The sequence below is a fragment of the Bradyrhizobium liaoningense genome (assembly GCF_018130955.1).
In the GTDB taxonomy this organism is placed as follows: Bacteria; Pseudomonadota; Alphaproteobacteria; order Rhizobiales; family Xanthobacteraceae; genus Bradyrhizobium; species Bradyrhizobium liaoningense_C.
The window spans coordinates 226078-341420 of the sequence record NZ_JAFCJM010000001.1; the positions used below are offsets into that span (position 1 = coordinate 226078).

The window sequence follows — 115343 nt, forward strand, 5'->3', positions numbered from 1 at the left end:
TCCGGTGGCCTGCTCGGCATGTTCAAGAGCAGCAGCAGCGAGCAAAAGTCGTTCACGAGCGAGCCGCCGCGATCGTCGCTGACCGAGCCGCCGGCAGGTTATCAGACTCCGTCGCCGAACTACGCTTATGGCACCGGTCCGGACACCTCGAAGAAGACGTATTTCGACGTCCTGTCCGGCAAGGAGAAGGAGCAATAGCGCTCCTCCCCGTCTCCAGTTTTGGCACGCGCGGAACTGCCGCAATCGTCCGGTGTGGGCCGGAGCCGGCAGATGACCTATTTTTAAGTACAAGTTGATCGCGTTCTCTGCTTCGTGACGCCATGCGTCAGCCGCACGGTATAGGATGCCGTGCCTTCCGCCGCGGACATCGGGTCCGGGCTTTCAAAGGATGATAATGTCCTCATACCGATCGGCAGCCTGCCTCCTTGCCGCGTTGTTCTCGTCCTGTGTGGTTTCGACCGGCGGCGCATTTGCGCAGACCACGGTCACATCGGCACCACCCGCCAGCTTCACCCTCAGCAACGGCCTGCAAGTGGTCGTCATCCCCGACCACCGCACCCCCGTGGTCACCGAGATGGTCTGGTACAAGGTCGGCTCGGCCGACGAGACCCCCGGCAAATCCGGGCTCGCGCACTTCCTCGAGCATTTGATGTTCAAGGGCACGGCAAAACATCCGGTCGGCGAATTCTCCCAGACCGTGCTCCGCGTCGGCGGCAACGAGAACGCTTTCACCTCGGTCGACTACACCGGCTACTTCCAGCGCGTGCCGAAAGAGCAATTGCCGACCATGATGGAGTTCGAGGCGGACCGCATGACCGGCCTCGTGCTCAAGGACGAGAACGTGCTGCCCGAGCGCGACGTCGTGCTCGAAGAGTACAACATGCGCGTTGCCAACAACCCCGACGCGCGCCTGAACGAACAGATCATGGCCGCGCTCTATCTCAACCATCCCTATGGCCGACCGGTGATCGGCTGGCATCAGGAGATCGAAAAACTCGACCGCGAGGATGCGCTGGCGTTCTACCGCCGCTTCTACGCGCCGAACAACGCGATCCTGATCATCGCCGGCGACGTCGAGCTTGCCGATGTCCGGCCGCTCGTCGAGCGCAATTTTGGGCCGATCCCGGCGCAGCCCGCCATCCCCGCGCAGCGCATCCGTCCGCAGGAGCCGGAGCCGGCCGCGCCGCGCACGGTCACGCTGGCCGATCCGCGCGTCGAGCAGCCCAATGTCCGCCGCACCTATCTGGTGCCGTCGGCCACGACCGCGGCCGCAGGCGAAAGCGCGGCCCTCGACGTGCTCGCGCAATTGATGGGCAGCGGCAGCAACTCCTATCTCTATCGCGCGCTCGTCGTCGACAAGCCGCTCGCGGTCTCGGCTAGCGCCAGCTATTCCTCTACCTCGCTCGACCCGACCCAGTTCTCGATCTCGGCCTCGCCCAAGCAGGGCGTCAGCTTCGCAGACGTCGAGCAGGTGATTGACGGCGTCATCGCCGACATCATCCAGAACCCGATCCGGGCCGAGGATCTGGAGCGGGTGAAGACCCAGCTCATCGCCGAAGCGATCTATGCCCAGGACAACCAGGCGGTGCTGGCGCGCTGGTATGGCGGTGCGCTGACCACCGGGCTCTCCATCGAGGACATCAGAAGCTGGCCGGATCGCATCCGCGCCGTCACGGCCGAGCAGGTCCGCGCCGCCGCACAGAAATGGCTGGAGAAGAAGCGCTCGGTGACCGGCTATCTGATCAAGGACACCACCAGCGCCAAGCGCGAGGAGAAGCGTTCGTGACCTATCCCTTCCTTCGCACTGCGCTGTCCCTTGCCGCCGGTGTCGCGCTCTCGCTCGCCGCAATCTCGCCGTCGCAGGCCGCGGCAAAGATCCAGCATCTGACCTCGCCCGGCGGTATCGAAGCCTGGTTCGTGCAGGATGCGACCGTGCCGCTGATCGCCATGGAATATTCGTTTGGCGGCGGCGCCGCGCAGGATCCCAAGGACAAGCCCGGCACCGCCAACCTGGTCGCAGACCTCCTCGACGAAGGTTCTGGCGATCTCGACTCCAAGACCTTCCATGAGCGGCTCGACCGCCGCGCCATCGAGCTCAGCTTCTCTGCCGGCCGCGACACGTTCCGCGGCAGCCTGCGGATGCTGCGCGACAACAAGGACGAAGCCTTCGACCTGTTGCGGACGGCGTTGACCGCGCCGCGTTTCGACACCGTCGACGTCGAGCGCATCCGCTCGCAGGTGATCGCGGGGCTGCGCCGCGACACCACCAACCCGACCTCGCTGGCGAGCCGCAAATTCCTGGAGGTCGCTTACGGCGATCATCCCTATGGCCGTCCGACCAACGGCACGCTGGAGAGCGTGCCCACCATCACCGTGCCGGACCTGAAGGAATATGTGCGACGCGTGATCGCCAAGGACACGCTGAAGATCGCGGTCGTCGGCGACGTCGATCCGGCGACGCTCGGCAAACTGCTCGACCAGACCTTCGGCAGCCTGCCGGCCAAGGCCAGCCTCACTGCCGTGCCCGATATCGAGGCGGCAAAACCGCCGCAGCGCGCCCTTGTGCCGCTCGACGTGCCGCAGACCGTGATCACCTTCGGCGGCCCCGGCGTGAAGCGCAGCGATCCGACCTTCATGGCGGCCTATGTCGTCAACCACATCCTGGGCGGCGGCGGATTGTCGTCCCGGCTCTATCGCGAGGTGCGCGAGAAGCGCGGGCTGGCTTATTCGGTGTTCGAGTCGCTGCTCTGGATGGAGCATTCGGCGCTGTTCATCGGCAACACCGGCACCCGCGCCGACCGCGCCGGCGAGACGCTCGACGCGGTCGAGAAGGAGGTCCGCCGCATCGCCGAGGAGGGTCCGACGCAGAAGGAGCTCGACGAGGCAAAATCCTATCTCAAGGGCTCGCAGATGCTGGCGCTCGATACCTCCTCCAAGCTTGCGCAAGCACTGCTGCAATATCAGCAGGACAAGCTGCCGATCGACTATATCGAGAAGCGCAACGCCATCGTCGATGCCGTGACGATGGACGACGCCAAGCAGGCCGCCAAGCGGCTGTGGGGCCAGGGCCTGCTCACCGTCGTGGTCGGCCGCACCCCGCAGGCCGCGGCACAGCCGGCGGCAGCACCGGCACCGAAATCGAACTGACCTTGCGCGTCGCGCGATGGCCGGGCCCGCCCCGGCCATTTGCGTCTTTCGGGAAGCAGCATTACTAAGCATCGATGCCTGCCAGAGGCATGATCGATGGTGCCACCATGCTGCGGATCTCCCGCGACCTCGTAATCGACGAAGACGACATCGAGATCGGCTTTGTCCGCGCCTCGGGCCCGGGCGGGCAGAACGTCAACAAGGTCGCAACCTCTGCCCAACTGCGCTTCGACACGCGCAAGCTGACCCTGCCGGAAGACGCGGCCTTGCGGCTTGCCCGGCTCGCCGGCCAGCGCATGACCAAGGACGGCGTCATCGTGATCCAGGCGCAGCGCTTCCGCACCCAGGAGCGCAATCGCCAGGACGCCATCGACCGCCTGCTGGAGATGCTTCGCGAAGCCATGGTGCGGCCGACGCCGCGCCGCGCGACGCGGCCGACCTTCGCCTCCAAGCAGCGCCGCCTCGACGGCAAGAAGCGCCGCAGCGACGTCAAGGCCGGGCGCGGTCGCAGCTTCGACGACTGAAATTGCTGAGTTTGAGGTCGCGGAGGAGCCGTTACCGGCAAGAACCTCCGGCCGCGATGCGACCGGAGGTGCTATCGCGCTTTAGTAGCGCTTGCCGGTCGCGGTGCTGCCCGAAGCGGAATCGTCCACCGCTCCCTTGCGTGCAGCGCTGCCGGTCGTGCCGACAGTGCCTTTCGTGCTCTTGGTCGGCTTCATGCCCGCTTTGTCGCCAGCGGCACCCGGCTGCGCGTTCATCTCCTCGTCGTCGCCTGACACGCTGCCCGGCAGGCTCTTGCTCTGCACGCCGCCGCGCGACTTGGTGTCGGACGGAACGCTCTGCGCGAGGACCGGTCCCGCGAGCAGGGCCGAAAGGGCGCATGCAACCACTGAGGTCTTCACCAACTTCATCCATTTCTCCTGGATTTTGTTCGCGATGAACGCTTCGACGTTCTGCACCGTTCGCCTGTACAGGGGCGGCTCATCGCGTCAATTGCGCGAACGGCGCAACCGCGATGCAATCTGCTTCCTGTGGTCATCGTTTAGGGATTTCGCGGCGGTTTCGCGGAATTGCGCACCTCATATGCGGCGACGGGGAACATGCCGGGCCGCATGGATCCGGATTTGGGATGTGGGCAGCGGGGACATACCCCATGCATTTGCGACCCGGCGCAGCTAAACTGGCCGCATCCACCGAGTGAACCCATGCCCGTCCGCCAGCTACCTGAGCAAGTCGTCAACCGCATCGCCGCCGGCGAGGTGGTCGAGCGACCGGCCAGCGTGGTCAAGGAGCTCGTGGAGAACGCGATCGATGCCGGCGCAAGCCGGATCGACGTCTTCACCGACGGCGGCGGCCGGCGGCGGATCGGCATCACCGACGACGGCAGCGGCATGACCGCAAAGGACCTCGCGCTTGCGGTCGAGCGCCATGCCACCTCCAAGCTCGACGACGAGGATCTCCTGCAAATCCGCACGCTGGGATTCCGCGGCGAGGCGCTGCCGTCGATCGGATCGGTGGCGCGGCTTGCCATCACCACGCGCCATGCCAGCGAGCCGCATGCCTGGGCGCTCACGGTCGAGGGCGGCCAGAAATCCGAGATCATGCCGGCCGCGCTCGCGCACGGCACCCGCGTCGAGGTCAATGATCTCTTCTACGCAACGCCGGCGCGGCTGAAATTCCTCAAGACCGATCGCACCGAGGCCGAGGCGATCCGCGAAGTGGTGCGGCGCCTTGCGATGGCGCGACCCGACATCGCCTTCACGCTCGCGGGCGAGGAGCGCGCGCCGGTGACCTGGGCGGCGGCGCTGCCGGGCGCAGCCGGACGGCTGACGCGGCTCGGCGACATCCTGGGCGCGGAGTTTCGCAGCCACGCCATCGAGGTGCATTCCGAGCGCGACGGCGTCGTGGTGGCCGGCTATGCCGCGGCCCCCGCGCTGACCAAGGCGAACGCGCTCGGCCAGTATCTCTTCGTCAACGGCCGTCCGGTGCGCGACAAGCTGATTTTGGGCGCGGTGCGCGCGGCCTATTCCGATTATCTGCCGCGCGACCGCCATCCGGTGCTGGCGCTGTTCGTCACGCTCGATCCGCGCGAGGTCGACGCCAACGTGCATCCGGCCAAGACCGAGGTGCGCTTCCGCAACGCCGGCCTGGTGCGCGCGCTGATCGTGCACGGGCTGAAGGAGGCCCTTGCACGCGAGGGCCGCCGCACCGCGGCCAATAGCGGCAGCGCGGCGATCTCGTCGTTCCGGCCGGCCTTTGCGCCGCGCCCCGGCAATTGGGATTGGCGCAGCTCGCCGGCCTTCCCGTCGGCGCCACAACCGTCCTTCGAGGGCGCAGCCGCGCCTGCCTTCGCCGAGCGCGCGCAGGCGACCTTCGACGTCGGCGCCCCGACCGCGGATGTGCGCTTCGAGGCGCAGCCGGTCGGCGATCTCGTCGATCGCCCGCTGGGTGCGGCGCGCACGCAGATCCACGAGACCTATATCGTGTCGCAGACTCGCGACGGGCTGATCATCGTCGACCAGCATGCCGCGCATGAGCGCATCGTCTATGAACGATTGAAAGCCTCACTCGCCAAGAACGGCGTGCAGCGGCAGATTTTGCTGATCCCCGAGATCGTCGAGATGGACGAGGCGACCGTCGAGCGGCTTCTTGCACGAAGCGACGAGCTCGCCTCCTTCGGGCTTGCGATCGAATCCTTCGGTCCCGGCGCGGTCGCGGTGCGCGAGACGCCGTCGCTGCTCGGCAAGACCAATGCCGGCGGCCTGCTCCGCGATCTCGCCGAGCACATGGCCGAATGGGACGAGGCGCTGCCGCTGGAGCGCCGCCTGATGCACGTCGCCGCCACCATGGCCTGCCACGGCTCGGTGCGCGCGGGACGCAGGCTCAAGCCCGAAGAGATGAACGCACTGCTCCGCGAGATGGAGGAGACGCCGAACTCCGGCCAGTGCAACCACGGCCGGCCGACCTATGTCGAATTGAAGCTCGCCGACGTCGAAAAGCTGTTCGGGCGGCGATGAGCCACCGTCGATCAAAAGTGTCGAAAACAACCCCATGCAAAGTAGACGGCGATTTCGGGCGCGATGCGCGGCGGGTATGCCGAAATCATTGATGGCTCGCGACAAATCGGCGGAATGGCGCGATTGGCGTCGCGCACATCAGGATTTCCTCAAAAATACGAATTCCGTGTCGTCATAGGCGCGGCGTTCGAGCTCCTCGAAGCCATCGGGCGCTGCGAACTGCGCCGCTTTGGCTTCCTCCACCACGAGCAGCGCGCCGGGCGTGAGCCAACCGCCGTCGCGCAATGAGACCAGCGCCTTTTCGGAAAAACCCTTGCCATAGGGCGGGTCGAGGAACACCAGCGAGAATGGCTCGACCGGATGCGCTGGGCCGAGATCGGTGGCGTCGCGGCGGTACACCTTGGTCACACCGCCCAAGCCGAGGACCTCGACATTGTTGCGCAGGAGCGCGCGGGCTTCCGCGCCGTTGTCGACGAACAGCGTGAATTTCGCGCCGCGCGAGGCCGCCTCGATGCCGAGCGCGCCGGTGCCGGCGAAGAGATCGAGCACGCGCGCATCTTGGATCGGATCCTCATAGGCGTGCACGAGGATGTTGAACACGGACTCGCGCAGGCGATCCGCGGTCGGGCGGATATCGCGCGAGGACGGCGAGGCCAGATTGCGCCCCTTCAATCGACCGCCGACGACGCGCATCTCAGTCCTGCTCGTCCCGCGGCGTCAGATCGCGCTTGCCGTGGTAGCCGCGCTTGGGACGGCGCGGCGGGCCGTAGCCATTGGCCTCGAGCTCGTTGCGCTCGCGCGCCTCCTCGCTGCCGGTGCGCTGCACCAGCACGCGGCGGCCCTTGCGGTCGTTGATCACGGCCCGCTTCATCGGCTTCTTCTCGTGCGATGCGGCATCGTCGCGCGATGCCGATTTCGACGGCACGTCGAACTCGGCGCCGGATTGCGCGATGATCTTGTCGCCGAGCTGCTCGCGCAGCACCCGCGAGCGGATCTCGTCGACCTGCCCTTCCGGAATCTCGCCGAGCTGGAACGGGCCGTAGGACACGCGGATCAGCCGGTTCACCTCGAGCCCGAGATGGGCGAGCACGTTGCGCACCTCGCGGTTCTTGCCCTCGCGGATCGCGAACACCAGCCAGACGTTGGCGCCCTGGTCGCGTTCCAGCGTCGCATCGATCGGACCGTATTTGACGCCCTCGACCTCGATGCCGTTCTTCAGCTGGTCGAGCTGCGCCTGCGTCACCTCGCCATGGGCGCGGACGCGGTAGCGGCGCAGCCAGCCGGTGTCGGGCAGTTCGAGCGTGCGTGCCAGGCCACCGTCATTGGTGAGCAGCAGCAGGCCCTCGGTGTTGAAGTCGAGCCGGCCGATCGAGATCAGCCGCGGCAGGCCCTCGGGCAGATTGTCGAACACGGTCGGACGCCCCTCGGGGTCGTCATGCGTCGTCATCAGGCCGCGCGGCTTGTGATAGAGGAACAGCCGCGTGCGCTCGCGCGGCGGCAACGGCTTGCCGTCGACGGCGACGACATCGTTTGGCGTCACGTCGAGCGCCGGCGAGTTGATGACGCGGCCGTTGACGGTGACGCGGCCCTGCGTGACCATCTCCTCGGCATCGCGCCGCGAGGCCAGGCCTGCGCGCGCCAGCACTTTTGCGATGCGCTCGCCGGCCTTCTTCGGCTTCGGCTCCTCGTCGCGCCTTGGGCGCCGATCGAAATCACGTTCGCGCTCGCGATAGGCACCGCGGCCGCCGAAAGCCGGACGCTTGGCAAAAACCCTGCTGTCGTCCTCGTTGTCACGACGCGGGCGGTCGGAGAAGCGGCCCTCGCTGCGCGGATGCTCGTGCCAATCGCTGCGGCCTTCCGACCGCTCGCGCGGACGATCGAATTTCGGGCGACCGCCAGACTCGCCGTCGCGATCGCGATGAGAACGCTCAAATTTTGGACGATCGAACTTCGGACGATCAAATTTGGGACGATCGGATTTGGACCGGTCGAATTTCGGCCGGTCGCGAAACGGGCGATCGCCCGAGGCACGATCGTCGCGCGAGCGCGAGAAGCGCGGGCGCTCGTCGCCACCGCGATCATCGCGGGGCCGGGCGTCGCGCCGTTGCCAGGGCTTTTCGTCGCCGCGATCCCTGCCCTCGAAGTCACGCCTCGGCTTGCGATCACTGAAGTCGCGGCGCGGCCCGCGCTCGTCCCGGTCGCGCGAGAATTTGCGGTCATCGCCGAACTTGCGGTCGGACCGCTCACCACGCGGCGTATAGGGCCGCTTGTCGCCGAACTTCTTGTCGCCAAATCTGCCGGCGGGGCGGGACTCGTCGCGATCCCTGCTGCGCGGCGGACGGTCGTCACGACCGTAGGACGGACGCTCCCCGCGCGGCTTGAAGGAACGCTTCTCGCCGTCGCGGGACGAGCGATCGGCAAAGGACCGCTCCCCGCGCGGCCTGTCGTCGCGGTTGAAATTCGACCGATCGCCGCGCGGCTTGAACGGCCGGTCGCCGCGATCCTCGCGCGGCCGGTCGTCACGATTGAACCTGGGACGGTCATTGTCGCGGCGTGGGGCACCCTCGTCACGGCTGCGGAACGGACGGCCTTCGCGCTTGCCGGCGAACGGACGCTTGTCGCCATCGTCCTTGCCGCCAAAGCCACGCTTGGCGAATTTCTTGTCGGGGCCGCGCGGCTTGCCGGAGCGGCCTTTGGATGGGCCCCGGCCGCGCGGGGAATCGTTGTCTTTGTCGTTGTCGCGGGGCATTAGAAAATCTCGTTTGCGGCCGGGCCAAAAGGGCATTGTGCGCGCTCGTTTCGAGCCGCATGCTCAGGCAAAACCGGTATCCACTCTTGCTGAAGGCGCAGCTACTAGCAGGTTTCCTGGGATGATACGAGGCAAGACTGCCCCTTCTTTCATGGATTTGGCGCTCAAAACCGCCGAAAACGCCGGAAAATCGGGCGAAGTTCCGATCGGATGCGTGGTCGTCCGGGATTATGAGGTCATCGCCACGGCCGCCAACCGGACCCTGACCGACCACGACCCCACGGCCCATGCCGAGATCGTCGCGCTTCGGGAGGCCGCCAACAAGATCGGCAGCGAGCGCCTGGTCGACTGCGACCTCTACGTGACCCTCGAACCCTGCACCATGTGTGCAGGCGCGATCTCCTTTGCAAGGATCCGCCGGCTTTATTACGGCGCGGCCGACCCCAAGGGCGGTGCGGTCGAGTCAGGCGTGCGCTTCTTTGCCTCGCCGACGTGCCACCACGCGCCCGAGGTTTACTCGGCGGTCGGCGAGAGCGAGGCGGCGCGGTTGCTGCGGGAGTTTTTTCGGGAGCGAAGGTAGGTCTCTCCTCCGTCATTGCGAGCGCAGCGGAGCAATCCAGAATCTTTCCGGGGAGAGACTCTGGATTGCTCCGCTGCGCTCGCAATGACCGTAGGACTCAGGCCGAGAAGAAATCTCGCAGCGCCTTCGCGGTGACGTCAGGGTTCTCTTCCGTCAGGAAGTGCCCGGAATCGACGGCCATGCCCTCGACATCGGTGGCCCATTGCTTCCAGGTGTCGAGCGGCGTGGCCGCGGCCTGCGCGACGCCGGCGTTGCCCCACAGCGCCAGCATCGGGATGGTGATCTTCTTGCCGGCCTCGAAATCCGCCTTGTCGAGTTCGTAATCGAAATAGGCGCCGGCGCGATAATCCTCGCACATCGCATGGATGCGTGCGGGATCGCGAAACGGGGCGATGTAATGCTCGAGCGCGCGCTTGTCGATCGCATCTAGCGTCTTCGATTTGGTCTGGCTTGCCATCTTGAAGCGCAGGAAGAATTCGCCGTTGCCCGAGATCAGCGTCTCCGGCAGCGGATAGGGCTGCGCCAGAAACGTCCAGTGATAGATTTTCAGCGCATAGGCGCGGTTCATCCGTTCCCAGTAGTCATAGGTCGGCAAGATATCGAGCACGGCGAGGCGCGAGAGGCGGCCGGGATGATCGAGCGCGAGGCGGTAGGCGACGCGGCCGCCGCGGTCGTGGCCGGCGAGCGCGAAATGCACGTGGCCGAGGCTTTCCATTGCCTCGACCATGGCCTGCGCCATCGCGCGCTTCGAGTAAGGCAGATGCTGCGCATCGCTGTCGGACATGTCGGACCAGCCGTAGCCCGGCAGGTCGGCGATGATCAGCGTGAACTTGTCGGCCAGTTGCGGCGCCACGCGATGCCACATCACATGCGTCTCGGAGAAGCCGTGCAGCAAGAGAAGCGGCGGCCCCTTGCCGCCGACGCGCGCGAAGATGCGCCCCGACGAGGTGTTGATCCATTCGGAGGAAAAGCCCTGGTAGAGGTCGGCGAGATCGGACATTGCGTCTATCCTCTTGCTCGTCATTCCGGGGCGATGCGAAGCATCGAACCCGGAATCTCGAGATGGGGAGCATCTCGAGCCAGACAACCTCGAGATTCCGGATCGGCGCTACGCGCCGTCCGGAATGACCGATTATCAGCCCTTCGCCTTCTCCGCTTCCACCGCCTGCCAGCCGATGTCACGGCGGCAAAAACCGTCTGGCCAGTTGATGCGGTCGACCGCCTGATAGGCGCGCGATTGCGCCTCCGTCACGGTCTTGCCGAGCGCGCAGACATTGAGCACGCGGCCGCCATTGGCGAGGATCGCGCCGTCCTTCGCGATGGTGCCGGCATGGAAGATCTCGGCGCCCTCGACCTTGGCCGCTTCATCGAGCCCCTCGATGCGCGTGCCCTTCTGGTAGTCGCCGGGATAACCCTTGGCCGCCATGACAACCGTGAGCGCGGGCTCCGGATACCAGCGCAGGTCGAAATGCTGCAACTGTCCGTCGCAGGCCGCGAGCAACGCCGGCACGATGTCCGACATCATGCGTATCATCAGCACCTGACACTCGGGATCGCCGAAGCGGACGTTGAACTCGAACAGCTTTGGGCCCTGCGTCGTCAGCATGATGCCGGCATAGAGCACGCCGCGGAACGGCGTGCCGCGCTGCTTCATGCCGGTGACCGTCGGCAGGATGATTTTTGCCATGATCGCGTCGTGGATCGCCGGCGTCACCAGCGGCGTCGGCGAATAGGCGCCCATGCCGCCGGTGTTCGGACCGACGTCATGGTCGAACACGCGCTTGTGGTCTTGGGCGGTGGCGAGCGGAATGGCGGTTTCGCCGTCGCACAGCGCAAAGAAGCTGATCTCGCGGCCGGGCAAAAATTCCTCGATCACGACCTCGGCGCCGGCGTCGCCAAAGGTGCCGTCGAACATCATGGCGATGGCGTCTTCCGCCTCGCGCATGGTCTTTGCGACCACCACGCCCTTGCCTGCGGCAAGGCCATCGGCCTTGACCACGATCGGGGCGCCTTGCGTGTGGATATAGGCGAGCGCATCGGGGGCGTTGGTGAAGCGCTTGTAGGCCCCGGTCGGAATACCGAACTCGGTGCACAGCGCCTTGGTAAAACCCTTGGAGCTTTCGAGCTGGGCGGCCGCCTTGCTCGGGCCGAACGCCTTGATGCCGGCGGCCGCGAGATCGTCGACGATCCCGGCGGCGAGCGGCGTCTCGGGGCCGACCACCACGAGCTCGACCGCGTTCTTCTTGCAGAAGTCGATCACCGCGGCGTGGTCGGCGATATCGAGCGCCACGCATTCGGCCTCGCGCGCCATGCCGGCATTGCCGGGCGCGCACCAGAATTTGGTCACCAGAGGGGAGCCGGCGATCTTCCACGCGAGGGCATGTTCGCGGCCGCCGGAACCGAGCAGGAGAATGTGCATAAGAGGCTCGAAATGAGGAGATGTTGGACGCGTCGGTCGCACGAATCCGGGCGCGTCTCAAGGGGTGTCTGCCCCGAACTCCCCGTCATTCGATTTTCCCGTCATTCCGGGGCGCGCCTCTTGGCGCGAGCCCGGAATCCATCGGGCCACAGCGTTGGTGGAGCAATGGATTCCGGGCTCGTCGCTTTGCGTCGCCCCGGAATGACAGGCGGGTCAACCCTGCTTTCCCGCGATGATCTCCTGCAGCGTCGCCACATGCCGCGCAAATGCGCCGCGCCCGGCCGCGGTGGCGGTCACCGTGGTCTGCGGCTTCTTGCCGACAAAAGCCTTCTCCACCGACACGTAGCCGGCCTTCGCCAGCGTCTCGATATGGGCGCCGAGATTACCGTCGGTGGCGCCGGTCAGCTTTTTCAGCCTTGAAAACTCCAGCCCGGCCGTCGCCGGCAGCGCGTTCAGGGCTGCCATGATCTTCAGCCGCAGCGGCTGATGGATGATGTCGTCGAGCTCTGCCATCGCGCTAGATCCGCCGCATCCAGAGCCCGCCGAGGATCAGGCCGCCGCCATTGACGAAGGCCATCCACAGCGGAAAGGCCTCGCCGATGTAGAAGAAGCCGATCAGCGTCAGCGCGGAGATGCCGAGACCGATCGCCACGAAGGCATAGCCGAACCACAGGCCCGCCATCGTGTAGAACAGCATGAAGTAGATCGGCCAGAACGTTCCCAACTGGCGCGGACCGAAATGGGCGATGACATTGGTACAGAGATAGCCGAAGGCAAAGAACAGCACGAACATCAGGATCATCCTGATGCCGATGCCGGCACCCTTGGGGTGGCTCGGCGGATTGAAGACGCGGAGCGCAACCAGACCGCCGACGCCCAGGATATCCGTGGCGGGCCAGACGTAGACGGCATACATCGGCCAGAGCCAGGTCACGAGATTGGCGGCGAACACCAGGACGCCCCACCAGACGGCCGCGATGCTCGCGAGCTCGTAGAGCTGCGATTGCTTCACGCGCTGGACGATATCGTCGATATCGGCCAGCGCCGCAGAGGCCTCCTTACTGTCGATCATGACTGCCCTGCTCCGCGCGTTGCCACGTCCTCGGCGATTGCCGAGACCGCCTTTGGATTGGTGACGATGCCCATGTGGTTGATGCCGTCGATGATCTTGACGTCGACCGACGGTTTGATCGCCTGCACGGTCTCCGCATATTTGTCCGAGATCATCATCTCGTCCTCGGCGCCGCCGATGATCGTGATGGGCCGCGTCGTGGCCGGCAGGTCGAGCCGGTAGCCGCGCGTCGCAAAATTGCGCATCAAGCGGTCGGAATAGGTCGACGTGAGGTACTTCGCCGAATTCGCCGGCACCGCGAAGGCGAGCACCGGGAGCTGCGCACAGCAATCGATGCCGAGCTTGCGCAGCGCCGTGAGCCCCAGGAAGCGTGGAATGTCGGCGCTGACCCAACCACCGTTGCTCGGCCGGTTGGTCGGCGCGTCATAGCCGAGATAGGGCGCGAGCAGCACGGTGCGCACGAACATGTCCTGCATGATCGGGGTGGCCGCCACGCGCAGCGAGAAGCCAGCGCCGGCGGAATGGCCGATCAGGGTCAGCGGCAGATCCGGCGCGGTCCGGCGCAGGAAGGCGACGAAATCGACGAGGTCGTCCTCGAGCTGGCCGACATAGCCGATGTCGCCGCGCGTGCCGGAGGCGCCGTGGCCGCGCATGTCGAGCGCCCAGGTTTCGACGCCGCGCGAGGCGATCGCATGGGTCAATGCGTGGTTGACGGTGCCGCTGGAGCCGGAGGAGCCGTGGATGAAGACCGCGCCGCGACCGGTTGCCGGGCCGTTCGGCGCATAGTGGCGGAAGCCGATCCAGGTCCCGTCGCGGGCCTGGAAGCGCTCGAGCGGCGGCAGGGTCGAGAAGTCGACCGCCTTCACGGAATCCGAGACCGACTTCATCTCGGGCGGCCGCTGCAGCGGCGTTGCGATCATCGCGGCCAGGATCAGCGCCACGCCGCCGACCGCACACAGCGCCCATTTCAGGCCGTTCAACACGCCGCGCAGCAGCCGGATCGCCATGACCTACTCTCCTTGACTCTGGTATCAATAGAGGACTCTATATTACAGAGTACTCTCTCGATCAACCCCCGGATTGGCGCTTGGGAGCGAAAATCCTTAACGTCGATAACGACCCCAACATGCCGAATCGTTTGCCGATGCCGTCTGCGGAACCCCTGCTCAATACGCCCGAATTCACCGTCTCCGAGCTCTCCCTGTCCCTGAAGCGGACGGTGGAGGACACCTATGGCCATGTCCGGGTCCGCGGCGAGATCTCCGGCTTTCGCGGCGCGCACTCCTCCGGCCACTGCTATTTCGCGCTGAAGGACGAGAGCGCGAAGATCGAGGCGGTGATCTGGAAGGGCGTGCACGGCCGCATGCGCTTCAAGCCGCAGGAAGGCCTCGAGGTCATCGCGACAGGCAAGCTCACGACCTATCCGGGCTCCTCGAAGTATCAGATCGTGATCGAGGCGCTGGAGCCGGCCGGCATCGGCGCGCTGATGGCGCTGATGGAGGAGCGCAAGAAGAAGCTCGCCGCCGAGGGCCTGTTCGACGAAGCGCGCAAGCAGCTCTTGCCCTGGCTGCCCGAGGTGATCGGCGTCGTGACCTCGCCGACCGGTGCGGTCATCCGCGACATCCTGCATCGGCTCGAGGACCGGTTTCCCCGGCACGTGCTGGTGTGGCCGGTGAAGGTGCAGGGCGAAGGCTCGGCCGAGCAGGTCGCCGCCGCCATCCGCGGCTTCAACGCGCTGCCGGAGGGCGGAAAAATTCCGCGCCCCGACGTGCTGATCGTCGCGCGCGGCGGCGGCTCGCTGGAAGACCTCTGGTCGTTCAACGAGGAGATCGTGGTCCGCGCCGCGGCCGAGAGCATGATCCCGCTGATCTCGGCGGTCGGCCACGAGACCGACATCACGCTGATCGACTTTGTCGCCGACAAGCGCGCGCCGACGCCGACGGCGGCCGCTGAAATGGCCGTGCCGGTGCGCAGCGAATTGTTCGTCGAGGTCGCCGATCTCGCGCGGCGCACGCGCGCCTATTGGCAGCGTGCCCATGAGAGCCGCCGCAGCGAGCTGCGCGCCGCCGCACGCGCGCTGCCGGCCGCATCCGATCTCTTGGCGATCCCGCGGCAGCGGCTGGACTCGGCAGGCAGCGCCCTGCCCCGCGGCCTCAAGGCCAACACGCATGCGCATTTCCGCAGGTTTACCGCGGCCAGCGCAAAGCTGACGCTGCGCGTGCTGCACGGGCAGATCGCGCAGGCCGATCACCGTCTCACGGTCTGTGGCGAACGGCTCGGCCTGTCCGCGCGCGCGCTGCTGCATCGGCGTCGCGACCGCTTTGCGGGGCTCGAGGTGCGCCTGCGCGCCTCAAGACTCTCCAATGCGCAGGCACAGCGCAACGCGATTGCCCGCCAGCGCGAACGCACGCACCGGCTTGCCGAGCGCGCCAGCCGTGCGCTGACAACGCTGCTGCAACGGTTGGAGGCGCGGGTCGAGAACAGCGGAAAACTGCTCTCCGCCCTGTCCTATCGCGGGGTGCTCGCGCGCGGTTTTGCGCTGGTGCGGGATGAGGCCGGCCATCCCCTGCATTCGGCCGACAGCGTTGGACCGAGCGCACGGCTGGAGATCGAGTTCGCCGACGGGCGCGTGGCGGCAACGACGGACGCCGATCGGCCGGAGCCGCGCACGGCGACACAGCCGAAGCCCGCGACGCGCGAGGCAAAACCGGCGCCGAAGCGCGTGGCGAAGCCGGTGGATCAGGGTAGTTTGTTTTAGCGCCGAAGCTTCACTGTCCATCCCGTCATCCTGAGGTGCGCGCCATGCGACGCGAAAGCGGCGCAAGGTGAGCCTCGAAGGATGAACGGCCGGGATGCAGCCGGGCCGTCGCCCTTCGAGGGCCGCTGAAGAAGCGGCCGCCTCAGAGTGACGGCGATAGGAATTGCGCCCCTACCGACAGGACAATCCGGCGTCGATCGTCGTCCAGAAGCCGCAATGTTCCGCGGGAACTCCGGCGCGTGCTTCGTAGAGCAGAAGCGCGACGGTGAAGACGATGAGCGCGGACGACAGCAGTATGAGGCGGTTTCGCATCAGACGCCGTTTAACGGACATCATGGTCGAACTATGACAGGCGGAAGCTGAAACTGGCGGATCGCTCGCGCCGTAACTCGGCGCGTCGGCCATGACGACCTGTGCAGGGCGGTGGTCGATGCGGGGCTGTCCGTTCGCTTGTTCCTCGGGCGGCCCCGCTTCAACACGGCAATACGCCGATCAGGGCACCGCCCTCACCGCGCCAGCCACTCCGCGACCTGCTTCTGCGCATCTGCGCGTGCGTCCGCGTCGGAGCCGAGATGGCCGCGGTCGGGCGTCGCAGCGTCGTTGCTGCTTGCGGACGCATGCAGCGGCACGTTGGCACGATCGAAATCGTGATAGGCGCCGGGATAGACGACGATGCGCGCGAGCGCGCTGCGGCCCTGCGCGCCATCGACCATCTGGCGACAGGCCTGGGGCGAGGAGACGTCGTCCCTGGCGCCAATCAGCACCAGCGTCGGCACCCGCGTGCTCCAGCCGAGCCCGGCCGAGATACGGCAATCCGGATAGACCGCGATCGCCGCGCGGAAGTCGGGCTGCGCGTCGCGTGTCAAAAGTTGCGGGCGCACGGCCCAGAGCACCGCGCTGGCGCCATTGGCCCAGCCGATCAGGCTGATGCGGTTGCGCGCGACCCATGTCTGCTGCAACAGCCAGCCGCGCGCAGCGACGATGTCGGCGACGCGTTCGCGCCGCGCCTTCACCCGCATTTCCTTGACGCGGCATTGCGGCCCGAGCTCGCGCGAGCCGTAGCTGTCCGGCCAGAGCACGGCGTTGCCCGCCTTGAGCAGCTCCTCGGTCCAGTCGCGATAGCGCGGCAGCACCGCCTCGTTGCGTCCGCTCAAGCCGCCGCAGGCATGCAGCGCGATCACGGTCGGAAACGGGCCGTCGCCGGCAGGCTTGTAGAGCTGCGCATGCAGCGTGGTGGAGCCTGCGACGATCTCGACGGCCTGCGGCGCGGCGGGCGAGGCCGCATGCGCCGGCGACATCAGGATCAGTAGGGCGAGAACGATTGACGGAACACGCATCGAATAGACCGGATCAGGAATGGACCGGGAGCAGCGATCCCTCGGCGCGCAGCCCTATCACGCACCAATGCCCGCAAAACATCACAAATCAGTGGGTTTAACGGGCGGACAAGTCACCCTATCTATGCTAGATCGGCATCGACACATCATGCCCGTGGACCGGGCGCAGCGGAGACTTCTGACCGTGCTAAACAAGTTCGGCCCCTCGGGCCATGGCGAAGCGCAGGTGCAATATCTCGACGGCGACTTCCGCGTGATCTCGCCGGGGACCTTCGTGCGCTGCGCGGTGACCGATACGCGGATTCCGCTCGACGAGCTGAAATACTGGAGTGTGGATCTGCAGGAAGCCTACGCCCATCCCGGCGCCGTGCTGCAACGGCATTTTCCCGGCGCGCCGAAGCCGCAGGGTTGATCAGCGCCCGAACCTCTTCTCCCGCGCCTTGAACAGGCGATCGGCGACGAAGTCACGGAGCTTTGCGGGCTCGTCGAACTCCAGCGTTACCTTGAACGGTTCGACTCCTTGCACGTAAGGCAGCATCCCGTCGCCGCCGTGGATTCGGGCAAGGTCCTTCTCCGTCGTCACCAGCGTTAGCCCCTCACGCCTGGCGTCAACCGACAGATCCTGGATTTCGCGCTCCGAATAAGGGTGATGGTCCGCGAAAGCGCGGCTCCTGACCATCTCGACCTCATGTGCCTGCAACGTCCTGAAGAACCGCTCGGGGTCGCCGATGCCGGCAAAGGCGAGCACGCGCTTGCCGGACAATCTTGCGAGCGACTCGGCATCCGGCTTCAGGCGTGCGCGCAACACCGGCCTGTCGCGCGCAGCGACCTCACTGGCGACGCCGTCGGCGGCGTGACCGTCGCCGATCACGATCAGCGCGTCGGTGCGGGAAAGCTGCACTCTCAGCGGCGCGCGCAAGGGACCTGCGGGAAACACCTTGCCGTTGCCGAGGCCACGCTCGCTGTCGATCACGATCAGCGAGGCGTCCTTGGCGATCGCCGGGTTCTGGAAACCGTCGTCCATCAGGATCGCGGTTGCGCCTTGCGATTTCGCCAGCGCCACGCCGTCGACGCGGTCGCGCGCGACCGCGACCGGCACGTTGCGCACCATCATCAGCGGCTCGTCGCCGACATCGTCGGCAGTGTGCCTTTCCGCATCGACCATCACGGGGCCGCGCAACCGCCCGCCATAGCCGCGGCTGAGCACGACCGGCGTCTCGCCGAGGTCGCGCAGCAGGTGGGTCAGCGCCAGCACGGTCGGCGTCTTGCCGGCGCCACCGACGTGGTAATTGCCGACGCAGAGCACGGGAATGCCGGCGTCCATCCCCTTGCGCAGCATGCGGCGTTCGGCGATCGCGCCATAGAGCGCGCCGAGGGGCCGGAAAAAATGCGACTTGAGCGAACGTGGCCGGTGCCAGAAGGCCGGCTCACGCATTGGCGGCTCCCATCTCGATGCGGAGCTGCAACAGATAGGGCTCGAGCGCCGTCATGGTGCGATCCAGCGCGCCGCCGAGCCGTTCGACCACGCCGGTCCCTGCGCGATGCATGGTCTCGCGCACGGCGGGGTCGGCCAGCAACTGCCCGAGCTGCTTCACCAGGGCCTCCTGCGTGTCGGCCTGACGCGCGCCGCCGCTGCCGTCTAGCGCCTCGTACACGTCGGCGAAGTTGAAGACGTGCGGGCCGTGGATGATGGAGGCCCCGAGCTTGATCGCCTCGATCGGATTCTGGCCGCCATGCGGGATCAGCGAGCCGCCCATGAAGACGATCGGCGACAGCCGGTAGAACAGGCCGAGCTCGCCCATGGTGTCGGCGACGTAGACGTCGGTGGCCGCGGTCGGCAGTTCCTCGCGCGAGCGCAGGCCGGGCTTCAGCCCCGAGGCGGTGATCAGGCCCGCGATCGACGAGCCGCGATCAGGATGCCGCGGCACGATCACGGTGAGCAGCGAGGGGAAGAAGCCGGCAAGGCTGCGATGCGCTGCGACCAGCATCTCCTCCTCGCCTGGATGGGTCGAGGCAGCGACGACGATCGGGCGGCCCCGCGTCATCGTCATCAGACGTTCGAGCTTGACGGGATCGGCGGGCGGAGCTGCGACGTCGAGCTTGAGATTGCCCGTGGTCACGACGTTGCGGCTGCCGAGCGCGGCAAACCGCTCGGCGTCGGTCTTCGACTGCGCGAGGCAGATGTCGAACCGCGACAGCAGCGCAGAGATCGTGCCCTGGACGCGGCGCCAGCGCGGGAAGGAGCGCGGCGACATCCGGCCGTTGATCAGCACCATCGGCAGCCGGCGCGCAGCGCCCGCCAGGATCAGGTTCGGCCACAGATCGGATTCGATGAACAGCGCCAGCGACGGCTTCCAGTGATCGAGGAAGCGGGCGACGTAGCGCGGAGAATCGTAGGGCACGTATTGATGGATGACGTCGGGCGGAAAGCGTTTTGCGACCACCGCGGCCGAGGTGACCGTGCCGGAGGTGAGCAGGATGCGCAGATTGAGCTCGCGCAGCCGCTCGATCAGCGCCGCCGCCGCCAGCACCTCGCCGACGCTCGCGCCGTGGATCCACACCAGCGGCCCGTGCGGCCGCACGTCCTGCGAGAGGCCGCGCCGCTCGCCGACCCGCGCAGGGTCTTCCTTGCCCTGCTTCAGCCGCCGCTTGATCAGCGCAGGCGCCAGCGGCACGAGGCCGGAGGCCAAGTGCTGATACACCCGCAGCGTCATCGGCAGCGAATTAGCCATGATCCGGTTCCGGGCAGCCGAGTTGGGCATAGGCGCGGCGGGTCGCTTCGTTCAGCGTCTCTTCCAGCTCCAGGCGCAGGGCCTCCATGGTGGCGGCGTCGGCGTCCGGCGGGACGTTGATTTCCTTGATTCCCACCAATGCGCCTCGCCCAAATGGCAAATTGATGGTCGTGCGGTCCCAGTTCTTCAGCCGGATGTAGCGACTGGTCGCCATCGCGAAAGGCATGATCGGCCGCCCCGATTCCCTTGCCAGCATGATGATGCCGAGACCCGCAACCCGCGAACGCTTCGGCACGTCGGCGGTCAGCGCGACATTATAGTCGTCCGCGAGCGCCTGCACCATTTCCCTGAAGGCCCCGACCCCGCCCTTGCGGTGGAATGCCCCGCCATGGTCGCCGGAGCCGCGGATCGTGCCGATGCCGAGCCGCTCGACGGCGATCGCGTTGAACTCGCCGTCGCGATGCCGGGAGATCAGGACCTTGGCCCGGTACGAGTCCTTGTTCTTGATGAACGGCGTCAGGAAATGCTGGCCGTGCCAGAACGCGAAGATCGCCGGTATCTGCGGCTCGACGCGGCCGTAGACGTCGGGCGGATCGAACGTGAACTTGTTGGTCCGCCAGACCAGACGCAGCCATTCGGCCGCCAGGACACCGACGGCACGCTGAACGAAGCTGCTTCGCAGCGTATTGCGAAGCAGTCTTTTCAACGCGCCGGCTTCGGTTCTTTGGTGGATTCTTGGCCCGGATCGAGCAGCCGGTGAAGGTGGACGATGAAATAGCGCATCTGGGCGTTGTCGACGGTCATCTGCGCCTTGGCCTTCCAGGCCGTGTAGGCGGAGGCGTAGTTCGGATACAGGCCCACGATCTCGACGTCGTCGAGGTTCTTGAAAGTGTTGTGGTCGAGATCGGTCAGCTCGCCGCCAATGACGAGATGGAGCAGTTGTTGCTGCGGGGCACTATCTGGCATGCGTAGTTCTTTCCTAACGGGCTGCCCGGCAAGCAGGTCGATAAGCACGATGGTTGCGGTCAGGGCAAGGGGCGCTGCCGAAAATGTGCGACAATGCTCGCATGACGATCGCGGCCTGCGGCCACCAGCACCCCGTGCGCCACTTCCCGGCGATTGTAGAGGATGGGATCTCCGGAGAGTTCGCTCATCCTACCATCCGCTTCCTGCACGATCAAATCGGCCGCCGCAAGGTCCCAGTCGCGGCTTTGTCCCCCCGCAAAAGCCGCATCGAGTGCGCCGTGGGCGACCCGGCAGAGCCGCAATGCGAGCGAGCCGATTCGCGGATGCAGCTTGACCTCGCCTGCATGCGGATTGAGCCGCTCGACCAGCGGTTTCGGCCCGGCCATGCGGCTGAAATCGAGACTGCTGCCGGAAGCGGCACGGACCGGCGCGTCATTGAGCGTGGCGCCCTGCCCGCGAATCGCAAAGAAGAACTCCTCGCGGGCCGGCGCGAACACCGCGGCCAGGACCGGCTTGGTCCGGTCGACCAGCGCGACGCTGACGCACCAGTCTTCCAGGCCGCCGAGATAGCCGCGCGTGCCGTCGATGGGATCGACGATCCACACGAGATCCTTGGAGAGCCGTGCCTCATCGTCGGCGCTCTCCTCCGACAGCCAGCCATAGTCCGGCGTCGCCACGCGCAGGCGCGCCTCCAGCAGATCGTTGACGGCGATGTCGGCTTCCGAGACCGGCGAGGAGGCGCCCTTGGTCCACTTCTTCAGCTCGGTGCGAAACATCGACAGCGCGAGGCCGCCGGCCTCGCGTACCGTCGCCTTCAGCAATGCGGCGTCGTGATTGAGAATTCTCTCGTCGACCGATTTCGCGTCAGCGGCCGCCAAGCGTCAGCCCCTCGATACGCACCGTCGGCGCATTGACGCCGTAGCGGAATTCGAGATCGTTGGCCGGCTGCATCGACTTGAAGATCTCGAACAGATGGCCGGCGATCGTGACCTCGCTCACGGGATAGGTCAGCTTGCCATTCTCGATCCAGAAGCCGGAGGCGCCGCGGCTGTAATCGCCGGTCACGCCGTTGACGCCGGAGCCGATCAGATCGGTGACGTAGAAGCCCTGCTTGATGTCGGACATCAATTCCGTCGGCGTCGCGCTGCCGGCTTCGAGATGCAGATTATACGGCCCGGGCGACGGCGAGGACGACACGCCGCGATGGGCGTGGCCGGTGGTCTGAAGCCCGAGCTCGCGCGCGGTCGCGCAGTCCAGCAGCCACGTCGTCAGCACGCCCTCGTCGATCAGCGCGATGTTCTTCACCGCGACGCCTTCGGCATCGAAGGATTGCGAGCGCAATCCGCGCCGGCGCAAGGGATCGTCGATGATGCGGATGTTCTTGGCGAATAATTGCTGGCCGAGCTTGTCCTTCAAGAAGCTGGTCTTGCGCGCGATCGAGGCGCCGTTGATGGCGCCGACGAGATGGCCGACCAGCGAGCCGGCAACGCGCGGATCGAACAGGACCGGCACCTTGCAGGTCTCGACCTTGCGCGGATTGGAACGCGCCACCGTGCGTTCGCCGGCGGAACGGCCGACAAACTCAGGCGACAACAGATCGGACCCGTGCGGCGCGGAGGTGAAATCATAGTCGCGCTCCATGCCGGTACCTTCACCGGAGATCGCGGTCGCCGAGATGCCCTGGCTCGAGCGCAGATAGGTTCCGTGAAAACCGGTGCTCGTCACCAGCACCATGCCGCCGATGCCGGCCGAGGCCGACGCGCCGCCGGACTTGGTCACGCCTTTCACGGCGAGTGCCGCAGCTTCAGCCTCGAGCGCACGGCGCTCGAGTTCCACGGTCGCGGGAATGTTCGGGTCGAGCAGATCGAGATCGGGAAAATCGCGCGCGAGCAGCGCGGGATCGGCAAGGCCGACAAACTTGTCGTCGGGCGCGACGCGCGCCATCGCGACCGCGCGCTCCGCAAGCTTCGTCACGGCATCGCCGCTGACGTCGTTGGTGGAGACCACCGCCTGGCGCTGGCCGACCAGCACGCGCAGGCCGACGTCGTCGCCCTCGGACCGCTCGGATTCCTCGACGCGGCCGTCGCGCACCTCGACGCCTTGCGAGATGCCGCGCACCGCGACTGCATCGGCTGCATCGGCACCGGCGCGCTTGGCGGCATCAACCAGCCGCTGGGCGAGATCGGAGAGTGCGGACTGATCGAACAGGTCGGCGTTGGCTTTGGCGGCAAGCGTCGATGCAGGCGATGGTGAAGAGTTCACGAACGAAATCCTGTTGGGATGGGGCGGGTTCGAGGCGACGGGGCCGGAACTACCAGATGTGCCCTATTTCCGCGGACTTCAAGCACTTTCCCTGCGTCAAAAGCTCAGATTCTCGGTTTCCGCGCAACGTCTCGTCAATCATGCGAGCCAAGGTCTTGTCAATCATGCGCGACGGTCACTGCGGGTTAACCAGCCTTTTTAAGCCAATTCCGAAGGGGCCGCGCTAGTCTCGTGCGCATCGACCGGGAACATAATCCCGGCGGGGAGACTAAAGCCGTGAGGCGTCAAACAGTCACAAGCGGGATCAATCCCGCCGGGTCGAGCCGCGCACTGCGGCTCGACCCTCTTTCTCTGCCGGTCCGCTTCGACGCGCACGATCCGCGCGCCGACGGATACACCAGGCAGATCGAGCTTCATCGCGAACGCGTCGTGCTGCGTCGTGCCGTGCGCGGCATGCAGATGGCAGTCAACGTCCGCGTCAGCGACTTCACCGGGATCGCACTGCGCGGCATCGACGAGACGCAGATGCTCGTCCTCGTGCATCGCGACCCCTCGCTCTCGGTGCCGCTCGGCGTCAGCGCCGACCGCGACGAGATCGTCAACGCCTGGGCGATGTGGAGCGAGATTTTTGCCCTTCCGCAACTGGACGAAGCCAAGCGCGATCCGGCACCACGCCGCCGTCGCCGCAACGCGATCCGCGACCGCCGTCCGAAGTTTTTGATGCGCCGCCGCACCGGTGTCGCGCGCGACCTCTCCGTGCATCGCGGCGAGCGCGAGATCATCGCGAGGAACTGAGCCTGCGCCCACAGATGCTCGCCTGGCCGGGATCGCCTCGGCCTGATCGCTTGGGCGCCGCCGCAAACGAAAAGGGCCGCCCTCAGGACGGCCCTCAAAACGTAATCACGCAGCCGCGTTATTGTCCGAACTTGTAGCTGAGCCTCAGGCGCGCGACATCGGTCGTCAGATGATTGCGAACCACGCAATCGCTTGCCGGACGTGAGGTACAAAGATTCGCGCCGTTGGCGAGGACGATGTTCGCGTCACGATCCTGATACATCATGTGCAAGAATTCGCCGCCAACGATCCAGTTCGGGCTCAGGGCGTACTCCACGCCCGCGCCAATCACGCCGCCCCAGAGAACGCCGCTACGGTTGGCCGTGGTTCCGTTGGGCGTGCCAAAGGCGGGGTTTGCCGTAAAATTGTTGAACTCGACCCCGGTTTGCTGGACGTCTGCCCAGGCAGCACCGCCGGTCACGTAGGCCAAAGCATTGTTGACGGTCAGGCCGGCGCGGGCCCGGATCGTTCCGCTGACATCCGCTTTGGCTCCAACGGTCATGGCCAAGGAGGCATGACCACCAAGGACGGACTCCTTGAACTTGCTGTTCCCGTTCACATCAGCTTCGATACCGACCAGACCTCTGCCGAACTGATAATTGTAGCCGACCTGCGCGCCCCCGGTGAAGAAGCCGTGCGTGGGCGTCGCGGTGGAACAATACCGGCAGGGATCATCGAAGCGCGACGCCGCCATTCCACCGCCGGCGTTGCCGCCAACGTAGAATCCCGTCCAGTTGTAGAGCGCAGCGACCGGCTCCGCGTTCGCAGTGACCGGCGCCGGATCACCGAACTTGTAGCTGAGCCTGGCGCGCGCAACGTCGGTCGTCAGCTGGTTGCGGATGACGCAATTGGCTGCGGGGTTGCTGCCACAAGCGGTGGCGCCATTGGCCAGGATGATGTTCGCGTCACGATCTTCATAGACAGTATGAAGGTATTCGGCGCCAACGATCCAGTTCGAGTTCAAGGCGAACTCAACGCCCGCGCCGATCACGCCGCCCCAGAGCGTGCCGCTGCGGTTGGCGGTCGGTCCGGTGGGAGTACCGAAGCTCGCGCTGACAAGATTGGTGTCAAATTCAATTCCAGTCTGCCGGACATTTGCCCAGGCGGCGCCGCCGGTCACGTAAACCAAGGCATTGTCGATAACGACACCGCCGCGCGCCCGGATCGTTCCGCTGACGTCCGCCTTGGTGGTGACGGTCATCGCTCGTTTGTCATCGCCCAGGACGGCTCCCTTGAAATCACTGTTGCCATTCACGTCGGCTTCAATGCCAACCAAGCCGTTGCCAAACTGATAGTTGTAGCCGATCTGTGCGCCGCCGGTGAAAAAGCCGCGCGTGGGCATCGCAGACGAGCAAGAGAAGCAGGGATCATCGAAGCGGGACGAGGCCATGCCTCCGCCAGCGTTGCCGCCGATGTAGAAGCCCGTCCAGCTATAGACCGAGGCCACGGCGGGAGCCTTTGCATAGCGCTGGCCGACACTCGCATAAGCGTCGGTCGAAACCGGGACGGGATCGCCAAATTTGTAGCCGAGCCTGATACGCGCGACGTCGGTCGTCAGTTGGCCGCGAATGACGCAATTGGCGGCGGGGGATGTCGATCCACAACCACTGGCGCCATTGGCGAGGACGATGTTCGCGTCACGATCCTGATACATCGTATGCAGGTATTCGCCACCAAGGGTCCAGTGTGGGCTCAAGGCGAATTCGACACCTGCTCCGATCACGCTGCCCCAGAGCACGCCACTGCGATTGGCGGTGACGCCAGTGGGGGTGCCAAAGTTCGGCTTGGCAGTATTGTTATTGAATTCGACCCCGGTCTGCTGGACGTCTGCCCAAGCAGCGCCGCCGGTCACGTAGAACAAGGCATTGTCGATAACGACACCGCCGCGGGCCCGGATCGTTCCGCCAACGTCTGCCTTGTTGGTGACAGTCATTGCCACAACGCGATCGCCTCCGAGGACGGCCCCCTTGAAATCGCTGTTGCCGTTCACGTCGGCTTCGATGCCGACCAAGCCGCGACCGAACTGGTAGTTGTAGCCGAGTTGCGCGCCACCGGTGAAATAGCCGCGCGCCGATGTTGCGGATGAGCAATAGAGGCAGGGATCGTCGAAGTGCGATGAAGCCATGCCGCCACCGAGATTGCCCCCGATGTAGAAGCCCGTCCAACTGTAGACGGCCGCTGGAGCGTTCTTGTAAGCCGGAGCAAGATCCGCCGCAGTGCCTGCCGCCGTGCTAGCGAAAAGAGCAGCCGCGGCTGCGAGGGTGGTTCTCATGGCAATACTTCCCATTGACGAAGCCAAATCAGTTCAACGTTGTGAGTGGGGCCCGGGAGCCGCTGCTCAAAATCCCACCTTGAGGCCCAGCCGCGCGTTGTAGGAGGCGGTTTTGTCATTGGTGTATTGGGCATCCGCCGAGCCAAACAATGCGGTGTTGCGAGCCACGATCGTCTCGAAGCCGAGGCCGACGGTGCCGCCGAAGACGCTGGCGGCGCTGGTATAGTTCACAGTGAAATCGGTGCCGGAGAAACTGGCGCCAAAACCCTGCGGGCCGACACGCTGCTGGCCGAACACCGAGGCGGAGAGCGACAGCTTGGTCAGCGGGGCGGCGCCGCCGGCGTAGAATTCACGCGAGAATATCGCGCCGGCACGCTCCTCGAAGAGATGGACCTGGCGCGCCTGGTAGGTCAGGTTCTGCGAGGAGCCGGTTTCCGAATAACCCTCGCTGAAGGTGCCGCTGTAGCCAACGCGGACGAAGGGCGTGACGGTGACAGCAGGGCTGATTGCGTAGCGGTAGCCGAGAGCCGCCTGCGGCGCGATGAAGTAGCCGCCAAAGCTTCCGACGGCACTTTCCGTGGTGGTGGAATAGACGGTGCGCGTGCTCCTGGCGTTGAGCCCGCCCGTCGCCAAGGCCAGGTCGAACACCAGCGGACCCCATTCCCTGCGTCCGTAGAGGCCGCCGAAATAGACGTCCGATTTCAGCGTACCGGAGCCGTCCGCCATCCAGCCGGACAGGTTGCCCGCACCGGCAAAGCCACCGACCCGCCACGTGTCGAGCCTGCGATCGAAGCCGATCAGGCCGCCATATTGGTTCGTGGTGGATCCGGCAGCCGATGGCGTCGATAGCTGGTTGCGCAGACCTGCGAAGCTGCGCGCCCAGAACAGGTTGCCATAGGCGTCCAGGCTGGAGCCTTGCGGCATGGAGGCCATGGCAAGCCTGTTGCCGGAACCGCGAAGCTGGTCGGGGAGCTGCGACGCCAGGCTGCCGGAAGCACCATCCGCGTAACCGATGGCGGGGCTGGGAGCCACGGTTTGCGGATAGTCGATGTTGTTGTCGAGGATGCCCGAGATGATGTTGAACAGCGAGCGGGTGAAATCCGGCACCATCGTTGGGGTGCTCGCGACGTTCGAAACGTTGGTCACGACGATATTGCCGGTGCCGGCGCCATTCAGACCCGACGTGACCAGCGTCTGCGCGCTGCTGGAGAGATTGATGGTGTTGGACGCCACCAGGTACTGGTCGACCGGAAGGGTGTAACTGCCGGTGCCGAAGTTGATCGTGTTGCCGATAGTGTTGTTGTAGTGGATCGCACCGTTGAAGACCGCGCTCGGAAGCACGTTCAGCACATGTCCGGTGCTGCCCGAGACGTAGGTAATGGAAGCCATCGAGCCGGAGATCGTGCCGGCATTGGTGATGGTGCTGTTGTTGCCGGTGATGCTGATGCCAGAGGCGCCTGAGACCACGCCCGAGGCATTGTTGGTGATGGTGGAGCCCGCGCCTGCAAACACCGCGGTGCCGATCGCGCCGGAGGTGGTGATACTGCCGCTGTTGGTGAGCACCAGCGCCCCCACAGCACGGATGCCGATGCCAACGACGCTGGTGCCGCCGCCTGAAATGCTGCCGGTGTTGATGACAGTCAGCGCCGAGCTGCCGGGACTGTTGATGCCGCCACCATCGGACGTGATCGTACCCGAATTGGTCACCGCACCCCCGCCTGAGGCGTACACCGCCCAGCCGGCGTTGGAGCCGCTGGCGGCGATGGCACCCTGATTGTTCAGGATGATCGAGCCGCTAACGTTGGCGATGCCATTGACGCCCGAGATGCTGCCGCCGACATTGTTATCGATTTGGAAATTCAAACCGCTGACAGAGACGCCGGTGCCGTTGCTGGCGGAGATGGTCCCGGCATTGTAGACTCCGGCGTTGTCACCGCTGCCGCTGATGCCAGCCTGAAAGCCGGTGATGGTGCCGCCCGAGTCGTTGTGGATGGTAGAGTGCGCCCCGCTCGCTGTCGGCCCGAACACGACGCCGGATAGTCCGGCTCCGGTGATCGTTCCGGCATTGATGAGGTTCAGGTCGTGCACGACGTTGATGCCGTTGGCAGCACCGATGATCGTCGCGCCGGCCTGGTTGACAACCGCCGAGTCGGATCCGAGATAGACGGCATCGCTGCCGGTGCCGGTGATCTTGCCAGAATTAAACAGCCCGGGCCCGAGGGATACCGGGGCGCCGCCGACGAGTGAAATGCCGGTGTTGCCGGAAATCACACCAGTTGCGGTATTTGAGATCTTGCCGACGTCGCCGGCAGACACGCCCACTCCATTGACGCTGGCGATCGTGCCGTTGTTGGTGGAAATAAGGATATCCTGCGCGGCGGCAACACCGGCAATGGCGTCTCCGGAAATCGATCCATTGTTGACAGTGAGGGTGAGCGATCCGGTGTCCTGGATACCGTAGTTCGCGCCAGATATTGTCGCGGAGTTCGAGCAGGTCTGGTTGGTGCCGGTGACCGTGCAGGCGGCAAAGGCGGGGTCGAGCTGCGCCGACTCAAGTGCCGCAACGACGCACAATGCACCTGCACCACCACAGGCCTTCCGGATCAAACTGGACGTCATGCAACCATTCCCCGCACTTGCAGAATCTCGCGGGGACTATGTCGAGCGGCGGAACGAACTTCTCGGCAGCGCTGACACTGGATTATGTGAAAAAATGACGGTGTCGCATTTCGGAAACGTCCGCGGCGCGGCGACTGTCAAATATGCCCTTCGCGACTGTCGAATTTGCGCAGACAAGGCCGCGCGAGTTCGCGATGTCAGTGAACGCGGTGCCGTATGGCTGCGACAGACCTTTCAAAGGCGCGCAGCGAACCGTTCCGCGACGCGACTACGGATCACCTTTTTTGGACGACGCCTGTCACTGACGATGACTCTCGGCTCTGCGACGGTGAGAGGACACCTCCGCGAACGGGGTGAGAGCCGTTTCGCGGAGGGTCCCCTCACCCGGAATTCAAGCTGTGCCTGAATTCCGACCCCGCCCCCGAGGAATTTGACCCGAGGTGAATGCCGTTGGCTCCTCTGCCGCACGTTGCCGGAGCGGCGATATAGGAATCGTGCTGTCATCCTGTTTCAGGAGCCGCACGAGTTCATTCCAATAGAGGCGCTGCCAGCGCGTGTTCAGGCTGGCGAGAAACTCGAGTTCGCGGCCGGTGAAGACCGACATGCGATGTCCCCCCAACCAGCCGACTATCGCCGCGTCCCTACCAACTCGCCTTGAGTGCCCCCATACCGGAATAGCTCTGGCCGAGGGTGGAGAACTCGCCGGTGACGCGGCCCGACAATTCCCAGAAGCGATTGAGCGCAAGCCGCGAGCCAAGATCGAGCCGCGCCGAATCGGAGGCAGCGCTTGCGCCGGCGATCGTGAACGACAGCACCGGCACGGTGACCAGTGACGCCGTGATGGTGCGCGACGGCTCGAATTCGTGGACCCAGGCGGCGTGCACGAACGGGCTCCACACCATGCCGTTGCCGAACTCGACGCGGCCGTCGAACTTGACGCCGAGGGAGGCCGGCAGCGAGGTGACGGTCTGCGCGGCGTAGCTCAATCCGAGCACGCCGGGTGCTGCACCGGCCGTGCTGGTTTCGGTGTAGGCGCCCTGCCACAGCCGCGCGGCCTGGATCGCGGCAAACGGCGTCACCGATGTGTAGCCGAAGTCGAAGGAGCGGCCGATCTCCAATCGCCCACCCAACTGGTCGCCAGTGAACGAGCCCTGCGCGGTTTCGGTTGCTCCGACGCCGGTGATGGTGCGCGTCGTGGTGTTGTTGAAATGGCTCCAGGCGAGTTGCGCGGAGAGATAACTGGCGCCGAACCGTTGCATCGCGTAGACGCCGACATGGGCGCCTTCGAGCCTGCCGGATGTCGCGCGATCGTCGACCGAGAAGGTCGCGCTGGAGCCGCCGGCAGCGATACCCACCAACAGATCGGGATTGACGAGACGATCGACGCCAGCCGAGCCGCCGGCGGCGCGATCGCTGAAGCTCGCGCTGCCGGTGCTTGCATTGCCCGAAAGCTGCTGCCCGGCGCCGAAGCCCGAGCCCCACACGTTCCATTGCGGCTGCGCCATGGCCGGCGCCTTCAGGGCCGCGAACGCCGAGGTCGCAGCGCTCGGTCGTTCCGCGGCGTAGCCGAGTGCGCCCACGCCCGCGACGCCACCGCGATTGCCCGCGCGCCACGCCGTCATCTGGCTATCCATGGTCTGGCCGAACAGCGCACCCGCGTTGAACGCGGTGCTCTGGGTCGCGCTGGCACCTTCGCCGGAGAGCTGGTCGAGCACACGCAGCGAATCCGCCTGCAACAGATTGCTGTAGAACGTCGCCGCAGCGCCGGTCAGCGCCGTCGAATAACCGGCTTCGAGCGCGTTGCCGATCGAACGCTGGTTGGCAGTCTCGCCTGCGACTGCGCCAAAACCCTGGCGCGTCAACGTCAGGTCGACCGAATTGGCGTTGTAGGTTGCAGTCGCATTGAAGAAGGCCGACGACGAGGTGACAGTCGCAAACTGGCCATTGATGCCGGCGGTGGTCTGCAGGATGTCGTTATAGATCGTTGACGACTGATAGAGCCCCGGTTGCAGCACCGCACGCAAGGTGCCGTTCAGGCTGGCGTTTTCCACAGACAGAATGTCACGATTGCCCGCATTGTCGACGCGCAGCGCCAGTGTGCCCTGTACGGTCTGCGTGAACGTGCCGCTGAAGGCAAAGTTGCCCACCCAAAGCCCCGTCCCCAGCGCCGTCCCCGGATCGGTGATGGTGATCAGCCCGGCATTGATCAGGCTGTTGCCGACACCGGCGAAATAGATCTTACCATCCAGCGTGCCGTTGTTGGTGATGGTGCTGTAGTCCGAACCGCCGGTCACCAGCGTGTAGCCATTGGCACCTGCCTTGATCGTGCCGTTGTTGATGACGGTCTCTTGGGAATCCAGAAAGGACAGCGCACCGCCGTTCGTGACGCTGATCGTACCGTGGTTGATGACGGTGTTGCCAGGGTTGTAGAGCGTGACGGCATCCGCCCCAAGGCCTGTGGCCGTAATCGTGCCGGTGTTCGTGAGCGTGTTGCCGGTCCACAGCAACACGGCAAGGCTGGTGGTGCCGCTCACCGAAATCGAGCCGGAATTGAGGACGGCGTTGCCTATGCCTTGGGTAAAGATGCCAAAGGAGGACGTACCGCCCACGGCGATCGTGCCGGAATTGGTAACGGTGCCGTTGCCGCCATCGAAGATGCCGATCGAGCCGTTACCGCCCAGATCAATCTTGCCGGAATTGAGGAGCGTGTTGCCGCTGCCGGATTGCACAAACATGCCATAGCCGCCTGGGGCAAGTGAACTGATCGTGCCCGCGTTGGTGAAGCTGTTATTGTTGCCGAAGGCGGCCATGCCGATGGAAAAATTCTCGATCGCGCCGCTGTTGGTAAAAATATTACCGCCTTGTCCCTGCATGCCATAGTCGGCGCCGTTGCCGATCAAGGCTCCGCCGTTGGTCGCAATGTTGCCCGCACCGAGATTGATGGCACTCTGCCCCGCACCGACCGTGATCGAGGCGTCTGGCTTAACCGTCAGCGTCAGATTGCTTTCGACGCCGGTGCCGAAGCCGGTGCTGGTTGCCCCACTGCAGGTAACGGTGCCGCCCGACTGCACGCACGCCGCAACTGCGGGCGCCGCCGGCACGGCGACCGCGATCGGTAACGACAAGGCAAATGACGCGGCGAGGATGAGCGGCCGGATCAAACTGGACGTCATGCAACCATTCCCCGCCCTTGCAGAATCTCGCGGGGACTATGTCGGGCGGCGGAACGAACTTCTCGGCAGCCCTGACACTGGATTATGTGAAAAAATGACGGTGTGTCATTTCGGAATCGGCGCGACGACTGTCAAATCTGCCTGTCGCGACTGTCGAATTTGCGTAGACAGCACGACGAAGGTGCGAGATGTCGGTGAAGGCGACAGCGTAAGGCTGCGACAGACCATTCAAGGCGCGCACCGGGTGCTGCAGCCACACCAAGGACCCCCGTGCGGTCGTCACCCCCGACAATCCCCCAGACTACGCCGAGATAGGCGGCGGTGGGGAGATTCGAATGAAAGGCTGCTGTCCTGTCCTGCTCGGCAAATGCCGAGCTGGGCAGCTCCAATGCAATCAATTCGTCGCCCCAACGATTGCTCCATCAAAGGCGAGATTGCCCAGCGTCCCTCTTTTGCAAGAAAGCGCGCTGTCAAAGGCCTTTCATCGTTGCGTCCATTCGGATCGTGCAGGGGGATCGGTAGGGCAGATCAGTTAGCCAAAGGCGCGCAACCGTGCCGCGGCAAGAAAAGGGGACTGCCCGAGACCTGTCATGTTGCCCGAGGAGGCAAGATCCTGGCCGGTTTCAGTCCTCACCCTGCACCTCATCACGGGCTTCGCTGGGCGACATGTCGAACAAGCGGCGGAAGGCGCGATTGAAGGTCGAGACATCGTCGAAGCCGTGCAGGCTTGCAATGTCGAGGATCTTGATCCGCGCAGCGGCGGGGTCCGACAGGAAGCGGCGGGCCCTGAGCAGCCGCTCCCGACGGATATAGGTCGCTACAGCATAGCCCTCCCCGGCGAACAGCTTGCGGATGTAGCTGCGCGACAGGCCCATCTGCCTGGACAGAAAATCGTCGTTGAGTTTGGGATTGTCGAGATGTCGGGCGACGACCTCCTTGGCAAGTGCCAGCCGGACCGCCGGAACCCCTGTCGTCTGGGCGCTGTGCACCCCGTCGCGGTTCGCGCCGATGGCAAGCCCGGCCAGATCGTGCATATGGCTGCTGGTGGCCGCGGCAAATGCGGGGGTGACGTGGCTCAGATCGGACGATTGCAGCGTCCCGACATAGTTGCGCAACAAGGCCATGGCAGGGTGATTGAGCGCGACGCGGCGCAAGGGACGACCGTTCGCCAGATCGGCGCGGCGCCGGATGGCATCGACGGATAGTCGCAGGTTTATGATGCGCGAGCGCTGCGGCTGGCGCACGACAAAGCCCTCGCCGCTCCAGTGAAACAGGCCGTCGCCGGGTTTGTTCTCGTTCGCCCAATTTCGGGCGCTGACTTCGCCTCCGCCCGTCAGGACCAGGCTCAGGTAGACGTCATCCTCATGGCCGATCTCCGCGCTGACCCTGACCGCAATCGGAGAATTGTCGCCGAAGGCAAAGGTGAAGTCGGGAAACGTTGTGATGTCGCTCGTCAGTTCGAGCGGCGCGTCGTCAACGGGACGGATGGCGAGACGGTAGAGATGACGGCTGGACCAAAGCGCGATCATGTCCTCGGCGGTGGCTTCCGGAATATCGGAAGTCGTCAACCTGGCTCGGGAGACAATCATCAGGACTCGCGGATAGGAAAGGAGGGAGATTGCGACAGCGCGAACGGCGCTTGCAACTTGGCGGCCACATGGCTGTGTTGCTAGGAGGATTATCGACACACGTCTCGGACGGTAGCGAAGCGGTTTGATCGGCGAACGAAATGACTCTGCATTGTCGACATCGTGTTGCGCTTCGGCAACGAACGCGGGTTCGTGCCAGGAATTCGCGGCAAGCCTGCTCTATGGGTCAGAAACGAACATTCCTAAGCGCGATACGAAGTGCAGACACGCAGGCACAGTGCTATGAATCGAAAACTCTGAAGACGCGTGCGCGGCCGATCCGCCTGAATTGGAATTTTCCGGACTGACCCGAATGATTTCTATCGAGCCCAACTGGACTGTGATGCTCTCTACAGACGCGCTGCCCGAGCGCGATCGCTTTGCCATCTGGCGGGAGGAGTTTGGCCGCACCATTTTCAAAAATGAAATTGCGCAGCTACCGGGGCAGGCATTCCGTGAAACCGTTGCGCTGAGCAAGTTCCCGGGCCTGGGCATTGTCGCCGGCAGCACGGAGGGCCGCATTCACAGCCGCAAAGGCGCGTTATTGGCTGACGGCAACGATGATTTCATCCTCACGACGGTCAAGTCCGGAACGGGCCGGGTCTCACATCTCGGCCGTGAGCTGTTCCTCGGCTCAGGCGATTCATTTCTCGCGTCGGCGTCAGATGCTGGAATAATCCATTGGGGCAAAGCGCAATACACGGCTATTGCCGTGCCGCGCAGAGCCGTCAGTGCTTTCGTGAGCAAGCCCGAGGCGTTGGTCACCCGCAGTCTTGCCGGAGCGCGGCGTATGCTCGCGCTGTTGGCGAGCTACATTGAACTCGTGTCCGACCATGACGCATGCGTGACCGCGGAGATGCGGCACCTCTTCGTCGCTCATGTGCACGATCTTGTGGCCTTGGCCCTCGGCGCGACAGGCGATCCCGCCGTAGCAGCGAAAGGCCGCGGTCTCAAGGCCGCGCGACTAAGAGCAATCAAGCAGGACATTACGGAGAATATCGTGCACCGGGACTTGTCGGTGACGACCATGGCCGCGCGCCACAACATGACGCCACGATACGTTCAGATGCTGTTTGAGGCGGAGGGTTCGACATTCACGGAGTTCGTCAATGACCGGCGTCTCGCGCGTGCCTACCGAATCTTGAATGATCCGCGATTGTCCGATCGGACGATCAGCGCCATTGCCCTCGAATGCGGGTTTCGCGATCTGTCTCACTTCAATCGCCTGTTCCAGCGGGCGTTCGGCGCAACGCCGTCCGGCGTGCGCGCCATGGCGTGGCGAAAGGACTGAGCACATCGTTTATGTCCGTGACCGCCCTTGGTTGGCACATCAAGTCGATCCCGGAAGTGCTCGGCATGGCAGCTATTGAAGCGGTAAACCGGATCGCAACATCGCGCGGATCAAGATTCTTGACGTCGCGAGCCTGCACGGCTTCGACGACGTCTCGACCTTCAATCGCGCCTTCCGCCGCATGTTCGACATGTCGCCCAGCGAAGCCCGGGACGAGGCGAAGGGCGAGGACTGAAACCGGTCAGATCTTGCCTTGCGCTCTGGCTATATCGCCCGCAGCACGGCATCCGCAAACAATCCCGCAAACAGCAGCAGCCCGGCATGCTTGTTCGATTTGAACAGCCGCAGGCAGAGCGCGGGATCGTCGATCCGCAGGCGCTTGATCTGCCAGGCCAGGTGCAAGGCAAAGGCCGCAAGCCCGAGCCAGGCCGGCCAGCGCGCATCGCCTGATGCCAGCGCCACGCCGATCAGCATCACCGCGAGCCCGTAGAACATGATCAGCGCCTGATGCGTGTGCGCGCCGAACAGGCGTGCGGTGGACTTGACGCCGATCAGCGCATCGTCCTCGGCGTCCTGATGCGCATAGATCGTGTCGTAGCCGATCACCCAGGCGATGGCGCCGGCATAGAGCACGAGCGCGGTGAGATCGATCCGGCCGAAAGTGACGGCAAATCCCATCAGCGCGCCCCAGGAGAAGGCGAGCCCGAGGAAGGCCTGCGGCCACCAGGTGACGCGCTTCATGAAGGGATAGATCGCAACGATCACCAGCGAGGCGATACCGGTCGCCACCGCGAAACGATTGAACTGCAGGAGCACGACGAGGCCGATCAGCGCCTGCACGACCAGGAACGCCAGCGCCTGCTTGACGCTCACCTGCCCTGCGGGCAGCGGCCGCGAGCGCGTGCGCTCGACCTGGGCGTCGAGGTCGCGATCGGTGATGTCGTTCCAGGCGCAGCCGGCGCCGCGCATGACGAAGGCGCCGATCAGGAACAGCGCGATGGTGAGCGGCAGCCGGCTGATGTCATGCGCCATGCCTGCGGCGAGCGCCGCCGACCACCAGCACGGCATCAAGAGCAGCCAGGAGCCGATCGGACGATCGTAGCGTGAGATGCGCAAGTACGGCCGCGCCCATTCCGGCGCCCGGGTATCGACCCAGTTGCCGGTGGAATCGGCAACGCGGGCGCTGGTCATCATCGGGTCAGGACGTTGCCGTTGAGCGTATCGAAGGTGCTGCCGCCCTTCTTGCCCGTATTGGCTTCGGGAGCGGATCCCGATCCGATGACCTCGCTCAGCGACGGGCCGGCAGGCCGCGCCTGCTTCATCTGCTGCGCCACGTTGCAGACCTTGGCCAGCATGCCTTCGGTGTTCTTGTGTCCGGCCTTGAGCTGGTCGGTAACCTGCTGCGGGATTCCGCACTTGGCGGAGTTGGCCTCGACAAACTTCATCATCTTGAGTTCAGCCTGCGAGAAATTGCGGATCAGGTTGCAGGCCTCGTCCGGCGGCGCGTGCCGGTCGCTCGCCGCCTTGATGAGCTTGCCGCGCTTCTCGGTCTCCTCGCGCAACGGCAGAAAGCCCTTCATGCACTGCTCGCCGGGGCCGGCCTGGCTCGGGGGGGCCGCGCTGAAAGCACCGGCGCCACCGATCGGAGCCGCGCCATTGCTCGGAAATGCAGATTGCGGCGCGCCGACAGAAGCAGACGGCGCCGCACCGTTGACCGGCGGGAATGGAGAGCTGCTGGCCGGCGCGGCGGCCTGTCCCGGCAGCGGCGCGGGAAACGCGCCCTGGCCATAGGCCGTGGCAGCGCCCATGGTCACCATGGCGACAGTGATCGGAACCATCAAACGACGGATCATCAAGGCTGTTTCTCCGGCAGGGCCAACGGGCTCGGCATCTTCCCAATTGAAGCGCGACCGACCATTTCGTGTTTTTACGATTCCTGCCGGCCCTTAACAACCCGTCGAATTGGGCAAGAGCGCGGCGCTCGGACGCACCGCGGAGGCAATATTTACCCCCAAAAGTGCGGCTTTCGGTTAAGAAATGCGCGAATTGGACCCCTCATCGATGCCTTCCCACGATTTCCGCGCCCCCCGCCTCTTCGTCGATGCGACGCTCGCCCCCGAAGCCCGCGTCGCGCTCGACCGCGACCAGAGCAACTATCTCGGCAACGTGCTGAGGCTTGGTGCGGGCGACCCCATCCTCGCCTTCAACGGCCGCGACGGCGAATGGCAGGCCGCGATCGACGGCCGCAAGCGACCCGACAGCCTCGTAATCCTGAGGCAGACCCGCCCGCAGGACGGCTTGATCGACCTCGCCTATGTCTTCGCGCCGCTTAAGCATGCCAGGCTCGATTACATGGTCCAGAAGGCCGTGGAGATGGGCGCGTCGGTCCTGCAGCCGGTGATGACCCGATTCACGCAAGCAAGCCGCGTCAACAGCGATCGCATGCGCGCCAACGTGATCGAGGCGGCCGAGCAATGCGGCATTTTGAGCCTTGCCGCGGTCGCCGAGCCCCTGGCCCTGGAGCGCTACATCGGCCAGCGCGCCGCGCAGCGCCTGCTGGTCTTTTGCGACGAGGCGGCGGACAGCGACGATCCCATCGCGGCCCTGCAAGGCGCGCGCGAGGCGGCGCACGGCATCGACGTGCTGATCGGCCCAGAGGGCGGCTTTGCCGAAGAGGAACGCGCGCTGCTGCTCCGCCAGCCGCACATCCTGCGGCTGGCGCTGGGCCCACGGATCCTGCGCGCCGACACCGCGGCCGTGGCCGCGCTGGCGCTGGTGCAGGCGGCGCTGGGCGATTGGGGCGGCCAAATCCCGTTGGCCCATCGTTAAGCCACTGGCCCAATGGAGGTCGAAACCTCCCACGGGCCATGCTAAGGGCACCGCCAACAAGCCCTTCCCTTCCCCCGGTTCCACCGGGAAACCGGACCTCGTGATGACCGCGACTGCCACCTCCAATGCTGCCGGCTCCGCCGCCTGGGCGGATACGCTGCTGTTGTCGTTCGCGCAGGCCGGTTACGTGAGGGCGGAGCCCGCGATCCTGCAGCCGGCGGAGCCGTTCCTCGACCTCTCCGGCGAGGACATCCGCAAGAGCCTCTACCTGACGACGGACCTCACCGGCGAAGAGCTCTGCCTGCGCCCGGACCTGACCATCCCCGTCGCCCGCGATTACCTCGCCTCCGGCCGCGCCGGCCAGCCGGCCGGGTTCAGCTATCTCGGCCCGGTATTTCGCTACCGCGGCGGCCGCCCGAGCGAATTCCTGCAGGCCGGGATCGAATCCTTCGGCCGGCAGGACCGTGCCGCCGCCGACGCCGAGATGCTGGCGCTGGCGCTGGAAGCAACCTCTGCCTTCGGCGTCCACGATGTCGAGATCCGCACCGGCGATGTGGCGCTGTTCAACGCCCTGATCGACGCGCTCGACCTGTTTCCAGTGTGGCGGCGCCGGCTGACCAAGGATTTCAACCGCAAGATCAGCCTGGAGCAGGATCTGGAACGGCTGACGGTCGCGACCGGTGCGACCCGCAACGAATATGAGGGCGTGCTCGCCGCGCTCGCCGGCTCCGACCGCAAGGCGGCGCTCGCGCTCGTCACCGACCTGATGTCGATCGCCGGCACCACCAATGTCGGCGGCCGCACCACCGCCGAGATCGCCGACCGCTTCCTCGAGCAATCGACGCTGAAGGGCGGCGCGCTTCCGCGCGAGGCACTCAATGTGCTGAAGCGCTTCCTGGCGATTGCAGGCAATCCCGACGACGCAGTCGCCGAGCTGCGTGCGCTCGCCGCGGAAACGAAGCTCGACATCTCGGCGGCGATCGACCAGTTCGAAAGCCGCGTCGGCTTCATGGCCGCGCGCGGCATCGACGTGAAGGAGACGCGCTTCTCCACCGCGTTCGGCCGCGGGCTCGACTACTACACCGGCTTCGAGTTCGAGGTGCATCACCGCGGCAACGGCGTCGAGCCGCTGGTGGCCGGCGGCCGCTATGACGGGCTGATGACCCAGCTCGGCGCATCGGCGCCGATCCCCGCGGTCGGCTTCTCGGTCTGGGTCGATGCGCTGAGGCGGATCGGCCGCAAGGTGGGAGCGTAGCATCATGAGCGCGCCATTCGTTCTGGCCGTTCCCTCCAAGGGCCGCCTGCAGGAAAACGCCGAAGCCTTTTTCGCGCGCGCGGGGCTCGTGCTGTCGAAATCCGGCGGCGCCCGCGACTATCGCGGCACCATCGCAGGGATGGACAATGTCGAAATCGCCTATCTCTCGGCGAGCGAGATCGCGGCGCAGCTCGCGCGCGGCATGGTGCATTTCGGCGTCACCGGCGAAGACCTGGTGCGCGAGAACATTGCGAATGCCGACAAGCGCGTGACCCTGATCGACGGCCTCGGCTTCGGCCACGCCAACGTCGTGGTCGCGGTGCCGCAGGCCTGGATCGACGTCCGCACCATGGCCGACCTCGACGACGTCACGACAGGTTTTCGCGAGCAGCATCACCGGCGGATGCGCGTGGCGACCAAGTACATCAACCTGACCCGCGCCTTCTTCTCGAGCCACGGCATCGTCGACTACCGCATCGTCGAGAGCGCCGGCGCGACGGAAGGCGCGCCTGCCGTCGGCACCGCCGAGCTGATCGTCGACATCACCACGACCGGCGCGACGCTGGCCGCCAACGGGCTGAAGGTCCTGGACGACGGCGTGATGCTGCGCAGCCAGGCCAATCTGGTTGCTTCAAAGGACGCCGACTGGTCGCCTGGCGCGCGGGAGGCCGCGCGCGTGATCCTGGATCACATCGCGGCGCGGGCGCGGGCCAACAAGTACCGCGAGGTCCGGACCCGCTTCCGGGAATGCGATGCCGCCCTGCTCACCGAGGCCCACAGCCGGTTCGGGGTGGTCGCCCCGTTCGGGGGCCCGACCTCGTCAGGCATGCTGACGCTGCACTGCCCGCCGTCAAAGCTCTATGCGCTCGGCAGTTTCCTGCGCGATCATGGCGCCGAGACGGTCTCGGTGGTTTCGCTCGATTACGTGTTCGACCGCGAGAACCCGCTGTTCGCCCGGCTCGAGGCGTTCCTGCGGCAGTGAACCGCAAAGATGCCGCGAACGCGTTCAGCGTAGCGACAGGTACGAACAGCTACCATATGCTGTTCAAGGAATGATCTGGACTGTGAATTGATGAATTTGGGCACTGACGTTTCCAGCCTGACCACGACCGCGGCGAGCGCCGCGGCGAAGGGGCTGTCGATTGTCGTTCCCGTCTACAACGAGGCAGCAGGGCTGGCCTCGCTGCACCAGCGGCTGTGCGAGCTCGCAAAGACCTTGCGGCAGCGCTACCGCCTGCCTTGCGAGGTCGTCTACGTCGACGACGGCAGCGCGGACACGACGCTGGCGATCGCCCGCGCCCTGCCCGCCGACACGATCGACGTGCAGGTCGTGTCGCTGTCGCGCAATTTCGGCAAGGAGGCCGCGCTGATGGCGGGCCTCGACCACGCACGGCGCGGTGCCGTAATGTTCATGGACGGCGACGGCCAGCATCCGCCGGTCCTCGTCGAGCAGCTCGTGAAGCACTGGATCGAGGACGGCTACGACGTCGTCTACACCGCCAAGGCGCATCGCGACAACGAGTCGTTCCTGCGGCGACAGGCCGTGCACGGCTTCTACGCCCTGATCAACTGGGGCGCGCGGCAGAAGATCCCTGAGGACGCCGGCGATTTTCGCCTGCTGTCGCCGCGTGCGGTCGCAGCGCTGCGGCAGCTGCCCGAGCGCAATCGCTTTTTCAAGGGGCTGGCAAGCTGGATCGGCTTCCGCCAGATCCGCGTCGACTATGAGCCGGCCCCGCGCGCCCATGGCGTGACCACCTTCAACGCGACGCGGCTGCTCGGCCTGTCGATCGAGGGCCTGACCTCGTTCTCGGTGGCGCCGCTGCGTTTCGCAAGCCTGTTCGGCGTGCTGCTCGCGGCCGGCGCCTTCCTGTTCGGCCTCTCTATCCTCTGGGAGGTCTGGACCACAGGCAAGCAGGTGCCCGGCTATCCCTCGCTCGTGGTCGGCCTGATGACGATCGGCGGCGTGCAGCTCATCATGATCGGCATCGTCGGCGAATATATCGGCAAGATCCTGTCCGAGCTGAAGGCGCGCCCGATCTACTTCGTAGCCGAGCACAGCGAGAAGCAGTTTGAGGCCGACAAGGCGGACGAGGCGTCCAGCCGGACGGCGGCCGAATGAACGCGGCGGCGGCGCCGCGGCGGATCTGGCTCTGCGCCGACGATTATGGCATCAGCCCGGGCGTCAACCGCGGCATCCGCGACCTCATCGAACGCGGCCGCCTCAACGCCACCTCCGTCATGATGGTGGGCGCGGCGATCGACCGCGGCGAGATCGACGCGCTCGAAGCCGCAGCGAAGACCAGCCCGCGCTGCGCGATCGGCCTGCACGTGACGCTGACCGCGCCGTTCCGTCCGCTGACCATGCATTTCCGCCCGCTCGACGGCGACATGTTCATGAGCTTTCCAAGGCTGCTGCGCGCGGGCCTTGCGCGCCGGCTCGACCGCGAGATTTTTCGTGCCGAGATCGCCACGCAGCTTGCGGCCTTCGCGCGGGCCTTCGGGCGCCCGCCCGATTTCGTCGACGGTCATCAGCACGCGCAGCTTTATCCGCAGATCCGCGACGGCTTTATCGACGCCGTCCGCGAGGCCGCACCGAACGCCTGGGTGCGCCAGGGCGGCCGCAACTTGCCGCTGGCACGCCGGCTGGCGTCGCCGAAAGCGCTGGTGCTGGACGTGCTGAGCGCGCAATTCCGCAAGCGCGCCGGCGCGGCGGGTCTCGCCGTCAATCCAGCCTTCGCCGGCGCCTATGACTTCACCCGCAACGCCGATTTCGGCGAGCTGATGGGTACGTTCATCGCGGGGCTTCCGGAAGGCGGTCTCGTCATGTGCCATCCCGGCTTCGTCGACGACATCCTGCGCGGCCTCGACCCCATGACCGACGTGCGCGAGCGCGAGCACGCCTATCTTGCCGGCGACGGGTTTGCGCGCCTGCTTGCAGAAAGCAACGTGACGTTGGGATGAAAAGGTGGGGCGCAAGGCGCTGCGCACCTTGTCGCATACCGAAATTTAATCCGCGCCCCTCTGTTGACGCCACATTGGAACCTTACATCTTCGGCGCGCTTGGTTTGCGCGATGGAGAGACAAGATGACGCCGCAGGAACGCCAGCTCGTTGACGAGCTTTTCGACCGGCTTTCGAAACTGGAGAATGCGCCGCGCGACCCCGACGCGGTCGCCGCCATGTCCGACGGCCTGCGCAAGGCCCCAGGCGCCGTCTACGCGCTGGTGCAGACCGTCCTGCTGCAGGACGAAGCGCTCAAGCGCGCCAATGCCCTCATCCAGGAGCTGGAGGCGAGCCGCGCGCCCGAGCAGAGCCAGTCCGGCGGCTTCCTCGATTCCATGCGCGACACGCTGTTCGGTGGCGGGTCCGCGCGTAGCTCGGTTCCCAACGTGCCGCCACGCGACAGCCGGCCGGTCTGGAACTCGGGCCAGGCGATGCAGCAGATGCAGCCGCCCGGCCAGCCCTATGGTCAAGGCCAGCCCTATGGTCAGGGTTATGGCGCCCCGCCGCCGGTCGGCGGTGGCGGCGGTTCGTTCCTGGGAACGGCGGCTGCGGCCGCGGCCGGCGTCGTCGGCGGCTCGCTGCTGCTCTCCAGCATCCGCAACATGATGGGCGGCTCGCAGCACGGGTTCGGCGATGCGACAGCGCTCGGCGACCGCAGCGCGGCGCTGGGCGATCGCAGCGCCAGCCCCTGGAGCGGCGACCAGTCCGGCGGTTCGCTGGCCCGCGATGCCGGCCTCAACGACATTGGAACCCGTCATCGCGATGACGCGCGCCAGGATTCGCGTGATGATTCGGGTCAAGATTCGCGCCAAGGTTATTTCGACCAGGCGTCGAACGATGACCAGAACGACGACGATGATGGCTTCGACAATGACGACAGCGATTTCGGCGGCGGGGACGACGGCGGCAGCGATTACGCGTGACCAGTTCGTCCAGTCGATGCTGAACGGCCGCCTCATCGGCGGCCGTATCATTTTACAGCAATGGCTCAAACGCCTTCACTGCCGCTGCACATCGCCCGCAGAAGCTTTCGAATATAATATGACTATTGCACACGATCGCTGGATCGTCCTGCGCAGCGCGTTTGAGTTCACCATGAAGAACGAAATCGCACTTCGACACGCGCAGCCGTAGACTCCCGGATTTCTAAATTCGGACATGGGTGTTCAACTAGAAGAACACGTTGCTCATGCCACACACCCGATGTGGTCACCTCTCCGGTTATAGTCGAGGTCTTAAAAATGAGTCCACTTCAGCAGCGCATTGCAACCTTCACCGACGTGACAACGCATCTCATCACCGAGTTGCACGAGTTGGAGGGACTTCACGAGCGCGTCAGGGAGGCAGAGCTATCGGCGCGGCGGTTGAAGCGCCCCGCTCGCGCACTGCGTTCGCATTCATCACGCGGGCATCGCTGCTCCGTCGCTTCTCGTCTCGGCACCGTCGGCCGCCGCAGATCGTAGTGGCGACTGCGGTCAGCCGCCCCAGTTCTGGTAGGGATTGCCGTATCCGGCCGGGGCCGAGTACGGAGCCGCGTAAGGAACATAGGCATATCCCTCAGCCGCACGCGGCGTGAGCTTGGGGGCGAAGTTCTGGGCGGCGGGCGCGGCATGCCGCCGATGCTGGACCGTCCCCGCACTGGCCGAGGCGGTCAGGGCGACGAGAATACCCAAAGCCAAGATCGTACGCATCGCGTTGCTCCAAGTTGAGTAGCTGTGCGTGCTACGTAGGACTCGGCCTTTCCCGCACCAATCCGCCGTGCCTTCACGATCGCTCACATCCGCGGCATCGCCGATGCCGGCGGATTCCTCACATCACCACGACCTTGGTGCCGACATTGACGCGGCCGTAGAGATCGATGACGTCCTCGTTGCGCATGCGGATGCAGCCGGAGGATACGTTGGTTCCGATGGTCCAGGGCTCGTTGGAACCGTGGATACGGTACAGCGAGGAGCCCAGATACATCGCGCGCGCGCCGAGCGGATTTTCCGGCCCGCCTTCCATGTGGCGCGGCAGATCGGGGCGGCGCGCCAGCATCTCGGCGGGCGGCGTCCAGGCCGGCCATTCGCGTTTTGCCGAGATCGTCTTGACGCCGGACCAGGTGAAACCCGGTCGCCCGACGCCGATGCCGTAACGCATCGCCTTGCCGCCTCCCTGCACCAGATAGAGGAACTTGTTCGGCGTATCGACGACGACGGTGCCGGAGCCTTCGTTGCCGTGATAGTCGACGAGCTGCTTCTCGAACTTCGGATCGAACGGGCGCTGGCGCGGATCGAGCGCCTCTTCCTGCGGCATGCCTTGCATCTGCGGCTGGCCCATCGGCGGCAGACGCCGCTCGTCGTAATAGGCCGGCTGCTGCTGATACATCGGCTGCTGTTGCGGATAGTACGCCTGACCCTGTACTTGGCCCTGCGGCCGGTCGCCGAACAGGAACTCGATGAAGCCGCCGCCCATGCCTGATCGCTCGTTGGAGGCGACGCGCACCGGCTGGGGCTGCTGCTCACGCGCGTAAACTACGGTCGGCTCGGTGGGGGCCGCGGTATCGATTGCGGAGGCCGGATCGACGCCGGCGACGAGGGTGCACGCGCCGCCAAGCAGCGCGACGGACATTTTCTTGAACATCGACGTACTCTGTACTGTTTCGTCTGTGCCGTTCATCGCGACCCGGCGTTTCACTGAATCCGCCGTCGCGACCAGGCCACTTAAAATCAAAAGCCGCTTCGTTTGGTAAACGTAACAGCCGTTTTGATTCACCACGTCGTCAACGGACGCGGGATTTGGCGACTAGCGTTTATTTTCGGTGAACGGCGCCCCGGCATGGTTAACCGCAGGTTTTCGCACAATCAGAAGCAGTTGAATTACAGTTCCGCGCGTGAACCTCGTGTTAAATCGCTTCAGTCTAGAAAGGCGCGTGAGTGAGTGGGGGGAGTAACAGAATGGCTGTTCACCGCAAACGTTTTCGCGTCGAGGAAGGCATCGTCGGCGAGATGCAGATTCCCGACATGACCGACGAGGCCGCACCGATGCACGGCGAGATCATGGCCGAGTTGCGCGCGATCCGCGCGCAGATGGCGAGGAACGGCCATGGCGCGGGCGCGCATGCTGCGCCGGCCTCGACCGAAGCCGTCGTGGCGCAGGAAGTCGCCGACACGCGCGCAATGCTGGAAACCTACCGCGCGCAGATCGAACAGTGCGAGAAGCTCAAGGTCGAGCTCGATCTCATTCACGACGCCATCAACCGCACCAAGCGCGAGATCGCGACGCTGCACGGCAAGAGCTTTGACGGCGGCGAGATGGCCAAGGTCAATGGCGAGCTCGGCGCGGTCGTCGGCGGCACCGAACAGGCCACCCAGCAGATCCTCGAAGCGGCCGAGTCGATCGACCAGGCGGCGAGCGCCCTCTCCAAGGTGGATTCGGTCGACCAGCAGAAGCGCCTGGCCGACGACATCCAGGAACGCGTGATCTCGATCTTCGAAGCCTGCAACTTCCAGGACCTGACCGGCCAGCGCATCAGCAAGGTCATGACCACGATGAAGTTCATCGAGCAGCACATCAATGCGATGATGGAGATCTGGGGCGGCGTCGATGCGATCAAGGCGCACGCAGCGCCGATCGTCGACACCCGCGATGAGGACGCCAAGCTGCTCAACGGCCCGAAGCTCGCCGGCGATGTCGGCCACGCCTCGCAGGACGACATCGACGCGCTGTTCGACTGAGCGGACGTGACAGAGAGATAAGCAAAACGCCGGCCCTCAGGCCGGCGTTTCTGTTTTTGGGGCTAGTTGTTGATGTCATTCCGGGGGCCGCAGGACCGAACCCGGAATCTCGAGATTCCGGGTCTGGTCCTTCAGACCATCCCGGAATGACGAAGGAGAGAAATCACGCCCTGGGCGCGCAGCGGACGTAGACCATGTTGCCGTAGCGGGTGGCGGCGTCCTTGTCGATGAAGCGGGTGATCAGGACGCGGCCGTCGAACGAGACGATCTCGCGGTCCTGCTCGCCGGGGGTCGGGCCGGCGGGGCCGATATAGTTCTTGCCGCTCGGAGAGCCCTTGAGCCGCAGTTCCTGCGGGGTGGCCTGGTCGGCGAGATGCATGATCACGCCGCCCGACGAGCCGGCGCTGATCACATAGGGGTTTTTGCACTGCGCACGCGCAGCCGCCTCGGTGCGGGCCCGGTCGGCGGGATTTTGGAACGAGGCGAGACCCCAGCGACCGACGATCTCGTCGGAACGGATTGTCGCAGGCATCTCCGGGGCGACGCCCGGCTCGGCTTCCGGCGACGGCGCCGACGAGAACGACGGCAGGCTCATGCCGCCTCCGCAGGCGCCCAGCAGCAGCGCCAGGGCCGAGGCGGCGGCCAGATTGGCAACCGTCCGCGCGTGAGCTGAACTGATCATGGCATTCCCCCGAACTGAACCGTGGCCGCACCCCTTCCGGCAGCCAAGCGCAAAACCGCTGTCGGAGCAATGACGTCGTGGATGACGTCCGCGGCCCCGAATGAGTTTCTCCCACACCATCCTATATCCGCATCACCAATCGCTTAACCACCTTTGCTTGACAGGATCGAAGCCAAGCCATATTCCCGGGCCTCTATTAGCACTCCGAAAGGCAGATTGCTAAGCGTGCCGTTCGATCCCCAGAGGTCGGACGAGGGCGCGGCCCCCACCCACTTCCGCTGATTCCGAAGCGAGCCTTCCAAAGGGAAACGTCATGGCTAAATCCAAATTTCGTCCGCTGCATGACCGTGTCGTGGTCAAACGTATCGATGCCGAGGAAAAGTCCAAGGGCGGCATCATCATTCCGGACACCGCCAAGGAAAAGCCGTCCCAGGGTGAAGTCGTCGCCGTCGGCCCCGGTGGCCGTGACGAGGCCGGCAAGCTGATCCCGATCGACCTCAAGGTCGGCGACCGCGTGCTGTTCGGCAAGTGGTCCGGCACCGAGGTCAAGATCGACAATGAAGAGCTCCTGATCATGAAGGAGTCCGACATCATGGGCGTGCTGGCCTAAGGCCATCAGCCAACCGCCGTCGCAAGCCGGTTGTCGGAGCACTCCTCTTCTTCCCTTCTCCCCTTGTGGGAGAAGGTGGCGCGCAAAGCGCGCCGGATGAGGGGTCTCCGTCCGCGGAGACAGACCCCTCACCCGTCCGCGATGCTTCGCATCGCGTCCACCCTCTCCCACAAGGGGAGAGGGGAAGGAGAGCCGGCGGTGACGGCAACCAACCGTATCCAATCATTCCAGGAGTTTTCATAATGGCTGCCAAAGACGTCAAGTTTTCCGGAGACGCGCGCGATCGCATGCTGCGCGGCGTCGACATTCTCGCCAACGCCGTCAAGGTGACGCTCGGCCCGAAGGGCCGCAACGTCGTCATCGAGAAGAGCTTCGGCGCGCCCCGCATCACCAAGGACGGCGTCACCGTCGCCAAGGAGATTGAGCTCGAGGACAAGTTCGAGAACATGGGCGCCCAGATGGTGCGTGAGGTCGCCTCCAAGACCAACGACCTCGCCGGCGACGGCACCACCACCGCGACCGTGCTGGCCCAGGCGATCGTGCGCGAAGGCGCCAAGGCGGTTGCCGCCGGCATGAACCCGATGGACCTCAAGCGCGGCATCGACTCCGCGGTCGCGGCCGTGGTCAAGGACATCGAGAAGCGCGCCAAGCCCGTTGCCGCCTCCTCCGAGGTTGCCCAGGTCGGCACCATCTCGGCCAACGGCGACACCGCCATCGGCAAGATGATCGCCCAGGCGATGCAGAAGGTCGGCAACGAGGGCGTCATCACCGTCGAAGAGAACAAGTCGCTCGACACCGAGGTCGACATCGTCGAGGGCATGAAGTTCGACCGCGGCTATCTGTCGCCCTACTTCGTCACTAACGCTGAGAAGATGACCGCCGAGCTCGAGGATGCCTACATCCTCCTGCACGAGAAGAAGCTCTCCGGCCTGCAGGCCATGCTGCCGGTGCTGGAAGCCGTGGTGCAGTCGGGCAAGCCGCTCGTCATCATCGCCGAGGACGTCGAGGGCGAGGCCCTGGCGACGCTCGTCGTCAACCGCCTGCGCGGCGGCCTCAAGGTTGCCGCCGTCAAGGCGCCGGGCTTCGGCGACCGCCGCAAGGCCATGCTCGAGGACATCGCGATTCTCACCGGCGGCCAGCTCATCTCCGAAGAGCTCGGCATCAAGCTCGAGAACGTCACGGTGAAGATGCTCGGCCGCGCCAAGAAGGTGGTGATCGACAAGGAGAACACCACGATCGTCAACGGCGCCGGCAAGAAGCCGGACATCGAGGCTCGTGTCGGCCAGATCAAGGCGCAGATCGAGGAGACCACCTCCGACTATGACCGCGAGAAGCTCCAGGAGCGCCTGGCCAAGCTCGCAGGCGGCGTCGCGGTGATCCGCGTCGGCGGTGCGACCGAGATCGAGGTCAAGGAGAAGAAGGACCGCGTCGAGGACGCGCTGAACGCCACCCGCGCCGCGGTGCAGGAAGGCATCGTCCCGGGCGGCGGCGTCGCGCTGCTGCGCGCCAAGAAGGCGGTCGGTCGCATCACCAACGCCAATGCCGACGTCCAGGCCGGCATCAACATCGTGCTCAAGGCGCTCGAAGCCCCGCTTCGCCAGATCTCCGAGAACGCGGGCGTGGAAGGCTCGATCGTCGTCGGCAAGATCCTGGAGAACAAGTCCGAGACCTTCGGCTTCGACGCCCAGACCGAGAACTATGTCGACATGGTTGAGAAGGGCATCATCGACCCGGCCAAGGTGGTGCGCACCGCGCTGCAGGACGCCTCCTCGGTGGCCGGCCTGCTGGTGACCACCGAAGCCATGGTCGCCGAGCTGCCGAAGAAGGACGCAGCCCCGGCGATGCCGGCCGGCGGCGGCGGCATGGGCTTCTGACCCATCCCTTCCGTTACAGTCTCACGAAGGCCGCCTCCGGGCGGCCTTCTTTTTTGCCGAGAATTGGCCCGCTTTCCAATTCAACCGCCGGCGAAAACCCACTACGGTGGCGCGCCGATTCTGATCTTTCGAGGAATTTCATCGATGCGCGCGCTTCTGGTCTGCTCGACAGCTCTTTTGGTCGCCGCGCTAGCGGCCTCGCCCGACGTCGCCTCCGCCCAGATGAAGCTGTCGCCGAAGGCCACGGCGCCCACCGGGCCCGAGACGCGCTATTTCACCTCGATCGACGGGCTGATGGACGGCAACGCCGACGTGATCCTCAAGGAGACCCGGCAGGGCAAGACGGTGACCGCGGCCGTGCTCGACGTCTGCTATCCCGTGGCGAAGAATTCCGATCGCAAGGACCGCTTCGTCGCCAATCTCCAGATCAACGGCCAGACGCTGTCGGGCACGACGCAAAGCCTGGGCGAGAAGGCGCCGGTCACCGTCAAGCTGGCGCGCAAGCAGAGCGGCGATACCTTCGAGTTCCGCGGCCAGATCTCAATCGGCGGCGTCGTGACGGAAGTGACCTCGCCCGACAATTCCGATCTCAGCGAGAAGGAATTTCTGGACAACCAGACCACCGACGACGGCATCACCGCGGCACCGAAGGATTTTACCGAGGTCTCGCCGGAGGCGATCGCGGTCAAGGTCAAGCTGGATGCTGCGATCGACTTCCTGAAGAGCCTCAAAGGTCAGGACGTCGAGGTGACGCTCGGGAGCCTCTCGGTCGGCTGCGATGCGCTGCGCGCCGGCGAGCAGACCATCAACATGTCGGTCGATCCCGAGCGGGCCGGCGCGCTGCTCGCCAAGTTCAAGGCAACGCCCGGCGTCACCGCTGCGGGGTGGACCGCCGGCGTGGTGGAGATGGACCGCACCATCCGCTTTGCCGCCGCCGATTGGCGCGACGGCGACAAGATCGCCAGGGACAAGCTCGCGGCCACCGTCTCCAGCGTTCTCAGCAAGACGCTTGCCGCAAAGCCGGTGTCATCGAGCTTCAACGCCGCGACCGGCAAGCTCAAGCTCACCTTCAAGCGGCCGAACAAGGATTTCCCGGCGCTGGAGCTCACCGACACGATCGAGGTCGCGGGCCTCGTCTCGTCAGACAAGCCCGGCGCCTCCGACAGGCTGATGCTGTGGATCGGCAGCCCGGCGGTGACCACCGCGGACGAGAGCAGCGGCGCAAAGCTCAATCTGTCGGACGAGACCAGCGCCGACGAAGAGGGCGAACAGCCCGACGACAACGGCTCGATCGAGGCGCTCGCCAGGGAATTGAAGGGCCAGCGCTGGGACGCCGACAAGTCGGTGTGGAAGTGACGTAGTCTTGTAAGCTACGCGCCCCACTCTCAGTCATCGCCCGCGCAGGCGGGCGATCCAGTATTCCAGAGGCGGTGACGAATACGGATAAGCCGCGGCGTACTGGATGCCCCGCCTTCGCGGGGCATGACAGCTAGTTCCCGTTGATGCGGAAGCGCAATTGCTTCGGGCCGATGAAGGTCACGATCTCGCCCTGGCGCTTCCAGGTGGCGGCCTCGGCCAGCGCTGCGACGAGCTCGTCATCGGCCTGCGCCTTGGCGGGCGGGCAGGAGCGGTCCTGCACCTGGCCGGGGACGAAGATCACGGTGTTGCCGGCGATCGAGAACTGGCCCTTGGCGGCCTTGCACCAGAGCTCCAGGATCACCTCGCCATTGTCCCCGATCTCGATGTTCGGCACCCGCTTCGAGCCCGGCTGCGGCAAGGCCTCCAGCGTCATCTCGGTCCCGAAGGGAAAGCCGTCATCGGCATGAGCGGCACCGGCCGTCAGCAACACAGCCGCAGCCGCACACACAATCTGCTTCACCAAAGCCATAAAACCCCTCGACCGTCCTGATTTGGCGCACCTTCTATAAGACGGCGACGCACTTGAGAAGGTTCGCCAGCGCCGGATGCAAAACCCCCGCGGAGCAGGCCCCGCGGGGATGTCATGGAGACGGGCGTCCGGCTATTTCAGAACCAGCGCCGTGAACGGCCAGACATAGGCCTGCAGTGTCACTAGCACACCGACCATGCAGGCCAGCACGATCGAGTGCCAGAACACGAAGCGCAAAATCGTGCCCTCATGGCCGTACCAGTTGGTCGCGGTGGAGGCGACGACGATCGACTGCGCGTCGATCATCTTGCCCATCACGCCGCCGGAGGAGTTGGCCGCCGCCATCAGCACAGGCGACAGGCCGAGCTGTTCGGAGGTGATCCTCTGGAGATTGCCGAACAGCACGTTGGAGGCGGTGTCCGATCCCGTCAGCGCCACGCCCAGCCAGCCGAGCAGCGTGCCGAAGAAGGGATAGAGCACGCCGGTGGCGGCGAAGGCGAGACCGAGCGTCGCGTCGACGCCGGACAGGCGCGTGAGCGTGCCGATCGCGAGCATCGCCGAGATCGTGATCAGCGAGATCGCGCAGAGCCGGATGGTGCGGCCATATTGCACGAGCAGCTTGCCGGGTCCGACCCCCATCAGGAAGCCGGAGATGATCGCCGCGATCAGCATGCCCGTGCCGGTGAAGGACAGGTAGGTGAAGCCGAACACCGCAGCTTCCGGCGTCGGCTTCGCCGCGACAGGCGGCATCTTGTTGATCATCTGGTGCAGCTCCGGCACCGGATAGTTCCAGACGAAGATCGCGTTCGCCCAGGTCTTGAACCAGCCGCTGCCCCAGACCAGCATCACGATGCAGACGATGATCCATGGCAGGAGCGCGTTCCAGAGTTCGGCTTGCGTGAGCGGAGTTTTGTCCAGCGGCTTCGCTGGCGCCATGGTCGCATGCGATTCATCGTGCCCGCGCAGCTCCGGCGACAACCAGAGCTGTCTCGGTCGCCAGACCTTCAGGAACAGGATGAGCGCGCCCATCGAAATCAGCGAGGCGCCGATATCGACGATCCAGGGATTGATGAAGTTCGAGATCACAAATTGCGGGACCGCGAACGACACGCCGGTGACGAGGATCGCCGGCCAGATGTCCTTCATTCCCCTCCAGCCCGCAAAGGCCCACACCACCCAGAACGGCACGATCAGCGAGAAGAACGGCAATTGCCGTCCGACCATCGCGCCGAGAATATAGGGATCGAGCCCGGTGACCTGCGCGAGGCCCTGGATCGGCGTGCCGAGCGCGCCATAGGCGACCGGCGCGGTGTTGGCGATCAGCGACAGGCCGGAGGCTGCGAGCGGCGAGAAGCCGAGCCCGATCAGCACCGCGCCGGTGATCGCAACCGGCGTGCCGAAACCCGAGGCGCCTTCGAAGAACGCGCCGAACGAGAACGCGATCAACAGGAGTTGCAGCCGCCGGTCCTCGGTAACGCCGCCGACCGCACGCTTCAACAATTCGAAGCGTCCCGTCGTCACCGTCACCTGGTAGAGGAAGATGACGTTGAGGACGATCCAGCCGATCGGGAAGAAGCCGGTGACGATGCCGAGCACGGAGGCGCGGATCGACATGTTCGCCGGCATGGTGAAGACGAAGATCGTGATGAGGTTGGTGACGATGACGGCGATGACGGCGGCGATGTGCGCCTGGACGCGGCCGCTCGCGATCAGGACCAGCAGCGTGACGACGGGGACTGCCGCCGCGATGGTGGACAGAACCGGGCTATGAAGCGGGTCGTAGATTTGATTCCACATAGTCATCCTTCCCCACGCCGTTTTTACGGCATGCCGGCCAGCGTGGACGGTCCGGCATGATTGACAGGGAGCGATGGCGCCTTCAGAGCTCGGGCGTCCTGGCATCCCCAGGGGTGGTCGCCCCCCTGCTCACAAGGTCGCGAAGTCCCCGACGACCCCACCCTGCGACATTTTGACCATGCTAGGGTTGCCAGCAGGGACATGCCAACGCAAATCGCGAGATTTGCAACTTAAGTCTAAGCGCGCTTATTTCTGCCGTGACCTCAGGCATTTGCGCCATCCCGCAGGAGATCCAAGTCTGTGAACAACATCCGCGCGACGCTCGCGATCGTTGGGCGTATCGCCGCCCCCTATTTCCGATCCGAGGACAAATGGGCCGGCCGCGGCCTGCTTGCCGCTGTGATCGTGCTCCAATTGTCGCTGGTCGCAATCAATGTCCTGGTGAACCAGTGGCAGAAGCGATTTTACGACGCCCTTCAGGACTACAACTGGGAGGTCTTCGTCAGGGAGATCTGGATCTTCATTGGCCTCGCTTCGGCTTTCGTGGCGCTGTCGGTCTATCAGCTCTACCTGAATCAATGGCTCCAGATCCGTTGGCGCAACTGGCTCACCCGGCACTATGTCGGTGAATGGCTCGACGGCGCAACGCATTACCGTATGCAGCTAATGGGGGATGCAGCCGATAACCCTGATCAGCGCATCACCGACGATGTCAAATCGTTCGTCGAACTGACGCTGTCGATCGGCGTGGGTCTGCTCAGTTCGATTGTGAGCTTCTTCTCGTTCGTGATCATCCTGTGGGGACTGTCCAATGAGGCCCCCTTGCATCTTTTCGGCATGGATTTCGCGATACCCGGCTATCTGGTCTGGGCCGCGATAATCTATGCAATTCTCGGCACGGCACTCACTCAGTGGATCGGTTCGCCGCTCATCAATCTCAATTACGAGCAGCAGCGCTATGAGGCCGATTTCCGCTTTAACCTGGTCCGGGTTCGCGAGAATTCCGAGCAGATCGCACTATTGAAGGGCGAGACTGCCGAGCGCCAGCGGTTGCTTCAGCGCTTCGGCGCGGTGATCGGCAACTGGTATGCGATCATGAGCCGGACCAAACGAATCACCGCATTCACCAACAGCTACAATCAGGCGGCCGTAATCTTCCCCTACGTGCTCATCGCGCCGGCCTTCTTCGCAAAGAGGATTCAGCTTGGTGCCATGATGCAGACCGGCTCGGCATTCGGCAGTGTGCAGGACGCATTGTCGTTCTTCGTTACGTCGTATCGTACAATTGCCGAATGGCGTGCGGTCGTTGCCCGTCTCGACGGCTTTGAGATGTCGATCTCCTCGGCCAACAAGCTCGAGAAGCAGGAGCAGACGATCGGCTTCAGCCCTTCCGAAGGCGAACGGACGATCGGACTCGAAGCGTTGCTGGTAAAACTGCCGAACGGCACGCCGCTGGTCACCGCCGACGACTTCACGATCGGCGTCTCCGAGCGCGTGCTGGTGACGGGCCCGTCAGGCTCGGGCAAGTCGACGCTGTTCCGCGCCATCGCCGGCATCTGGCCGTTCGGCAAGGGGACGATTGCAATCCCCGGAAAGGCCCGGCTGATGATGCTGCCGCAGCGGCCGTACTTCCCGGTCGGCGCGCTGCGCGACGCCATCGTCTATCCGGCCGAGCGTGACGTCTTCAAACCGGGGCAGATCCGCGAGGCGGTGATTGCGGTCGGATTGCCCAAGCTTGCCGAGCGGCTGGAGGAGGATGGGCATTGGAACCGGATGCTGTCGCTCGGCGAGCAGCAGCGGCTGGGCCTGGCGCGGGCGCTGCTGCATGCACCGGACTATCTGTTCCTAGACGAGGCGACCGCGTCGCTGGACGAGCCTTCCGAAGAGCGGCTCTACCGGCTGCTCGAGGAGAAGCTGCCGTCGACCACGATCGTCTCGATCGGACACCGCTCGACGCTTGAGGCCTTCCACACCCGCAACGTCGCGCTGGTTCGGGACGGCGAGCAGCATGTGCTCCGGGGTATCGGCGAGCCGGCGAGCTCGGAGGCACGCTGAAGGCGAGGGCTCAATATTTCCGCATCGTCATGGCCGGGCACAGCCGTCCGTAGGACGGCGTCGCTTCCGCTCGCCTACGTCCCGGCCATCCATGGCCTTTCCCTCCGCACGAAGAACGTGGATGCCCGGCCCTGCGCCGCGCCGAAGGGGCTTCGACCCCGCAAGCGGGACAAGCCCGGGCATGACGGAGTGGGTGGCGGAACAGTCCCCGAAAACAAAAAGGGCGGCAGATCGATCTGCCGCCCTTTTCAGTCGTCTCAGGGAGAAACTTACTTCAGGTTGGTCATCGCCGTCAGGTCGAAGGAGAGCTTGGCAACGCCGGCGGCGGAGCACCAGTTCGAGCCGACACCGGACGGATTGATCGCGGTCACGAAGGTACCGGTCGAGGCGGTGATGTTGCCGCGCGCCGCGAAGTCGCTGGTGAAGGCGTTGCAGTCACCCTTCGAGAGGTCGGTGTCGTAGTAGCGCAGGTCCAGCGTGAACACCTTGTAGGTGAAGGCGACGCCGATGTTCCAGGTGTTGTAGTCGGCGTACTTGATGCCGTTCGGGAACGCCAAGGTGCCGTAGAAGCTGTCGGAGGTCCCGAGCCACTGACGGCCGAACTCACCCGAGACGAACATGCCGACGCCGCTCGAACCGAACAGGGTGCTGGGCGCGGTGTACTTGCCGGTGATCGAGGTGTAGTTGCCCCAGGCGCCCGAGTTCAGGTAGCTCGGGGTGTAGTACTCGTTCACACCGAACGCCCAGTTGTCGTTCACGGTGTAGGTCACCTTGCCGTAGACTTCGAAGAAGTTGAGGTTCTTCTTGATCACATTGGCGTTGAGCAGGGCCTTCTCGGCGCAGTCGGCGCCCTGGAAGTTGCCGGCGAAGTCGATGCCGGGAGCGCCGAAGTAGCAGGTGCCACCCGGATACAGGTAACCCCAGACGCCGATGTCGAAGGCGAAGGCGCCGAAGGTCGGGCGGATACCGCCGTAGATGTCGACCTCGGCGGCAGCGCGGTTCGGGAAGGAGATGCTTTCAGCGGACGCGCCGATATAGAGCTGCAGGTCCTTGGTGACGTTGTAGCGCGGCTCGAAATAGGCCGTGACCGACGGCTTGTGGTTCGACTGGGTGATACCGCGGAAGATGTAGTCGTTCATGATACCGCCGCCGAAGGCGATATCCCAGGGATCGAAGGCCGGCGGCGGGGGTACCTTCACGGCCTTCACCGGCATGTCTGCCGCCAGAGCCGAACCCGAAACCATTGCCAGCGCCGTTGCCAACAAAGCCAACTTCTTCATTGCGATCCCCATCACCGAGTTAAGGCCAGTCCGATCCCGGCGCCCCCGGGGCATGCGACCTGACTGCGAAATTTCTAACAAACGCAATCTGGTCCGGGGGACAGTGACAGTGAAGCAAAAAACGCGAGCAACTGCCGACTTTTTAGGCGTTCTACCGATTCCGGCAAAGGTTATCGGCGTGTGTTGCATCTCGAACACAATATTTGCCTTGCATGGTGTGCTTTGAGCCTCGTGTTTCTACGGGGGGCGGTCGAGGTGTGGGGAGAACGTCACCGCGAATCAAAGGGGCTGAGTCCGGCAGGCCCCAACGATGCAAAAAGGCCGCAGCGTTACCGCTGCGGCCTTCTTGCTGGGCAAGTCCCAGGATTGTGTTGAGGGGCGGCTAGCCCTGCCCTTCGGCCGGTGCGGACGAAGCGTCAGCAGCCGTCGAAGGGGTCGCCCAGCTCGCCTCCGGCGCGGGCTCGGGAGCAGGAGCTGCCATCGGAGCTGCGGGCTTGGGGGCCGGTGCGGCCTTCTTGGGAGCGGCTTTCTTTGCTGCCTTCTTGGGAGCCGCCTTCGCAATTTTCTTCGCAGCCTTCTTGGCAGCTTTCTTCGGGGCGGCCTTCTTTGCCGACTTCTTGGCTGCTTTCTTCGCGGCCTTCTTCGTCTTCCTGGATGTCTTCTTCTTGGCGGTCTTCTTCGCCGCTACGGCCTTCTTGGCTTTTTTGGCCTTCTTGCTTTTCTTCTTCTTCGCTTTCGCCATCGTGATCCTCCTGTTGCCGCCGAACTATGATCGATCGGGCGTCTTCAGTCGTCTCCACCTCCGGGCGCGGCGCCAGCCGATCAATTCATGGTCGGCCGCGAACCGCCCGTCGCCCAATCGAGAAGCTCAATCGTGTGCACGACCGGAACTGACGTGCCGCCGGCAATCTGCACCATGCAGCCGATATTGCCCGCGGCGATCATGTCCGGCTTGACGCTCGCGATGTTGGCGACCTTGCGATCACGCAACCTGCCCGCAAGGTCGGGCTGGAGAATGTTGTATGTCCCCGCCGAACCGCAACACAAATGGCTCTCCGGGACATCTTTCACCACGAATCCATTCTTGGAAAGCAATTCTTTCGGAAGCTCTCTGATTTTCTGTCCGTGCTGCAGTGAACAAGCCGAGTGATACGCAACGACGACGTTGTCCTGCCAGTCGTCTCGCCGCGTCGTCGTCTGCAACGGCAGGCCGGCGACGTATTCGGTGATGTCCTTTGCGAGCTGCGAGACGTGCGCGGCATCGGCCGCGAAGTCGGGATCCTCGCGCAAGAGATAGCCGTAGTCCTTGACCACCGTGCCGCAGCCGGACGTCGTCACCAGGATGGCGTCGAGGCCTTCCTTGGCGGCTTCCGCGCGCCATGCCGCGACGTTGGCCCGGGCCCGCGCCAGCGCGTCGCCGTCGCGGCCGAGGTGATGGGTCAGCGCGCCGCAGCATTGCTCGTCCTTCACCAGCACGACCTCGACGCCGTGGCGGGTCAAAAGGTTGATCGCCGCCTGATTGATGCGCGGCGCCAGCACCTGCTGGGCGCAGCCCTGCAGCAGCGCGACCCGGCCGCGCTTCCTGCCGAGCGGCGCAAACACGCTGCCGGAAACCGGCCCCGGCGGCGGCAAACGCCCCGGCGCAAGTGCGAGCATCGCCTTGAGCCGCGAGGTCAGGCCGGGCGTGGCCGATGGCGGTGGTGACGGCAGGAGCACTGCGAACGGCCGGGCGAGCCGCGCCAGCCACATGCTGGCGCGGAAGCGCGCCGGGTCCGGCAGGACGAAGGCGAGCACCGCGCGCAACAGCCGTTCGACAACCGGCCGCTGATAGCGCTCCTCGATCCTGACCCGGGCCTGGTCGACGAGGTGCATGTAGTTCACCCCGGACGGACAGGTGGTCATGCAGGCAAGGCACGACAGGCAGCGGTCGATATGCTTGACCACCTCCGATGTCGGCGCCTGGTCCTTCTCCAGCATCTCCTTGATCAGGTAGATGCGGCCGCGCGGGCTGTCGAGCTCGTCGCCGAGCAGCACATAGGTCGGACAGGTGGCGGTGCAGAAGCCGCAATGCACGCAGGCGCGCAGGATCTTGTCGGCTTCCGCGATATCGGGGTCGGCGAGCTGCGCCAGTGAGAACTCGGTTTTCATGCCGCCGCCGCGCCCCGCGTCAGGCGCCCCCGGTTGAGGATGGTCTTCGGATCGAAGCTCGCCCGCACCCGCTCGCCCAGGGCCGCGACGCCAGCTGGCTGCGGGTGGAACACCTCGACACTGCGCCTGATGTCCTCGCTGGCGCGGACCAGCATGGCGTGCCCGCCGACGGCGTCCGCGCGCCTGCGGACGGCCGCTGCATGCGCATCGGCGTTCGGCGGCAGCGCTGCCCAGATCAGCCCACCGCCCCAATCGTAGAGCACGTCCCCGCCGGTCTCGCGTGCCAATTGCTGGCCGAGCGTTCCACCTGCGGCCGGCGGGCAGACGATCCGCCACACCGGCCAGGCGCCGAGCGCGCCGCCGGCGGCGAACGGCAGCACGTCGCGGATCGCGGCCCAGAGCGCAGCCGAGGCATCGTCCTCCACCACCACGGCCGTTCCGAACGGCGCGAGCAATTCGCGCAACGAGGCGGCGCGGTGGGCGGCGGAGGCCGTGATGCCCTCAAGCCGCAGCACGGTCAGCGCCTCGCCCTGTGAGGCGATCGCGCCCAGCCCCTCCATTTTGGGGCGGAAGGCCGATTTCGGCAGATGGGCGGCGCCGGAGACGTCGAATGGCGAGCCGAGCGCAGCGGTCATCGCCTTGTTGGCGGCGGCATCGTCCAGACCGCGCAACAGCAGCGTCCGCTCGGCCTCGGGCTTCGGCATGACCTTCAGCGTCACCTCGGTCATGACCGAGAGCGTGCCCCAGGACCCCGCCAGCAATTTGCAGAGATCGTATCCGGTGACGTTCTTCACCACCTTGCCGCCGGTCTTGAAACTGTCGCCGAAGCCGGACACCGCATGCGCGCCCAGGAGATGGTCGCGCGCCCCGCCCGCCCGGATACGCCGCGGACCGGCCAGCCCGGCCGCGATCATGCCGCCGATAGTGCCCAGGGCTGGCGTGCCCAATAGCGGCGCGGTGTGCATGGGCTCGAAGGCGAATTGCTGGTTCTTGGAGTCGATCAGCGACATCACGTCCGCAAGCGGCGCGCCGGCCTCAACCGTGATGATCAGCTCGTTGGGCTCGTAGGAGGTCACCGCGTTGAGCGCGGAGACGTCGAGCACGGCATTGGTGGCCATCGCATGGCCGATTGAACGCTTGGAGCCATGGCCGATGATCTCGAGCGGCTGCTCATTGGCAATCGCCGCGCGCACCACCTCTTCGACGTCTTTTGCGTCTCTGACCTTGAGCGTATCCACGACACGAGCCGGTAACGAAGTTCACACCAGAAAGCAAATTTCGCGCATCGCGGCGAAGCGCGCATCGGGCCGCTCGCGCCTCAGAACCGCGGAATATCCGGAAACGCCAGCTTGCCGGCATGGACGTGCATGCGGCCGAGCTCGGCGCAGCGGTGCAGCGTCGGAAACACCTTTCCCGGATTTAGCAGGCCCTGCGCGTCGAAGGCGCATTTCAGCCGCTGCTGCTGGTTCAGGTCTACTTCCGAAAACATCTCCGGCATCAGGTCGCGCTTCTCGATGCCGACGCCGTGCTCGCCGGTAAGCACACCGCCGAACTCGACGCAGGCGCGCAGGATGTCGGCGCCAAAGGCCTCGGCGCGCTCGATCTCGCCGGGCTTGTTGGCATCGTAGAGGATCAGCGGGTGCAGATTGCCGTCGCCGGCATGGAACACATTGGCGACGCCGAGCTGGTATTTTTCCGAGAGCTCGCGGATGCGCGCCAGCGCCTTCGGCAATGCGCCGCGCGGGATGGTGCCGTCCATGCAGAGATAGTCCGGCGAGATGCGACCCACCGCCGGGAAGGCCGCCTTGCGGCCGGCCCAGAACAGATTGCGCTCGGCCTCCGAGGTCGAGATCTGGCAGGTGGTCGAGCCGCAGGCTTGCGCGATCGCCTCCACGCGCGTGATCAGCTCGTCGACCTCGACGCCGGGACCGTCGAGCTCGATGATGAGGAGCGCCTCGACATCGAGCGGATAGCCGGCATGGACGAAAGCCTCCGCCGCGTGGATCGCGGGCTTGTCCATCATCTCCATGCCGCCCGGAATGATGCCGGCGCCGATGATCCGCGCGACGCATTCGCCGGCCGCCTCGACTTCGGCGAAGCCCACCATCAGCGCGCGCGCCGTCTCGGGCTTTTGCAGGATCCGCACCGTGATCTCGGTGATGACACCGAGCAGGCCCTCCGAGCCGGTGATCACGCCCATCAGATCGTAGCCGGCGTTCTCGCACCCCTTGCCGCCGATCCGCAAAATCTCGCCGCTCATCAGCACGATCTCGCAGCCCAGCACGTTGTTGGTGGTCATGCCGTATTTCAGGCAATGCACGCCGCCGGAATTCTCCGCGACATTGCCGCCGATCGAACATGCGATCTGCGAGGACGGATCGGGCGCATAGTAGAAGCCGGCATGCGCGACCGCCTGGCTGATCGCGAGATTGGTGACGCCTGGCTCGGTGACGACAACGCGGTTGTCGAAATCGATCTCGCGGATGCGCTTGAACTTGCCGAGCCCGAGCAGCACGCCGTCCTCGAGCGGCAGCGCGCCGCCCGACAGCGACGTGCCGGATCCGCGCGGCACCACCTTGATGCCCTCGGCGGCACAATATTTCAGGACCAGCGACACCTGCTCGGTGGTATCGGGGAGCACGACGACCATGGGCGGCTGCCGATAGGCCGTGAGCCCGTCGGATTCATAGACCCGCATCTCCGCCGGACTGTCGATCACGCCCTCGCCCGGCACGATCGCGCGAAGAGCGGCAACGATCTCACTGCGGCGCGCCAGGACCGCGGTGTCGCTCGCAGGCATCATGATGGCCATAATCGGAAACTCTCCTCGCCGGCGCAATTTGTGACGACAAATCAATCATGTCCGCAAGGCTTTGGGCAAGGATTTAGGCAAGACTTTGGGATGGTCATCCGAAGGTCCCATTGCTTTGTTGCAGCGCAAGTTCTCTCTGGGGCAAGTCTGGCATCGTGAAACCTGCCAAGGTTTCACGGCTTGTCCACCTGTCGCGGACCTGCCAAAACCACGACCCTCAATCTGACCCCGGGAAGAGACGAAGAGCATCCTATGACAAAACTGACTTTGGGCGCACTGGTTGCCCTCGCCATGACCGCCGCAGCATCCAATGCGATGGCGCAGGACGCCGCAGCCGGCAAGACGTCGTTCAACAAGTGCTTGGCCTGCCACGCCATCGGCGAAGGCGCCAAGAACAAGGTCGGCCCCGAGCTCAACGGCCTCAACGGCCGCAAATCCGGAACTGCGCCGGACTACAATTATTCGGACGCGAACAAGAATTCCGGAATCACCTGGGACGAGGCGACGTTCAAGGAATACATCAAGGACCCGAAGGCCAAGATCCCCGGCACCAAGATGGCGTTCGCCGGTATCAAGAACGAGACAGAGATCAACAATCTCTGGACCTTCATTGCCCAGTTCGACAAGGACGGCAAGGTCAAGCAGTAAGGCCTCGCGCCGAGGCGGCCGCTAATCGGCGGCCGCCGTCACCGGAACGATCCCCGCGATCATCGCCTCGATCTCGGTCTTGACGAGATCCGGCACCGCGTTCTGCACCATGTGGCCGAGCTCGGGCAGCACGATCAGCTTCGCATTGGCGACTGTCGCGGCAAACGGCCGGGCGTGGATATTGGTCGACACGGTCTTGTCGGGCTCGCCGGCGATGATCACCGTCGGAACCTTGATCTCGCCGTAGCGCGCAACTTGCGCGGCGACGGCCTCCTTCAGCGTCACCAGATCATAGGCGTTGGCGATGAACTCGCGCGGGCGCAGCAGCAGCGGCGTCGCCGAGTCCTTCACAAATCCATCCGGCATCAGTTGCGGCAGGAAAACGCTTTGCGCGCCGGGATCGAGCAGGAAATAGCCGAGCGGGAGCGTGACCGTGTAGGCGAGCAACGGACCGATCACCGGCGTTGCGATGATCTTGTTGTAGCGGCCGACGCCGCCGCGCCAGGGATGGGTCACCGGCGCGAGCATCACGAGGCCCGCGACACGGGCCGGATGATCGAGCGCAATCCGGGCGCCGAGCGCGCCGCTCCAGGAGTGCACCACAAAGACGGCGCGGGCGATGCCGAGCTTGGCAAGCGCTTCGTCGATCATGCGCGCCTGCACGTCGGGCGTGGAATCCGCGCGCCGCGCCCGCGTGCTCCAGCCATGGCCAGGACGATCGATCAGGACCACGCGATGGTCCTTCGCCAGGAGATCGCCGAGCGGGCGCCGCATCGCCTCGAGATTGGAGCTCGCGCCGTGCAGCATCACGATCGGCGGGCCGGAATCGCGCGGGCCGAGGTCGACGACGTGCAGCGTTGCGCCGGCCACCTCGACCATCTCACCCGGTGGCGGATAGGCGTGCTCGACGGCAAAGACGCCGGCTTGCGTGATCAGCGCCAGCACAGCCAGCGCCGTCACGACTGAGATCACGATCATGGAGATGGTCCGGGAAAACTTGGGCACACGACAGCTACGGTTCTAACCGATGACAGTTTCGCCCGCCGCCGGTTCCAGGGAAAGTACGGCCTGTGGATAGCGGGGGCATCTGGAACAGCAAAAATCATAATAAAATCAGCGCCAATTCCGCGGATTTCAGGTCGACGGCATCGGCTTCATGCGACCGTCATCGCCTCGTCCATATAATCGCCACGGTCGGTTCGGCCATCTAGGGCAAATGGGCGCCGATCCTCCACGCGAGTCCCGAGGGAACGCGGGAACGACCGGCAGATGGTCTGGTTTGAACCGGAGATACCTTGATGAGTGTCAGATCAAACGACGCTGCGATCGACGAGATCGTCGCGAGCTGCAATGGCGATCTTCGCGGTGCCGTGCGGGCGCTGCTGCTGATCAACGAACATCTCGAGACCGAGCTCGCTAAGCTCTACGCCGCGGCCGCCGACCACAGCCTGGTCGAGCGCGGCAACAGCGCGCTGCATTAGAGCGCAAGGCGCCTTAGCCTCTGCTTTGAGCATCACCTAGTCGGTTGCGCTCTCGCCGTCCTTCTCTTCGTCGGGATTCGCCGGCGGACAGGCACGGATCGTCGAGCGGGCAAGCTTCGCATCGGCTCGGGATCGATATGGGCCGTCGCCGAACCAGATGTCGCCGATGATGACCGGATTGCTGGTCACGATCTCGCATTTGCCCGTGGCGCGATCGCCGACCACCCAGAACATGCCATCCGCCAGGCCCGCCGTTGCGGTCGCGAGCAGCAAGGCGCCTGCGGCTATCCAGCATTTCATGGCTTCGCTCCTGCCGTTCATGTCATGCAGGTAGGTCCGCGCAGGCTGGAATGATATCCCCCGACAACGCGACGGATCGGCGCGTGGTTAATGCCCGAACGCCGCAATCGCTCAAGAACGCTGCGAATTGAGGGTTAGATATCGCGCCCCTCGACCTTCTCGGTCAGCGACTTGACCTGATCGGGGATCTTGTCGAGGTGCGGATTGACGGCGAGCGCCTTGCGATAGGCATCCAGCGCGCGCTTCTCGTCGCCGAGCTCCTGCATGATCATGCCGAGCCCGGCGAGCGCGCCGAAATGGCGGGGCTCGCGGATCAGCACCTGCTGGATGTCAGCCAGCGACCGGCCGTAATCGTTCTGCATGTAGTAGAGCGTCGCGCGCCGGTTCCAGGCCTCGATATAGTCGGGTCGCAGCTTGAGCACGGCGTCGAGCAGCTTGATCGCAACGTCGATCTTCTGCGCATCGACCGCTGCCTTCGCCCGCGTCATCAGGAGTGCCGCGGTGTCGCTCGGGGTCTGCAGCCAGATCGCCCAGATCCGCGCCTCGACATGCTTGGCACTGGCGTCGTCCGGCGCCGCCTTCAGCGCTCCGAACAGGAAATCGAGATTTTTGCTGCGATCGACCTTCGGCAGCTTGGCTGGCGCCTCCGGCAGCTTCTTCTGCTTGACCGGCGGCCCCTTGGGACCGTCCTGCCCAAGGTTTTGGGCAAACACCGGGGCGACGGCGACGATCGCAGCCAGAACAACCGCCAGACGGAGGGAGCGTGCGAAGAATCTCACTGTCATGGTGAAAGTCTAAACGCGACAAGCCGCCCTTGCATAGCAAGGACGGCGTCAAAGTCGTGTGAGACCGTGGTCTTGCGGGCGGGCGCGAGGCCTCAGCCGGGGCTTAGCCCTGGCGAGCCTTGAAGCGGCGCTGCACCTTGTTGATCACATAGACCCGGCCCTTGCGGCGGACCAGGCGGTTGGCACGGTGGCGACCGCGCAGCGATTTCAGCGAGTTACGGACCTTCATGGCAGAATCCTGAACGTTCGAAAGGCCGTGTTCGGCACTACCGTTTCGGCACGCGCGAATGTGGCAAAATGAGATCTTTCCCGCCGGCGGACGACCGCCCGGGACGGGGCGGTTCTTAAGCCATGGGGGGCGCCGGTGTCAATGCAAACGACCTGTTTCGAGCCGATTAACCCAAGCTGACTTCCGGATTTGGCCTGAATCGGCCCCATTAATCCACCGGGAACTCGACCAAGGCCTCCCCGGTCGCGACCCGCTCCTCGTTCCAGTTGCGCACGACGACGTCGATCTTTGCGGTCGCCTGCTTCGCCTTGATGAGTCCCGACGGCCAGATGGTGTCGCCGGGCCGGAGCGGCTTCAGCCAGCGGGTCTCGAGCCGGCGGTGGATCGCGCCAGCCGGATAGGCCCAGTCGGTGATCATGCGCGAGATCAGGCCAAAATTGTTCATGCCGTGCATGATCACGCCACCGAACTGGGTCTTGCCAAAACTGCCCTTCATGTAGTCGTCGTCGAGATGCAGCGGGTTGTAGTCGAGCGAGGCATCGCAGAACAGGCGGATGGACTCGCGGCTGACGGCGAATTGCGGGCCCTCAATGAGATCGCCGGCGTTGAGACTGTCGAACGTGAGGATCATGTGCGCTCCTCCTTCACATCCCGTTCCGATTCAATCGGAACGGAAAAGGCGCCAGCGCGGGGATGGCCGCCGACCAATGCAACAATGGCGGCTTGCCAAATTCGTTATATGATATAATCAATTTGCGGAAAACGCGTTTGCCGGGAGGATCCAGATGCCGAAACTCAAACTGCCTGACATCGAGAAAGTCGTCGCGATCGACATCCACACCCATGCCGAGGAACCCTGCGGCTGCCATCCCGACGACGGCTATGACGACTTCCAGGCGCAGATGGCGGAGTATTTCAAGTCGCCCAACAAGCATCCGCCGACCGTGCCGGAGACCGCGGCCTATTATCGCGCCAAGAACATCGCGGCCGTGATCTTCCCGGTCGATGCCGAACGCGAGACCGGTTTCCGCCGCTACAACAATTACGAGATGCTGGAGGTCGCCTCCGACCATCTCGACGTCCTCATTCCCTTCGTCTCCATCGACCCGCACAAGGGCAAGCTGGGCGCGCGCGAGGCGCGCAAGCTGATCGAGGAATACGGCGTCCGCGGCTTCAAATTCCACCCGACGATGCAGGGTTTCTACGCCAACGACCGTCTGGCCTACCCGCTCTATGAAGAGATCAACAATGGCGGCGCGATCGCGCTATTCCACACCGGCCAGACCGGCGTCGGCTCGGGCATGCCCGGCGGCATGGGCATGCGGCTGAAATACTCCAACCCGATGTACATGGACGACGTCGCGGCCGACTTCCCCGACCTCAAGATCATCCTCGCGCATCCCTCCTTCCCCTGGCAGGAAGAGGCGCTGTCGGTCGCGACCCACAAGCCGAACGTCTATATCGACCTGTCCGGCTGGTCGCCAAAGTATTTCCCGCCGATCCTGGTGCGCTATATCAACTCGATCCTGCAGGATAAGATGCTGTTCGGCTCGGACTGGCCGGTGATCACGCCGGACCGCTGGCTCGCTGATTTCGCCAAGATCGATATCCGCGAGGAGATCAGGCCGAAGGTGTTGAAGGCGAACGCGAGAAAGCTGCTCGGGATCTAGCCCAAGAATCTGATTGAGGGTCTGCGTGACGATCAAAGCCGTCGTCTTCGACGCCTACGGAACGCTCTACGACATCCAGTCGGTGGCTGACATCACCGAGGATGCGTTTCCGGGCTACGGCGAGATCATCACGCAAATCTGGCGCATCAAGCAGCTCGAATACACCTGGTTGCGCTCGCTGATGCAGCGCTACCAGGATTTTGCGACTGTTACCCGCGACTCGCTCGCCTATACGCTGCGCGTGCTCGGCCTCGTCCATGACGCTGTTGCGTTCGAGCGCGTGATCGAGAAATATCTTCACCTTGACCTCTATCCGGACGCGGCGAGCGCGCTTGCGGCGCTGAAGCCGCGCAAGCTTGCCATCCTCTCAAACGGCAGCCCGGACATGCTGGACGCGCTCGTCCGCAACTCCGGGCTCGATCGGCTGCTCGACGCCACGATCAGCGTCGATGCGAACAGGATCTTCAAGCCGAGCCCGCAAGCCTACGCGCTGATCGGCGAGAAGCTCGGCACAAGCCCGGACGAGGTGCTGTTCGTCTCCTCCAACCCGTGGGACGTGGCGGGCGCGAAAGCGTTCGGACTGAAGGTCGCCTGGATCGAGCGGGTGACGCCCGAGGCCATGGCGCTGGCTTGCGTCGAGAACGAAGTCGTGGCACCGCTGACCATGTTCAAGGCGATCCGGACCCAGATGGACGAGCTCGGGTTCGCGCCGGATCACCGTGTTCGCTCACTCGCCGAGCTGCCAGGAATTGTCGCCCGCTCATGAGTCTGGAATCCGTTCGCGCCTTCTTCGCCGAGAAAGCCCCCGACATATCAGTGATTGAATCGCCGATCAGTTCGGCCACGGTGCCGCTCGCTGCCGAGGCCTATGGCGTCGAGCCCGGCCGCATTGCCAAGACATTGTCGTTACGGATCGGCGACCGCGTGATCCTGATCGTCGCCGCCGGCACGTCGCGGATGGACAACAAGAAGGTGAAGGCGCAGTTCGGCGGCAAGCCAAAAATGCTCGGGCTCGAGGAGGTCGCCGAGATCACCGGGCACGAGGTCGGCGGCGTCTGCCCGTTCGGACTGAAGGCGCCGCTGCCGATCTATTGCGACGTGTCGCTGCAAGCTTTTGACGTGGTGGTGCCCGCTGCCGGCTCAACCCACAGCGCCGTGCGCATCGCGCCTGACCGTCTGGCCGAACTGGTCGGCGCCGAATGGGTCGATGTCTGCGAGCACAGACCTTAGCGGGCCAGGATAGGTCCGAAATCCAGGCGACCTCGCGACCTAAAGCGCGATGGCTTTAGATTGAATCTCCATCGCGATTTAGCTCTTTGTTTGAGCATGATCTTTTCGGAAGACCGCTACGCACTTTTCCGGATCATGCTCTAGCCGCCCCAGCCGCAGTAGGGGCGGCAGCGATAGCGCGCACTATGCCAATGGCCCCAGCCGCGGTGCCACCAGCCGAAACGCGCTTGGACCAGGTCGCTCTCCTGCACCGTTGGCTTGGCGACTCCGGACAAAGGAGTGACCGGAGCAGCCATTGCCGGTGCGCCGAGCAATATCGCGCCAATCACGAAAAGCGCTGCAGGAATTTTGCTCATGGACATCACATTCCTCCAAACCGCGATTTCCAACCGCAATCAACTTGGCTGATTGCAATTCGTTGCACGGTTATGACGGTTTCGGGCCAGGGCCGGTCCTTAAACCGCCACGGTGCCGAATGCGATGCTTGCTGCCTATGCGTTGGGGAGGCTACCATATGGACGATGACCGACGACAAGGTGAAACGACGGCTGACCACGGTCCTGTGCGCTGATGTGCAGGGTTATTCTCGCCTCATGGAAGCAGACGAGGCGGGAACGTTGGGAACGCTCCGCCGCTACCGCACTGCCATTGCTGGATTGGTGGAGCGCCATGACGGGCGGATCGTGAATACCTGGGGCGATGCCGTGATCGCCGAGTTCGCGAGCGTCGTCGAGGCCGTGCAATGTGCGGTCGAAATTCAGCAGGAAATTTCCAACCAGGATTCGGACCCACCGCACGCGCAGCCGATGCGGTTTCGCATCGGCATCAATCTTGGAGATGTGATGGTGGACGGGTCCGACATCTTCGGCGACGGAGTCAATATCGCGGCGCGGCTGCAAGAACTCGCCGAACCGGGTGGCGTCGTGATCTCCGGTTCCGTCTACGATCAGGTGCGCAACAAGTTACCTGTTGGCTTCGACTGTCTCGGCCAGCGCCCCATGAAGAACGTCGCTCCCATGACCAGCTATCGCGTGACCATGGGCGGCCGAGCTACCGGGCAACGGAGCTTCCCGGTCGACGAAAGCCCCACTCTCAAGGGGGAAGCGGTTGCGACTTCGGAAGCTGGCGCTCGGCGGATTGGCCACACGCACGAGCCATCCACATGGATGCGCGTCGTCTCGGATTGGCTAAAGAGCCTACCCCGCCCGGTTAAAGGGGCCCTCACGATCTCAGCCTTCCTGATTCTGATCAATGTTTTTACCGGCATGCACAAGATCTGGTTCCACTGGCCGGTCGCAGCAATACTCTTCGGTGTCATTCTGCGGACAGCGCTCGGGCATAGACATGAGTCCGACGGCAAAGGGGAGCGCCGAACCAGTCGGGAGTGAGACGGCTCAGCCGTTGCGACCGAATCTTCGCGCCAACGCCTAGCCTTACTGGGTCACAAGCATTCTCCCCCTCATCCTGAGGGCACCCCGAAGGATGGCAGCGGGCGAGAACCGGGCCTTCATGGTTCGAGACGCGCTTCGCGCTCCTCACCATGAGGATCTCGTGACACAATAGAACTAATCGTCGTCATCGTAATAAGGCCGCGGCGGGGGCGCCGCAGGAGGCGGCAAGTTGTTGTATCGCGGCGGCGCGGTCCGGCCGCGCGGCGGGGGTAGCGGCGGCTGGGCCTGGTTGCTGGTTTCGAACACCGCGCGGCATCCGCTCGAAAGCTGCGGCGTGTTCTGCCGCAGGCAGGCGACGATGCGATTCACGTCGGGAATCTGGTCGCTGCACAGGCGCCAGACATCCGGCGTGCAGGCCATCTGTTGTTCCATGGTGCCGCGGTATTCTTGCGCGGAGACGGCCCTCGTGGCGACCGTGCCGCCGATCGCAAGCGCCACTCCGAGAGCAATCGGCCCTGTTCGCATGTCCCGATCCTTCTCATTTTCTCTCAAACGCTCCTCAATCAATGAGGCGCGGGAAGGTTCTGGACCAACAACAAAATGTGAGAGCCGGAGCGGAACTATTCCACCTTGCCGATCTTCTTCACCGCCGCGATCAGCCGCGCGCTGTCCTCTTTGACGAATTGCGCAAACTCCGGCGCATCCTGATAGGCGACGAGACTGCCCGACGCCTCGAATGTCTTGATGACATCGGGGCTCTTCATCACCTGCGCCATAGCCTCGCGCAACCGGTTGACGATCGGCGCGGGCAGCGCGCTCTGCCCGAACACGCCGGCCCAGATATACATTTCGACGTCCTTGTAGCCGAGCTCCTGGAGCGTCGGCACGTCGGGGAAGCTCGCGATACGCCGCGCACCGCAATTGCCGAGCACGCGCAGCTTGCCGTCATCAACCTGCGGCTTCAGTGTGCCGGGCGCCGCCGCGATCGCCTGCACCGTGCCGCTGAGGATCGCGGTCAGCGCCGGACCGGCGCCGCGGAACGGCACGTGCAGCAGTTTGATGTCGGCGCTGCTCGCGAACATCTCCATCGCCACATGCAGCGTGCCGTAGGGACCGGACGAGCCGTAGGTGATCTGTCCCGGACGCTTCTTGGCGTCGTCGACGAAATCCTTGACCGTCTTCCACGGCGCCGACGCCGGCACCGCAAGCAGCGTGGGATCGGCGAGCACGCGCGCGATCGGCGCGAACTGCGAGACCTCATAGGCGACCGGGCGGTCGAACAGGCGATCGGCTTCGGGAAGAACCGCGAGCGATGACAGCGTCATCAGCAGCGTGTGCCCGTCCGGCTCGGCGCGGGCCGCCGCCGCATTGCCGACGGAGCCGCCGCCACCGCCGGCGCGATTGTCGACGATCACGGGCTTGCCGAGAATGCGCTCCAGCGCGAGCGCGACCGGGCGCGCCGCGAGATCGGCCTGGCCGCCCGCCGGAAACGGCACGATCATGGTGATGTTTCGCGAGGGATAGCCGCCTTGCGCCAGGCTGGTTCGCGGGAGCGCGGCTTGAGCCAACGGCAGCAGCGCCGCCGCGCGCAGGAGATCGCGTCGATTCATCGGATAGCCCCTCCCTCGAGTCTTCTTGTTGCGGACGACAGCCTAACGCAGCGATGCCGGCGAACAAAGGTATCTCCGTGCCGCTTCGCACGCTGCGAGCCGCGCGTTTACCAGCCGTTATCCCTGCCCGCATGCGCAGCGGAACGGAACCTGATGTGGGCCAGTTGACGTCCCGGGAGATCGCGGGATGAACGAGCTTGGCACCATCGATGGCGCGCTCGACGAGATACTGGTCAATCTCGCCGCGATCGTGCTGCGGCTTTCGAAGCCGGAGATCACCAACACGCCGGACGCGCAGCAGGCGCTGGCGCGCTCCGTCCATCAATATTCGGTCTGCGCATCGCACTCCTCCGATCCGCGCGTGCACGCGTTGAAGGCGGAGCTGGAGGCGACGTTGAGGCCGCGTTTGCGTGTCATCGCAGGCGGCGGGACGAAGATGTCGTAACGTTACGACTTGCGCGCACCTGTCTTCGGGCGCCGCTTGCAGGTCAGCGGCAACTTCGCCGCGAGGAAATCGGCGAGCACCTCGACGCGTGCGGGACGCGGGCCGCCGGGCGGCATCACCAGATGCACGGCGCCTTCCGCCTGCTTCCAGTCTTTCAGGATCACCTCGACCTCGCCAGACGCGATGGCTTCGCCGACGATGAACTCGGGAAGATCGGCGATGCCGAGTCCGGCGACGACCGCGGGCATGACGGCTTCGCCATTGTTGACGCGAAGCTGCCCCGCCGGACGCACGCTCGCCTGCTCGCCCGCAGCATTGGTGTAGTGCCAGACGTTCGGCGTGGAGAGATAGGCGTAGCTGAAGCATTTGTGCTCGGCCAGATGCATCGGATGCGTCGGCCGGCCCTGGCGCTTCAGATAGGACGGGGCCGCCACCGTGTAGCGCGGCATGGTGAAGAGCCGCCGCGCGATCAGCGAAGAGTCCGGCAGCCGCGCGATGCGCAGCGCCGCATCAAAGCCATCGCCGATCAGATCGACGGTCGCATCGCTCAGATGCAGGTCGACCGACACTTCCGGATAGGCCTGGAAGAATTCCGGCAAGAGCGGCGCCACCGCCTTCACCCCGAACGTCATCGGCACCGCGAGACGCACGAGGCCGCGCGGCGCGACCGACTGCGCCAGCGCCTCGTTTTCCGCCGCCTCGCCGTCGGCGAGCAGGCGCGTCGCCCGGTCGGCGAGCTTGTGCCCGGCATCGGTGAGCGCAAGCCGGCGCGAGGTGCGGTTGAACAGACGCGCGCCGAGCCGTTCCTCCAGCCGAGTCACCGCCTTGGAGACCGTCGCCTTGGACATTCCGAGTTCGCCGGCGGCGGCCGCAAACGACCGCAATTCCACGACTTTTGCGAAAATCGCGAGCGCCTCGAAATCCGGGAGTTTGGCCATGGGTGCGATCCCTAGGGTTGTTTATGGAAACAATGTGTTTCAACAGTTTCTATTTCTATACCACAGACGAGAGCTTATCCAAGCACCATCAGACATTCAGGGAATGGAGAAATCCAATGACCAAGAAGCTCTCAGGCAAGGTTGCCCTCGTCACCGGCGGGTCGCGCGGCATTGGTGCTGCGTCCGCCCGCGCGCTCGCCGATGAAGGCGCCGACGTTGCCATCAGCTATGTCGCCTCGCCCGACAAGGCCGAGGCGGTGGTTGCCGAATTGACCGCGAAGGGCGTCAGGGCGCGCGCCTTCAAGGCGGACCAGGCCTCGGCCGCGGACGTCGAGCAGTTGGTGAAGACCGTCGCGAAGGAATTCGGTCACCTCGACATCCTCATCAACAACGCCGGTGTCGCTGCCGGCGGCGCGACCGACGATCCCAAGGCCGACGCTGCGACGCTGGCCCGCCAGGATGCCGTCAACGTCCACGGCGTGATCGCGGCGATCCGCACCGCGTCGCAATTGATGGGCGACGGCGGCCGCATCGTGACGGTGGGCTCGATGCTCGCGGACCGCGCCTCGTTTCCGGGTCTGGCCGACTACGTCGCGACCAAGGCTGCGGTCGTCGGCTACACCAAGGGCGCAGCGCGCGACCTCGGCCCGCGCGGTATCACCGTCAACGTCGTGCAGCCCGGTTCGATCAACACCGACATGAACCCGGACGACGACCGCGACTTCGCGGAAGCCCAACGCAAGCAGCACGCGCTGCAGCGCTTCGGCAGGCCGGAGGAAGTGGCGGCCGGCGTGGTTTTCCTGGCGAGCCCGGAAGCCTCCTTCGTCACCGGCACCGTCCTCAACGTCGACGGCGGCTTTGGCGCCTGATCGAACGACATTCATTCAGCAAGGAACTATTCCCATGATCGAACTTAGACCCTTTGCAAAGCTCGGCGGCGCCGATCACGGCTGGCTCAAGGCCAAGCATCACTTCTCCTTCGCGAGCTACTACGATCCCGCCAATGTGAGCCATGGATCTCTGCGGGTGTGGAACGACGACGAGATCGCGCCGAACACAGGCTTTCCCGCCCATCCCCACGCCAACATGGAAATCATCACCTATGTCCGCGAGGGCGCGATTACCCATCAGGACAGCCTGGGTAACAAGGGCCGGACCGAAGCCGGCGACGTGCAGGTCATGAGTGCCGGCAGCGGCATCCGCCACTCCGAGTACAATCTCGAGCCGACCAAGACCAAGATCTTTCAGATCTGGATCGAGCCGACCGCGCGCGGCGGCCAGCCCACCTGGGGCTCAAAGCCGTTCCCGAAGGCCGATCGCTCCGGCAAGCTGGTGACGATCGCGAGCGGCGACGAGAAGGACACGGATGCACTTCCGATCCGCGCCAACGCGCGTGTGCTCGCCACCACGCTGAAGGCCGGCGAGAGCGCCGAATACGCGCCGCAGAAGTCGCGTCACCTTTATCTCGTGCCGGCGCAAGGCGCGATCGAGATCAACGGCGTGCGCGTCAACGCCCGCGACGGCGCCGCGATCCGCGACGAGGACAGTTTGAAGATCACGGCTCTGGAAGATTCCGAGCTGGTGCTCGTCGACGCGGCCTGAGCCCTACTACAATTCGTCATGCCCGGGCAGAAGCGCGTCTTCGCGCTAGATGACCCGGGCATCCATCACCTTCGGAAGTGTCTTTGAAGGGCGATGGATTGCCGCGCCTACGCCTCGCCGAAGAGGCTTCGGCCTCGCAGGCGGATCAAGCCCGGCAGTGACACCGAATTCTCGAACTCACCCATCACCCCAACGGAGACCATCATGGCAAAAGTTCTCGTCCTCTACTATTCCGCCTACGGCCACATCGAAGCGATGGCGAATGCCGTCGCTCAAGGCGCGCGCGAAGCAGGCGCGACCGTCGACATCAAGCGCGTGCCTGAGCTCGTGCCGGCCGAAGTCGCAAAGGCCTCGTATTACAAGGTCGACCAGGCCGCACCGGTCGCGAAGATCGAGGACCTCGTGAATTACGACGCGATCATCGTCGGCACCGGCACCCGCTTCGGCCGCATGTCGTCGCAGATGGCGAACTTCCTCGACCAGGCCGGCGGGCTCTGGGCCAAGGGCGCGCTGCACGGCAAAGTCGGCGGTGCCTTCACATCGACCGCGACCCAGCATGGCGGCCAGGAAACCACGCTGTTCTCGATCATCACCAACCTCCTGCATTTCGGCATGGTCGTGGTCGGCATGAACTACGGCTTTGCCGGCCAGATGAAGCTCGATGAAGTGACGGGCGGTGCGCCCTATGGCGCCACTACCATCACCGGCGGCGACGGCAGCCGCCAGCCCAGCGCCAACGAGCTCGCCGGCGCGCGCTATCAGGGGCGCGCGATCGCGGAGACCGCGAACAAGCTGCATGGCTGATGCGCTTCGGGGCGGCACTCTCTTTTGCGGGTGCCGCCCCAAAAGGAGAATTTGACGGCATGGCGGTGATTGAAGTTCTCATGATGGCGCAGATGATCCGGCGGCCGGTGCAGGCGCTGGCGCGGCGCTGGTATTGCCGCAGCCTGTTCCGCGCCTCGCGCGGCCGGCTGCATTGCGACGGCTGCAAGGAAACGTAATACGGGATCGTAACGCCTTCTACTCCGCTTTCTTCCTGAGCAGTTCACGACCGATCGGGCGAACCGGCTCGCTGCGCAACACCAGTGATGTCGTCACCGCGCCAAATCCTGCGATCCGGTCCACGATCGTCTCGAGGTCCTCCGGCGCCGGCACGAGCACCTTGAGCACAAAGCAATCCTCGCCCGTCACGCGATGGACTTCGATGATATTCGGGATCTCGCCGAACTTCCTGAGACAGGTCTTGATGTGCTCGTGCGACGTGCGCAGCCGGACCAGCGCCATCAGCCCCAGCCCAAGCGCACGCGGATTGACCCGCGCCCCATAGCCTTCGATGATGCCGGCTTCCTCGAGGCGCTTGACGCGCTCGGAGATCGCCGGCTGGGACAAGCCGATCGCGCGCCCGAGCTCGGACAGAGCTACGCGCGCATTCACCTGCAGCGCTTCGAGGATTTTGAGATCCTTGCCGTCGACGCTCCCGAAACGATCCAACCGAATTCTCCGTTCCACCTTGAGATCATCGGCAAATGGATGATCCGGCCGATGACTTGCCATGTCATGCAGGACCGGGACCGGTCACACTGCGCGCTCACCCCTGATATCACGAGGACGGCATGCGCAAAATGATCACTCTCCCCGGCATCGGAGGTTCGGGAGACACGCACTGGCAGACGCTGTGGGAGCGGGCCGAATCTGGCTTCATGCGCTTTAAGCCCGCGAGCTGGGATCATCCGCACCTGGACGATTGGATACAGTCGCTGGAGCACGCCGTCGCTGCCTGCGACGGGCCGCCCGTGCTCGTCGCGCACAGCCTCGCCTGCCTGCTGGTGGCCCATTGGGCCGCACGGTCATCATCACCAGTCGCGGGCACGTTCCTGGTATCCGTCCCCGATCCCGAAGGTAGCGCGTTTCCGGCCGAGGCCGCTTCGTTTCGATCCGTGCCGACCGCGCCGCTACGCTGTCCATCGCTCGTGATCGCGAGCACCGACGACCCCTATGGCGAACTCACGCAGACGCGGCGACGGGCACACGAATGGCGGTCGGGGTTGATCGTTGCCGGCGCGCTCGGCCACATCAACGCATCGAGTGGGCTCGGCGACTGGCCGCAGGGGCGAGGATTGCTGGACGCCTTCTGCGCCGGTCTCGCAAGAGGATGAGCAGCGATTAGCTGTCGAACAGCGCCGCTTCCGTAAACGCGAGGTCGCCGAGTCGCGGCGGCCGCGGGCCCTTGGCGTATTTTCGGCCGCGCTTCTCCGAATACCAGCCGACGATCCCCGATGCGGGGTGGTTCGCATCGAAGCGAACCAGCAGGCCGCCGCGCTTGGCGAGGAAGCGTCCGATATTTCCGGCAAACCTCACGAGTTCGGCGGTGTCCCGGCAATAGAGCAGGCGATAGACGGGCACGAGGTCCTTGACCAGGTGCTTCTGAAACACGAAGGGATGGCACGTCTCGCCGGCACGCACGACGACGCTGAGGCAGCCAAAGGACGCATGCTGGCGCAGCAGGTCGGCCTCGAAGGCTGAAAGCCCGTCGGCATGGTCTTCCCTGAACTGCTCGACGGTGGCACGCGGCGCGGGCCTCGAAAGCGCGAGCGCGCCGTACATCTGCCCCCTGCAATAGACTGAAAATCCCTGTGCCTCCACGGTCGCCCAGGTGTGCGGCGCCGGCGTGATGTTGAAATAGGTCACGCTCTTGTCGCGCGTCGCAGCGCGAACCATCTGCGAGCCGAACATCCTGAACTCGGGCTCGACATACCAGCTCGAGACATTGCAGCGAATGACGGTCTCGCCGTCTGCATGCAGCTCCGAAAACAAGAGCAGGATGACGCCGACCGGCACACCGCCGCGATCGAGGCAATAGCCGAACGCGGGATAGCCGGCCGGGCGCGCGCGCTGGGCATGACGCGCTAACCCGCGGCGCCAGTATTCGTTGGAGCGAAACGCAAAACCCTTGGTGAGCAGCGCGGCAATGGCCGGCAGATCGCTCTCGGCGATCTCGCGAACCTTCACGCCCGCCCCGGACGGCGGCGCAGGCATTGCACTCGGCGGATTCGAATTGTCCGTAAGCTGCACGTGCGCGCGACCCAAATGATCCATACTGCGACGATCGGTATCACAGCCAAATTGACGCATGGTGGATAACAGTATGTCGCGTTTCTTGCTTACAAAAGCAGCTGATAGCGACGACTTCGCTTGCGTTTACCTTAATGACGCCCAGCGCGCACAAGGATATCCGCGCCGAACTACCGCCGCGGCACGCGGATCATGAACGTTTCGCCTTCGCCGAGATCGCCCAGAACGTTGCGTCCGCCGGTCGCGGCAACGCGGCGGCGCAATCCTTCCCAACCCCAGATCTCGACCGTATGCGCCCAGTCGGGCAGCGTCAGCTCGAGCGCGCGGCCGGGCTTGTCCGTCCATCCCTGCAGGTTCTGCCAGACGTAGAGTTCGGCGTCCGGACTCGTCAGCGTATAAAGGCCGCGACTCTTGTCGATCGACGTCAGCGTCATGTCGCCGGCGAGCCGCAAGATCGTCTGCAGCACCACGCCGCGGATCTCCGGCGACCACGGGTTCTCGGTGACGGCCATGGCGTAGTGCGGGCCGTCGACGCGCGGCGTGTCCGCGAGATTCCAGGGAAATGCCAGCGCCATCGCAGGCGAATGCCCGTCCTGGCCGACAATCCCGACCTGATCCCAGAACGCGCTCAGAAACAATTTGCCGAGCACCCTGGAGTCGTCCCACTCCCCTGCCCGCGCCACGTTGAATTCGGTGGCGTAGAACCTGACGTCGCGCTTCAATCCCATCGCCTGCTTGACGCGGTCGAAGCAGGTTTGCGCGGAGAACTCGCGGCCGCGCGTGATCGGGTACCAGCGGTCGTTGTAGTAGGTGTGCAGATCGATGCCGTCGAGGCGGCCGTCTTCCAGCAGATCCGCGATCGCGGGCCCGTAACCGCGCAAGGTTGCATCGAGATGCGAATTGCAGGTCGCAAAGCCGCCCGGGACGACGCGCAAGGTGGCGTCGACACTGTGCACGCCATCGGCAAGTCCCGCCAAAGCGTCGTGGTAGGCCTGGCGCGGAATGTTGGCGAGCACGTCCGGTTCGTTGATGGCTGAGAAAACGGTGGCGCCCCATCCCGAGATACCGTTTTCCTTCGCCCATTCACCATCCGGGCGGAATCGATCCGCGATCGCCTTCCCGGCTTGGAACCAGTCGTTATACGATCCGATCGGTTGCGGAGGATCGAGCGTCTGATAGCTGCCGTCATATTCGAGCAGGATGATCGGCGTAATTCCATTCTTGTGCGCTTCGAGCATGCCTGCATCGAAATCTTTGGGTGTCGGAATGCGCGCGACCGTCCGCCAGCCGTAGGAATTCATTCGTCCGAGTTTGGCCCCGACGCCGTGCAGGGCCTCATAGAGCTGCTCAACGGCGGGCTTGCCCGCAAGATGCGTCACGAGGTTGCCGCCGCCGATGCGATCCCTCAGCCGTTCATTGCCTGCGCGGTCCGGCGGCGTGGCCTGCGCCACAGCCGGACATGACGCAATGGTTAACGCGACTGCGAGAATGTCACGCAAACTAGAACGAATTTGCAATGCGAGCTTCATAGATAAGCCCAATGACCCTTGAGATCGTCCAGGTCGTTCAGGAACTCAGCAGCGCCGGCGGCGTCGAGACCGTCGCCAGCGAGCTCGCGCGCATCTTTAACCGGAACGGCTTACCAAATGTTGTGCTGGCGAGCGCAGTCAGCCGCGAGCTTGAGCGCACCGCCAGCATCGAGCGCGTCATGCCCTGGCTGTCGCGGATCCCGACCCGCGGGCCGTTCCGCCATATCGGCCGGGCGATCGTGGTGCCGCTGTTCACGCTCGCGGTGACCCGCGCGCTCAGCCGCCATCCCGACGCCGTCGTGATCAGCCATGGCGACAGCCTCAAGGGCGACGTGCTGGTCGTGCACGCCGTCAACGCGCAGAGCCTGGCCGAGAAGCGCAACGCCGGCCAGTGGCGCTGGAGGCTCAACCCCATGCATCTGTGGGTGAGCCTGAGGGAGCGCTGGATGATCGGCGGGCTGCGCTATCGCATCTTCGTCGCGGTGTCCTCGCGTGTCACGCAGGAGCTGCAACAATTCTACGACGTGCCCGCCTCCCGCATCCGCGTCATCTCCAATGGCATCGACCTCGATCGCTTCACGCCCGATCCGCTAGGCGGGCGGGCGATCCGCGCCGAATTCGGGATTCCCAACGACACAAAGTTGCTGCTGTTCGTCGGCCACGAATTCCATCGCAAGGGCCTGGCGCTCGCGATCGCTGCGCTGGAGAAGCTCGATGACGATGTCTGGCTGCTCGTCGTCGGCTCGGACGACCCTGCGCCCTATCGAAAGCTCGCGCACAAGGCGCGTACGCGGCTGATCTTTGCCGGCCACCGCTCCGACCTTCCGGCCATCTATTCGGCCGCGGATGCCTTCGTCCTGCCGACGGCGTATGAGACGTTCTCGCTGGTCTGCATGGAGGCCATGGCCTGCGCGCTGCCGGTGTTCGCGACATCGGTCGGCGGCATCGAGGAATATCTGGCCTGCGGCGTGAACGGTTTTCGGATCGAGCCGGACGCCGACGCCATCGCGGCCACGATCGCTGACGCACTTGCCGACCCTGATCTCATGACCCGCATGCGGGAGCGCGCTCGAGAGACCGCGCGCAACTATAGCTGGGAGCGGGTCGGTGCGCAGTATATCGAGCTATTGAGGCAGATCGACGCGCTCAAGCATGGTGGCGACGAGATGCTGGAAGAGCGAGCGCCTCCACTGCAGCCCGACACGCCGTCACGATAGCGCTAGCCACCGCATCGTAAGTGAAGCGCTGTTCGACGTTGCGGCGCGCCGCCTGCCCCGTCGCCTGCACCAGCGCGGCGTTGTCGGTAAGGCTGGCGAGCAGCTTGCTGAGACTATCCGGATCGCGCTCCGGCACGATCCAGCCGCCATCGCCGACGACGTCGGGTATCGCACCGCAAGTCGACCCGATCACGGGGATGCCGCAAGCCTGCGCCTCGATGATCACGCGCCCGAACTGCTCGCGAACGGCCTTCGTGGTGCGGGTCAGCAGCACCAGCGCATCGAGGCCGCGGATAAAGTTCGCGACATCGGCGGGCGCCCCCCAGCCGCGGAAATCCACCCGCCCCGCAAGGCCGAGCTCTTCGACGCGCTGGCGCAGCCTCTCCTCATAGAGACCCTCGCCCATGATGCTGAACGAAACGGACGAGGCGCCGCGCGCCATCGCATCGAGCACGTCGTCGAGGCCCTTCTCCTCGATGAGGCGTCCGACATAGCCGATCCTGAACGATTGTCCACGCGCCGGGACACCGGGGGAAAAGGTCTTGAGATCGACACCGTAGCCGATCGGCGTCACCGGCCCGGCATAGCCGCGCGCGCGGACGACCGCGGTGGCATCGGGGCTGCGCGACAGTACGTGGTCGGTGTGCCCCAGCACGTGCTTGCGGATCGATTCGAACGGCGGCGGCAAGCGCTTGAGGATGTTCTGGTCGACCTCCAGCACCAGGGCTGCGCGGCGCCTGAGGAGCTGCGCCTGAAGCGCGACGACGCTCCACGGCTCTTCCCAGAGATGGATGACGTCCGGATCGAGCTCACGCAACAGGCGGCGCAAACCGGGATAGAAGTGGAGATACCAGTTCATCGGACCCGCATGCGGAATCCGGATCGGCAGCACGTGCACCGATACCCCATCGGCCTGGAACGGCTCGGCCGTCATGGTGCGGCCGAACTCCTGCCAGGTCGCCGGCATCACCAGATGCATGTCGACGTCGGGACGGGACGCGAAATGGCGATAGCGCAGCCGCCCGGCCTCACTGCTGACAGCCGGGTGTGCGATTGACACGATCCGCAGCGGCGCGCCGTCAGACACGCCCCAGCACCCTTGCCGCCGTCCCGGTGAAGCCCATCAGGTGCATTTCCATCGCGGCGAGGCTGCGATGGCCGCCGTTGATGGTGTTGCGCGGCAGGCTGAACGCGTCGCGCCCGCGGCGCACCAGGCCCTTGCGCGTGGTGGCGGCGCTGCGGAAGCCCGCACGCTGCGCCAGCTCGAAATCGCGCGGGCCGCAATCGACGGCCCGGCCGTAAGGAAACGCGAAGTGCTCGACGCGGATGCCGAGGCGCTCGTTCAGGCGGCTACGCGACTGCTCGAGCTCCGCCATCGCCGCTTCAGGGTCCAGCGAGGAAATGCGTGCATGGGTGACGGTGTGCGCTCCGATCTCGAACAGCGGATCGTGAGCAAGCTCGGCCAGCATCTCCCAGGAGATAGCGTGCTTCCAGTGCACGGCCTCGATATCGATCCCATTGGCTGCGCAGAACGCGGCATAGTGCTTGTCGGCTTCGAGACCATCCCAGGATGCAGCGATGCGACGATAGGCCGCCCGCCTCGCTTCGCCGCTGTCGAGCACGACTGTTTCATCGCCCACCCGCACGAGGTCGCGATTGAGCAGCGCGTCTTCAAGCCCGGACGACCAGAGCGACAAGGTTCCGTCGGGAATTCCGGTGGTGACGAAGAGCGTCAGCGGCACCTGATGCTTTCGGAACAGGGGCGCGACCACCTCGAACGTGTCGCGATAGCAATCGTCGATCGAGAAGTTCACATAGTTGCCGCGGTCGCCGCTGGACATGCGGCGCTGCGCCTCGCTCATCGTCACCACGTCCCAGCTCTGCGCGGCGAGATAGGTCAGGAATTTGTCGAGGAACGCGACGTCGATGTAGAAATTGCGATTGGGCAGCTCTTCCCAGAGGGCCGAAGGCGCGGCGCGATGAAAGGTGAACAGGCAGCCTCGCGGTCCCAGGGCGCGGTCAGTCGCCTTGGCAAACGGCAACGCAAGTGCACTGGCTGTCGCGAACAGCAACACTTTCAACTCAGCTCCCAACTCACGCGCAGTGTCCTGCACACACGGTTCAGAACCGTCAGTCCCATGTCGGGGAGCAGGAGCCCGACTGCGAAACCGATGCAGGCGAGATAGGCGAGCCCCCCGATGAAAAGTCGAACCGGCAGTTCAGTTAACGAATTCTGAAGCAGCAGGTTATGATCGAGCAATAGCAGTGCGAGCAGCAGCGCAAAAGCCTGGAGTGTTAGGGCGTATCGTCGCTGCGCGCGCGTCAACACCTCGACGCGCGGATGCATGATGCCACCATGAGCGTTTCCAAGGCGAAAATGCGATGAAATCTGCTCGGATGAGCCTGAATCGACCACACGCTTGGGTTAACGGACATATTAACGATACACGTAGAAACACGGAGGGGCACTGCAAGGACGCGGCGATTCCACGGCGTGAGCGCGATACCGCGCAGCGGTCATTCGACCGATCCCTCGATCAGCCTGGGCGTCGACAGAACGGCAAAAGTCCAGAACAGGAAGCCGGACTCGCCGGAGGTGATGTTGGCCAGCGGCAACTGCGCCAGTGCACCGAGCGCGAGCGCGCCGACGATGACGGCGTCCGCGCTTCGATCGGCAAAGGCCGTGCTCACCGCGTTGCCGATCGACCAGCATAGGGCGGCGAGACAGAGGCCGCCGACGATGATCCCCATCGAAAGCCAGCAGGCGATGATCATGCCGTCGATGGGCATCGCGCCCGCCGAGCCGACATCCGTGATCGTGAAGCCGGAGCCGAACAGCGAGGAGTCCGGCAATTTCCACAGCGTGACGAATTCCTCCAGCCGCTCCTGCGCGCTGCCGTCCTGGGTGCCTTCGCCCAGCGTCGAGAGCCGCTCGCCCACGACGTCGCCAAACGGCGTCAGCGTCGCCGCGAGCACGAGCGCGACGGCGGTCCCGATCAGGATCATGCTCGCCCGGCGCCGCGTTGCGGAGAACAGCAGGCAGAACAGGATGCCCACCGCGAGCGAGATCCACGCCGTGCGGTAGAGCGACAGCAGCAGTCCGAGACCGGCCGGCAGCGCGATCAGCAGGGCCGGCCAGCGCTTCTGCGAGAAGGCGAGCAGGAACAGCCCGACCGCGGTGAAGCTCGCATAGCTCGCCGGCGAGTTCATGGTTGAGAAGGAGCGAACGCCGTAGGGGATCGGCTGGCCGATCGACAGGATTGGCGCAAGCTGCATCCAGTACTGGTCCCAGGCCGGCGGATCGACGTATTGATAGATGGCGTAGAGCCCCGTCACGGGCAGGATGACCAGAAACGCCGCCGTCGCCGCGTCGATGAGCTCGCGCCGGTCGGCGCTCAGCATCAGCACCGCCGCATAGAGCAGCGGCGCCAGCCATTTCAGCGTGCCCGAGGCGGCATTGTTCCAGTCGGCCTGCGCCATCGACAGCATTCCGGCATAGATCACGGAGCAGGCGACGATGCCGAGCGGCCAGAACCATCTGGCCGGCACGTCCTCGGTCTCCAGGAGCCGCGGCAGATACAGCACGGGAACGAGGATCGCGAGCAGTGGCCCGATCAGCATCAGGCCGAGCGTATCGAATCCGATTGCGAGATCGACCAACCGGCGTACGAAGGGCGCGAACGTGAAGAGCACCAGCGCGGCCTGCAAATGCGCCGCAGCGCCCTGACGCCACGCGTACCAGCCGACGGCACCGCAGCCGAGCACGAAGACCAGCCGCGACAATCCGCCGAGCGTGCCGCCGAGGCCCGCGACGACGGCGAGCATGAGCACGGCCGCGAGCCAGCCCGGCAGCGGCCACACACCGTGCCGTTGCGAGGAGGCAAGGCTGGCGCTCATGCCGCGGCTCCGGTCTGGGCCCTGCGGATTACGAGCCCGATCGTGTCGAGCATCTGCTTCAGGCTGTAATGCACGCGGGCGCGGACCGAGGCATATTCGAGCTGGCCGGAGAGCTGCTCGGGCTTTGCCAGCACGGCCGCAATCGCATCGGCGAGCGCACCGGCATCGTCGGGCGGCACCAGCGTGCCGGCCTTGCCGCCTTCGAGGATGTCGGGCGCCGCGCCGGATTTGGTGGCCACGACAGGCACGCCCGCCAGCATGGCTTCGACGAGGGTGCGGCCGAACGGCTCCGGATCGATCGACGGATGCACCATGACATCGACGGCCTTCATCAGTTTCGGCACATCGTTGCGGTGACCGAGGAAGCGGACGCGATCTCCCACGCCCAGCTCGGTAACCATCTTGTTCAGTCGCGCGGCATAATCCTGCTCGCCGAACAGCGCATCGCCCACGATGATGCAGTTCACGCCGGGAAGTCTTGCAACTGCCTCGATCAGCACATGCTGGCCCTTCCAGGCGGCAAGGCGGCTGAAGACGCCGACCAGGGGCCCTGCGGGCAGGCCAAGCCTTTGCCTGAGCTCGCCCGGCGAGCTCGGATCGGGCTGAATGGCAAGCCCGTTCGGCACGACGTCGATGAGCTCGCGCTTGCCACCCGCCTCAATGAACGCGGTCGCGGCAACCTCGGAGGGGACGATCACCTTGGTCGCACAGGCGTTTGCGAGCAGCACCTGGGCCCGCCGCTGTGCGGCACCGAAATGATCGGAGCTGATGATGTCGTGCAGGTGCCAGATCAGCGGGCGTCGCGCGATGCGGCTTGCGATCGCCGACAGGATGAAGGCCTTTTGCGAATTGGCATAGACGATGTCGTGCCGGCGGGCCGCGCGCGCGATCTCGAACACGATGGCCGCCATGCGCCCCGCGAGCGGAACTGCGCTCAATGGCGAGCTGTCGCGATGGAACTGCGACAGGCCATTCCCCCATTTCGACGCGATGAGATTGAGCCGTTTGTCGGCGATCGCCTTGCTCAGCGGCCCCGTCTCGAACAGGAAGACCGAGGACTGCCGCCGTCCGTCAACGACGTCGAGCAGGATCAGCTCGGCGCCGCCGATCTGCCCGGTGTGATCCACGAACAGGACACGCTCGCTCGACATCATCCTGCCCTAGCATATGCTTCGGTCGGGACGAACGCCGGCTGATAGGCGTTGCTGCGCTGGCTTTCTTCCATCGTCACCGCGATCACGACGCTGCCCGCGCCGAGCGCTTTCACTTCGGCGACGACAGGCGCGGCGCGCCCCATCAGCGAACCGTCGCCCTTCAGGCAGACGATGGTGTGGTCGATATCAGCAAAGTAGTTTCCGGCATTGAGCGGCATCGGGCTGTCGATCAGCATGACATCGTAGCTGCCGACATCGCCGAGCAGATCGATGAGTCGCCTGCCGAACAGCATGTTCGCGGCTCGCGCGCCTGCGCCGCCGGACACCAGCACGTCGAGATTCGGCACCGCGGTGCGGACCACCGCATCGCGCGCCGTCATCGGGCCGGCGAGCACGCCGAGCAGGCCGACGCCGCCCTCGATGCCGAGCGCGGCTTCAAAAGCCGGATTGAGCACGTCGCATTCCACGGCGAGGACCCGACAGCCGAATGCCGCCAGGTGCTCCGCCAGCGCCAGCGTCGTCACGGTCTTGCCTTCTCCCGCGGCCGGGGACGTCACGACGATGCGCTGCGCGCCTTCGGCGGTGCCGAGGCGCAGGCCGAGCTTGAGATTGTGCAGCATCCACTGGAAGTCGTCGTCGCTGACGGCGAGCCGCAGCACTTCGAGGATCGGCAGCTTCAGATGCGCCTGGAGGATGCTGCTGACGGTCCAGGCCGGCTGCTGCTCGCGCAGCCGCGGCAGGCGCGCGATGATCGGCGCACCGGTCATGGCCGAAAGCAGCGAGGACCGCTCGACCGGCATCGCGACGGGCGCCGCAGCCGGCGGCGGTTCGTCCCTCGACACAGCGGCTTCCTTCGTCGCGGCTGCTTCGGTCGGCCGTGCCGCGCGCGACGGCGCGGGCTGCTCTGCGCCTGCGGGGCTCGGGCTGAGCCGCTCCGCAAGAAGCGCGGCGGCAACGCCGAGGATCAGCGCCAGTGTCGAGCCCGCCGCGAGGAACGGCAGCTTCTTGGGGAAGAACGGCTTGTTCGGCAACTCGGCCAGGCTGACCAGCCGCGTCGAGCCTTGCAGCACGCGCCGCTCGGTCTCCAGCTCGCTCGCCTTCTTGTAGAGCTCGGCATATTGCTGGCGCTTGATCTCGGTGTCGCGCACCATGCTCTCGATCGAGGCTTCGTCCAGCGTCGCTGATCCGGCCTCGGCTTTCGCCGTCTCCATCTGCTTCTTCAGGGACGCCACGAGGTTGTCGTTGGCGTCATAGGCCTTCTGCGCGCTGGCGGCGATGTTCTCCATCTCGTCGGCGAGCCGCTGCTGGATCAACCCCTGCTCTCGCGTGAGCGCCATGATCGAGGGGTGCCGCGGCCCCAGCACGCTGGTGGCGCTGGCGAGCTGCGAGCTCACCGTCGTCAGTTGCTGCTTGAGATCGGCGATCGACCGGCTCGACAGCACCGACGGCGCGTCGGTCAGGCCGCGCGCCTGCTGCGACTTGATCTCCTGCAGACGTGCGGCGGCCTCGGCCCGGGCCGCCTCGGCCTGCGAGAGCTGCTGGCCGATGCTCGACAGGCGCTCCGAGGTGATGGGCGCGTTGGCGCCGCGCATCAGACCCTTGGTGCGGCGGAATTTCTGGATCTTCTCGTCCGCCTGCCGCAACTGATCGTCGAGCTGGCGCAGCTCCTGCCACAACCAGGTCGTCGCCACCTCGCGGCTGTTGGCGCCTTCCGTGCGCTGGTCCTCGAGGAACGCCGTCGTCAGCGCGTTGGCCAGCGTCTTGGCGACCTCGGGAATGGCGGACTGGTAGGAGATGTTGATGACGCGCGAGCGGCCGGCCGATGAGACGGTGAGATGGCTGTCGACATGCTCGATGAACGCGGTGCTGTCCGTTCGCAGTCGCTGGCAGGCCTCGCCCGAGCCGAACAGGCGGCTGCGCTCGCACTCCTGCGTCACCGCGTCGAGCACGCCCGGCGCATTCATCACAATTCGCATCAGGCGCGGCGAGCGAATGACCAGAAGCTGGCTTTCGAGGTCAGCCGGATCGCCGATCTTCTGCGCCCATGCCGGCGAGGCGTTGGCGACGCCCGGCTCCTGCTCGGCGACGATGACGGATGCGGTGGCGAGATAGCGGACCGGCAACACCAGCAGCGCAACGATCGTGAGCGCGATCGTGCCGAGAAATGCCGTAGCGAACAGCCGCCGGCGCCGCCAGATTCTGCCTAATGATTCAAGACCGGAAAAGACCTCCGATGCGCTCGCGTGCCTCATTCTCTTGTTCTCGGCACAATCGCGAGCCCTATGCGATCAACCGAGGCGTCTCGAGCCCCTGGTCTCCCGCACGGAACCGCTCCAATTCCTCGTTCACGGCCGCAACGAACTGGTTGCGGAATCTCTCGGCCGAGAAGAGGGTCGCGCGCTGGCGGCAATCCAGCCGCGAGATCGTCTTCTCCCTGGCGACAAACGACCGCACGCATTCCACGATCGACTGCGGGTCCGGCTTGTCGAAGAACATTCCGGTCGGACGCGGTCCGGACGCGGCAATCGACTCGCGCGCGCCGCCCTTGCCGAGCGCGAGCACGGGCGTGCCTTCCGACTGCGCCTCGACCAGCACGATGCCAAAGTCCTCTTCGGCGGCGAACACGAAAGCCCGCGCTGTGGTCATCAGGTCGCGCAGATCCTTGTCGGGCACGAAGCCGACGAACTTCACGTTGGGACCCGCAAGATTCTTCAGCCGCGCGGCCTCGGGGCCGTCACCGGCGACGATGAGCTCCAGATCGGGCATCTCGTTGAAGGCGCGCACGATCGGCTCGATCCGCTTGTAGGGAACGAGCCGGCTCGCCGCCAGGAAGTGGTGGCCGACCGGGAGGATGACGTCACGGTTGGCGAGCGTCACCGGCGGATAGATGACCCTGGAATCGCGACCGTAGGTCTTCCTGACGCGACGGGCGACGAACTGGGAATTGGTGATGATGGCGTCGGGGCCGTGCGCCGTGCGCGAGTCCCACATCCGCATCTGGTGCAGGATCGCCCGCGCGACCGCGCTTTTGATGCCGGACTCCAGCCCGCTCTCCTTGAGATAGACGTGCTGCAGGTCCCAGGCATAGCGCATCGGCGAGTGCACATAGGCGACGTGCAACTGATCCGGCCCAGTGATCACGCCCTTTGCGACAGCGGCGCTAGAGGAGATCACGAGGTCGTAGCTCGACAGGTCGAACTGTTCGATCGCGAGCGGCATCAGCGGCAGATACGAGCGGTGATGCCGCTTGAGGAACGGCATCTTCTGCAGGAAGCTCGTGTGCGAGGTCTCGAAGCCGAGCTTGCGGCGATCGTCCTGGCTGAGCAGATCGAACAGCGTGAACACGTCCGCGTCCGGATAGCACTTCAGGATCTCGCGAAGAACCTGCTCCGCGCCGCCTAGAACGTAAAGCCAATCGTGAACGATAGCGACGCGCATCTTGATTCCCACAAGCCAGGGCAATTTGATGAAACCCTTAAGGGACCGGCGCGCGCGCACAACTCGTTCCTAAATTCCTAGTTAATCTGTCCTGCTTTCGTCCCTGTTTTTTCATCGTTAACAGGTAAGAAATTTTTAAGTCTTGGTTTTGCGGTTCGCGCGCAGCCGATGCGTGTGGAAGCTGCGTCGAATGCGGAGAAATGACGTCGGAACGATGCAGTTCTGGCTCTGAGTTGCGAACCGTAAATGACCTTAGTTAATAGGACATTTCGCAATCGCGAAGATTTGCCGCGAATACCTTTAGCCTTCGAGCGAAATCGTGACACGATGCGCCTCGATTGACGCTCGATCTGCTGCGCGAAAGCACGATTTCGTGAGCCGGAAGCCCCGCGTGCGACCGTTCACCGCGCCCCGTCGACCTCGCCTTCGGCGTCTTGACGTCAGGTAAGCATCCGAAGTCGCAATCGCCGCGGATCTTACCGAATGGGCCAACGTTCAAGGCAACCATGACGCGGCGATTGCCTTGCCGACCCGCGGCCCGGGCGGGTAAAAGAGCGGCTGTCAGTCGGCATTCATGTCCTGCGACGGGCGCGCGTTCGCGTCCGATAGCGTCGCAGCGGGCGTTTGCCCGCATCGCGCAATCGACATTCGACATCCGATCGGTTGCTTGAAGGCGATGCCCGATCCGGTTTTTCACGCGTGACGGGGAGTTTTGCCGGAATGCATCAGGCTGCGGGCCTGCAGTTCGAGCGCATGATGGACGAGCTCGCGCGATGGCGCGCGGTGCCCGGCGACGAACGCTCGCCTGCGCCCGCGTGGTGGTGGGGCTCCGCCATGGCCGTCCTCGACGTGCACGAGCCGATGAAGCGGGCGTGGTGTCGTCAGCTTGGCTTGCGCGACGGCTCGAGCCTGGCGGATGGCGCCCGCGCCGTTCTGGCGCTGTTCGGCGAGCAGACGTCACTGCCCTGGGTTCATGACTTTCCGCGCATGAGAAACGATGCGGACCGCGAGGTTCGCGATCTGCAACCGCAGCCGTCAGACGACAGCGCGTTTCAGCCGTGACGGCACGCCACTGCCGTCGTCCGGCTCCTGGCTCGGCTGCAGCGGCGGGGCAAGGGGAAGGCTCATCGGCCGCAGCAATTCGGCCATCTGTTGCGGCGGCAGCGGCTTTGCGACCAGGTAGCCCTGCATCTCGTCGCAGCCATGGGTACGCAGGAAAGCCTCCTGCTCGGCGTTCTCCACGCCTTCGGCGACCACGGTCATGCCAAGCGCCTTGCCCATGCTGATGATCGCCTGGGCAATGGCCTGGTCCTCGCTGTCATGCGGCAGGTCACGCACGAAAGAGCGGTCGATCTTGATCGTGTCGATCGGAAAATGCTTCATCAGCGACATCGAGGAATAGCCGGTGCCGAAATCGTCGATGGCAAGGCGGATGCCGCGGCTCTGGATGGCGTCGAGCACCTTGAGGGCACGGCCGACATTGCGCATCATCATGCTCTCGGTGACCTCGAGCTGCAGCAGCACGGGCGACATGCCGCTCGCCGCAAGCGCTTCGTCGACGTCCTGCAGGAGATGCTCGTCGGCGAACTGCCGCGGCGACAGGTTGACCGCCATCGACAGCGGCAGGAGCCCGCGGCGCTGCCAGGCCATCGCCTGCGCGCAGGCTTCCTTCACGACCCAGCGCCCGATCGGCACGATCAGGCCGGTTTCCTCGGCGAGCGGAATGAACTGCGCCGGCGACACGTTGCCGAGTTCGGGATGGCTCCAGCGCAACAGCGCCTCCACGCCCGTGATCTGGCCGGTCTCCATGTCCACCTTGGGTTGGTAGTGCAGCGAGAACTGGTCGCGCTCCAGCGCCCGGCGCAGCGCGCTTTCCAGCGACAGCCGCTCGATCGACTGCGTCTTCACCTCCTTGGAGAAGAAGCGGTAGCCGTTCTTGCCGTCTTCCTTGGCGAGGTACATCGCCATGTCGGCGTTCTTGGTCAGCGTCTGGGCGTCGGCGCCGTTGGCCGGAAACATCGCGATGCCGATCGACGCCGTGGTGTGGCATTCATGACCGGCGAGCTCCATGGGCTGGCCGAGCGCGGCGAGCAATTCGGTCGCGATCCGCTGGACGTCGTCGATCTCGCCGCACTGGTCGAGGATGACGACGAACTCGTCGCCGCCGAGCCGCGCCACCACGTCGCTGGCCCGCAGCGCCTTGCGCAGCCGGTTGGCGACTTCGAGCAGCAGGAGGTCGCCGGCCTCGTGACCGAGCGAATCGTTGATCACCTTGAAACGATCGAGGTCGATGAACAGCACAGCGAACCGGCGCTCGTAGCGGTGCGCCTCCTCAATCGCCTCGCGAAGCAAGCCGTTGAAGGTCTCGCGATTCGGCAGATTGGTCAGGCTGTCATGCGAAGCCAGATATTCGATCCGCTCGTCCGCCCTGTTCTTGGCGTCGGCGCGGTCGAAGTTCTCCATGGCGAAGGAAACGTTGTCGGCGAGGCGCTGCAGCAGCTCGACGAACTCGCCGGTGAAGGTGTCTTGCTCGGTTGACATGTAGATCATGACGCCGACGGGCTGGTCGCGCACGACCAGCGGGAATGCGGCGCCGGACCTTGCGCCGTCGTCGCGGACGATGGCGTGGAAGGCACTGACGCGATTGTCGTTGAGATAGTCGTGGCTGATGCAGGGCTGCCGGGTCCGGAACGCGGTCCCGCTCATGCCACGACCTTCCGGACGCTCGGGGTCGATCGAGAGCCTGACGTTGCGCGTGGTCTCGGCGGACGGTCCGGCGGCGGCCACGATCTCGAGCTGGTCGGTGTCGGCCTTGGCGAGCGCGATGGTGGTCGAGGTAAACTTTGCGCCGTTCGACACGGCCTGGCACACCAGCTCGAACAGCTCGCTGCGGGATTTCGCCCGCATGATCGCTTCGTTGGTTGCGCTGAGCGCGGCAAACATGCGCGTCAGGCGCTCCTTCTGCACCTCGGTGCGGGCCTTCTCCTCGACACGATCGAAATTGTCGAGGGCAAAGGAGACGTTCTCCGCCAAGCGGGCCAACAGTTCGATCATGTCTGGCGTAAACATGTCAACTTCGGGTCCATGGAAGAGCAGCGTGCCGATCGGCTCCTCGCTCCGGCGAAACAACGGGAAGCTCGCGATCGAGCGGGTGTCATCCAGCGTCGCCTCGCGCCGCCAGGGCGCGGAAGCCGGATGGTTGAGGTAATCGTTGATCACACTGGGGCGACGCGTCCTCAGCGACGTCCCGGATACGCTGAAGCTCTCGGGGTGACCGGCGGAGACATTGCAGGATCGCCCGAGCATCTGCTCGTATTTGCGTCCTCTCGCTGCGACGGTGCGAAGGATTTCGCGATCCTGATCCAGCAGGCAAATCGCGGTTTTCCCGAACACGCCTCCAAGAACGGCTGCCTCGCAGGCAGCCTCGAACAATTCGTCGCGAGTCTTGGCCCGCATGATGGCTTCATTGGTGGCGCTCAACGCCGCGAACATGAGCGTCAGGCGCCGCTTCTGCTCCTCGGTACGAGCCTTCTCTTCGGCCCGATCGAAATTGTCGAGCGCGAAGGAGACGTTTTCCGCGAGGCGCTCCAGCAGCGCGACGAGGTCGGGCGTGAAGGCGTCTTCCTCGGGCGCGTGAAACAGCAGAACGCCAATCGGCTCGCGGCCGGCGCGAAGCAGCGGGAAGCTCGCCGCCGCACGGGTGCCGTCCTCGACCGCCATCGACCGCCAATGCGCCAACCGCGGATCGTTCAGATAGTGGTTGATCACGCAGGGCCGCATCGATCGCAGCGACGTGCCGATCGTACCCTCGGCCTCGGGATGGCCGGGCGCGACGATACAGGTCCGGCCGAGCATCCGCTCGTGGTTGCGTCCCTTTGCTGCGACGACGCGGACGATCTCGCCGACCGGATCCAGCAGGCCGATCGTCGTCGAAGCGAACATGCCGCTCAGCACGGCCGCCTGGCAGGCGACCTCGAACAGCTCCTCGCGCGTCGTGGCGCGCATGATGGCTTCGTTGGTGGCGCTCAAGGCCTGGAACATGCCGCTGAGCCGGTTGCGCTGCTTCTCGGCTCTGGCTTTCTCTTCCGCCCGGTCGAAGTTTTCCAGGGCGAAAGCGACGTTCGCCTGCAACCGCTTCAGGAGCTCGACGAATTCAGGGGTAAACGTATCGCGCTGGAACGAGTGGAAGAGGAAAATGCCTTCCAGGCGGTCACCGTTGAAGAGCGGCAGTGCGGCAGCCGATGCGATTCCGGCGCGCCGTGCGCTTTCACGCCACGGCGTCATGCGCTCGTCGGTCGACATGTCGTTGCTGACGCAAGGTTGCCGCGTGCGAAATGCGGCGCCGCTCAATGCGCGTCCCTCCGGGACCTTGTCGGTGGTCGCCAGCTTGAAACCTCGAACCTCGCCATTGTTCGGGCCGTAGCTGGCAACCACCCGAAGCCATTCGGAATCCGGAACCGCAAGCGCAATCGAGGTCGAAGCGAATTTGGCACCCTTGACCGTCGCCTCGCAGACGAGATCGAACAGCTCGCCGCGCGACCGCGCCCGCAGGATGGCCTCATTGGTCGCGCTGAGTGCCGCGTACAGGCGCGCGAGGCGATCCTCCTCCTCCGCAATTCTGGCCTTTTCGGTCTCGCGGTCAAAATTCTCGATGGCAAAGGAGACGTTCTCAGCCATGCGCACCAGAAGCGCGACGATCTCGTCGTCGGTCGCCCAGGACTGGCTGATGAAGAACACGAGGACGCCGACGCTCTCGCCACGCTTGATAAGGGGTGCGACGACGCACGCGACGACACCGGAGCTGATATTGGCCTGCTCCCACACCGTTCCCTTGGTGCGCGCGGCAAGGTCGTGTTCGACGACCGGCTTTTGGGTGCGAAACACCTGGCCAGAAATACCGCGGCCGAACGGACTGTCCGGGTCGATCGAATAGCGCGCCTTGGTCACCAGCTCGAGATTCTGGCCCGTCGCGGCAACCGGCTTCATCCAGTGCGAATTCGGTTCGCGCAGCAGCGCGATCGTCGCAATCGATTTTCCACTGAAGACGGATGCGTCGCAAACCCGCTGGTACAGCTCGAGCTCGGTCTTGGCGCGCAGGATGGCTTCGTTCGTCGAGCTGAGGGCGCCGAACATCCGGTTCAGCCGCCGCATCGCACGCTCGCCGTTCTGGCGCGCGGTCTCGCGCTCGAAATTCTCCAGCGCATAGTTGATGTTGGCCGACATGCGCTCGAACAGCGAGACCATCTGCTCATCGAGCGCCCCCGTCTCGTATCGGGTCACGAACAGCACGCCGACGCTGCGGCCCTGGCAGATCAGGGGCAGGGCCGCCGCCGCACCAATGTGGTTCTTGACGACCCCGTCACGCCAGGCAAGCGAGCGCGGATCGTTGAGATAGTCGTTGCTGATGCACAGCTTCTGCTCGCGGAAGGCATACCCGCCGACGCCGGATCCTTCCGGCGTCCCCTCCTCGGTGGTGATCACGATCGAGCGCAGCCGCGCGATGTCTTCGCCGCGGCCGGCCACAAAGCGCAGCCGCCGGCCGTCCGGTTCGACCAGGAACACGGAGACGGCCAGAAAATCCCCACTCGAAAATCCGGCGTCGCAGACCCTTTGGTACAGCTCGTCCGGCGATTTCGCGTAGAGGATCGCTTCGTTGATGGCGCTCAACGCCGCAAATGTGCGCGCGAGGGTCTGCAAGGTCCTAGCTCCCGGGCATTCCTGCCTTTTTTCCCGGACCCGTTATCTCGGGCAATCACCTAAGTGGTCGTTATTGCGCCCGGCAAACCATTCATCACAGTGAACGAGCTGCGAACGCAGGACGCGAAACTATTGGGAAAACTACGGTGAAGGTATCGCGCGGAGGGCGGATCGCGGACGAAGGCGCGCAGCTCTACGAATTTGCAGCCCTGCTTTGGTTTACGGGAGATTGATATCGCACGGGCGCTTTGAGACGATAGCGGCCAACAATGGCGCCCGCCAAGGGCGACCGCCCGAGGAAACGTCATGCCGATCCTCCAGGCCGATCGCCTCACCCGCCTCTGTACGGCGCTGCTCAGGGCAGCAGGAGCCTCCGCCGGAAGTCGAGCATCTGTGCGAAGTCGGGCGCTGGCAGAGCGGCATCGAGATCGAGGACGCCACGTGGGAGAAATTCCGGGCCCTCGCCCGCGACTACAAGCTCGACAAAGAACTCGATCTCGCCTGATCCGGACAAGGAGAGCAACGGCATGACACGGCAGATGGTACTGGTCGGCTTCCTGCAGGCGCAGAACTGCACCAATTTGCCGAGCTCATGGCGGCATCCGGACTCGCGCGAGGATTCCATGTCGGCCGACTACTACCAGGAGATCGCGCGCATCCTGGAAGCCGGCAAATTTCACATGGCATTCTTCGACGATCGCCTGGCGATGCCCGATCGCTACGGCAACGATCACGCCCACACCGTCGAATACGGCATCCGCTGCGTGAAAATGGACCCGCTGATCGTGCTCACCACCATGGGCATGGTGACGGAAAAGCTCGGGCTGGGTTCGACCTGTTCGACCACCTATTTCGAACCCTTCGACGTCGCGCGCCGCTTCGCCACGCTCGATTTGATGTCCGGCGGACGCGCCGGATGGAACGTCGTGACGTCGCTCAATGACGGCGAAGCGCTCAACATGGGCAGGGACTCCCACCCCGAGCACGATTCCCGTTACGACCGCGCCGACGAGTTCATGGAGGTCGTGCTCGGCCATTGGGACACATGGGAGGACGGCGCGCTCATCATGGACAAAAAGAGCGGGCGCTTCGCCGATCCGGGCAAGGTGAAGCGGCTCGATCACAAGGGCCCGGCCTTCAAGTCGCGCGGACCATTCACCGTGCCGCGTTCGCAACAAGGCCATCCCGTCATCATCCAGGCCGGCGCCTCCGGCCGCGGCCAGCGCTTTGCCGGGCGATGGGGCGAGGTGATCTTCACCGCCGCGCGCAATCTCGCATGCGCCAAGGAGGGTTATGCAGCTGTCCGCAACGAGGCCGCCAAGGCCGGCCGCGATCCCGACCAGATGTTCCTCTGCAATTTGACCACGCCGGTCTGCGGCGCGACCAAGGCCGAGGCCGAGGACAAGATGGCGCTGATCAACAAGCTGCCGCTGCAGATCGACGCCCTGTCGCTGCTCGCGGAAGCGCTCAACTATGACTTCGCCTCCAAGGGTCTCGACGAGCCGCTGACGTCCGAAGAGCTGAAGAGCATGCAGGGAATCCTCGGCATTCGCGACGGCGTGCTGAAGACATCAGGCAAGAGCAATCCAAGCGCGCGCGATTTCGTCACCTTCTCCGGCCGCGGCCAGGTGCAGGATGCGATGGTCGGCGGCCCCAAGGAGATCGCCGACAAGCTCGAGGAGATGTTCGTCGAGCGCGGCTGCGACGGCTTTGTCATCGCCGCGACCTACGTGCCCGGCTCCTACGCCGATTTCGTCCGCCATATCGTGCCGGAATTGCAGCGCCGCGGACTGTTCCAGAAGGACTATCGCGGCAAGACGCTGCGCGAGAACCTCGGATTGAAGCGGCCGGCCGCCGGCGCGTGGAGGGTCGCAGCGCCTGCTGCCGCGAAATAACAAGCCGTGCCCACCATTTTTCCGCAAATTCGACAGAAGAGGGGGCACGCGGAGCCTGTCATCGGGCGCGCGTTCGCGCGACCCGTTGGCTTTGTCCACCCTACGGCAGCCCTACTCAAAACGGCAGCGCCACGCTCGTCTTGATCTCCTTCAAGATCACGTTGCTGCGCACGTAGCGGATGCCGGGGATCCGGAACATGAACTCGTCGAGAAACGCGTTGTAGGCCGCCATGTCGCGCACGACGACGCGTAAGTGATAGTCGGCGTCGCCGGTCGTCGCAAAGCACTCCAGCACCTCGCGCCGTTTGGTGACCCGAGAAACAAACTCGTCGACGAATTTTGCATCGTGACGCTCCAGCGAAACATGGAGCACGGCCGACATCGCAAAGCCGGCGCGCTCGCGCGCGATCAGCGCGGCATAGCCCTGGATGATTCCGGTCTCCTCCAGCGCGCGAACCCGCCGCCAGCAGGCCGAGGTCGACATGCCCACCTCATCGGCCAGCTGCTGGTTGGTGGCACGGCCATCCCTTTGGAGATGCGCGAGAATCTGTGCGTCTTGGTCTTCGACCATGGGAACCCTCAAATCGGGTAATTCTACCAGATTTTGACTCATGGCGTAAAGTTCTACCGAATTTGAGGCGAAGTTAGGAAAGATGGGTAAGACCTACCAACCCTCCGGGACTACCCTCGCTCCATCCGACAGTGATGCCGCGCGAGGCTAGCCATGGACGCCATTCCTTCCCTCGATGCCTATGAGCTCTCCGACCGCTACGACCGCGAGCAAGGCCGCGTCTTCCTGACGGGCACGCAGGCCATCGTCCGCATCGCGCTCGACCAGGCCAAGCGCGATCGCGCCGCGGGTCTCAACACCGCGGGCTTCATCTCCGGCTATCGCGGCTCGCCGCTCGGCGGCGTCGACCTCGAGCTCTGGCGGATCAAGGAGCGGCTGACGACCGATCGCATCGAATTTCTCCCCGCAGTGAACGAAGACCTCGCTGCGACAGCGGTGCTCGGCTCGCAGCAGGTCGAGACGCAAGCGGATCGCGAGGTCGATGGCGTGTTCGGGCTGTGGTACGGCAAGGGCCCCGGCGTCGACCGCTCGGGCGATGCGCTCAAGCACGGTAACGCCTACGGCTCTTCACCGCATGGCGGCGTGCTGGTGGTTGCCGGCGACGACCATGGCTGTGTCTCCTCCTCGATGCCGCACCAGTCCGACGTTGCCTTCATGAGCTGGTTCATGCCGACGCTGCATCCGGCCAGCGTCAGCGAATATCTTGCGTTCGGTGAGTTTGGCTACGCCATGAGCCGCTTCTCCGGCATGTGGGTCGGCTTCAAGGCGATCTCGGAGATCGTCGAATCCGGCGCATCGGTGGCGTTGCAGCCGCCACGTCTCTTCGCACGTCCCGACTTCACGCCGCCGCCGGGCGGACTGCATTATCGCTGGCCGGATCTGCCGGGACCGCAGATCGAGGAGCGGCTGGAAGCGAAGAAGCACGCGGTCTACGCGTTCGCGAAGGCCAACCCGATCGACCGCCACATCTACGATATTCGCAACGCCACCTACGGCATCGTCACGACCGGCAAGGCCCATCTCGACCTGATGGAAGCGCTGCGGCTGTTGGGCCTCGATGAAGCAGCCTGCCGCAGCATCGGCATCGACATCTACAAGGTCGGCATGGTCTGGCCGCTCGCGCTGCACGACGCGATGGAATTCGTCGGGGGCAAGCGCGAGATCCTCGTCGTCGAAGAGAAGCGTGGCATCATCGAGAGCCAGTTCAAGGAGTATTTCTATGACTATCCGGGCGCAAAACCCGAGCGCATGGTCGGCAAGCATGACGAGCAAGGCGCGCGGCTGATCTCCTGGATCGGCGAATTGTCGCCGCGTGCGCTTGCGGGCGTGCTGGCGCGGCGGCTCGACCCGATGTTTCCGGGCCTCGATCTGGTGGCCCGCGCTGCCGCGCTCGTGCCGGATGCGCAGCGCGTGATCACGGTCGCCGGCGCGACCCGCACCCCCTATTTCTGCTCGGGTTGTCCGCACAACACCTCCACAAAAGTACCCGAAGGCTCAAAAGCGCTGGCCGGCATCGGCTGTCACTTCATGGCGAGCTGGATGGACCGCGAGACCTCGTCGCTGATTCAGATGGGCGGCGAAGGGGTGAACTGGGCGGCCTCGTCGAAGTTCACCGGCAAGAAGCACGTCTTCCAGAATCTCGGCGAAGGCACCTATTATCATTCCGGCTCGATGGCGATCCGGCAGGCGATCGCGGCCGGCGCCAACATCACCTACAAGATCCTGTTCAACGACGCAGTCGCCATGACCGGCGGCCAGCCAGTCGACGGCCCCGTCAACGTCTATGCCATCGCGCACAGCGTCCGCGCCGAAGGCGTTGCGCGCATTGCGCTGGTCTCGGACGATCCCACGCACTTTGCGTCGGCGGACTTCCCGATCGGCGTCACCATCCATCCGCGCGAGGAGATGGACGCCGTGCAGCGCGAGCTTCGCGACACTCCCGGCGTATCCGTGCTGATCTATCAGCAGACCTGCGCCACCGAAAAGCGCCGCCGGCGCAAGCGCGGACAGATGGCCGACCCCAAGCGCTTTGCCTATATCAACGATCTCGTCTGCGAGGGCTGCGGCGATTGCTCGGTCGAATCCAACTGCCTGAGCGTCGAGCCGAGGGAGACACCGTTCGGCCGCAAGCGGAAGATCAACCTCTCGGCCTGTAACAAGGACTTTTCCTGCCTTAACGGCTTTTGCCCGAGCTTCGTGACGGTCGAGGGAGCCACGCGCCGGAAGAAGACGGCAAGCGACATCGACGCGCAGGACCGGGCGGCGGCGCTGCCGCTGCCCACGCCGGCAACGCTCGACAAACCGTTCGATCTCCTGGTGACCGGCGTCGGCGGCACCGGCGTGATCACGGTCGGCGCATTGATCGGCATGGCCGCGCATCTCGAGCGCCGGGGTATCTCGGTGCTGGACTTCACAGGCTTTGCACAAAAGTTCGGTCCCGTGCTGAGCTACATCCGCATCGCCTCTGATCCGGACGCGCTGCATCAGGTCCGCATCGACCAGGGCGCCGCCGACGCGCTGATCGGCTGCGACCTCGTCGTCAGCTCCTCGCCGAAGGCGTCGGGCACCTATCGAGCCAGCACGCGCGCCGCAATCAACACCGCGGAGATGCCGACCGGCGATGTCGTGCGCCTGCGCGACGCCGATCTCGCCTCCCCTGCACGGCTGCGTGCGATCGGCCGCGTCATCGGCGAAGGCAATCTCGCGACCATCAATGCCAATGCGCTGGCCGAACGCCTGCTCGGCGATGCCGTCTACGCCAACATCATCATGCTCGGCTTTGCCTGGCAGCAGGGCCTGGTCCCGCTCTCTCTCCAAGCGCTGCTCCGTGCGATCGAGCTCAACGGCGTCACGGTTCAGCGCAACAAGCAGGCTTTTGCCTGGGGCCGGATCGCCGCCACCGATCCCGCTGCCCTGCCGAAGCCCGACAATGCGCCGGCAACCGAAACGCTCGACCAGATGATCGATCGCCGCGCCGATTTCCTCGCCGCCTATCAGGACGCAGTCTATGCGGCACGCTACCGGACCACGGTCGCCAAGGTCCGTACCGCGGAAGCCGCATTCGGCAGCGAAGCCGTGACCGAGGCGGTGGCGCGCGCGCTGTTCAAGCTGATGGCCTACAAGGACGAGTATGAGGTGGCACGCCTGCACATGCAGAGCGGATTCCTCGACGAGCTGCGTCGCGAGTTCGACGGCGACTACCGCGTGACCTATCACCTCGCGCCGCCCTTCCTGCCGGCGAAGCGCGATGCGCGCGGCCGGCCCCGCAAGCGCGCCTTCGGTCAATGGATTCAGTTGCCACTGCGTATGCTGGCGCGGCTAAAAGTCTTGCGCGGCACGGCGTTCGATCCGTTCGGCTACACGACCGAGCGGCGCACGGAGCGCGAGCTGATCGCCTGGTATGAGGGATTGATCGCGGAAGTTCTCCGCAGGCTGGATCCTGCCGCGCTCTCCGAGCTCGTCGCACTCGCAAAGGCGCCGATGGAGATCCGCGGCTATGGCCCGGTGAAGGACGCGGCGATCGCCAAGGTGAAGGCCGACGTCGAGACCCGGCTGGCTCGGCCGGCGCCGGCCCAGGCTGCCTGACCGGAAGGCCCTCGCGTCCCCACAAATGGGGACAGGCGCAGGAGCCGCGGCGCGGTTAGCTTGGCGTCATCTTCACCGACAGGGAAGCCTCATGGAACGCCGATCATTCCCGCTGAGTTCAGCCATCGCCAGCCTCATCCTCTCTGCCGCCGCGCTGCCGACCGCTGCGCTGGCACAAGGCGCGATCAATCTCGATCAATTGACGATGACCCAGGCCGCGGCCGACCTGTGCGCCGGGAAAATCACCAGCAAGGCGCTGACCTCGGCCGCGATTGCGCGCGCCAAGGCGAGCGCCAATCTCAACGCCTTCGTCACGCTGGACGAAGCCGGCGCAATGAAGGCCGCGGAAGCTTTTGACGGGCGGCGCAAGAAGGGCGCCTGCCCGCCGCTCGGCGGCGTGCCGATCGTGATCAAGGATAACATCGAGGTCGCCGGGCTGCCCGCGAGCGCGGGCACGCCCGTACTCAAGGCCTTTGTGCCGAAGCAGGATGCGCCGGTGGCGGCAAAACTGCGCGCGGCCGGCGCCGTGATCATCGGCAAGACCAATATGCACGAGCTGGCCTTCGGCATCTCCGGCTATAACTCGGCCTTCGAGTCCGGCAGCGAGATCGGCGTCCGCAACGCCTATGATGCGAGCAAGATCGCCGGCGGTTCCTCGTCCGGCACCGGTGCCGCGATCGGCGCGCGCATCGTGACCGCGGGCCTCGGCACCGACACCGGCGGCTCGGTGCGTGTGCCGTGCTCATTCAACGGTTGCGCCTCGCTGCGGCCGACGGTCGGGCGCTATCCGCAAGCCGGCATCGCGCCGATCTCCCATACCCGCGACACCGCGGGCCCCATGGCCGCCACCATGACCGACGTCGCCGCGCTCGACCGCGTGATCGCCGGCGGCGGCGCGATCGCGCCTGCCGATCTCAAGCAGGTTCGCCTCGGCGTCGAGAAGAGCATGCTCGCCAATCTCGACGGCGACACCGACGCGGCGTTCCGCGCCGCCATCGACAGACTGAAATCGCAGGGCGTCACCGTGATCGACATCGAGATGCCGCAGCTTGCCGAGACCAATGGCAAGGTGAGCTTCCCCGTCGCGATCTATGAAGCCAATGACGACATGGTCGCCTATCTCAAGCGCACCGGCACCGGCATCACCATCGAGTCGCTCGCGAAGGGGATCGCAAGCCCCGATGTGAAGGGGACCTATGATGGGCTTGTGATCCCGCGCAAGTTGCCCGGACCGAACAACACGGTCGTCGACGGCAAGCCGGCCTACGAGGCCGCCATCAAGACCGGACGCCCGGCGCTGCAGGCGCTCTATCGCGACACGTTTGCCAAGAACAAGCTCGATGCGATCGCCTTCCCGACCACGCCGAAAGTCGCGATTGCCGCGAACCCTGAGTCCAGCAGCCTGGAGAACTTCCTGCTGTTCATCCAGAACACCGATCCAGGCAGCAATGCCGGGGTGCCCGGCATCCAGGTCCCGATCGCGCTGGGCGCTGCGAGCAAACTGCCCGTCGGTCTGGAGCTCGACGGGCCCGCAGGCAGCGACCGCCGCCTGCTCGCGATCGGCACGGCCATGGACAAGGTATTCGGGCGGCTGCCGGCGCCGACGCGCTAGTTCAATGCCGGGACAAGAGGCTGGCGACGCCGCTGCGGCGGCGGACGCCGAGTTTTTCGAAGATGCGTTTCAAGTGCGTGCGCACCGTCGAGACCTCGACGGACAGCCGATGTGCGATCTCCTTGTCGCTGAGATCGTCCGAGATCATGCGGGCGATCTCGAACTCGCGGACCGACAGCCTGAGCACCGGTGAAGCATCGGCGTGCATCGCGCCGCCGGCGGCGCGGACCAGCGCACCGGTGAACGCTGGCTCGATCAGGCGCAGCAATTCCAGCGCATGCGCGTCAAAATTTTGGCGATGGCGGCCGCGCCAGATCCTGACATCGCCGATGTTGCGGTCGCCGACGAAGCTGTAGGCATTGACGCCCCAGTGCAGCCCGTCACGCGCGAGGAAGTCGTTGAAGAACTCGGTCCGCATCAGCTCGCGTTGCGGCATCACCTGCGTCACCAGCGTCGCCTCGCGGCGCGCCTGGAGCTTGAACGTGATGGGATCGTGGTGCTGGTAGTATCTGTCGTAATTGGCGAGGTTTTTCGGATCCATGTTGAGGAACACGGCCTTGCCAAAGGTCCTGGTCGCCTCCTCCCAGACAAAGGAGGCATAGTAATCGGCCTGCAGCAATTCCAGCAGATGGTGTCCCACCGCCTCGCGGACGTCGCGCTCACCCAGGTCCTCGGACAGGAGCCCGAAGACGCGCGCAAGCACCCGGCTTTCCGCTGCGGTGACGTACATGGCGGCCGCAAGCTTAGCGGACAAGTCCGGCCATGGGAACCGGTGAAGCGGAGCGTTAAACCGCCGTCGCCTTCGCAAAATCCACATAGATCTCGCGCAGCCGCGTCGCCATCGGGCCGGGCTTGCCGGTGCCGACTTTCTTGCCGTCGATCGCGACGACCGGCTGCACGAAGACCGACGCAGAGGTGATGAAGGCCTCCTTCGCGGCCAGCGCTTCGGCAACCGTGAAGGGGCGCTCCTCGACGCGGAGCTGGCGCTCTTCGGCAAGCGCGACCACCGCCTTGCGGGTGCAGCCCGGCAGAATGGTGTTGGAGTTCTGCCGCGTCACGATGACGTCGTCCTGGGTCAGGATGAACGCCGAGGACGAGCCACCTTCGGTGACGAACCCGTCTTCGAGCATCCAGGCCTCGGCCGCACCGGCTTCGGCGGCGGCCTGCTTCGCCAGCACCTGCGCGAGCAGCGCGACGCTCTTGATGTCGCGACGTTCCCAGCGGATGTCGGGCACGGTGATCACGCTGACGCCGGTCTTGGCGGACGGCGCATCGACGATCTCCTTCTCGGAGACGAACATGACCAGGCTCGACTTGATGCCGCCCTTGGGGAACGCGAAGTCGCGTCCCGTATCGGCGCCGCGCGTGACCTGGAGATAGACGAGGCCGCTGACCAGCTTGTTACGCGTGATGAGCTCCTTCTGGATCTCGACGATACGCGCGATCGTCTCCGGCAGCTTCAGGGCGATCTCGCCGACCGAACGCTCCAGCCGCGCCAGATGCGAGGCGTTGTCGATCAGCTTGCCGTCGAGCACGGCCGCCACCTCATAGATGCCGTCCGCGAACAGGAAGCCGCGGTCGAGCACCGAGACTTTTGCTTCCGAGAGCGGGACGAATGAGCCGTTGACGTAGGCGATCGAGTCCAAGGCAGGTCTCCTGGGGGCGAAGGGGGGATTTACCTGCTCGTATACGCAATTTGGGGACGCGGATAAACCCTCTCTCCGTCATTCCGGGGCATTCGCGCAGCGAATGAGCCCGGAATCCATAACCACCAGACGGGGTTATGGATTCCGGGCCTGGCCCTTCGGGCCATCCCGGAATGACGATGGAGTTAGTGAGAGAGGATCTTCGACAAGAACTTCTGCGCGCGGTCGCTGCGCGGTTTGCCGAAAAAGTCGTCCTTCTGGGCGTCCTCGACGATCTCGCCGCGGTCCATGAAGATGACGCGGTTGGCGACCTTGCGGGCAAAACCCATTTCGTGGGTGACGACCATCATGGTCATGCCTTCCCGGGCGAGGTCGACCATGACATCCAGCACCTCGCTCACCATTTCAGGATCGAGCGCCGAGGTCGGCTCGTCGAACAGCATGACGATCGGGTCCATGGCGAGAGCGCGCGCGATGGCGACGCGCTGCTGCTGGCCGCCGGAGAGCTGCGCCGGAAATTTTTCAGCCTGCTCCTTCAGCCCGACGCGCTCCAGGAGCTGCATGCCCTTGGTCTTCGCCTTGTCCAACGGACGACCCAACACCTTCGTTTGCGCAAGGCAGAGATTGTCGATGATCTTGAGGTGCGGGAATAGCTCAAAATGCTGGAACACCATGCCGACGCGCGAGCGCAGCTTCGGCAGGTCGGTCTTGGGATCGTGGACCTTGGTGCCATCAACGGTGATCTCGCCGCTCTGGAACGGCTCCAGCGCATTGACGCATTTGATCAGCGTCGACTTGCCCGAACCCGACGGTCCGCAGACCACGACCACCTCGCCCTTGGTGACGCTGGTGGTGCAGTCGGTCAGCACCTGGAAGGTCGGGCTGTACCATTTGTTGACGTGACTGATTTCGATCATGACCCAGACTCTACCTGATAATGGCGATACGCGACTGCAGGCGGCGAACGCCGAAGGACGCGATGCAGGAAATGGTGAAATAGACGACGGCTGCGAACAGGTACATTTCGACCAGACGGCCGTCGCGCTGCGCAACCTTGCTGGCCGCGCCCAGGAAGTCCGGGATCGACAGCACGTAGACCAGCGAGGTGTCCTGGAACAGCACGATGGTCTGCGTCAGCAGCACCGGCAGCATGTTGCGGAACGCCTGCGGCAGCACGACGTAGCGCATGGTCTGCGCGTAGTTGAGGCCGAGCGCGCTCGCCGCCGCCGGCTGGCCGCGCGAGATCGACTGGATGCCGGCGCGCATGATCTCGGAGAAATACGCCGCCTCGAACATGATGAAGGTGATGAGCGAGGAGGCGAATGCGCCGACCTTGATCGGCCGCGGCGCGCCCGTGATCCACTGCCCGATATAGGGCACCAGGAAGTAGAACCAGAAGATGACGAGCACCAGCGGCAAGGACCGCATGAAGTCGACATAGAGGCCGGCGATGCGCCCGAGCAGCTTGTAGCCGGACAGGCGCATCAGCGCGATGGCCGTGCCGAAGACCAGGCCGCCGAAGGCGGCGAGCGCCGTCAGCGTCAGCGTGAAGGTCATGCCCTCGTAGAACAGGTAGGGCAGCGAGCGGCGGATGACGTCGAAATCGAAACTGCCGAGCATTGCTATTTCCCCGTGATGTAGCCGGGGATCGCGACATAGCGCTCGAGGAAGCGCATCGCGGTCACGACGATTGCATTGGTCAGGAGGTACAGGATGGTCGCGGCCGTGAAGGCCTCGAACACCTGGAAGGAGAATTCCTGCATCGAGCGCGCCTGGCCCGTCAGCTCGATGAGTCCAATGGTGATGGCGACCGCCGTGTTCTTGATGGTGTTGAGGAACTCGGAGGTCAAAGGCGGCAGGATGATGCGGAAGGCCATCGGCAGCAGCACGTAGCGATAGCCCTGCACCGTGGTCAGCCCCAGCGCGGTCGCGGCCATCCTTTGTCCGCGCGGCAAAGAGCCGATTCCGGCCTGCAATTGCACGGCGACGCGCGCCGACATGAACAGGCCGACGCCGATCGCGGCGGTCCAGAACGGCGCGTTGGGCAGTTGCTTCAGCCACAGGCCGGCGGCGCGCGGCAGCATTTCCGGCAGCACGAAGAACCACAGGAAGAGCTGCACCAGCAGCGGCATGTTGCGGAAGAATTCGACCCAGCAGAAGCCGAACCAATAGGCCCCGCGCGAGGGCAGCGTCCGCAGCACGCCGACGATCGAGCCGACGGCAAGCGCAATGACCCAGGCGAGCAGCGCCGTCTTGATGGTCAGAGCAAGGCCCGACAACAGCATGTCGAGATAGGTGCCGGTCCCCATCGGGTTCGGCTCGAAGAATATCTTCCAGTTCCAATTGTAGTTCACGAGTCCCCCACGCGAACGCGACGATCACAGAAGCCGGAAACGTCTATGCAAATGTCCGGCCATTCTCCTCCAGAATGGCCTTAATTTGCTGCCTCTCCCCGCAAGCGGGGAGAGGCAATCAAACTCATCTTACTTGTAAGCCTCCGGATCCGGCGAGTCCGTCGGCTTGGCGAACTCGTTCTTCAACTCCGCCGAGATCGGCGTGTTGAGGTTGAGGCCCTTCGGCGGCACCTTTTCCATGAACCACTTGTTGTAGATCTTCTCGCCTTCGCCCGAGGTGTAGAGCGCGGCGGTCGCCGCATCGACTACCTTCTTGAAGGGCGCGTCGTCCTTGCGCAGCATGATGCCGTAGGGCTCGGGCTTGGAGAACGCATCCTTGGAGATGACGTAGTCGCCCGGCGCCTTGGAGCCGGCAACGAGGCTCGCGAGCAAAATGTCGTCCATCACGAAGGCGACCGCGCGGTCGGTCTCGACCATCAGGAAGGCCTCGGCATGGTCCTTGGCCGGGATGATGTTGGCGCCGAGGCCCTTCGCGACGTTGGCTTCGGTGAGCTGCTTGATGTTGGTGGTACCGGCGGTCGAGACCACCGTCTTGCCCTTCAGATCCTCGATCGACTTGAGGCCGCTCGACTTCTTGAAGACGTAGCGGCTGGCGGTGAGGAAGTGGGTGTTGGTGAAGGCGACCTGCTTCTGGCGCTCGGCATTGTTGGTGGTCGAGCCGCATTCGAGATCGATCGTGCCGTTCGCCATCAGCGGGATACGGGTCGCCGAGGTGACGGGATTGAGCTTCACCTCGAGCTTGTCGAGCTTCAACTCCTTCTTCACGGCGTCGACGATTTTGTAGCAGATGTCCATCGCGAACCCGACGGGCTTCTGGTTATCGTCCAGATAGGAGAACGGGATCGAGGAGTCGCGGAAGCCGAGCGTGATGGCGCCGGTGTCCTTGATGTTCTTCAAGGTGCCGGTCAGCTCCTGGGCACCGGCCTGGCTCACGACCAAGGTGGCAGCGAGCGCGAGGCCTACGTTACGGAAATGTTTCACTTTTTTCTTCCCCTTTGAGGATGGTGCGGCGGGATGCAAGCATAAAACGGGCCGGAATAGAATGTGACTTTCGGCGCCCCCAAATTCAGCCCAGCGGGCGCGGCAGCTCCCCCAGATCCCAGAACAGGCCTGCCATTGTAGCAAGCGCTTCCTCGGTCAAGGGCAACAAAATATGCTCGTTGGGGGCGTGCTGGGAGCAGCCGGGATAGGAGTGCGGGACCCAGATCGTCGGCAGGCCCAGGATGTCCGAAAACACGTCGTTGGGCAGCGAGCCGCCGAAATTCGGCAGGATCGCCGGCGCCTTGCCGGTGGTCTTCTGGACGGAGTCCGCGGCCCATCTGATCCAGGGACTGTCGAAATCGGTGCGCGAGGCGGCAAAGCTCTGCGCCGCCCACACCGCGACCATGGGAAAGCCTTTTGCGTCGAGATGGGCGCGGATCGCCTCGATCATCCCATCAATTTTCGTGCCGACGACGAAGCGCAGTTGCAGCACGGCGTTGGCGTGGCCGGGGATCGCGTTCGCCGGCTTCTCGATATTGCCTGAGGACATCGCCAGCACTTCGAGCGTGTTCCAGGCGAACAGCCGTTCCGCATCGGACAGACCCTCCTCGCCCCAGTTCTCGGCGAGCGCCGGCTCGTCCGCGGTCGGCTCGACCTTCACGTCGGCCAGGAAGCTGCGGATCTGGTTGGTGAGCCGCGGCGGCTTCAGCGCATCGAGCTGCAGGCGGCCGCTGCCGTCGACCAGCGTCGCAATCGCGTTCACCAGAATGGTCGCGGGATTGGCGAGCACGCCGCCCCAATTGCCGGAATGATGGCCGCCGTCGCGCAAGTTCACGTCGAGATGAATGCGGATGCCACCACGGCAGCCGAGGAACAGCGTCGGACGGTCCGCGGACAGCCGCGGGCCGTCGGAGGCCATGAAGAGATCCGCCTTGAGCGCATCGCGATTGAGGTCGCAGACCTTGCCGAGATCGGGCGAGCCGATCTCCTCGCCCATCTCGACGATGAATTTTGCGTTGAAGCCGAGCTTGCCGCCGCGCGCCTCGCGCACGGCGCGCAAGGCCGCGAGGTTGATGCTGTGCTGGCCCTTGTTGTCGGCCGTGCCGCGGCCGTAAACGCGCGCGCCAGAGGTCGTCGTGCGCCAGGGATCGCGGTTGTCGCGCCACTCGCCCTCCATACCGTCGACGACGTCGCCATGGCCGTAGATCAGCACGGTCGGCGCTGCGGCGTTTTCAAGATGCTCGGCGATCAGGAACGGCGCCTTGCCATTCGGGGATTCCACCAGCCGGCTTTCGAAATCCAGCGCGGCAAACGCCGGCTGCATCTCCTGTTCCAGATAGGCGCGCAGCTCGGCGGCGCGCGACCCGTTCTGGCTTTCGGTCTTGTAGGCGACGCGGCGGTCGAGTTCTTGGAGGAAGGCGCCGGACGTGATGTCGTGACGGGCGCGGGCGATGGCGTCGGCTCTGGTCATTGCTTTCTTTAGCAGGGCTTTTGTCTGGAGCAAGCCTCACGACTTGGGCGAACTCGCAAAAGTGGACGAGGGTGCGAATTGGCTCTTGCCAAGAGTATGACTAATGCAAGAACTTCGCCAAGTTTCGCGCAGTTAACATCGGAAGAGCGCCGGAGATAGAGGCGCCGAGGAACACCATGGCAAAAGAAATCAGGCTCAACGCATTTGCGATGAATTGTGTGGCGCATCAATCGCCAGGCCTGTGGACCCATCCGCGCGACCGCACCGCCGAGTATAACCGCCTGCCCTACTGGATCGATCTCGCCAAGACATTGGAACGCGGCCGTTTCGACGGGCTGTTCCTCGCGGACGTGCTCGGCGTCTATGACGTCTATGGCAACAGCCCCGATGCTGCATTGCGCAATGCAGCGCAGACGCCGTCGAACGAGCCGCTGCTGCTGCTCTCGGCGATGGCGGCGGTGACCCAAGATCTCGGCTTTGGCGTCACCTCAAACCTTTCCTACGAGCCGCCCTACCCGTTCGCACGGCGGATGTCGACGCTCGACCATCTTACCGAGGGGCGGATCGGCTGGAACGTCGTCACCGGCTATCTCGACAGCGCCGCGCGCGGTGCCGGCAAGCAGAAGCAGACCGGGCATGACGACCGCTACGAGATCGCCGACGAATATATGGAGGTCGTCTACAAGCTCTGGGAAGGAAGCTGGGAGGACGACGCGGTGCTGCGCGATCGGGCGCGCGGCATCTTCACCGATCCGTCAAAGGTTCATCGCGTCAACCATGAGGGCGCGAACTACCGGATCAACAACACCATTCACCTGAGCGAGCCGTCGCCGCAGCGCACGCCCGTGCTGTATCAGGCCGGCACGTCGCCGCGCGGACGGCAGTTCGCGGCCGAGCATGCCGAATGCGTGTTCATGTCGGGTCCTTCGGCGAAGGTGATCGCGCCGCGCGTCTCGGCGATCCGCGAGACGGCGGCCAGCCTCGGCCGCAATCCGAAGGAAATCTTGATGTTCTCGATGATGACGATCATCCTCGGGAATACGGAAGCCGAGGCGAAGGCGAAATATGCCGACTACCGCTCGCACATCAATCCCGAAGGCGCGCTGGCGCTGATGTCGGGATGGACCGGCGTCGACTTCTCCGGCTACGCGCTCGACCAAGAGGTGCGTCACGTGCAGAACGACGCCGGCCGCAGCGCGATGGACAATGTTACGCGCGCCGACCCCGATCGGGTCTGGACCGTGCGCGACGTCATCGAGCATGTCGGCATCGGCGGCGCCGGTCCCGTCGTGGTCGGCACGCCCGAAAGCGTCGCGGACAAGATCGAAGAGTGGTTCGAACAGACCGACGTCGACGGCCTCAACGTCGCCTTTGCGATCTCGCCCGGCGATTTCGAGGACATTTCCGACATGCTGGTGCCGGAGCTGACACGGCGCGGGCGCTACAAGCCAACCTACGCGAAGGGCACGCTGCGCGAAAAGCTGTTCGGCAAAGGCCGCGCAAGGCTCAGCGCGCCGCATCCGGCGGCGGGGTACCGGGTGGGGAAGACGGCGGGATAGGCTGCGGTCACGTAGCCACGCTGATTGCCACACCCTCGGTGTCGTCCTGGCGAAAGCCAGGACCCATTACCCCAGGTAGAGGTTGTGGCCCGACGCTGGCGACCACGAGTCTTCGCCAAACTGCTCCCTGGGGTAATGGGTCCTGGATCAGCGCTCGCTCCGCTCGCTTGTCCAGGACGACATCGGGGCTACACCTTCCCGTCCACCATCAGCTCGATCAGCTTGGTGCCCGGACGATTGAACGCCGACGCGAACACCGACTTCAACTCCGCCGGATCCGTCACCTTGATCGCCTCGCAACCCAGCGACTTCGCGATCCCTGCAAAATCCACGGGCGGCTCGACAAAATCCATGCCGACATAATTGTCATCGCCGTGGAACGCGAGCAGGCGCTGCTTGATGATGCGGTAGCCGCCATTGTTGGCGATGACGACAGTCAACGGCAGCTTGTGGTGCGCGGCGGTCCACAGCGACTGGATCGAATACATCGCGCTGCCGTCGCCGGAGAAGCACACGACCGGACGTTCCGGATTTGCGAGGCTGACGCCGACGGAGGCCGGCAGGCCCCAGCCGATGCCGCCTGACGCAAGGCCGTGATAGCCATAGCGGTCGCGGTGCGGGCGCAGATTCGTGATCTGCCGTCCCGAGGTAAGGCCCTCGTCGACGAGAATTGCGTGGTCGGGCATCGCCTCAACCATTTGCAGCACCATCCAGTCGGGATCGATCGGCGTGCGATCCCTGCTCTTGCCGATCTGTTCGATCAGCGTAGCGCGGCGCGCGGTCCAGTTTTTTGGCGCAAGCTCGGCCAGCCGCAGTTTGGCGCGGCTCGCGAGCGAAGCACCGCCCATCTCCTTCAGCACCGGGATCAGCGCGCGCAGCGTTTCCTTGACGTCCGCCTTCAGCGCGACCTCGACGCCGTAGTTCTTGGCGATCTCCCAGTCGGCCAGGCCGACCTGCACGATGCCCAGCCCATCCGGCAGCGCATCGACCTCGCTAAAAACCGACATGCGCAGGGGATCGCCGCCGAGCGCGATCAACAGATCGTACGGCGCCAGCGCATCGCGCGCGACCTTCTGCACGCGCGCCAGCGTGCCGACAAAACTCGGGCTTTCCGAGAGGAAGTGCGCGCCATAGGGCGTGGACGACTGATAAGCCGCCGCGCCCAGCAGCTCCGCAAGTTCAGCCGCCTCGTTCAGCGCGTCGCTCTTGACGATTTCGTCCATGGTAACGATGACGGGACGCTCGGCCTTGAGCAGGCGCGCGGCAAACGCCCTCAGCGCCTCATCGGATGGCCTGGTGCGCGCATCGATCCGCGTTGAGCGTCCGAGTTCGATGCCGGCTTCGGCGTTGAGGATATCGCCCGGCAGCGAGATGAACACCGGACCGGTCGGCGGCGTGGTTGCGATTTTTGCGGCGCGGCGCACGATGCGCGGCAGGTCCGCGAGTTGCGTCAGCTCGACAGCCCATTTCACGAGTGGCTCGGCCATGCGCACCAGCGGGCCTGACAGCACCGGCTCCATCAGCCTGTGGCCCTGCTCCTGCTGACCCGCGGTCAAGATCATCGGCGTGCCCGTGAACTGCGCGTTGTAGAGTGAGCCCATCGCGTTGCCGAGGCCGGGCGCAACATGGACGTTGCAGGCGACGAGTTTTCCGGAGGCGCGGCTGTAGCCATCGGCGATCGCGACGACGAGGCTCTCCTGCATCGCCATCACATAGGTGAGATCGGGATGGTCCTTCAGCGCATGCATGATCGGCAATTCGGTGGTGCCGGGATTGCCGAACAGGTGCGTGATGCCTTCGTCCCTAAGCAGCGCCAGAAACGCCGAACGGCCGGTGATGCGGTTCTTCATTGCTCCTCCTGGCCCTGCGGTCGTTGCCGCCGGGCGCGGCGCATGATGGCCGAAGTCGCGGGACGGGCGCAATGGAGCGCGCTCATGGCTGCCTTGCGCGCGCAGCGAGAAGCTGGAAACATGAGCCGAAGCCGGAGGGAGGGTCATGGCCTACGACGAAGGCACCGCCGCACGCGTGCGCAAATTGCTGGCTGGCCAGCGCCATGTTGCGGAAAGGAAGATGATGGGCGGGCTCTGCTTCATGGTGGATAACGTCATGTGCTGCACCATCAGCGGCCGCGGCGGCATGCTGTTTCGCGTCGGCCCCGAGGCGCATGCGCGCATGCTGAAGGAGCCCCACGCGAGCCCGATGGAGATGCGCGGCCGCATCATGAAGGGGTTCGTGCGGGTCGCGGACGAAGGCACGCGCACCGATGCTGATCTCAAGACCTGGGTGAAGCGCGCGCTCGATTTCGTCGCGGCGATGCCCGCCAAGCCGCCGGCGAAAAAGTCTGCGGCACGCAAGGCGGCGCCGGCCAAGGCAAAGGCCAAGACAAGGGCAGAGACAAAGGCAGAGCCAAAGCCTAAAGCGCCTCCTCGTTCCCCAGGTCGAACGGGTCCTCGCCGCTAGCGCGCCGCTTCTTTTTCGAGCGCTGCCAGACCACGCCGGGAAAGCCCTTCAGCGGCACCAGCGGCTCGCCGGTATAGGCCCACTCTTGAAGCTCTTCGATGGCGATGTGATAGAGCGGCTGCCGGCCGGTGCGTTCCCGAAACAGCGCGCGGGGGATGTTGACCATATGCGGGCCGCGCGGCCGCTCATAGGCGATCGGCGTGCCGCAATGCGAGCAGAAGCTGCGCGCCGTCTTGGTCGCCTTGTCCTCGTAGCGGGTGAGCGCGGTCTTGCCTGAGGTGATGCGGAAGCGCTTTTTCCAGCTTCCAACATAGGTGGCGTAGGCCGCGCCATGGGCGCGGCGCGAGGCGGCCGAGTGATCATGCCAGGCCCAGCGCGCGGGAATGTCGATCTCGAAGGTCACCTTGCCGCACAGGCACTGGCCGGTGGCGGTTCCTGCGGCGACTGCAGCTTTGGCCATGGTGTTCCCCACTGTAATTGCGCGCCACAATACACGATCGTCATTCCGGGGCGATGCGAAGCATCGAGCCCGGAATCCATTGGGCCGCATGTTCGGAGGATCAATGGATTCTCAGATGCGCAATTGCGCATCATAGCTCGCGACTTCGTCGCGCCCCGGAATGACGGAGGAGAATGCCTAGGCCGACGTCAGCTCATCATACACGGGATAATCCGTATAGCCCTTCTCCTCGCCGCCGTAGAACGTGGCGCGGTTGTACGGCGTGATCGGATAGCCCTGCTCAAGCCGGCGCGGCAGGTCCGGGTTGGAGATGAAGATGCGGCCGAAGGCGATGAGGTCGGCGTGGCCGTCGGCAATCGCGGCGTTTGCGGTCTCGCCGGTGAAGCCGCCGGCGGTCATCAGCACGCCACTGTAGAGCGGGCGGAACAGCACCATGGCTGACGGCACGTTCTGCCAGTTGACTTCGGCGCGCCCCGAGCCGCTCGAACGCGGCTCGATGAGGTGCAGATAGGCAAGGCCGAGACTGTCGAGCGCCTTCACGACGTAAGTGTAGAGCGGCATCGGGTCGGGCTCGCCGGAGCCATTGGCGATGCCGTAGGGCGACAACCGCACGCCGACGCGGTTCGCGCCCCAGACGTCGATGGCTCCTTGCGTCACTTCGAGCAGCAGCCGCGCGCGGTTCTCGATGGAGCCACCGTATTCGTCGGTGCGCTGGTTGCTGTGCGACTGCAGGAACTGCTCCAGAAGATAGCCATTGGCGCCGTGGATCTCGACACCGTCGAAACCGGCGGCGAGCGCGTTCGTTGCGGCTTGCCGGAACGCCTCGACGATACCCCTGACCTCCGCGTTCCCAAGCGCGCGCGGCGTCTCGTAATCGCTAACCTTGCCGTCGGCCGTCATCGCCTTCATGCCCTCGGCCTTGATCGGGATCGCAGACGGCGCCACCGGCAGCGCGCCGCCGTGGAACGAAGAATGCGAGACGCGGCCGACATGCCAGAGCTGCAGGAAGATGATGCCGCCCTTGGCATGCACGGCATCGACCACCTTGCGCCAGCCCGCGACTTGCGCGTCCGAATAGATGCCGGGCGTCGCCGGATTGCCGCGGCCGGTCGACAGCACCGGCGAGGCTTCGGCGATGATCAGTCCGCCCTTGGTGGCGCGCTGGCCGTAATATTCGGCGTTGAGGGGGCGCGGCGCAAAGCTCTCGCGCTCGGCCCGCATCCGCGTCAGCGGCGCCATGGCGACGCGATGCGCGAGCTTGTACGGCCCCACCTGCAATGGTCTAGACAACGCCGGAAACTTCATGCTGGCCCCAAAATGATCGATGAGAGGATGGCTATCATAAAACAGGAAGCGGCCGCCCGAAAGCAGCCGCTCCCGCATGGCGCGGCGGCGAAAACGCCTCAACCCGTCTTGATCCAGACCGCCTTCACGTTGAGATATTCCTCGACGTGCTGCTTGCCGGATTCGCGGCCATAGCCGCTCATCTTGTAGCCGCCGAAGGGAACGGCGGGGTCCATCGCCTGGTAGCAATTGACCCAGACCGAGCCGGCGCGCAGCGACTTTGCGACCTTGTGCGCCTTGCTGACGTCGCGGGTCCACAGGCCTGAGCCGAGGCCGAAGGTCGTGGCGTTGGCGCGCTTGATCAGCTCGTCCATGTCCTTGAACGCGATCGCGGAGATGACGGGACCAAAGATCTCCTCCTGCGCTATGCGCATGTTGTCCTGGACGTTGGCGAACACGGTCGGCTGCACGAAGAAGCCCTTTGCCAAGGCGCCTTCGGTGACCCGGCCACCGCCGGCAAGCGCCTTCGCGCCCTCCTTCTGGCCGATGTCGAGATAGCCGGTGACGCGTTCGAGCTGCTGCTCGGAGACCAGCGGGCCGATCTGCGTGTTGGGATCGAGGCCGTTGCCGACCTGCAGCTTCCTGCCGAACTCGGCAACCCGGCCGACGAACTCGTCATAGATCGACTGCTCGACGAACAGCCGCGTGCCGGCGCTGCAGATCTGCCCCGAATTGGCGAACACCGCCATCGCCGCGCCCGGCACGGCGGCGTCGAGATCGGCATCGGCAAACACGATGTCGGGCGACTTGCCGCCGAGCTCGAGCGAGACGCGCTTCAGATTGCCGGCCGACGCACGGATGATCGCCTGGCCCGTGACATGCGAGCCGGTGAAGGCGACCTTGTCGACATCATGATGCGAGGACAGCGCCGCACCCGCGGTCTCGCCGTAACCCGGCACGACGTTGATGACGCCCGCCGGCACGCCCGCTTCCATCGCAAGCTCGGCGATGCGCAGCGACGTCAGCGGCGCTTCCTCGGCCGGCTTCAGCACCACGGTGCAGCCGGTCGCGATCGCGGGGCCGATCTTCCAGATCGTCGCGGTGAGCGGGCCGTTCCAGGGAATGATCGCGCCGACGACGCCGACCGGCTCCTTCAGCGTGTAGGAGAAGATCTCGCCGGGCAGCGAGTTCTCGATCGTCTCGCCGTGGATCGCGGTGGTCTGGCCGGCGTAATAGCGCAGCATGCCGACGGCGCGCAGATGATAGGCGCGCGTGCGGCTGACAGGCGCGCCCATGTCGAGCGTGTCGAGCTGCGACAATTCGTCAAAATTCTTCTCGACGAGGTCGGCGAGTTTCAAGAGCAGGTTCTGCCGTTCGAATGGCTTGACCTTGCTCCAGGGTCCCTCGAAGGCGCGGCGGGCGGCGGCCACCGCGCGGTCGATGTCTTCCTTGTCGCCCTCGGCAACGGTTGCCAGCAGCTCGCCGGTCGCGGGGTTGCGGGTCTCAAAACGCTTGCCGGATGCGGCATCGACCCACTTTCCGTCGATCAGCATCTGCTTGTAGGACCCGTTGGCGAACGGATGGCGCGTGATCGGAATAGCCTGCGTCACAGCCATGGCTGCACTCCCTGTTGGGTTTTCCTGTTAGGTTTTCTTCTCAGGTGTCGATTGGTTTCGATCTGGGCGGGATCGTTATGGCGCCGAAACTACAGCGCGGGGGATTTTGCGTAAAGCCGCCCCGTGGTCGCGCCGCGCGTAGACCTCCCATGCATCCCGGTCGTGGTCAAAAGCCTGCCGTGATATAGGTCGATCGTTTTGCAATGCCACCTTCGCCGGAGAAATTCCATGCCGCATCCCGTCATGACAGAAGACAACGTCGCCGTGATCACCGGGGGCGCCGCCGGCATCGGGCTTGCCGCCGCGCTGAAATTCGCGGGCCTAGGCATGAAGGTCTGCATCGCAGACGTCGACCAGGGCCGGCTCACGGAGGCCGAAACAAAACTGTCATCGATCGCAGGTCGCGCGAATGTGATGGCAGCCGTGGTCGACGTGAGCAGCCCGGAGAGCGCGACGGAATTCGAGGCCGCCGTGCGCACGCGGTTCGGAGGCACCGACATCCTGATGAACAATGCCGGCATCCAGCCCGGCAGCACGCTGTTCGGCAGCCCGGACAATTGGCAGCGCATCATCGGCGTCAACATGTGGGGCATCATCAACGGCGCGCGCATCTTCGCACCCGGCATGATCGCGCGTGGCCGGGCCGGCCTCA

106 protein-coding genes and 1 pseudogene (2 of these 107 only partly in view) are annotated in these 115343 nt (G+C 64.9%); 44 read left to right on the forward strand and 63 right to left on the reverse strand.

What is annotated here, in order from left to right:
- The 4 genes from JQ632_RS01080 to arfB all read left to right on the forward strand — a co-directional run.
- Positions 1-198: the 3' portion of a hypothetical protein gene (locus JQ632_RS01080; RefSeq protein WP_212400519.1), read on the forward strand. 543 nt of this gene lie to the left of the window's left edge; the window shows 198 of its 741 coding nt (coding positions 544-741); the start codon falls outside the window, past its left edge; it ends in the stop codon at positions 196-198.
- Between the two features lie 196 nt (positions 199-394).
- On the forward strand, positions 395-1786 hold the full coding sequence (locus JQ632_RS01085; protein ID WP_212400383.1) for a pitrilysin family protein: 1392 nt from the start codon (positions 395-397) through the stop codon (positions 1784-1786).
- A complete protein-coding gene (locus JQ632_RS01090; RefSeq protein WP_312015546.1) occupies positions 1783-3147 on the forward strand; it encodes a pitrilysin family protein in 1365 nt (454 codons plus the stop codon). The genes JQ632_RS01085 and JQ632_RS01090 overlap by 4 nt, the downstream gene beginning before the upstream one ends.
- A 107-nt stretch (positions 3148-3254) precedes the next feature.
- The gene (arfB, locus tag JQ632_RS01095; protein ID WP_212400520.1) at positions 3255-3671 is read left to right on the forward strand and encodes an alternative ribosome rescue aminoacyl-tRNA hydrolase ArfB; all 417 of its coding nucleotides are present in this window, start codon (positions 3255-3257) and stop codon (positions 3669-3671) included.
- Positions 3672-3752: 81 nt separating this feature from the next.
- Here the strand turns inward: arfB and JQ632_RS01100 are convergent, their stop codons facing one another.
- A complete protein-coding gene (locus JQ632_RS01100; protein WP_212400387.1) occupies positions 3753-4058 on the reverse strand; it encodes a hypothetical protein in 306 nt (101 codons plus the stop codon).
- A gap of 294 nt (positions 4059-4352) precedes the next feature.
- Here JQ632_RS01100 and mutL point away from each other — a divergent pair, with 294 nt between their 5' ends.
- Entirely contained in the window at positions 4353-6164 is a 1812-nt protein-coding gene (gene mutL / locus JQ632_RS01105) for a DNA mismatch repair endonuclease MutL (RefSeq protein ID WP_212400389.1), read from the forward strand.
- Positions 6165-6302: 138 nt separating this feature from the next.
- Here mutL and rsmD read toward each other — a convergent pair whose 3' ends face one another.
- Positions 6303-6857, reverse strand: coding sequence for a 16S rRNA (guanine(966)-N(2))-methyltransferase RsmD (gene rsmD / locus JQ632_RS01110; RefSeq protein WP_212400391.1), 555 nt, complete (start codon positions 6855-6857; stop codon positions 6303-6305).
- Between the two features lies 1 nt (position 6858).
- A complete protein-coding gene (locus JQ632_RS01115) occupies positions 6859-8913 on the reverse strand; it encodes a pseudouridine synthase (RefSeq protein WP_212400393.1) in 2055 nt (684 codons plus the stop codon).
- A 121-nt stretch (positions 8914-9034) separates the two neighbouring features.
- Between JQ632_RS01115 and JQ632_RS01120 the strand changes: the two genes are divergently transcribed.
- A complete protein-coding gene (locus tag JQ632_RS01120; protein ID WP_212400521.1) occupies positions 9035-9493 on the forward strand; it encodes a nucleoside deaminase in 459 nt (152 codons plus the stop codon).
- A 97-nt stretch (positions 9494-9590) separates the two neighbouring features.
- On the opposite strand, the gene JQ632_RS01125 is transcribed toward JQ632_RS01120, so the two are convergent.
- The 5 genes from JQ632_RS01125 to JQ632_RS01145 all read right to left on the reverse strand — a co-directional run bounded on the left by JQ632_RS01125 (position 9591) and on the right by JQ632_RS01145 (position 13991).
- Positions 9591-10493 carry an alpha/beta fold hydrolase gene (locus JQ632_RS01125; RefSeq protein WP_212400395.1) on the reverse strand — a complete coding sequence of 301 codons (903 nt, stop codon included), beginning with the start codon at positions 10491-10493 and terminating at the stop codon, positions 9591-9593.
- 135 nt (positions 10494-10628) lie between these two features.
- Positions 10629-11912: a phosphoribosylamine--glycine ligase gene (gene purD, locus JQ632_RS01130; protein WP_212400397.1), complete on the reverse strand. Its 1284-nt coding sequence runs from the start codon at positions 11910-11912 to the stop codon at positions 10629-10631.
- A gap of 213 nt (positions 11913-12125) precedes the next feature.
- Positions 12126-12425 (reverse strand): transcriptional regulator, encoded by a 300-nt coding sequence (locus tag JQ632_RS01135; protein ID WP_018453460.1) that lies wholly within the window; start codon positions 12423-12425, stop codon positions 12126-12128.
- 4 nt (positions 12426-12429) lie between these two features.
- On the reverse strand, positions 12430-12984 hold the full coding sequence (locus tag JQ632_RS01140; RefSeq protein ID WP_212400398.1) for a hypothetical protein: 555 nt from the start codon (positions 12982-12984) through the stop codon (positions 12430-12432).
- Entirely contained in the window at positions 12981-13991 is a 1011-nt protein-coding gene (locus JQ632_RS01145; protein ID WP_212400400.1) for an alpha/beta hydrolase, read from the reverse strand. Before JQ632_RS01145 ends, JQ632_RS01140 begins: the two co-directional genes overlap by 4 nt.
- Positions 13992-14110: 119 nt before the next feature.
- On the opposite strand from JQ632_RS01145, the gene xseA reads away from it, so the two are divergent.
- On the forward strand, positions 14111-15742 hold the full coding sequence (gene xseA / locus JQ632_RS01150; protein WP_212400402.1) for an exodeoxyribonuclease VII large subunit: 1632 nt from the start codon (positions 14111-14113) through the stop codon (positions 15740-15742).
- Between the two features lie 171 nt (positions 15743-15913).
- On the opposite strand, the gene JQ632_RS01155 is transcribed toward xseA, so the two are convergent.
- Together JQ632_RS01155 and JQ632_RS01160 are read right to left on the reverse strand one after the other, a co-directional pair.
- Positions 15914-16147 (reverse strand): hypothetical protein, encoded by a 234-nt coding sequence (locus JQ632_RS01155; protein ID WP_212400527.1) that lies wholly within the window; start codon positions 16145-16147, stop codon positions 15914-15916.
- A gap of 101 nt (positions 16148-16248) precedes the next feature.
- Positions 16249-17079 carry a dienelactone hydrolase family protein gene (locus tag JQ632_RS01160; protein WP_212400404.1) on the reverse strand — a complete coding sequence of 277 codons (831 nt, stop codon included), beginning with the start codon at positions 17077-17079 and terminating at the stop codon, positions 16249-16251.
- A gap of 184 nt (positions 17080-17263) precedes the next feature.
- Between JQ632_RS01160 and JQ632_RS01165 the strand changes: the two genes are divergently transcribed.
- Positions 17264-17491 carry a DUF2093 domain-containing protein gene (locus JQ632_RS01165; protein ID WP_212400405.1) on the forward strand — a complete coding sequence of 76 codons (228 nt, stop codon included), beginning with the start codon at positions 17264-17266 and terminating at the stop codon, positions 17489-17491.
- Here JQ632_RS01165 and lpxK read toward each other — a convergent pair whose 3' ends face one another.
- From lpxK to JQ632_RS01195, 6 genes are read right to left on the reverse strand one after another with little or no spacing between them, the layout of a single operon-like run.
- Positions 17492-18514, reverse strand: coding sequence for a tetraacyldisaccharide 4'-kinase (gene lpxK / locus JQ632_RS01170; RefSeq protein WP_212400407.1), 1023 nt, complete (start codon positions 18512-18514; stop codon positions 17492-17494).
- Positions 18507-19841, reverse strand: a complete 1335-nt coding sequence (locus tag JQ632_RS01175) for a 3-deoxy-D-manno-octulosonic acid transferase (RefSeq protein WP_212400409.1) — start codon at positions 19839-19841, stop codon at positions 18507-18509. Before JQ632_RS01175 ends, lpxK begins: the two co-directional genes overlap by 8 nt.
- On the reverse strand, positions 19804-20517 hold the full coding sequence (locus JQ632_RS01180; protein ID WP_212400411.1) for a lysophospholipid acyltransferase family protein: 714 nt from the start codon (positions 20515-20517) through the stop codon (positions 19804-19806). Before JQ632_RS01180 ends, JQ632_RS01175 begins: the two co-directional genes overlap by 38 nt.
- Entirely contained in the window at positions 20514-20777 is a 264-nt protein-coding gene (locus JQ632_RS01185) for a DUF4170 domain-containing protein (RefSeq protein WP_212400412.1), read from the reverse strand. The genes JQ632_RS01180 and JQ632_RS01185 overlap by 4 nt, the downstream gene beginning before the upstream one ends.
- A gap of 59 nt (positions 20778-20836) precedes the next feature.
- The gene (locus tag JQ632_RS01190; RefSeq protein WP_212400414.1) at positions 20837-21655 is read right to left on the reverse strand and encodes a 3'(2'),5'-bisphosphate nucleotidase CysQ; all 819 of its coding nucleotides are present in this window, start codon (positions 21653-21655) and stop codon (positions 20837-20839) included.
- Positions 21642-23039 carry a TldD/PmbA family protein gene (locus JQ632_RS01195; protein ID WP_212400416.1) on the reverse strand — a complete coding sequence of 466 codons (1398 nt, stop codon included), beginning with the start codon at positions 23037-23039 and terminating at the stop codon, positions 21642-21644. Before JQ632_RS01195 ends, JQ632_RS01190 begins: the two co-directional genes overlap by 14 nt.
- 276 nt (positions 23040-23315) lie before the next feature.
- On the opposite strand from JQ632_RS01195, the gene JQ632_RS01200 reads away from it, so the two are divergent.
- Positions 23316-23834 carry a DUF6101 family protein gene (locus JQ632_RS01200; RefSeq protein ID WP_212400418.1) on the forward strand — a complete coding sequence of 173 codons (519 nt, stop codon included), beginning with the start codon at positions 23316-23318 and terminating at the stop codon, positions 23832-23834.
- Positions 23835-23952: 118 nt separating this feature from the next.
- On the opposite strand, the gene JQ632_RS01205 is transcribed toward JQ632_RS01200, so the two are convergent.
- From JQ632_RS01205 to JQ632_RS01220, 4 genes are all read right to left on the reverse strand, one after another.
- Positions 23953-26145 carry an outer membrane protein gene (locus JQ632_RS01205; protein ID WP_212400419.1) on the reverse strand — a complete coding sequence of 731 codons (2193 nt, stop codon included), beginning with the start codon at positions 26143-26145 and terminating at the stop codon, positions 23953-23955.
- 66 nt (positions 26146-26211) lie between these two features.
- Positions 26212-28764, reverse strand: coding sequence for an autotransporter domain-containing protein (locus JQ632_RS01210; protein ID WP_212400421.1), 2553 nt, complete (start codon positions 28762-28764; stop codon positions 26212-26214).
- A gap of 641 nt (positions 28765-29405) precedes the next feature.
- On the reverse strand, positions 29406-31937 hold the full coding sequence (locus JQ632_RS01215; RefSeq protein WP_212400423.1) for an autotransporter domain-containing protein: 2532 nt from the start codon (positions 31935-31937) through the stop codon (positions 29406-29408).
- Positions 31938-32560: 623 nt separating this feature from the next.
- A complete protein-coding gene (locus JQ632_RS01220; RefSeq protein ID WP_212400425.1) occupies positions 32561-33505 on the reverse strand; it encodes a helix-turn-helix domain-containing protein in 945 nt (314 codons plus the stop codon).
- Between the two features lie 373 nt (positions 33506-33878).
- Here JQ632_RS01220 and JQ632_RS01225 point away from each other — a divergent pair, with 373 nt between their 5' ends.
- Positions 33879-34856, forward strand: a complete 978-nt coding sequence (locus tag JQ632_RS01225) for an AraC family transcriptional regulator (RefSeq protein WP_212400427.1) — start codon at positions 33879-33881, stop codon at positions 34854-34856.
- A gap of 115 nt (positions 34857-34971) precedes the next feature.
- Positions 34972-35091 (forward strand): helix-turn-helix domain-containing protein, encoded by a 120-nt coding sequence (locus JQ632_RS01230; RefSeq protein ID WP_312015551.1) that lies wholly within the window; start codon positions 34972-34974, stop codon positions 35089-35091.
- A 29-nt stretch (positions 35092-35120) separates the two neighbouring features.
- Here the strand turns inward: JQ632_RS01230 and ubiA are convergent, their stop codons facing one another.
- Together ubiA and JQ632_RS01240 are read right to left on the reverse strand one after the other, a co-directional pair.
- Entirely contained in the window at positions 35121-36047 is a 927-nt protein-coding gene (gene ubiA, locus JQ632_RS01235; RefSeq protein WP_409363461.1) for a 4-hydroxybenzoate octaprenyltransferase, read from the reverse strand.
- Positions 36047-36709 carry a hypothetical protein gene (locus tag JQ632_RS01240; RefSeq protein ID WP_212400430.1) on the reverse strand — a complete coding sequence of 221 codons (663 nt, stop codon included), beginning with the start codon at positions 36707-36709 and terminating at the stop codon, positions 36047-36049. Before JQ632_RS01240 ends, ubiA begins: the two co-directional genes overlap by 1 nt.
- Positions 36710-36917: 208 nt before the next feature.
- On the opposite strand from JQ632_RS01240, the gene JQ632_RS01245 reads away from it, so the two are divergent.
- The 7 genes from JQ632_RS01245 (at position 36918) to JQ632_RS01275 (ending at position 43076) form a co-directional block, all read left to right on the forward strand.
- Positions 36918-37685 carry a 16S rRNA (uracil(1498)-N(3))-methyltransferase gene (locus JQ632_RS01245; protein WP_212400432.1) on the forward strand — a complete coding sequence of 256 codons (768 nt, stop codon included), beginning with the start codon at positions 36918-36920 and terminating at the stop codon, positions 37683-37685.
- Positions 37686-37788: 103 nt separating this feature from the next.
- Positions 37789-38940: an ATP phosphoribosyltransferase regulatory subunit gene (locus tag JQ632_RS01250; protein ID WP_212400434.1), complete on the forward strand. Its 1152-nt coding sequence runs from the start codon at positions 37789-37791 to the stop codon at positions 38938-38940.
- A gap of 4 nt (positions 38941-38944) precedes the next feature.
- Complete coding sequence (hisG, locus tag JQ632_RS01255; RefSeq protein ID WP_212400435.1) at positions 38945-39922, forward strand: ATP phosphoribosyltransferase; 978 nt, start codon at positions 38945-38947, stop codon at positions 39920-39922.
- A 90-nt stretch (positions 39923-40012) separates the two neighbouring features.
- Positions 40013-41059, forward strand: coding sequence for a glycosyltransferase family 2 protein (locus JQ632_RS01260; protein WP_212400436.1), 1047 nt, complete (start codon positions 40013-40015; stop codon positions 41057-41059).
- Positions 41056-41901, forward strand: a complete 846-nt coding sequence (locus tag JQ632_RS01265; RefSeq protein WP_212400437.1) for a ChbG/HpnK family deacetylase — start codon at positions 41056-41058, stop codon at positions 41899-41901. The genes JQ632_RS01260 and JQ632_RS01265 overlap by 4 nt, the downstream gene beginning before the upstream one ends.
- 124 nt (positions 41902-42025) lie before the next feature.
- Positions 42026-42865, forward strand: a complete 840-nt coding sequence (locus JQ632_RS01270; RefSeq protein WP_212400438.1) for a DUF2076 domain-containing protein — start codon at positions 42026-42028, stop codon at positions 42863-42865.
- Positions 42813-43076: a hypothetical protein gene (locus tag JQ632_RS01275; protein WP_212400439.1), complete on the forward strand. Its 264-nt coding sequence runs from the start codon at positions 42813-42815 to the stop codon at positions 43074-43076. Before JQ632_RS01270 ends, JQ632_RS01275 begins: the two co-directional genes overlap by 53 nt.
- Positions 43077-43417: 341 nt before the next feature.
- On the opposite strand, the gene JQ632_RS01280 is transcribed toward JQ632_RS01275, so the two are convergent.
- Complete coding sequence (locus tag JQ632_RS01280; protein ID WP_212400441.1) at positions 43418-43633, reverse strand: hypothetical protein; 216 nt, start codon at positions 43631-43633, stop codon at positions 43418-43420.
- Positions 43634-43751: 118 nt separating this feature from the next.
- Positions 43752-44564: a L,D-transpeptidase gene (locus JQ632_RS01285; protein ID WP_212400442.1), complete on the reverse strand. Its 813-nt coding sequence runs from the start codon at positions 44562-44564 to the stop codon at positions 43752-43754.
- Between the two features lie 314 nt (positions 44565-44878).
- Here JQ632_RS01285 and JQ632_RS01290 point away from each other — a divergent pair, with 314 nt between their 5' ends.
- On the forward strand, positions 44879-45658 hold the full coding sequence (locus tag JQ632_RS01290; protein ID WP_212400444.1) for a protein phosphatase CheZ: 780 nt from the start codon (positions 44879-44881) through the stop codon (positions 45656-45658).
- 163 nt (positions 45659-45821) lie between these two features.
- Here the strand turns inward: JQ632_RS01290 and JQ632_RS01295 are convergent, their stop codons facing one another.
- Positions 45822-46340, reverse strand: coding sequence for a hypothetical protein (locus JQ632_RS01295; protein ID WP_212400445.1), 519 nt, complete (start codon positions 46338-46340; stop codon positions 45822-45824).
- A 313-nt stretch (positions 46341-46653) separates the two neighbouring features.
- Here JQ632_RS01295 and groES point away from each other — a divergent pair, with 313 nt between their 5' ends.
- The 3 genes from groES (at position 46654) to JQ632_RS01310 (ending at position 50180) form a co-directional block, all read left to right on the forward strand.
- A complete protein-coding gene (groES, locus tag JQ632_RS01300; protein WP_212400446.1) occupies positions 46654-46950 on the forward strand; it encodes a co-chaperone GroES in 297 nt (98 codons plus the stop codon).
- Between the two features lie 242 nt (positions 46951-47192).
- Positions 47193-48824, forward strand: a complete 1632-nt coding sequence (gene groL / locus JQ632_RS01305; protein ID WP_212400447.1) for a chaperonin GroEL — start codon at positions 47193-47195, stop codon at positions 48822-48824.
- Between the two features lie 144 nt (positions 48825-48968).
- Positions 48969-50180 (forward strand): hypothetical protein, encoded by a 1212-nt coding sequence (locus JQ632_RS01310; protein ID WP_212400448.1) that lies wholly within the window; start codon positions 48969-48971, stop codon positions 50178-50180.
- A gap of 133 nt (positions 50181-50313) precedes the next feature.
- On the opposite strand, the gene JQ632_RS01315 is transcribed toward JQ632_RS01310, so the two are convergent.
- Positions 50314-50712, reverse strand: a complete 399-nt coding sequence (locus JQ632_RS01315; protein ID WP_212400449.1) for an META domain-containing protein — start codon at positions 50710-50712, stop codon at positions 50314-50316.
- A 132-nt stretch (positions 50713-50844) separates the two neighbouring features.
- Positions 50845-52509 carry an L-lactate permease gene (locus JQ632_RS01320; RefSeq protein WP_212400450.1) on the reverse strand — a complete coding sequence of 555 codons (1665 nt, stop codon included), beginning with the start codon at positions 52507-52509 and terminating at the stop codon, positions 50845-50847.
- A gap of 300 nt (positions 52510-52809) precedes the next feature.
- Between JQ632_RS01320 and JQ632_RS01325 the strand changes: the two genes are divergently transcribed.
- Positions 52810-54564 (forward strand): ABC transporter ATP-binding protein/permease, encoded by a 1755-nt coding sequence (locus JQ632_RS01325; protein WP_212400451.1) that lies wholly within the window; start codon positions 52810-52812, stop codon positions 54562-54564.
- A gap of 269 nt (positions 54565-54833) precedes the next feature.
- On the opposite strand, the gene JQ632_RS01330 is transcribed toward JQ632_RS01325, so the two are convergent.
- The 5 genes from JQ632_RS01330 to JQ632_RS01350 form a co-directional block, all read right to left on the reverse strand.
- Positions 54834-55844, reverse strand: a complete 1011-nt coding sequence (locus JQ632_RS01330; protein WP_212400452.1) for a TorF family putative porin — start codon at positions 55842-55844, stop codon at positions 54834-54836.
- Positions 55845-56226: 382 nt separating this feature from the next.
- Positions 56227-56586 (reverse strand): hypothetical protein, encoded by a 360-nt coding sequence (locus tag JQ632_RS01335; RefSeq protein ID WP_212400453.1) that lies wholly within the window; start codon positions 56584-56586, stop codon positions 56227-56229.
- Between the two features lie 80 nt (positions 56587-56666).
- On the reverse strand, positions 56667-57992 hold the full coding sequence (gene glcF, locus JQ632_RS01340) for a glycolate oxidase subunit GlcF (RefSeq protein ID WP_212400454.1): 1326 nt from the start codon (positions 57990-57992) through the stop codon (positions 56667-56669).
- Positions 57989-59230 carry an FAD-binding protein gene (locus tag JQ632_RS01345; RefSeq protein WP_212400455.1) on the reverse strand — a complete coding sequence of 414 codons (1242 nt, stop codon included), beginning with the start codon at positions 59228-59230 and terminating at the stop codon, positions 57989-57991. Before JQ632_RS01345 ends, glcF begins: the two co-directional genes overlap by 4 nt.
- An 80-nt stretch (positions 59231-59310) precedes the next feature.
- Entirely contained in the window at positions 59311-60804 is a 1494-nt protein-coding gene (locus JQ632_RS01350; RefSeq protein ID WP_212400456.1) for an FAD-linked oxidase C-terminal domain-containing protein, read from the reverse strand.
- Positions 60805-61056: 252 nt separating this feature from the next.
- On the opposite strand from JQ632_RS01350, the gene cycA reads away from it, so the two are divergent.
- Positions 61057-61452, forward strand: a complete 396-nt coding sequence (gene cycA, locus JQ632_RS01355) for a cytochrome c-550 CycA (protein WP_212400457.1) — start codon at positions 61057-61059, stop codon at positions 61450-61452.
- Between the two features lie 21 nt (positions 61453-61473).
- Here the strand turns inward: cycA and JQ632_RS01360 are convergent, their stop codons facing one another.
- Entirely contained in the window at positions 61474-62430 is a 957-nt protein-coding gene (locus tag JQ632_RS01360; RefSeq protein WP_212400458.1) for an alpha/beta fold hydrolase, read from the reverse strand.
- A gap of 320 nt (positions 62431-62750) precedes the next feature.
- Between JQ632_RS01360 and JQ632_RS01365 the strand changes: the two genes are divergently transcribed.
- Positions 62751-62933, forward strand: a complete 183-nt coding sequence (locus JQ632_RS01365; RefSeq protein ID WP_212400459.1) for a hypothetical protein — start codon at positions 62751-62753, stop codon at positions 62931-62933.
- Positions 62934-62969: 36 nt separating this feature from the next.
- On the opposite strand, the gene JQ632_RS01370 is transcribed toward JQ632_RS01365, so the two are convergent.
- The 4 genes from JQ632_RS01370 to JQ632_RS01385 all read right to left on the reverse strand — a co-directional run bounded on the left by JQ632_RS01370 (position 62970) and on the right by JQ632_RS01385 (position 64878).
- Positions 62970-63233 (reverse strand): hypothetical protein, encoded by a 264-nt coding sequence (locus tag JQ632_RS01370; protein WP_212400460.1) that lies wholly within the window; start codon positions 63231-63233, stop codon positions 62970-62972.
- Between the two features lie 134 nt (positions 63234-63367).
- Complete coding sequence (locus JQ632_RS01375; RefSeq protein WP_212400461.1) at positions 63368-64018, reverse strand: tetratricopeptide repeat protein; 651 nt, start codon at positions 64016-64018, stop codon at positions 63368-63370.
- Between the two features lie 103 nt (positions 64019-64121).
- The gene (gene ykgO, locus JQ632_RS01380) at positions 64122-64247 is read right to left on the reverse strand and encodes a type B 50S ribosomal protein L36 (protein ID WP_006611362.1); all 126 of its coding nucleotides are present in this window, start codon (positions 64245-64247) and stop codon (positions 64122-64124) included.
- Between the two features lie 208 nt (positions 64248-64455).
- Positions 64456-64878: a MaoC family dehydratase gene (locus JQ632_RS01385; RefSeq protein ID WP_212400462.1), complete on the reverse strand. Its 423-nt coding sequence runs from the start codon at positions 64876-64878 to the stop codon at positions 64456-64458.
- A gap of 154 nt (positions 64879-65032) precedes the next feature.
- Here JQ632_RS01385 and JQ632_RS01390 point away from each other — a divergent pair, with 154 nt between their 5' ends.
- The 5 genes from JQ632_RS01390 (at position 65033) to JQ632_RS01405 (ending at position 68535) form a co-directional block, all read left to right on the forward strand.
- Complete coding sequence (locus JQ632_RS01390; protein WP_212400463.1) at positions 65033-65917, forward strand: amidohydrolase family protein; 885 nt, start codon at positions 65033-65035, stop codon at positions 65915-65917.
- A 25-nt stretch (positions 65918-65942) separates the two neighbouring features.
- The gene (locus JQ632_RS01395) at positions 65943-66683 is read left to right on the forward strand and encodes a haloacid dehalogenase type II (protein ID WP_212400464.1); all 741 of its coding nucleotides are present in this window, start codon (positions 65943-65945) and stop codon (positions 66681-66683) included.
- The gene (locus JQ632_RS01400) at positions 66680-67147 is read left to right on the forward strand and encodes a YbaK/EbsC family protein (protein WP_212400465.1); all 468 of its coding nucleotides are present in this window, start codon (positions 66680-66682) and stop codon (positions 67145-67147) included. Before JQ632_RS01395 ends, JQ632_RS01400 begins: the two co-directional genes overlap by 4 nt.
- Positions 67148-67426: 279 nt before the next feature.
- On the forward strand, positions 67427-67555 hold the full coding sequence (locus JQ632_RS39995; RefSeq protein WP_283817628.1) for a hypothetical protein: 129 nt from the start codon (positions 67427-67429) through the stop codon (positions 67553-67555).
- A 113-nt stretch (positions 67556-67668) separates the two neighbouring features.
- Entirely contained in the window at positions 67669-68535 is an 867-nt protein-coding gene (locus tag JQ632_RS01405; protein ID WP_212400466.1) for an adenylate/guanylate cyclase domain-containing protein, read from the forward strand.
- Between the two features lie 177 nt (positions 68536-68712).
- Here the strand turns inward: JQ632_RS01405 and JQ632_RS01410 are convergent, their stop codons facing one another.
- Together JQ632_RS01410 and JQ632_RS01415 are read right to left on the reverse strand one after the other, a co-directional pair.
- Positions 68713-69063 (reverse strand): hypothetical protein, encoded by a 351-nt coding sequence (locus tag JQ632_RS01410; RefSeq protein WP_212400467.1) that lies wholly within the window; start codon positions 69061-69063, stop codon positions 68713-68715.
- 95 nt (positions 69064-69158) lie between these two features.
- Positions 69159-70148: a tripartite tricarboxylate transporter substrate binding protein gene (locus tag JQ632_RS01415; RefSeq protein ID WP_212400468.1), complete on the reverse strand. Its 990-nt coding sequence runs from the start codon at positions 70146-70148 to the stop codon at positions 69159-69161.
- A 187-nt stretch (positions 70149-70335) separates the two neighbouring features.
- On the opposite strand from JQ632_RS01415, the gene JQ632_RS01420 reads away from it, so the two are divergent.
- On the forward strand, positions 70336-70593 hold the full coding sequence (locus tag JQ632_RS01420) for a hypothetical protein (RefSeq protein WP_212400469.1): 258 nt from the start codon (positions 70336-70338) through the stop codon (positions 70591-70593).
- Positions 70594-70595: 2 nt separating this feature from the next.
- On the opposite strand, the gene JQ632_RS01425 is transcribed toward JQ632_RS01420, so the two are convergent.
- Positions 70596-71531 carry a LysR family transcriptional regulator gene (locus JQ632_RS01425; protein ID WP_212400470.1) on the reverse strand — a complete coding sequence of 312 codons (936 nt, stop codon included), beginning with the start codon at positions 71529-71531 and terminating at the stop codon, positions 70596-70598.
- A 116-nt stretch (positions 71532-71647) separates the two neighbouring features.
- On the opposite strand from JQ632_RS01425, the gene JQ632_RS01430 reads away from it, so the two are divergent.
- From JQ632_RS01430 to JQ632_RS01445, 4 genes are all read left to right on the forward strand, one after another.
- On the forward strand, positions 71648-72400 hold the full coding sequence (locus tag JQ632_RS01430) for an SDR family NAD(P)-dependent oxidoreductase (protein WP_212400471.1): 753 nt from the start codon (positions 71648-71650) through the stop codon (positions 72398-72400).
- Positions 72401-72434: 34 nt separating this feature from the next.
- Positions 72435-73133 (forward strand): pirin family protein, encoded by a 699-nt coding sequence (locus tag JQ632_RS01435; protein WP_212400472.1) that lies wholly within the window; start codon positions 72435-72437, stop codon positions 73131-73133.
- Positions 73134-73337: 204 nt separating this feature from the next.
- Positions 73338-73937, forward strand: a complete 600-nt coding sequence (gene wrbA, locus JQ632_RS01440) for an NAD(P)H:quinone oxidoreductase (protein WP_212400473.1) — start codon at positions 73338-73340, stop codon at positions 73935-73937.
- A gap of 59 nt (positions 73938-73996) precedes the next feature.
- On the forward strand, positions 73997-74134 hold the full coding sequence (locus JQ632_RS01445; RefSeq protein ID WP_212400474.1) for a hypothetical protein: 138 nt from the start codon (positions 73997-73999) through the stop codon (positions 74132-74134).
- Between the two features lie 19 nt (positions 74135-74153).
- On the opposite strand, the gene JQ632_RS01450 is transcribed toward JQ632_RS01445, so the two are convergent.
- Positions 74154-74624: an Lrp/AsnC family transcriptional regulator gene (locus JQ632_RS01450; RefSeq protein ID WP_249151185.1), complete on the reverse strand. Its 471-nt coding sequence runs from the start codon at positions 74622-74624 to the stop codon at positions 74154-74156.
- 122 nt (positions 74625-74746) lie between these two features.
- Here JQ632_RS01450 and JQ632_RS01455 point away from each other — a divergent pair, with 122 nt between their 5' ends.
- Positions 74747-75289 carry an alpha/beta hydrolase gene (locus JQ632_RS01455; RefSeq protein ID WP_212400476.1) on the forward strand — a complete coding sequence of 181 codons (543 nt, stop codon included), beginning with the start codon at positions 74747-74749 and terminating at the stop codon, positions 75287-75289.
- A 7-nt stretch (positions 75290-75296) separates the two neighbouring features.
- Here the strand turns inward: JQ632_RS01455 and JQ632_RS01460 are convergent, their stop codons facing one another.
- Complete coding sequence (locus tag JQ632_RS01460; protein ID WP_312015547.1) at positions 75297-76142, reverse strand: acyl-CoA acyltransferase; 846 nt, start codon at positions 76140-76142, stop codon at positions 75297-75299.
- Positions 76143-76375: 233 nt separating this feature from the next.
- The gene (locus JQ632_RS01465) at positions 76376-77656 is read right to left on the reverse strand and encodes a hypothetical protein (RefSeq protein ID WP_312015548.1); all 1281 of its coding nucleotides are present in this window, start codon (positions 77654-77656) and stop codon (positions 76376-76378) included.
- A gap of 89 nt (positions 77657-77745) precedes the next feature.
- On the opposite strand from JQ632_RS01465, the gene JQ632_RS01470 reads away from it, so the two are divergent.
- Complete coding sequence (locus JQ632_RS01470) at positions 77746-78951, forward strand: glycosyltransferase family 4 protein (protein ID WP_212400478.1); 1206 nt, start codon at positions 77746-77748, stop codon at positions 78949-78951.
- Here JQ632_RS01470 and JQ632_RS01475 read toward each other — a convergent pair.
- The 7 genes from JQ632_RS01475 to JQ632_RS01505 form a co-directional block, all read right to left on the reverse strand.
- A complete protein-coding gene (locus JQ632_RS01475; RefSeq protein ID WP_212400479.1) occupies positions 78881-80038 on the reverse strand; it encodes a glycosyltransferase in 1158 nt (385 codons plus the stop codon). The two genes, JQ632_RS01470 and JQ632_RS01475, sit on opposite strands and share 71 nt — an antisense overlap.
- On the reverse strand, positions 80031-81032 hold the full coding sequence (locus tag JQ632_RS01480; RefSeq protein ID WP_409363462.1) for a polysaccharide deacetylase family protein: 1002 nt from the start codon (positions 81030-81032) through the stop codon (positions 80031-80033). The genes JQ632_RS01475 and JQ632_RS01480 overlap by 8 nt, the downstream gene beginning before the upstream one ends.
- Positions 81029-81298: a hypothetical protein gene (locus JQ632_RS01485; protein ID WP_212400481.1), complete on the reverse strand. Its 270-nt coding sequence runs from the start codon at positions 81296-81298 to the stop codon at positions 81029-81031. Before JQ632_RS01485 ends, JQ632_RS01480 begins: the two co-directional genes overlap by 4 nt.
- Before the next feature lie 170 nt (positions 81299-81468).
- Complete coding sequence (locus JQ632_RS01490; protein WP_212400482.1) at positions 81469-82848, reverse strand: O-antigen ligase family protein; 1380 nt, start codon at positions 82846-82848, stop codon at positions 81469-81471.
- Entirely contained in the window at positions 82845-84002 is a 1158-nt protein-coding gene (locus tag JQ632_RS01495) for a glycosyltransferase (protein ID WP_212400483.1), read from the reverse strand. The genes JQ632_RS01490 and JQ632_RS01495 overlap by 4 nt, the downstream gene beginning before the upstream one ends.
- Positions 83999-86254, reverse strand: a complete 2256-nt coding sequence (locus tag JQ632_RS01500; RefSeq protein ID WP_212400484.1) for an exopolysaccharide transport family protein — start codon at positions 86252-86254, stop codon at positions 83999-84001. Before JQ632_RS01500 ends, JQ632_RS01495 begins: the two co-directional genes overlap by 4 nt.
- A gap of 28 nt (positions 86255-86282) precedes the next feature.
- A complete protein-coding gene (locus JQ632_RS01505; protein WP_212400485.1) occupies positions 86283-87440 on the reverse strand; it encodes a glycosyltransferase in 1158 nt (385 codons plus the stop codon).
- A 720-nt stretch (positions 87441-88160) separates the two neighbouring features.
- Between JQ632_RS01505 and JQ632_RS01510 the strand changes: the two genes are divergently transcribed.
- A complete protein-coding gene (locus tag JQ632_RS01510; protein ID WP_212400486.1) occupies positions 88161-88502 on the forward strand; it encodes a hypothetical protein in 342 nt (113 codons plus the stop codon).
- Here the strand turns inward: JQ632_RS01510 and JQ632_RS01515 are convergent.
- Entirely contained in the window at positions 88476-93137 is a 4662-nt protein-coding gene (locus tag JQ632_RS01515) for a GAF domain-containing protein (protein WP_212400487.1), read from the reverse strand. The genes JQ632_RS01510 and JQ632_RS01515 overlap by 27 nt on opposite strands.
- 527 nt (positions 93138-93664) lie before the next feature.
- On the opposite strand from JQ632_RS01515, the gene JQ632_RS01520 reads away from it, so the two are divergent.
- Positions 93665-95032, forward strand: a complete 1368-nt coding sequence (locus tag JQ632_RS01520) for an LLM class flavin-dependent oxidoreductase (protein WP_212400488.1) — start codon at positions 93665-93667, stop codon at positions 95030-95032.
- Between the two features lie 115 nt (positions 95033-95147).
- On the opposite strand, the gene JQ632_RS01525 is transcribed toward JQ632_RS01520, so the two are convergent.
- Positions 95148-95603, reverse strand: coding sequence for an Lrp/AsnC family transcriptional regulator (locus JQ632_RS01525; RefSeq protein ID WP_212400489.1), 456 nt, complete (start codon positions 95601-95603; stop codon positions 95148-95150).
- A 150-nt stretch (positions 95604-95753) separates the two neighbouring features.
- Between JQ632_RS01525 and JQ632_RS01530 the strand changes: the two are divergent.
- A pseudogene (locus tag JQ632_RS01530) lies at positions 95754-99188 on the forward strand (indolepyruvate ferredoxin oxidoreductase family protein); the annotation flags it as partial.
- Between the two features lie 184 nt (positions 99189-99372).
- Entirely contained in the window at positions 99373-100800 is a 1428-nt protein-coding gene (gene iaaH, locus JQ632_RS01535; protein ID WP_212400524.1) for an indoleacetamide hydrolase, read from the forward strand.
- A gap of 1 nt (position 100801) precedes the next feature.
- Here the strand turns inward: iaaH and JQ632_RS01540 are convergent, their stop codons facing one another.
- The 7 genes from JQ632_RS01540 to JQ632_RS01570 form a co-directional block, all read right to left on the reverse strand.
- Positions 100802-101530 (reverse strand): helix-turn-helix transcriptional regulator, encoded by a 729-nt coding sequence (locus tag JQ632_RS01540; protein WP_212400491.1) that lies wholly within the window; start codon positions 101528-101530, stop codon positions 100802-100804.
- 55 nt (positions 101531-101585) lie between these two features.
- The gene (locus JQ632_RS01545; protein WP_212400492.1) at positions 101586-102446 is read right to left on the reverse strand and encodes a D-amino-acid transaminase; all 861 of its coding nucleotides are present in this window, start codon (positions 102444-102446) and stop codon (positions 101586-101588) included.
- A gap of 185 nt (positions 102447-102631) precedes the next feature.
- A complete protein-coding gene (locus JQ632_RS01550) occupies positions 102632-103363 on the reverse strand; it encodes an amino acid ABC transporter ATP-binding protein (RefSeq protein WP_212400493.1) in 732 nt (243 codons plus the stop codon).
- A gap of 10 nt (positions 103364-103373) precedes the next feature.
- On the reverse strand, positions 103374-104066 hold the full coding sequence (locus JQ632_RS01555; RefSeq protein WP_212400494.1) for an amino acid ABC transporter permease: 693 nt from the start codon (positions 104064-104066) through the stop codon (positions 103374-103376).
- A 2-nt stretch (positions 104067-104068) separates the two neighbouring features.
- A complete protein-coding gene (locus tag JQ632_RS01560) occupies positions 104069-104800 on the reverse strand; it encodes an amino acid ABC transporter permease (RefSeq protein WP_212400495.1) in 732 nt (243 codons plus the stop codon).
- A 129-nt stretch (positions 104801-104929) separates the two neighbouring features.
- A complete protein-coding gene (locus tag JQ632_RS01565) occupies positions 104930-105841 on the reverse strand; it encodes an amino acid ABC transporter substrate-binding protein (protein WP_212400496.1) in 912 nt (303 codons plus the stop codon).
- Positions 105842-105926: 85 nt separating this feature from the next.
- On the reverse strand, positions 105927-107312 hold the full coding sequence (locus tag JQ632_RS01570) for a M20 family metallopeptidase (protein ID WP_212400497.1): 1386 nt from the start codon (positions 107310-107312) through the stop codon (positions 105927-105929).
- Between the two features lie 176 nt (positions 107313-107488).
- Between JQ632_RS01570 and JQ632_RS01575 the strand changes: the two genes are divergently transcribed.
- The gene (locus JQ632_RS01575; RefSeq protein WP_212400498.1) at positions 107489-108871 is read left to right on the forward strand and encodes an LLM class flavin-dependent oxidoreductase; all 1383 of its coding nucleotides are present in this window, start codon (positions 107489-107491) and stop codon (positions 108869-108871) included.
- Positions 108872-109059: 188 nt separating this feature from the next.
- On the opposite strand, the gene JQ632_RS01580 is transcribed toward JQ632_RS01575, so the two are convergent.
- Positions 109060-110721: a thiamine pyrophosphate-binding protein gene (locus tag JQ632_RS01580; RefSeq protein ID WP_212400499.1), complete on the reverse strand. Its 1662-nt coding sequence runs from the start codon at positions 110719-110721 to the stop codon at positions 109060-109062.
- 145 nt (positions 110722-110866) lie between these two features.
- Between JQ632_RS01580 and JQ632_RS01585 the strand changes: the two genes are divergently transcribed.
- A complete protein-coding gene (locus JQ632_RS01585) occupies positions 110867-111331 on the forward strand; it encodes a TfoX/Sxy family protein (protein ID WP_212400500.1) in 465 nt (154 codons plus the stop codon).
- Here the strand turns inward: JQ632_RS01585 and JQ632_RS01590 are convergent.
- The 3 genes from JQ632_RS01590 to JQ632_RS01600 form a co-directional block, all read right to left on the reverse strand.
- Entirely contained in the window at positions 111285-111791 is a 507-nt protein-coding gene (locus JQ632_RS01590) for a GFA family protein (protein WP_212400501.1), read from the reverse strand. The two genes, JQ632_RS01585 and JQ632_RS01590, sit on opposite strands and share 47 nt — an antisense overlap.
- A gap of 177 nt (positions 111792-111968) precedes the next feature.
- Positions 111969-113096: an alkene reductase gene (locus JQ632_RS01595; RefSeq protein ID WP_212400525.1), complete on the reverse strand. Its 1128-nt coding sequence runs from the start codon at positions 113094-113096 to the stop codon at positions 111969-111971.
- Between the two features lie 98 nt (positions 113097-113194).
- A complete protein-coding gene (locus JQ632_RS01600; protein WP_212400502.1) occupies positions 113195-114691 on the reverse strand; it encodes an aldehyde dehydrogenase family protein in 1497 nt (498 codons plus the stop codon).
- 228 nt (positions 114692-114919) lie between these two features.
- On the opposite strand from JQ632_RS01600, the gene JQ632_RS01605 reads away from it, so the two are divergent.
- On the forward strand, positions 114920-115343 hold the 5' portion of the coding sequence (locus tag JQ632_RS01605) for an SDR family NAD(P)-dependent oxidoreductase (RefSeq protein ID WP_212400503.1). It continues 422 nt past the right edge of the window; the window shows 424 of its 846 coding nt (coding positions 1-424); its start codon is at positions 114920-114922; the stop codon falls past the right edge of the window.

Bases quoted from the DNA above. Each gene is read 5' to 3' on its own strand.
- JQ632_RS01085 (WP_212400383.1), top strand. From the start codon at position 395: ATGTCCTCATACCGATCGGCAGCCTGCCTCCTTGCCGCGTTGTTCTCG.
- arfB (WP_212400520.1), top strand. From the start codon at position 3,255: ATGCTGCGGATCTCCCGCGACCTCGTAATCGACGAAGACGACATCGAG.
- JQ632_RS01100 (WP_212400387.1), bottom strand. From the start codon at position 4,058: ATGAAGTTGGTGAAGACCTCAGTGGTTGCATGCGCCCTTTCGGCCCTG.
- mutL (WP_212400389.1), top strand. From the start codon at position 4,353: ATGCCCGTCCGCCAGCTACCTGAGCAAGTCGTCAACCGCATCGCCGCC.
- rsmD (WP_212400391.1), bottom strand. From the start codon at position 6,857: ATGCGCGTCGTCGGCGGTCGATTGAAGGGGCGCAATCTGGCCTCGCCG.
- JQ632_RS01115 (WP_212400393.1), bottom strand. From the start codon at position 8,913: ATGCCCCGCGACAACGACAAAGACAACGATTCCCCGCGCGGCCGGGGC.
- JQ632_RS01120 (WP_212400521.1), top strand. From the start codon at position 9,035: ATGATACGAGGCAAGACTGCCCCTTCTTTCATGGATTTGGCGCTCAAA.
- JQ632_RS01125 (WP_212400395.1), bottom strand. From the start codon at position 10,493: ATGTCCGATCTCGCCGACCTCTACCAGGGCTTTTCCTCCGAATGGATC.
- purD (WP_212400397.1), bottom strand. From the start codon at position 11,912: ATGCACATTCTCCTGCTCGGTTCCGGCGGCCGCGAACATGCCCTCGCG.
- JQ632_RS01135 (WP_018453460.1), bottom strand. From the start codon at position 12,425: ATGGCAGAGCTCGACGACATCATCCATCAGCCGCTGCGGCTGAAGATC.
- JQ632_RS01140 (WP_212400398.1), bottom strand. From the start codon at position 12,984: ATGATCGACAGTAAGGAGGCCTCTGCGGCGCTGGCCGATATCGACGAT.
- JQ632_RS01145 (WP_212400400.1), bottom strand. From the start codon at position 13,991: ATGGCGATCCGGCTGCTGCGCGGCGTGTTGAACGGCCTGAAATGGGCG.
- xseA (WP_212400402.1), top strand. From the start codon at position 14,111: ATGCCGAATCGTTTGCCGATGCCGTCTGCGGAACCCCTGCTCAATACG.
- JQ632_RS01155 (WP_212400527.1), bottom strand. From the start codon at position 16,147: ATGGCCGACGCGCCGAGTTACGGCGCGAGCGATCCGCCAGTTTCAGCT.
- JQ632_RS01160 (WP_212400404.1), bottom strand. From the start codon at position 17,079: ATGCGTGTTCCGTCAATCGTTCTCGCCCTACTGATCCTGATGTCGCCG.
- lpxK (WP_212400407.1), bottom strand. From the start codon at position 18,514: ATGCGTGAGCCGGCCTTCTGGCACCGGCCACGTTCGCTCAAGTCGCAT.
- JQ632_RS01175 (WP_212400409.1), bottom strand. From the start codon at position 19,841: ATGCCCAACTCGGCTGCCCGGAACCGGATCATGGCTAATTCGCTGCCG.
- JQ632_RS01185 (WP_212400412.1), bottom strand. From the start codon at position 20,777: ATGCCAGATAGTGCCCCGCAGCAACAACTGCTCCATCTCGTCATTGGC.
- JQ632_RS01205 (WP_212400419.1), bottom strand. From the start codon at position 26,145: ATGAGAACCACCCTCGCAGCCGCGGCTGCTCTTTTCGCTAGCACGGCG.
- JQ632_RS01210 (WP_212400421.1), bottom strand. From the start codon at position 28,764: ATGACGTCCAGTTTGATCCGGAAGGCCTGTGGTGGTGCAGGTGCATTG.
- JQ632_RS01215 (WP_212400423.1), bottom strand. From the start codon at position 31,937: ATGACGTCCAGTTTGATCCGGCCGCTCATCCTCGCCGCGTCATTTGCC.
- JQ632_RS01225 (WP_212400427.1), top strand. From the start codon at position 33,879: ATGATTTCTATCGAGCCCAACTGGACTGTGATGCTCTCTACAGACGCG.
- ubiA (WP_409363461.1), bottom strand. From the start codon at position 36,047: ATGACCAGCGCCCGCGTTGCCGATTCCACCGGCAACTGGGTCGATACC.
- JQ632_RS01240 (WP_212400430.1), bottom strand. From the start codon at position 36,709: ATGATCCGTCGTTTGATGGTTCCGATCACTGTCGCCATGGTGACCATG.
- JQ632_RS01245 (WP_212400432.1), top strand. From the start codon at position 36,918: ATGCCTTCCCACGATTTCCGCGCCCCCCGCCTCTTCGTCGATGCGACG.
- JQ632_RS01250 (WP_212400434.1), top strand. From the start codon at position 37,789: ATGACCGCGACTGCCACCTCCAATGCTGCCGGCTCCGCCGCCTGGGCG.
- hisG (WP_212400435.1), top strand. From the start codon at position 38,945: ATGAGCGCGCCATTCGTTCTGGCCGTTCCCTCCAAGGGCCGCCTGCAG.
- JQ632_RS01260 (WP_212400436.1), top strand. From the start codon at position 40,013: ATGAATTTGGGCACTGACGTTTCCAGCCTGACCACGACCGCGGCGAGC.
- JQ632_RS01265 (WP_212400437.1), top strand. From the start codon at position 41,056: ATGAACGCGGCGGCGGCGCCGCGGCGGATCTGGCTCTGCGCCGACGAT.
- JQ632_RS01270 (WP_212400438.1), top strand. From the start codon at position 42,026: ATGACGCCGCAGGAACGCCAGCTCGTTGACGAGCTTTTCGACCGGCTT.
- JQ632_RS01275 (WP_212400439.1), top strand. From the start codon at position 42,813: ATGACGACAGCGATTTCGGCGGCGGGGACGACGGCGGCAGCGATTACG.
- JQ632_RS01280 (WP_212400441.1), bottom strand. From the start codon at position 43,633: ATGCGTACGATCTTGGCTTTGGGTATTCTCGTCGCCCTGACCGCCTCG.
- JQ632_RS01285 (WP_212400442.1), bottom strand. From the start codon at position 44,564: ATGTTCAAGAAAATGTCCGTCGCGCTGCTTGGCGGCGCGTGCACCCTC.
- JQ632_RS01290 (WP_212400444.1), top strand. From the start codon at position 44,879: ATGGCTGTTCACCGCAAACGTTTTCGCGTCGAGGAAGGCATCGTCGGC.
- JQ632_RS01295 (WP_212400445.1), bottom strand. From the start codon at position 46,340: ATGATCAGTTCAGCTCACGCGCGGACGGTTGCCAATCTGGCCGCCGCC.
- groES (WP_212400446.1), top strand. From the start codon at position 46,654: ATGGCTAAATCCAAATTTCGTCCGCTGCATGACCGTGTCGTGGTCAAA.
- groL (WP_212400447.1), top strand. From the start codon at position 47,193: ATGGCTGCCAAAGACGTCAAGTTTTCCGGAGACGCGCGCGATCGCATG.
- JQ632_RS01310 (WP_212400448.1), top strand. From the start codon at position 48,969: ATGCGCGCGCTTCTGGTCTGCTCGACAGCTCTTTTGGTCGCCGCGCTA.
- JQ632_RS01315 (WP_212400449.1), bottom strand. From the start codon at position 50,712: ATGGCTTTGGTGAAGCAGATTGTGTGTGCGGCTGCGGCTGTGTTGCTG.
- JQ632_RS01320 (WP_212400450.1), bottom strand. From the start codon at position 52,509: ATGTGGAATCAAATCTACGACCCGCTTCATAGCCCGGTTCTGTCCACC.
- JQ632_RS01330 (WP_212400452.1), bottom strand. From the start codon at position 55,844: ATGAAGAAGTTGGCTTTGTTGGCAACGGCGCTGGCAATGGTTTCGGGT.
- JQ632_RS01335 (WP_212400453.1), bottom strand. From the start codon at position 56,586: ATGGCGAAAGCGAAGAAGAAGAAAAGCAAGAAGGCCAAAAAAGCCAAG.
- glcF (WP_212400454.1), bottom strand. From the start codon at position 57,992: ATGAAAACCGAGTTCTCACTGGCGCAGCTCGCCGACCCCGATATCGCG.
- JQ632_RS01350 (WP_212400456.1), bottom strand. From the start codon at position 60,804: ATGGCCATCATGATGCCTGCGAGCGACACCGCGGTCCTGGCGCGCCGC.
- cycA (WP_212400457.1), top strand. From the start codon at position 61,057: ATGACAAAACTGACTTTGGGCGCACTGGTTGCCCTCGCCATGACCGCC.
- JQ632_RS01360 (WP_212400458.1), bottom strand. From the start codon at position 62,430: ATGATCGTGATCTCAGTCGTGACGGCGCTGGCTGTGCTGGCGCTGATC.
- JQ632_RS01365 (WP_212400459.1), top strand. From the start codon at position 62,751: ATGAGTGTCAGATCAAACGACGCTGCGATCGACGAGATCGTCGCGAGC.
- JQ632_RS01370 (WP_212400460.1), bottom strand. From the start codon at position 63,233: ATGAAATGCTGGATAGCCGCAGGCGCCTTGCTGCTCGCGACCGCAACG.
- JQ632_RS01375 (WP_212400461.1), bottom strand. From the start codon at position 64,018: ATGACAGTGAGATTCTTCGCACGCTCCCTCCGTCTGGCGGTTGTTCTG.
- ykgO (WP_006611362.1), bottom strand. From the start codon at position 64,247: ATGAAGGTCCGTAACTCGCTGAAATCGCTGCGCGGTCGCCACCGTGCC.
- JQ632_RS01385 (WP_212400462.1), bottom strand. From the start codon at position 64,878: ATGATCCTCACGTTCGACAGTCTCAACGCCGGCGATCTCATTGAGGGC.
- JQ632_RS01390 (WP_212400463.1), top strand. From the start codon at position 65,033: ATGCCGAAACTCAAACTGCCTGACATCGAGAAAGTCGTCGCGATCGAC.
- JQ632_RS01400 (WP_212400465.1), top strand. From the start codon at position 66,680: ATGAGTCTGGAATCCGTTCGCGCCTTCTTCGCCGAGAAAGCCCCCGAC.
- JQ632_RS01405 (WP_212400466.1), top strand. From the start codon at position 67,669: ATGACCGACGACAAGGTGAAACGACGGCTGACCACGGTCCTGTGCGCT.
- JQ632_RS01410 (WP_212400467.1), bottom strand. From the start codon at position 69,063: ATGCGAACAGGGCCGATTGCTCTCGGAGTGGCGCTTGCGATCGGCGGC.
- JQ632_RS01415 (WP_212400468.1), bottom strand. From the start codon at position 70,148: ATGAATCGACGCGATCTCCTGCGCGCGGCGGCGCTGCTGCCGTTGGCT.
- JQ632_RS01420 (WP_212400469.1), top strand. From the start codon at position 70,336: ATGAACGAGCTTGGCACCATCGATGGCGCGCTCGACGAGATACTGGTC.
- JQ632_RS01425 (WP_212400470.1), bottom strand. From the start codon at position 71,531: ATGGCCAAACTCCCGGATTTCGAGGCGCTCGCGATTTTCGCAAAAGTC.
- JQ632_RS01430 (WP_212400471.1), top strand. From the start codon at position 71,648: ATGACCAAGAAGCTCTCAGGCAAGGTTGCCCTCGTCACCGGCGGGTCG.
- JQ632_RS01435 (WP_212400472.1), top strand. From the start codon at position 72,435: ATGATCGAACTTAGACCCTTTGCAAAGCTCGGCGGCGCCGATCACGGC.
- wrbA (WP_212400473.1), top strand. From the start codon at position 73,338: ATGGCAAAAGTTCTCGTCCTCTACTATTCCGCCTACGGCCACATCGAA.
- JQ632_RS01445 (WP_212400474.1), top strand. From the start codon at position 73,997: ATGGCGGTGATTGAAGTTCTCATGATGGCGCAGATGATCCGGCGGCCG.
- JQ632_RS01455 (WP_212400476.1), top strand. From the start codon at position 74,747: ATGCGCAAAATGATCACTCTCCCCGGCATCGGAGGTTCGGGAGACACG.
- JQ632_RS01470 (WP_212400478.1), top strand. From the start codon at position 77,746: ATGACCCTTGAGATCGTCCAGGTCGTTCAGGAACTCAGCAGCGCCGGC.
- JQ632_RS01485 (WP_212400481.1), bottom strand. From the start codon at position 81,298: ATGCATCCGCGCGTCGAGGTGTTGACGCGCGCGCAGCGACGATACGCC.
- JQ632_RS01490 (WP_212400482.1), bottom strand. From the start codon at position 82,848: ATGAGCGCCAGCCTTGCCTCCTCGCAACGGCACGGTGTGTGGCCGCTG.
- JQ632_RS01495 (WP_212400483.1), bottom strand. From the start codon at position 84,002: ATGATGTCGAGCGAGCGTGTCCTGTTCGTGGATCACACCGGGCAGATC.
- JQ632_RS01500 (WP_212400484.1), bottom strand. From the start codon at position 86,254: ATGAGGCACGCGAGCGCATCGGAGGTCTTTTCCGGTCTTGAATCATTA.
- JQ632_RS01505 (WP_212400485.1), bottom strand. From the start codon at position 87,440: ATGCGCGTCGCTATCGTTCACGATTGGCTTTACGTTCTAGGCGGCGCG.
- JQ632_RS01510 (WP_212400486.1), top strand. From the start codon at position 88,161: ATGCATCAGGCTGCGGGCCTGCAGTTCGAGCGCATGATGGACGAGCTC.
- JQ632_RS01520 (WP_212400488.1), top strand. From the start codon at position 93,665: ATGACACGGCAGATGGTACTGGTCGGCTTCCTGCAGGCGCAGAACTGC.
- JQ632_RS01525 (WP_212400489.1), bottom strand. From the start codon at position 95,603: ATGGTCGAAGACCAAGACGCACAGATTCTCGCGCATCTCCAAAGGGAT.
- JQ632_RS01540 (WP_212400491.1), bottom strand. From the start codon at position 101,530: ATGTACGTCACCGCAGCGGAAAGCCGGGTGCTTGCGCGCGTCTTCGGG.
- JQ632_RS01550 (WP_212400493.1), bottom strand. From the start codon at position 103,363: ATGATCGAAATCAGTCACGTCAACAAATGGTACAGCCCGACCTTCCAG.
- JQ632_RS01555 (WP_212400494.1), bottom strand. From the start codon at position 104,066: ATGCTCGGCAGTTTCGATTTCGACGTCATCCGCCGCTCGCTGCCCTAC.
- JQ632_RS01570 (WP_212400497.1), bottom strand. From the start codon at position 107,312: ATGACCAGAGCCGACGCCATCGCCCGCGCCCGTCACGACATCACGTCC.
- JQ632_RS01575 (WP_212400498.1), top strand. From the start codon at position 107,489: ATGGCAAAAGAAATCAGGCTCAACGCATTTGCGATGAATTGTGTGGCG.
- JQ632_RS01580 (WP_212400499.1), bottom strand. From the start codon at position 110,721: ATGAAGAACCGCATCACCGGCCGTTCGGCGTTTCTGGCGCTGCTTAGG.
- JQ632_RS01585 (WP_212400500.1), top strand. From the start codon at position 110,867: ATGGCCTACGACGAAGGCACCGCCGCACGCGTGCGCAAATTGCTGGCT.
- JQ632_RS01590 (WP_212400501.1), bottom strand. From the start codon at position 111,791: ATGGCCAAAGCTGCAGTCGCCGCAGGAACCGCCACCGGCCAGTGCCTG.
- JQ632_RS01595 (WP_212400525.1), bottom strand. From the start codon at position 113,096: ATGAAGTTTCCGGCGTTGTCTAGACCATTGCAGGTGGGGCCGTACAAG.
- JQ632_RS01600 (WP_212400502.1), bottom strand. From the start codon at position 114,691: ATGGCTGTGACGCAGGCTATTCCGATCACGCGCCATCCGTTCGCCAAC.